Source organism: Bacillus sp. Je.9.29.b (assembly GCF_051129925.1).
In the GTDB taxonomy this organism is placed as follows: Bacteria; Bacillota; Bacilli; order Bacillales; family Bacillaceae; genus Bacillus; species Bacillus safensis.
In genome coordinates this window covers 286651-401993 of sequence record NZ_JBCPSO010000002.1, presented here as the reverse complement: position 1 = coordinate 401993, position 115343 = coordinate 286651, and the positions used below count along the sequence as shown (strand labels likewise).

At 42.0% G+C, this 115343-nt stretch carries 124 protein-coding genes, 1 other RNA gene, 1 riboswitch and 3 other annotated features (1 of these 129 running past the window's edge); of the genes, 27 read left to right on the top strand and 98 right to left on the bottom strand.

Annotated elements, in window-relative coordinates; genetic code table 11:
• Positions 1-54: 54 nt before the first annotated feature.
• From AAZR19_RS05295 to AAZR19_RS05285, 3 genes are all read right to left on the bottom strand, one after another.
• A complete protein-coding gene (locus tag AAZR19_RS05295) occupies positions 55-1458 on the bottom strand; it encodes a polysaccharide deacetylase family protein (protein ID WP_041106961.1) in 1404 nt (467 codons plus the stop codon).
• Positions 1459-1617: 159 nt separating this feature from the next.
• Positions 1618-2172, bottom strand: a complete 555-nt coding sequence (locus tag AAZR19_RS05290) for a hypothetical protein (RefSeq protein ID WP_041106963.1) — start codon at positions 2170-2172, stop codon at positions 1618-1620.
• Between the two features lie 16 nt (positions 2173-2188).
• Positions 2189-2755, bottom strand: coding sequence for a GNAT family N-acetyltransferase (locus AAZR19_RS05285; RefSeq protein ID WP_241770463.1), 567 nt, complete (start codon positions 2753-2755; stop codon positions 2189-2191).
• Between the two features lie 261 nt (positions 2756-3016).
• Here AAZR19_RS05285 and AAZR19_RS05280 point away from each other — a divergent pair, with 261 nt between their 5' ends.
• From AAZR19_RS05280 to AAZR19_RS05260, 5 genes are all read left to right on the top strand, one after another.
• Complete coding sequence (locus tag AAZR19_RS05280; RefSeq protein ID WP_024423066.1) at positions 3017-3343, top strand: uberolysin/carnocyclin family circular bacteriocin; 327 nt, start codon at positions 3017-3019, stop codon at positions 3341-3343.
• A gap of 933 nt (positions 3344-4276) precedes the next feature.
• Entirely contained in the window at positions 4277-5182 is a 906-nt protein-coding gene (locus AAZR19_RS05275) for a hypothetical protein (protein ID WP_241770464.1), read from the top strand.
• Positions 5145-5684: a stage II sporulation protein M gene (locus tag AAZR19_RS05270; protein WP_226014623.1), complete on the top strand. Its 540-nt coding sequence runs from the start codon at positions 5145-5147 to the stop codon at positions 5682-5684. The genes AAZR19_RS05275 and AAZR19_RS05270 overlap by 38 nt, the downstream gene beginning before the upstream one ends.
• A 21-nt stretch (positions 5685-5705) precedes the next feature.
• Complete coding sequence (locus AAZR19_RS05265; protein WP_034280043.1) at positions 5706-6251, top strand: hypothetical protein; 546 nt, start codon at positions 5706-5708, stop codon at positions 6249-6251.
• Positions 6244-6912: an ATP-binding cassette domain-containing protein gene (locus AAZR19_RS05260; protein ID WP_434702504.1), complete on the top strand. Its 669-nt coding sequence runs from the start codon at positions 6244-6246 to the stop codon at positions 6910-6912. Before AAZR19_RS05265 ends, AAZR19_RS05260 begins: the two co-directional genes overlap by 8 nt.
• Positions 6913-6950: 38 nt before the next feature.
• Here the strand turns inward: AAZR19_RS05260 and AAZR19_RS05255 are convergent, their stop codons facing one another.
• Positions 6951-7244, bottom strand: coding sequence for a spore coat protein (locus AAZR19_RS05255; protein WP_041106967.1), 294 nt, complete (start codon positions 7242-7244; stop codon positions 6951-6953).
• A gap of 250 nt (positions 7245-7494) precedes the next feature.
• On the opposite strand from AAZR19_RS05255, the gene AAZR19_RS05250 reads away from it, so the two are divergent.
• Entirely contained in the window at positions 7495-7707 is a 213-nt protein-coding gene (locus AAZR19_RS05250; RefSeq protein WP_087975776.1) for a hypothetical protein, read from the top strand.
• Positions 7708-7747: 40 nt separating this feature from the next.
• Here AAZR19_RS05250 and AAZR19_RS05245 read toward each other — a convergent pair whose 3' ends face one another.
• The 4 genes from AAZR19_RS05245 to AAZR19_RS05230 all read right to left on the bottom strand — a co-directional run bounded on the left by AAZR19_RS05245 (position 7748) and on the right by AAZR19_RS05230 (position 12935).
• Positions 7748-9088: a sugar porter family MFS transporter gene (locus AAZR19_RS05245; RefSeq protein WP_034280034.1), complete on the bottom strand. Its 1341-nt coding sequence runs from the start codon at positions 9086-9088 to the stop codon at positions 7748-7750.
• A gap of 84 nt (positions 9089-9172) precedes the next feature.
• A complete protein-coding gene (gene araA / locus AAZR19_RS05240; protein ID WP_262090091.1) occupies positions 9173-10594 on the bottom strand; it encodes an L-arabinose isomerase in 1422 nt (473 codons plus the stop codon).
• Between the two features lie 17 nt (positions 10595-10611).
• Positions 10612-11316 carry an L-ribulose-5-phosphate 4-epimerase gene (locus AAZR19_RS05235; RefSeq protein WP_034280028.1) on the bottom strand — a complete coding sequence of 235 codons (705 nt, stop codon included), beginning with the start codon at positions 11314-11316 and terminating at the stop codon, positions 10612-10614.
• Entirely contained in the window at positions 11310-12935 is a 1626-nt protein-coding gene (locus AAZR19_RS05230; protein WP_434702500.1) for a xylulokinase, read from the bottom strand. The genes AAZR19_RS05235 and AAZR19_RS05230 overlap by 7 nt, the downstream gene beginning before the upstream one ends.
• Before the next feature lie 272 nt (positions 12936-13207).
• Between AAZR19_RS05230 and AAZR19_RS05225 the strand changes: the two genes are divergently transcribed.
• Positions 13208-14296, top strand: a complete 1089-nt coding sequence (locus AAZR19_RS05225; RefSeq protein WP_434702498.1) for a substrate-binding domain-containing protein — start codon at positions 13208-13210, stop codon at positions 14294-14296.
• Between the two features lie 145 nt (positions 14297-14441).
• On the opposite strand, the gene AAZR19_RS05220 is transcribed toward AAZR19_RS05225, so the two are convergent.
• The 9 genes from AAZR19_RS05220 to AAZR19_RS05180 form a co-directional block, all read right to left on the bottom strand.
• Entirely contained in the window at positions 14442-15167 is a 726-nt protein-coding gene (locus AAZR19_RS05220) for a DsbA family oxidoreductase (RefSeq protein WP_262090086.1), read from the bottom strand.
• Between the two features lie 138 nt (positions 15168-15305).
• Positions 15306-15863 carry a 6-phospho-3-hexuloisomerase gene (gene hxlB / locus AAZR19_RS05215; RefSeq protein WP_434702496.1) on the bottom strand — a complete coding sequence of 186 codons (558 nt, stop codon included), beginning with the start codon at positions 15861-15863 and terminating at the stop codon, positions 15306-15308.
• Positions 15860-16492, bottom strand: coding sequence for a 3-hexulose-6-phosphate synthase (gene hxlA / locus AAZR19_RS05210; RefSeq protein WP_024427914.1), 633 nt, complete (start codon positions 16490-16492; stop codon positions 15860-15862). The genes hxlB and hxlA overlap by 4 nt, the downstream gene beginning before the upstream one ends.
• Positions 16493-16740: 248 nt before the next feature.
• Positions 16741-17097, bottom strand: a complete 357-nt coding sequence (locus AAZR19_RS05205) for a winged helix-turn-helix transcriptional regulator (protein WP_041106977.1) — start codon at positions 17095-17097, stop codon at positions 16741-16743.
• 75 nt (positions 17098-17172) lie between these two features.
• Positions 17173-18042 carry an alpha/beta hydrolase gene (locus AAZR19_RS05200; RefSeq protein ID WP_434702493.1) on the bottom strand — a complete coding sequence of 290 codons (870 nt, stop codon included), beginning with the start codon at positions 18040-18042 and terminating at the stop codon, positions 17173-17175.
• 247 nt (positions 18043-18289) lie between these two features.
• Positions 18290-18637, bottom strand: coding sequence for a YxiJ family protein (locus AAZR19_RS05195; RefSeq protein WP_434702491.1), 348 nt, complete (start codon positions 18635-18637; stop codon positions 18290-18292).
• Between the two features lie 374 nt (positions 18638-19011).
• A complete protein-coding gene (locus AAZR19_RS05190; protein ID WP_434702489.1) occupies positions 19012-19347 on the bottom strand; it encodes a hypothetical protein in 336 nt (111 codons plus the stop codon).
• A gap of 109 nt (positions 19348-19456) precedes the next feature.
• Positions 19457-20245 carry a BPU family class D beta-lactamase gene (gene blaBPU, locus AAZR19_RS05185; protein ID WP_434702487.1) on the bottom strand — a complete coding sequence of 263 codons (789 nt, stop codon included), beginning with the start codon at positions 20243-20245 and terminating at the stop codon, positions 19457-19459.
• A gap of 124 nt (positions 20246-20369) precedes the next feature.
• Positions 20370-21533 carry an acyl-CoA dehydrogenase family protein gene (locus AAZR19_RS05180; protein ID WP_041106983.1) on the bottom strand — a complete coding sequence of 388 codons (1164 nt, stop codon included), beginning with the start codon at positions 21531-21533 and terminating at the stop codon, positions 20370-20372.
• A 144-nt stretch (positions 21534-21677) separates the two neighbouring features.
• Here AAZR19_RS05180 and AAZR19_RS05175 point away from each other — a divergent pair, with 144 nt between their 5' ends.
• From AAZR19_RS05175 to AAZR19_RS05160, 4 genes are read left to right on the top strand one after another with little or no spacing between them, the layout of a single operon-like run.
• Entirely contained in the window at positions 21678-22442 is a 765-nt protein-coding gene (locus AAZR19_RS05175) for an amino acid ABC transporter ATP-binding protein (RefSeq protein WP_434702485.1), read from the top strand.
• Complete coding sequence (locus AAZR19_RS05170) at positions 22439-23299, top strand: amino acid ABC transporter substrate-binding protein (protein WP_041106987.1); 861 nt, start codon at positions 22439-22441, stop codon at positions 23297-23299. Before AAZR19_RS05175 ends, AAZR19_RS05170 begins: the two co-directional genes overlap by 4 nt.
• Complete coding sequence (locus AAZR19_RS05165; RefSeq protein WP_041106989.1) at positions 23296-23994, top strand: amino acid ABC transporter permease; 699 nt, start codon at positions 23296-23298, stop codon at positions 23992-23994. The genes AAZR19_RS05170 and AAZR19_RS05165 overlap by 4 nt, the downstream gene beginning before the upstream one ends.
• 12 nt (positions 23995-24006) lie before the next feature.
• Positions 24007-24720: an amino acid ABC transporter permease gene (locus tag AAZR19_RS05160; protein ID WP_076840417.1), complete on the top strand. Its 714-nt coding sequence runs from the start codon at positions 24007-24009 to the stop codon at positions 24718-24720.
• A gap of 35 nt (positions 24721-24755) precedes the next feature.
• Here the strand turns inward: AAZR19_RS05160 and AAZR19_RS05155 are convergent, their stop codons facing one another.
• From AAZR19_RS05155 to AAZR19_RS05115, 9 genes are all read right to left on the bottom strand, one after another.
• Positions 24756-25586 (bottom strand): manganese catalase family protein, encoded by an 831-nt coding sequence (locus tag AAZR19_RS05155; protein ID WP_075623576.1) that lies wholly within the window; start codon positions 25584-25586, stop codon positions 24756-24758.
• A 125-nt stretch (positions 25587-25711) separates the two neighbouring features.
• Complete coding sequence (locus AAZR19_RS05150) at positions 25712-26752, bottom strand: 2,3-butanediol dehydrogenase (protein ID WP_025092841.1); 1041 nt, start codon at positions 26750-26752, stop codon at positions 25712-25714.
• A gap of 70 nt (positions 26753-26822) precedes the next feature.
• Positions 26823-28043, bottom strand: a complete 1221-nt coding sequence (locus AAZR19_RS05145; RefSeq protein ID WP_075623578.1) for an MFS transporter — start codon at positions 28041-28043, stop codon at positions 26823-26825.
• A gap of 372 nt (positions 28044-28415) precedes the next feature.
• The gene (locus AAZR19_RS05140) at positions 28416-29165 is read right to left on the bottom strand and encodes an SDR family oxidoreductase (RefSeq protein ID WP_434702481.1); all 750 of its coding nucleotides are present in this window, start codon (positions 29163-29165) and stop codon (positions 28416-28418) included.
• A 360-nt stretch (positions 29166-29525) separates the two neighbouring features.
• The gene (locus AAZR19_RS05135) at positions 29526-31244 is read right to left on the bottom strand and encodes an ABC transporter ATP-binding protein (RefSeq protein ID WP_075623579.1); all 1719 of its coding nucleotides are present in this window, start codon (positions 31242-31244) and stop codon (positions 29526-29528) included.
• Positions 31244-31807 (bottom strand): GNAT family N-acetyltransferase, encoded by a 564-nt coding sequence (locus tag AAZR19_RS05130; RefSeq protein WP_024427899.1) that lies wholly within the window; start codon positions 31805-31807, stop codon positions 31244-31246. The genes AAZR19_RS05135 and AAZR19_RS05130 overlap by 1 nt, the downstream gene beginning before the upstream one ends.
• 490 nt (positions 31808-32297) lie before the next feature.
• Positions 32298-33071, bottom strand: a complete 774-nt coding sequence (locus AAZR19_RS05125) for a class I SAM-dependent methyltransferase (protein WP_226014632.1) — start codon at positions 33069-33071, stop codon at positions 32298-32300.
• A gap of 97 nt (positions 33072-33168) precedes the next feature.
• Positions 33169-34383: a formaldehyde dehydrogenase, glutathione-independent gene (gene fdhA, locus AAZR19_RS05120; RefSeq protein WP_024423097.1), complete on the bottom strand. Its 1215-nt coding sequence runs from the start codon at positions 34381-34383 to the stop codon at positions 33169-33171.
• 401 nt (positions 34384-34784) lie between these two features.
• Positions 34785-35387, bottom strand: a complete 603-nt coding sequence (locus AAZR19_RS05115; RefSeq protein ID WP_024427897.1) for a class I SAM-dependent methyltransferase — start codon at positions 35385-35387, stop codon at positions 34785-34787.
• 267 nt (positions 35388-35654) lie between these two features.
• Between AAZR19_RS05115 and AAZR19_RS05110 the strand changes: the two genes are divergently transcribed.
• The gene (locus tag AAZR19_RS05110; protein ID WP_008342643.1) at positions 35655-35780 is read left to right on the top strand and encodes a YjcZ family sporulation protein; all 126 of its coding nucleotides are present in this window, start codon (positions 35655-35657) and stop codon (positions 35778-35780) included.
• 43 nt (positions 35781-35823) lie between these two features.
• Here AAZR19_RS05110 and AAZR19_RS05105 read toward each other — a convergent pair whose 3' ends face one another.
• The 7 genes from AAZR19_RS05105 to AAZR19_RS05075 form a co-directional block, all read right to left on the bottom strand.
• Positions 35824-35985, bottom strand: coding sequence for a hypothetical protein (locus AAZR19_RS05105; protein WP_155267112.1), 162 nt, complete (start codon positions 35983-35985; stop codon positions 35824-35826).
• A 159-nt stretch (positions 35986-36144) separates the two neighbouring features.
• On the bottom strand, positions 36145-36279 hold the full coding sequence (locus AAZR19_RS05100) for a YrzI family small protein (RefSeq protein WP_065214597.1): 135 nt from the start codon (positions 36277-36279) through the stop codon (positions 36145-36147).
• Positions 36280-36728: 449 nt separating this feature from the next.
• The gene (locus tag AAZR19_RS05095; RefSeq protein ID WP_058839017.1) at positions 36729-36959 is read right to left on the bottom strand and encodes a YrhC family protein; all 231 of its coding nucleotides are present in this window, start codon (positions 36957-36959) and stop codon (positions 36729-36731) included.
• Positions 36960-37031: 72 nt separating this feature from the next.
• The gene (locus AAZR19_RS05090) at positions 37032-38180 is read right to left on the bottom strand and encodes a bifunctional cystathionine gamma-lyase/homocysteine desulfhydrase (protein WP_024423100.1); all 1149 of its coding nucleotides are present in this window, start codon (positions 38178-38180) and stop codon (positions 37032-37034) included.
• A gap of 1 nt (position 38181) precedes the next feature.
• Positions 38182-39105, bottom strand: coding sequence for a PLP-dependent cysteine synthase family protein (locus AAZR19_RS05085; RefSeq protein WP_024427895.1), 924 nt, complete (start codon positions 39103-39105; stop codon positions 38182-38184).
• A gap of 46 nt (positions 39106-39151) precedes the next feature.
• Positions 39152-39847: a 5'-methylthioadenosine/S-adenosylhomocysteine nucleosidase gene (gene mtnN, locus AAZR19_RS05080; protein ID WP_226014633.1), complete on the bottom strand. Its 696-nt coding sequence runs from the start codon at positions 39845-39847 to the stop codon at positions 39152-39154.
• A gap of 15 nt (positions 39848-39862) precedes the next feature.
• Entirely contained in the window at positions 39863-40504 is a 642-nt protein-coding gene (locus AAZR19_RS05075) for a class I SAM-dependent DNA methyltransferase (protein WP_024423102.1), read from the bottom strand.
• A 186-nt stretch (positions 40505-40690) separates the two neighbouring features.
• On the opposite strand from AAZR19_RS05075, the gene AAZR19_RS05070 reads away from it, so the two are divergent.
• Positions 40691-40894 carry a YrzA family protein gene (locus AAZR19_RS05070; RefSeq protein ID WP_024423103.1) on the top strand — a complete coding sequence of 68 codons (204 nt, stop codon included), beginning with the start codon at positions 40691-40693 and terminating at the stop codon, positions 40892-40894.
• 38 nt (positions 40895-40932) lie between these two features.
• Here the strand turns inward: AAZR19_RS05070 and AAZR19_RS05065 are convergent, their stop codons facing one another.
• The 3 genes from AAZR19_RS05065 to greA all read right to left on the bottom strand — a co-directional run bounded on the left by AAZR19_RS05065 (position 40933) and on the right by greA (position 43932).
• Complete coding sequence (locus AAZR19_RS05065; RefSeq protein ID WP_434702475.1) at positions 40933-41598, bottom strand: YrrS family protein; 666 nt, start codon at positions 41596-41598, stop codon at positions 40933-40935.
• Positions 41599-41665: 67 nt separating this feature from the next.
• Complete coding sequence (locus AAZR19_RS05060) at positions 41666-43408, bottom strand: peptidoglycan D,D-transpeptidase FtsI family protein (protein WP_218677590.1); 1743 nt, start codon at positions 43406-43408, stop codon at positions 41666-41668.
• Between the two features lie 50 nt (positions 43409-43458).
• Positions 43459-43932 carry a transcription elongation factor GreA gene (gene greA / locus AAZR19_RS05055; RefSeq protein WP_008358505.1) on the bottom strand — a complete coding sequence of 158 codons (474 nt, stop codon included), beginning with the start codon at positions 43930-43932 and terminating at the stop codon, positions 43459-43461.
• A 623-nt stretch (positions 43933-44555) separates the two neighbouring features.
• Here greA and AAZR19_RS05050 point away from each other — a divergent pair.
• Positions 44556-44903, top strand: a complete 348-nt coding sequence (locus AAZR19_RS05050) for an Ig-like domain-containing protein (RefSeq protein WP_046311893.1) — start codon at positions 44556-44558, stop codon at positions 44901-44903.
• 52 nt (positions 44904-44955) lie between these two features.
• On the opposite strand, the gene udk is transcribed toward AAZR19_RS05050, so the two are convergent.
• The 13 genes from udk to AAZR19_RS04985 form a co-directional block, all read right to left on the bottom strand.
• Entirely contained in the window at positions 44956-45588 is a 633-nt protein-coding gene (udk, locus tag AAZR19_RS05045) for a uridine kinase (RefSeq protein WP_024423106.1), read from the bottom strand.
• 7 nt (positions 45589-45595) lie between these two features.
• Positions 45596-46864, bottom strand: coding sequence for a peptidase U32 family protein (locus AAZR19_RS05040; RefSeq protein WP_024423107.1), 1269 nt, complete (start codon positions 46862-46864; stop codon positions 45596-45598).
• A gap of 20 nt (positions 46865-46884) precedes the next feature.
• Entirely contained in the window at positions 46885-47814 is a 930-nt protein-coding gene (locus AAZR19_RS05035) for a peptidase U32 family protein (protein ID WP_024427876.1), read from the bottom strand.
• Positions 47811-48476 (bottom strand): O-methyltransferase, encoded by a 666-nt coding sequence (locus tag AAZR19_RS05030; RefSeq protein ID WP_024423109.1) that lies wholly within the window; start codon positions 48474-48476, stop codon positions 47811-47813. The genes AAZR19_RS05035 and AAZR19_RS05030 overlap by 4 nt, the downstream gene beginning before the upstream one ends.
• A gap of 211 nt (positions 48477-48687) precedes the next feature.
• On the bottom strand, positions 48688-49770 hold the full coding sequence (gene mltG / locus AAZR19_RS05025; protein WP_226014634.1) for an endolytic transglycosylase MltG: 1083 nt from the start codon (positions 49768-49770) through the stop codon (positions 48688-48690).
• Between the two features lie 73 nt (positions 49771-49843).
• Positions 49844-50932, bottom strand: coding sequence for an acetyl-CoA C-acyltransferase (locus AAZR19_RS05020; RefSeq protein WP_326349551.1), 1089 nt, complete (start codon positions 50930-50932; stop codon positions 49844-49846).
• Positions 50920-52383, bottom strand: coding sequence for an acyl-CoA synthetase (locus AAZR19_RS05015; protein WP_326349550.1), 1464 nt, complete (start codon positions 52381-52383; stop codon positions 50920-50922). Before AAZR19_RS05015 ends, AAZR19_RS05020 begins: the two co-directional genes overlap by 13 nt.
• The gene (locus AAZR19_RS05010; protein ID WP_326349549.1) at positions 52380-52946 is read right to left on the bottom strand and encodes a biotin transporter BioY; all 567 of its coding nucleotides are present in this window, start codon (positions 52944-52946) and stop codon (positions 52380-52382) included. The genes AAZR19_RS05015 and AAZR19_RS05010 overlap by 4 nt, the downstream gene beginning before the upstream one ends.
• 154 nt (positions 52947-53100) lie before the next feature.
• A complete protein-coding gene (locus AAZR19_RS05005; RefSeq protein ID WP_024423112.1) occupies positions 53101-53382 on the bottom strand; it encodes a DUF1292 domain-containing protein in 282 nt (93 codons plus the stop codon).
• Positions 53383-53397: 15 nt separating this feature from the next.
• Positions 53398-53814 (bottom strand): Holliday junction resolvase RuvX, encoded by a 417-nt coding sequence (ruvX, locus tag AAZR19_RS05000; protein ID WP_024427871.1) that lies wholly within the window; start codon positions 53812-53814, stop codon positions 53398-53400.
• Between the two features lie 3 nt (positions 53815-53817).
• Positions 53818-54084: an IreB family regulatory phosphoprotein gene (locus AAZR19_RS04995; RefSeq protein WP_008358522.1), complete on the bottom strand. Its 267-nt coding sequence runs from the start codon at positions 54082-54084 to the stop codon at positions 53818-53820.
• Between the two features lie 89 nt (positions 54085-54173).
• Positions 54174-56810: an alanine--tRNA ligase gene (gene alaS, locus AAZR19_RS04990; RefSeq protein ID WP_434702469.1), complete on the bottom strand. Its 2637-nt coding sequence runs from the start codon at positions 56808-56810 to the stop codon at positions 54174-54176.
• An 80-nt stretch (positions 56811-56890) separates the two neighbouring features.
• Positions 56891-57098: a binding site (T-box leader), on the bottom strand.
• A 44-nt stretch (positions 57099-57142) separates the two neighbouring features.
• Entirely contained in the window at positions 57143-58207 is a 1065-nt protein-coding gene (locus AAZR19_RS04985) for an AI-2E family transporter (protein ID WP_395893918.1), read from the bottom strand.
• A gap of 230 nt (positions 58208-58437) precedes the next feature.
• On the opposite strand from AAZR19_RS04985, the gene AAZR19_RS04980 reads away from it, so the two are divergent.
• The 4 genes from AAZR19_RS04980 (at position 58438) to AAZR19_RS04965 (ending at position 61386) form a co-directional block, all read left to right on the top strand.
• The gene (locus tag AAZR19_RS04980; protein ID WP_163114855.1) at positions 58438-59166 is read left to right on the top strand and encodes an amino acid ABC transporter ATP-binding protein; all 729 of its coding nucleotides are present in this window, start codon (positions 58438-58440) and stop codon (positions 59164-59166) included.
• Positions 59167-59179: 13 nt separating this feature from the next.
• Complete coding sequence (locus AAZR19_RS04975) at positions 59180-59989, top strand: transporter substrate-binding domain-containing protein (RefSeq protein WP_218677137.1); 810 nt, start codon at positions 59180-59182, stop codon at positions 59987-59989.
• A 77-nt stretch (positions 59990-60066) separates the two neighbouring features.
• Positions 60067-60720 (top strand): amino acid ABC transporter permease, encoded by a 654-nt coding sequence (locus AAZR19_RS04970; protein WP_226014637.1) that lies wholly within the window; start codon positions 60067-60069, stop codon positions 60718-60720.
• 15 nt (positions 60721-60735) lie between these two features.
• Entirely contained in the window at positions 60736-61386 is a 651-nt protein-coding gene (locus tag AAZR19_RS04965; RefSeq protein WP_024427867.1) for an amino acid ABC transporter permease, read from the top strand.
• 103 nt (positions 61387-61489) lie between these two features.
• Here the strand turns inward: AAZR19_RS04965 and AAZR19_RS04960 are convergent, their stop codons facing one another.
• The 8 genes from AAZR19_RS04960 to cymR form a co-directional block, all read right to left on the bottom strand.
• Positions 61490-61621: a YrzQ family protein gene (locus AAZR19_RS04960; RefSeq protein ID WP_003216198.1), complete on the bottom strand. Its 132-nt coding sequence runs from the start codon at positions 61619-61621 to the stop codon at positions 61490-61492.
• A 20-nt stretch (positions 61622-61641) separates the two neighbouring features.
• Positions 61642-61833: a hypothetical protein gene (locus tag AAZR19_RS04955; RefSeq protein WP_003216308.1), complete on the bottom strand. Its 192-nt coding sequence runs from the start codon at positions 61831-61833 to the stop codon at positions 61642-61644.
• Between the two features lie 13 nt (positions 61834-61846).
• Complete coding sequence (locus tag AAZR19_RS04950; protein WP_218677135.1) at positions 61847-62365, bottom strand: prc-barrel domain-containing protein; 519 nt, start codon at positions 62363-62365, stop codon at positions 61847-61849.
• Between the two features lie 73 nt (positions 62366-62438).
• Complete coding sequence (gene recD2 / locus AAZR19_RS04945; RefSeq protein ID WP_218677134.1) at positions 62439-64823, bottom strand: SF1B family DNA helicase RecD2; 2385 nt, start codon at positions 64821-64823, stop codon at positions 62439-62441.
• A 19-nt stretch (positions 64824-64842) separates the two neighbouring features.
• Positions 64843-65496, bottom strand: coding sequence for a tetratricopeptide repeat protein (locus AAZR19_RS04940; RefSeq protein ID WP_076840407.1), 654 nt, complete (start codon positions 65494-65496; stop codon positions 64843-64845).
• Between the two features lie 59 nt (positions 65497-65555).
• Entirely contained in the window at positions 65556-66674 is a 1119-nt protein-coding gene (gene mnmA, locus AAZR19_RS04935; RefSeq protein WP_041107037.1) for a tRNA 2-thiouridine(34) synthase MnmA, read from the bottom strand.
• Positions 66675-66768: 94 nt separating this feature from the next.
• Complete coding sequence (locus AAZR19_RS04930; protein WP_076840406.1) at positions 66769-67911, bottom strand: cysteine desulfurase family protein; 1143 nt, start codon at positions 67909-67911, stop codon at positions 66769-66771.
• Positions 67912-67929: 18 nt separating this feature from the next.
• Positions 67930-68349, bottom strand: coding sequence for a cysteine metabolism transcriptional regulator CymR (gene cymR, locus AAZR19_RS04925; protein ID WP_024423125.1), 420 nt, complete (start codon positions 68347-68349; stop codon positions 67930-67932).
• 208 nt (positions 68350-68557) lie between these two features.
• Here cymR and AAZR19_RS04920 point away from each other — a divergent pair, with 208 nt between their 5' ends.
• Positions 68558-69823, top strand: a complete 1266-nt coding sequence (locus tag AAZR19_RS04920) for a replication-associated recombination protein A (RefSeq protein WP_076840405.1) — start codon at positions 68558-68560, stop codon at positions 69821-69823.
• 33 nt (positions 69824-69856) lie between these two features.
• Here the strand turns inward: AAZR19_RS04920 and AAZR19_RS04915 are convergent, their stop codons facing one another.
• From AAZR19_RS04915 to AAZR19_RS04895, 5 genes are all read right to left on the bottom strand, one after another.
• Positions 69857-70621, bottom strand: coding sequence for a tRNA threonylcarbamoyladenosine dehydratase (locus AAZR19_RS04915; protein ID WP_024423127.1), 765 nt, complete (start codon positions 70619-70621; stop codon positions 69857-69859).
• A 92-nt stretch (positions 70622-70713) separates the two neighbouring features.
• Positions 70714-70894, bottom strand: a non-coding RNA gene (gene ssrS, locus AAZR19_RS04910) — 6S RNA.
• A gap of 77 nt (positions 70895-70971) precedes the next feature.
• The gene (gene aspS, locus AAZR19_RS04905) at positions 70972-72750 is read right to left on the bottom strand and encodes an aspartate--tRNA ligase (RefSeq protein WP_218677133.1); all 1779 of its coding nucleotides are present in this window, start codon (positions 72748-72750) and stop codon (positions 70972-70974) included.
• 18 nt (positions 72751-72768) lie between these two features.
• Positions 72769-74043 carry a histidine--tRNA ligase gene (hisS, locus tag AAZR19_RS04900; protein WP_041107044.1) on the bottom strand — a complete coding sequence of 425 codons (1275 nt, stop codon included), beginning with the start codon at positions 74041-74043 and terminating at the stop codon, positions 72769-72771.
• A gap of 73 nt (positions 74044-74116) precedes the next feature.
• Positions 74117-74356: a binding site (T-box leader), on the bottom strand.
• Positions 74357-74414: 58 nt separating this feature from the next.
• A complete protein-coding gene (locus AAZR19_RS04895; RefSeq protein ID WP_003216250.1) occupies positions 74415-74585 on the bottom strand; it encodes a YrzK family protein in 171 nt (56 codons plus the stop codon).
• Between the two features lie 137 nt (positions 74586-74722).
• Between AAZR19_RS04895 and AAZR19_RS04890 the strand changes: the two genes are divergently transcribed.
• On the top strand, positions 74723-76297 hold the full coding sequence (locus AAZR19_RS04890; RefSeq protein ID WP_041107045.1) for an SH3 domain-containing protein: 1575 nt from the start codon (positions 74723-74725) through the stop codon (positions 76295-76297).
• Between the two features lie 97 nt (positions 76298-76394).
• Here the strand turns inward: AAZR19_RS04890 and dtd are convergent, their stop codons facing one another.
• The 8 genes from dtd to AAZR19_RS04850 form a co-directional block, all read right to left on the bottom strand.
• Entirely contained in the window at positions 76395-76838 is a 444-nt protein-coding gene (gene dtd, locus AAZR19_RS04885) for a D-aminoacyl-tRNA deacylase (RefSeq protein WP_041107047.1), read from the bottom strand.
• Positions 76839-76856: 18 nt separating this feature from the next.
• Positions 76857-79067, bottom strand: coding sequence for a RelA/SpoT family protein (locus AAZR19_RS04880; RefSeq protein ID WP_034279902.1), 2211 nt, complete (start codon positions 79065-79067; stop codon positions 76857-76859).
• Positions 79068-79209: 142 nt separating this feature from the next.
• The gene (locus tag AAZR19_RS04875) at positions 79210-79722 is read right to left on the bottom strand and encodes an adenine phosphoribosyltransferase (protein WP_034279900.1); all 513 of its coding nucleotides are present in this window, start codon (positions 79720-79722) and stop codon (positions 79210-79212) included.
• Positions 79723-79745: 23 nt separating this feature from the next.
• A complete protein-coding gene (gene recJ / locus AAZR19_RS04870; RefSeq protein ID WP_041107049.1) occupies positions 79746-82070 on the bottom strand; it encodes a single-stranded-DNA-specific exonuclease RecJ in 2325 nt (774 codons plus the stop codon).
• A gap of 81 nt (positions 82071-82151) precedes the next feature.
• The gene (locus AAZR19_RS04865; RefSeq protein WP_041107051.1) at positions 82152-82502 is read right to left on the bottom strand and encodes a LapA family protein; all 351 of its coding nucleotides are present in this window, start codon (positions 82500-82502) and stop codon (positions 82152-82154) included.
• Between the two features lie 101 nt (positions 82503-82603).
• Entirely contained in the window at positions 82604-83092 is a 489-nt protein-coding gene (locus AAZR19_RS04860) for a cation:proton antiporter regulatory subunit (RefSeq protein ID WP_024423136.1), read from the bottom strand.
• Between the two features lie 186 nt (positions 83093-83278).
• Positions 83279-85507, bottom strand: coding sequence for a protein translocase subunit SecDF (gene secDF / locus AAZR19_RS04855; RefSeq protein WP_041107052.1), 2229 nt, complete (start codon positions 85505-85507; stop codon positions 83279-83281).
• A 41-nt stretch (positions 85508-85548) separates the two neighbouring features.
• The gene (locus AAZR19_RS04850) at positions 85549-85845 is read right to left on the bottom strand and encodes a post-transcriptional regulator (protein WP_003216788.1); all 297 of its coding nucleotides are present in this window, start codon (positions 85843-85845) and stop codon (positions 85549-85551) included.
• A gap of 116 nt (positions 85846-85961) precedes the next feature.
• Between AAZR19_RS04850 and spoVB the strand changes: the two genes are divergently transcribed.
• The gene (gene spoVB / locus AAZR19_RS04845; RefSeq protein ID WP_041107054.1) at positions 85962-87512 is read left to right on the top strand and encodes a stage V sporulation protein B; all 1551 of its coding nucleotides are present in this window, start codon (positions 85962-85964) and stop codon (positions 87510-87512) included.
• Position 87513: 1 nt separating this feature from the next.
• Here the strand turns inward: spoVB and AAZR19_RS04840 are convergent, their stop codons facing one another.
• Positions 87514-88176 (bottom strand): DUF421 domain-containing protein, encoded by a 663-nt coding sequence (locus AAZR19_RS04840; RefSeq protein WP_076840397.1) that lies wholly within the window; start codon positions 88174-88176, stop codon positions 87514-87516.
• A 152-nt stretch (positions 88177-88328) separates the two neighbouring features.
• Between AAZR19_RS04840 and AAZR19_RS04835 the strand changes: the two genes are divergently transcribed.
• On the top strand, positions 88329-88706 hold the full coding sequence (locus tag AAZR19_RS04835) for a TIGR04086 family membrane protein (RefSeq protein WP_075622125.1): 378 nt from the start codon (positions 88329-88331) through the stop codon (positions 88704-88706).
• Positions 88707-88754: 48 nt separating this feature from the next.
• Here the strand turns inward: AAZR19_RS04835 and yajC are convergent, their stop codons facing one another.
• From yajC to AAZR19_RS04800, 7 genes are all read right to left on the bottom strand, one after another.
• Positions 88755-89021 carry a preprotein translocase subunit YajC gene (gene yajC, locus AAZR19_RS04830; protein ID WP_218677129.1) on the bottom strand — a complete coding sequence of 89 codons (267 nt, stop codon included), beginning with the start codon at positions 89019-89021 and terminating at the stop codon, positions 88755-88757.
• Between the two features lie 47 nt (positions 89022-89068).
• Complete coding sequence (gene tgt, locus AAZR19_RS04825) at positions 89069-90214, bottom strand: tRNA guanosine(34) transglycosylase Tgt (RefSeq protein ID WP_025092430.1); 1146 nt, start codon at positions 90212-90214, stop codon at positions 89069-89071.
• A gap of 31 nt (positions 90215-90245) precedes the next feature.
• The gene (gene queA, locus AAZR19_RS04820; protein WP_024423142.1) at positions 90246-91274 is read right to left on the bottom strand and encodes a tRNA preQ1(34) S-adenosylmethionine ribosyltransferase-isomerase QueA; all 1029 of its coding nucleotides are present in this window, start codon (positions 91272-91274) and stop codon (positions 90246-90248) included.
• A gap of 34 nt (positions 91275-91308) precedes the next feature.
• Complete coding sequence (locus tag AAZR19_RS04815) at positions 91309-91509, bottom strand: DUF2905 domain-containing protein (protein ID WP_012010741.1); 201 nt, start codon at positions 91507-91509, stop codon at positions 91309-91311.
• Positions 91502-92506 (bottom strand): Holliday junction branch migration DNA helicase RuvB, encoded by a 1005-nt coding sequence (gene ruvB, locus AAZR19_RS04810; protein ID WP_024423143.1) that lies wholly within the window; start codon positions 92504-92506, stop codon positions 91502-91504. The genes AAZR19_RS04815 and ruvB overlap by 8 nt, the downstream gene beginning before the upstream one ends.
• Before the next feature lie 11 nt (positions 92507-92517).
• Complete coding sequence (ruvA, locus tag AAZR19_RS04805) at positions 92518-93123, bottom strand: Holliday junction branch migration protein RuvA (protein ID WP_024423144.1); 606 nt, start codon at positions 93121-93123, stop codon at positions 92518-92520.
• 148 nt (positions 93124-93271) lie between these two features.
• Positions 93272-93772, bottom strand: a complete 501-nt coding sequence (locus AAZR19_RS04800; RefSeq protein WP_073979823.1) for an intercompartmental signaling factor BofC — start codon at positions 93770-93772, stop codon at positions 93272-93274.
• A gap of 239 nt (positions 93773-94011) precedes the next feature.
• On the opposite strand from AAZR19_RS04800, the gene AAZR19_RS04795 reads away from it, so the two are divergent.
• Positions 94012-94656 carry a protein kinase family protein gene (locus AAZR19_RS04795; protein WP_280149397.1) on the top strand — a complete coding sequence of 215 codons (645 nt, stop codon included), beginning with the start codon at positions 94012-94014 and terminating at the stop codon, positions 94654-94656.
• Positions 94657-94886: 230 nt separating this feature from the next.
• Here AAZR19_RS04795 and AAZR19_RS04790 read toward each other — a convergent pair whose 3' ends face one another.
• Positions 94887-95069: a hypothetical protein gene (locus AAZR19_RS04790; protein ID WP_008342761.1), complete on the bottom strand. Its 183-nt coding sequence runs from the start codon at positions 95067-95069 to the stop codon at positions 94887-94889.
• Positions 95070-95259: 190 nt separating this feature from the next.
• Here AAZR19_RS04790 and AAZR19_RS04785 point away from each other — a divergent pair, with 190 nt between their 5' ends.
• Positions 95260-95406, top strand: a complete 147-nt coding sequence (locus tag AAZR19_RS04785; RefSeq protein WP_172400643.1) for a hypothetical protein — start codon at positions 95260-95262, stop codon at positions 95404-95406.
• Positions 95407-95441: 35 nt separating this feature from the next.
• Here the strand turns inward: AAZR19_RS04785 and thiC are convergent, their stop codons facing one another.
• On the bottom strand, positions 95442-97202 hold the full coding sequence (thiC, locus tag AAZR19_RS04780) for a phosphomethylpyrimidine synthase ThiC (RefSeq protein ID WP_041107067.1): 1761 nt from the start codon (positions 97200-97202) through the stop codon (positions 95442-95444).
• Positions 97203-97329: 127 nt separating this feature from the next.
• Positions 97330-97438: riboswitch (TPP riboswitch) on the bottom strand.
• Between the two features lie 235 nt (positions 97439-97673).
• Between thiC and AAZR19_RS04775 the strand changes: the two genes are divergently transcribed.
• Positions 97674-98306 carry a LysE family transporter gene (locus tag AAZR19_RS04775; RefSeq protein ID WP_075622123.1) on the top strand — a complete coding sequence of 211 codons (633 nt, stop codon included), beginning with the start codon at positions 97674-97676 and terminating at the stop codon, positions 98304-98306.
• Positions 98307-98351: 45 nt separating this feature from the next.
• Here AAZR19_RS04775 and AAZR19_RS04770 read toward each other — a convergent pair whose 3' ends face one another.
• The 5 genes from AAZR19_RS04770 to nadB all read right to left on the bottom strand — a co-directional run bounded on the left by AAZR19_RS04770 (position 98352) and on the right by nadB (position 104221).
• Positions 98352-98969: a YhcN/YlaJ family sporulation lipoprotein gene (locus AAZR19_RS04770; protein WP_041107071.1), complete on the bottom strand. Its 618-nt coding sequence runs from the start codon at positions 98967-98969 to the stop codon at positions 98352-98354.
• A gap of 333 nt (positions 98970-99302) precedes the next feature.
• Complete coding sequence (gene safA / locus AAZR19_RS04765) at positions 99303-100574, bottom strand: SafA/ExsA family spore coat assembly protein (protein ID WP_434702452.1); 1272 nt, start codon at positions 100572-100574, stop codon at positions 99303-99305.
• Positions 100575-100705: 131 nt separating this feature from the next.
• A complete protein-coding gene (nadA, locus tag AAZR19_RS04760; RefSeq protein WP_268501610.1) occupies positions 100706-101815 on the bottom strand; it encodes a quinolinate synthase NadA in 1110 nt (369 codons plus the stop codon).
• A complete protein-coding gene (nadC, locus tag AAZR19_RS04755) occupies positions 101802-102665 on the bottom strand; it encodes a carboxylating nicotinate-nucleotide diphosphorylase (protein ID WP_434702450.1) in 864 nt (287 codons plus the stop codon). The genes nadA and nadC overlap by 14 nt, the downstream gene beginning before the upstream one ends.
• Entirely contained in the window at positions 102647-104221 is a 1575-nt protein-coding gene (gene nadB, locus AAZR19_RS04750; protein ID WP_434702448.1) for an L-aspartate oxidase, read from the bottom strand. Before nadB ends, nadC begins: the two co-directional genes overlap by 19 nt.
• Positions 104222-104315: 94 nt before the next feature.
• On the opposite strand from nadB, the gene AAZR19_RS04745 reads away from it, so the two are divergent.
• Both AAZR19_RS04745 and AAZR19_RS04740 read left to right on the top strand, forming a co-directional pair.
• Positions 104316-105458 (top strand): IscS subfamily cysteine desulfurase, encoded by a 1143-nt coding sequence (locus AAZR19_RS04745; protein ID WP_434702446.1) that lies wholly within the window; start codon positions 104316-104318, stop codon positions 105456-105458.
• A gap of 3 nt (positions 105459-105461) precedes the next feature.
• Entirely contained in the window at positions 105462-106004 is a 543-nt protein-coding gene (locus AAZR19_RS04740) for a transcription repressor NadR (RefSeq protein ID WP_024423154.1), read from the top strand.
• A gap of 24 nt (positions 106005-106028) precedes the next feature.
• Here the strand turns inward: AAZR19_RS04740 and pheA are convergent, their stop codons facing one another.
• The 13 genes from pheA to mreC all read right to left on the bottom strand — a co-directional run.
• Positions 106029-106907: a prephenate dehydratase gene (gene pheA / locus AAZR19_RS04735; RefSeq protein WP_056768011.1), complete on the bottom strand. Its 879-nt coding sequence runs from the start codon at positions 106905-106907 to the stop codon at positions 106029-106031.
• An 18-nt stretch (positions 106908-106925) separates the two neighbouring features.
• A complete protein-coding gene (locus AAZR19_RS04730; protein ID WP_008342790.1) occupies positions 106926-107369 on the bottom strand; it encodes an ACT domain-containing protein in 444 nt (147 codons plus the stop codon).
• 55 nt (positions 107370-107424) lie between these two features.
• Positions 107425-108711: a GTPase ObgE gene (gene obgE / locus AAZR19_RS04725; RefSeq protein WP_024423156.1), complete on the bottom strand. Its 1287-nt coding sequence runs from the start codon at positions 108709-108711 to the stop codon at positions 107425-107427.
• 21 nt (positions 108712-108732) lie between these two features.
• Positions 108733-109326 (bottom strand): sporulation initiation phosphotransferase B, encoded by a 594-nt coding sequence (locus AAZR19_RS04720; protein WP_024423157.1) that lies wholly within the window; start codon positions 109324-109326, stop codon positions 108733-108735.
• 256 nt (positions 109327-109582) lie between these two features.
• Positions 109583-109867, bottom strand: coding sequence for a 50S ribosomal protein L27 (gene rpmA / locus AAZR19_RS04715; protein WP_003216586.1), 285 nt, complete (start codon positions 109865-109867; stop codon positions 109583-109585).
• A 12-nt stretch (positions 109868-109879) separates the two neighbouring features.
• Positions 109880-110218: a ribosomal-processing cysteine protease Prp gene (locus AAZR19_RS04710; protein WP_034279847.1), complete on the bottom strand. Its 339-nt coding sequence runs from the start codon at positions 110216-110218 to the stop codon at positions 109880-109882.
• Between the two features lie 14 nt (positions 110219-110232).
• Complete coding sequence (gene rplU / locus AAZR19_RS04705; RefSeq protein WP_003216781.1) at positions 110233-110541, bottom strand: 50S ribosomal protein L21; 309 nt, start codon at positions 110539-110541, stop codon at positions 110233-110235.
• 12 nt (positions 110542-110553) lie between these two features.
• Positions 110554-110626 (bottom strand) — a sequence feature (ribosomal protein L21 leader region).
• Between the two features lie 66 nt (positions 110627-110692).
• Positions 110693-111562, bottom strand: coding sequence for a M50 family metallopeptidase (locus AAZR19_RS04700; protein WP_024423159.1), 870 nt, complete (start codon positions 111560-111562; stop codon positions 110693-110695).
• The gene (locus AAZR19_RS04695; RefSeq protein WP_024427844.1) at positions 111555-112346 is read right to left on the bottom strand and encodes a M23 family metallopeptidase; all 792 of its coding nucleotides are present in this window, start codon (positions 112344-112346) and stop codon (positions 111555-111557) included. The genes AAZR19_RS04700 and AAZR19_RS04695 overlap by 8 nt, the downstream gene beginning before the upstream one ends.
• A gap of 219 nt (positions 112347-112565) precedes the next feature.
• Positions 112566-113369 carry a septum site-determining protein MinD gene (gene minD / locus AAZR19_RS04690; protein ID WP_017358134.1) on the bottom strand — a complete coding sequence of 268 codons (804 nt, stop codon included), beginning with the start codon at positions 113367-113369 and terminating at the stop codon, positions 112566-112568.
• 2 nt (positions 113370-113371) lie between these two features.
• Positions 113372-114055: a septum site-determining protein MinC gene (gene minC, locus AAZR19_RS04685; protein WP_024423161.1), complete on the bottom strand. Its 684-nt coding sequence runs from the start codon at positions 114053-114055 to the stop codon at positions 113372-113374.
• Between the two features lie 54 nt (positions 114056-114109).
• On the bottom strand, positions 114110-114628 hold the full coding sequence (gene mreD / locus AAZR19_RS04680; RefSeq protein WP_024423162.1) for a rod shape-determining protein MreD: 519 nt from the start codon (positions 114626-114628) through the stop codon (positions 114110-114112).
• Positions 114625-115343: the 3' portion of a rod shape-determining protein MreC gene (gene mreC / locus AAZR19_RS04675; RefSeq protein WP_024423163.1), read on the bottom strand. Its footprint extends 181 nt past the window's final position; only the last 719 of its 900 coding nucleotides appear in the window; its start codon lies off the right edge, out of view — the gene reads right to left on this strand; the stop codon is at positions 114625-114627. Before mreC ends, mreD begins: the two co-directional genes overlap by 4 nt.

Genomic DNA, 115343 nt, shown 5'->3' with positions numbered 1-115343 from the left:
AATTGGCTTTAAAAAAGATGCGAATCCATTAAGACTCGCATCTTTTTTACGTATTCAATTCACCTTTTTCGCCCGAGCTTCCTTCCACTGCTCAAGCTCCGAGACTGTTAGTAATTGATATCCTTGTTTGGTCAATTCCTTGATGATCGTGACAGCCGCGTTGGCAGAGGTGTCATAGATGTCGTGCATTAAGACGATTTCTCCGCTAGACGCATGTGTAAGAATGTAATTTGCGACGTATTGGCTGTTACGATATTTCCAGTCTTCAGGATCTACGTCCCAAAGCGTGACTTTCATGTTGACAGCCGCGTTGATCTGTCCGTTTGTTCCACCATATGGCGGTCTAAAGTGAGTCGGTGTGAACCCGCCTGCTTTTTCAATGATTTGCTGCGTATCTTCTACTTGTTTGATGGCTTGTTTTAATGGCAGTCTTGTGAGTAAAGGGTGGTTATAGGAATGATTTCCGATTTCATTTCCACCTTTTCTGATTTCACCTAGCATATCGGGATAATATTGAACCCTGCTTCCTAATACAAAAAATGTTGCGTGTCCTTTGTTTTCTTTTAAAGCTGTTAAGATTTTTGAAGTTGTTGATGGATTTGGTCCATCATCAAATGTAAGGGCAATGGCTTTTTGATTTGGGTTGAACACTCCCTGTTTTGGCAGTTTTACGATCTTTCTTTTTGCGATCGGTTCTTTTTTCTCGTTTTTGTTCTTTTCTTTATTAATGTATTCTGGCTTTAACATTCCTTTAAGCAGTGTTTTCTTAATCGCCAGCACTTGAGGGCCTTTCTTGTCTGGTGCAATTTGCCCTGCTGGGAAGTAGAATTCAATAAAACGATCTTTGATGGCAAAATACTGATAATGCTCTGCCTTAGGAGACGTCCCTTGTTTGAGCAAATGCTCGTTTTCCGCAAGAGAGCGATCTTTTTTCAACTCCTCAAATGTCATTTGAGACAGTTTTTGCAGACTTTCTTTTTTTGATAAAAATAGATCATCTATTGATAAAAACTGCTGTTTCTTGAAATCAAAATTGAATATCTTCGTTTCATGTGCGCCTTTTACTCCGCCTTTCCATTCATATGTATTGAATTTGATCGCAGCAGTTTGTTTGGCATAATGAGTAATCTCGTAATCTATGTTTAATTCGTATCGATGATCTTCATCGACATCACTTGCTTCACTAAATGATGTTTTGAATTTGTCCAGCGCTGTTTCTGCAAATCTTTTCATCTCTTGATCTAGCTTTTTTTGATGAAACACAGGATAGTTCACAGCATATCTCAAGTATCTCCCGTCATTCACGAGGGTCACAATTTCAACTTCTTTATAGCTCGCATCTGGTTCTACCTTCTTCTTCTCTGTCCCGCTTGCCTGCTGATTATGATAAAACGCGGCGATTCCGATGATCATCGCAAGTCCGCATAGAACAAGACTGACTTTCCATTTAATTGACACAAAAATTCTCCTCTCGTGATGCCGCCATGCCTGAATGACGTGTGTTTGTAGGATAGACTTTGCATGCACCCTTTTTAGTTTGCAAATCACACAATTGTCACATTTTCGACACATTTTTGGAGAGGAATAAAAAAAGGACTTGATTTCTCAGTCCTTTGATTACTTTTGCATATATAGTTGAAATAATTTTGTTTCTTCATCAATGGAACGCGCTCGATCAAATGCCGCTCTGACCGTCTTTGTATTGTTCATGAGCTCGTACAGCATGGTCAGCACAAAGATAAATGCTGCATTCCCATCGATGTAATCGTCCGGTGCCGTATAAGATGTAGCTCCTGCCTCTAAGAAAGCATCTGCTAAATTTTTCTCTCCTAGTGTGCAGCCTGTAGAGATGACATGAACTCCTTTTAAGGAGGCATACCGCTTGATTTCATCCGCTCCAAAGGCAGTATCTCTAGGCTCCCCATCTTCGTAAACATCTTCCCCTAATTCAGGCATGATAAATGCTCCTTCTTCACCGTGAAACGATAAAAGAAGGTAATCTATTTCTCCTCTAGCTCTACCAGATAACACATGAATCAGATCATTCGGTCTTCCAATCCAATGCATATCGACTTTCACACCGAAGTTTTCAAGTGCTGCACGCAGTGCAAAAGATTCCAGCTCACTATTGGGTCCTGCTGCTAATGTGATGCGCATGGCTTGTTGATCCACTTCTATCTCCTCCAGACTATGATAAAAATAAAACCATTTTTTCCTCATCTGCATATGTATCAGCCCATTTTAGCGCTTTTTCTTCGACAGCGTACGATTCAAATCCAACAGAGCGATAGAGGCTCTTGGCTGAGTGATTAGTTGTCACCACTGATAAATACATTTGCTCGATATCCTGCCGTTCTCGCGCAAAGGAAAGAGCTTTTGTCATTAAGGTCTGGCCTGCTCCTTCTCCTCGGGCACTAGGTGTTACATACATCGCTGTCAGATTCGCTCGGTGCTTTAACTTCTGCAAGGTTTCTTGGATGAGCGTGACTGCCCCCACAAGCTGCCCTTGATGAAAAGCGCCAAATGTCCACATAGATTTCGCCGAAGCAAAACGCGCTTTATATTTATCCTCTATATTAATTGGCTCTTCCTCATAGCTCATCGCAAAACCCTCTGGACTTAATTGCAATGCTTCTAGTCTGAGTGCTGCATATTCTTCAGCATCATCTGGTGTTAACAATCGAATATTCAGAAAATCGCCTCCGAAAGAATGATGGATACTTCCAATTTTATCTTGAAAAGAGTTTTTGATCAAAGGATATTGGCCCCTCTGCACATATCTCTTTACCTATATGCAAATTAGACTCGCTTCCCCATCTGTAAAAACAAGGTATTTCCGATCATGTTTACGTGTTTTATTCTAGCAAAAACGATTCTTTTCTCACTTATCCTTTCACTTTATTTATATTAATCTATAACTAATTCATGAAAAAAATGAAAAAAAAGGATTGCGATGCACTAAAAGATATCTTAAGATATAATAGTAATAAAAATACAAAAAAGGGAGGAATTTGATATGACAGAAACAAAAAACGAAATCAAACTACATGTTCTTTTTGGTGCTTTAGCAGTAGGATTCCTTATGCTAGCTCTTTTTTCCTTCTCGCTACAAATGCTGCCCGTTGCTGATCTAGCAAAAGAATTTGGTATTCCGGGCAGTGTTGCAGCTGTTGTTCTGAACGTGGTTGAAGCGGGCGGGGCTGTTACAACAATTGTCTCCATTTTAACGGCTGTTGGATCGGGTGGTCTTTCTCTCATTGCAGCGGCTGGTAAAGAGACAATTCGTCAGTACCTTAAAAACGAAATTAAGAAAAAAGGCCGTAAAGCTGTTATTGCTTGGTAATTCAATTTTATGACCCAATAGAAGGAGACTTTGTTCTCCTTCTATTTAAATTTTTATGCAGGTGAGAAGATGTTATATCCATTATTATCACTACTTCTATCAATTAGAATGAAACAACAATATTCAAATCTAGCTCAGTTTATAATACGCAGGGTTCCATTTTTCAAATCGTTTTCTTCTACACAATACATATTATTTTCTTGCATTCTTGATACTTTATTAGGATGCCTGATTGTATTCGTTATTTCTTCATATCTTTACTCCCCGGTCTATCAAATAGAATGGGAAAGTGCTTTTGTGATATTTTTGTTCCTTTTCTCTATTGTCAAAGGAATTGAATCTTATAGAAGAACGCATATTCTTCCTTTTGAAGAGTTGATACAGCTTGCACCTGTTTCCGCGAGACGCCTTTTTCAAACGCTTTTATTTTCAGAGTTGGTATGGCTTCTATTTACAAGCTTGAGTACTTATTTGATCTATTTTCTCTTTCAATATTTCATTGCTCAAACACATGACTGGATATTCTGGTTGAAGCATCTCAATGTTATATTGACAGGCTTCTTACTTTTTATCGTCAGCAATAAGATATTTGGTGCTTACATCTATAACATTGTCGTAAAAAAAATTGGGATCATTCGTGTTCTTTTTTTCGCAAGCATCTCTTTACTTTTCTTCTTTTTTGGAAGAGTTCTAATATCGAACATCATTTTCCCTTTTTATTACACCTTCCGACAACTTTTTCAATCAATTTCTTCGCTTGCAGAGGATGCGTTTTGGATTACACTTTCAAACAACTTGATGTCTTTATATCAGAATAATCTTCAACAAATCCATCATGCTTTATTTTCACAGGATTCGGTATTTCTACAATTTCTAGCGCTTTTTACTTCACCTGTCACATTTTTTGTGGTGATATTAGCGGCAACACTCGTCATGAAGACCCCTGTTCGCTGGATTCCAACTGGAAAAGAGCATGATCAAAGCTCAAAACATTTTAAAGATTTATTTTATTGGTACTTTCAAGCACTTGATAAAATTCAGGGCTCGCTGTTTCAAAACAATATGCTGATTCAAAAAGACCTTAAGGTGTTAAAAGAAAAAAGGTGGCTGCTGTCTAAAGAGTTTTTTAATTATATGTTCATGTCATATGAAGCCTTCTTCTATGTAGGGGTTATGACCGGTTTGATCTCACTTGTTGATCATCAAGCTTTGCAAATTCAGCTATTATTCACATTAAATGTGATGATTTTAGCTAATCAAACATATGAAATGAGAATACTGACCCCTTCTATATTTTCTTTTAGTGCTGAAAAAAAGAATATTTGGCTCTATGAGCTTTCTCAAACATCTCTTATGCAGTTTTTCTTATCAAAAATCCAGTTATTTTATTGTTTATTTTCTATACCATCACTCTTTCTACTTTTCATTAATCTATCAATCATGAGTGTATATCACCTTTTTGATGTTCAGATGCTCATTCAATTGGTGGCATTGGGGATTGGCTTTTTCATTTTTCCATTGATTCAGCTGTATTTGTTTCCATTCACAACGAAATTCAATTTTATTCACGAGCATGAAATAGGGACAACCAATGAAGAAATAGAAGTTATCGATAAAGGACAGGCCTTTGCAAGGAATTTTCTCGTGTTGCCTTTCATGTACTATATGATCTTGACCTCTTTTCTACCTATTTTGCAGCATTCTACAAGTCTCATAAGCGTTCTGTTTGCTTTATATTTTGTGATCGTTTCAGTAATTTGCTGGGTGTTATGCCGCAAGACCATCTATAAAGGGATTGAATATGTTGAAAAAAATAAGATGTTTTATATCGGAGAATAGACTGATTCTACGCCTCGGTTACCTCTACGCTGCTATCTTTATTGCAGCTGTGCTAATCGGAAGCCTTCTTCCTTATGATCAGATTCCTTATCTTAAAAAGGATGAAGAGATGTTTTTTCTATCTATTTTCTTAAACAATTTACAAGTTGGAATGGCAATATTAGGCATCGGAGCTTTTACAGGCGGGATCATGTCTGCAGGCATTCTTTTTTACAACGGCTACATTATCGGCAAACTCGTTCAGTATCTGATTGTCAATCACGAAGCGCAGCAGCTATTCACAGGACTCCTGCCTCATGCTTTTGTAGAAGTTCTTGGATTAATTCTGTTCTCAATCGTCAGCTCTTATCCTTTTATTTATCTTTATCGATTTATAAAAGGAGAAACGATTGAATTAAAAAAACTGACCCTAACTGTGCTTCAATTGATTTTTGCAGCAGCCGTTCTTTTATTCATAGCATCTCTTTTAGAGCAATACGTGAGCCATGTACATCTACCATAGAAGAAAGGAGAATGTGGTTCCATGGAGCTACTTCTACGACCTAAGCAATTTTTCAATCAGAATCAATCGATTAAAACCATTGTAGGCCTTGTCTTACTATCATTATTTGTGTCGACTGTTTTTTTAACATTTTTTATTATTGATTTGTTAGTAGATGAACCTTTATCCACTGGGAAACAACTTGCCAGCATTGTTTTTATCTTTTTGCTGACAATCCCGCTTTATTTCATTTTAAATTTTCTCAGTACTGTCCTAACTTCTATTTATATGTATTTTTTTCATAAAGCTTTTATTTTACGCAAAATGTATCTTGTTATTTTGGTTTATAATGCATTTCTTTTATTAGTGAATAGTGCAGCGATCTATTGTGTGATGGTGTTACAATTAGATCACTATTTTCTCTTGATTCAAATAGTTTCCTTCTTATTCAACTTATATCTTTTACGTATCCTTTATGATGGAATTATTTACTATGCTGAAGGATCAAAAAAAGCTGCCTTAGCAACTGTGATCTTGTATATGCTTGTGACGACTGCGTTTGTTATTGGAGGATTCATCAATGGCTAAACTTCAAGTGTCTCAGCTATCTTTTCGCTATGAAACAACAGAAGAGAATTCTCCCCTTCTCGATCATGTGTCATTTGATCTGAAAGAAAGTGATCGAGCTTGTATTATTGGAAAAAACGGCAGCGGTAAATCAACACTTTTAAAGATTATCGCAGGTCTGCTTCCTTCAGCATCAGAAACGATTTTACTTAACGAGCAGCATCATCCTGGAACCGCTCAATATAAAAGTCTGGTAGCATACATCCCAGATAAACCTTTAGTCTATGATGCGCTCACTGGTTTCGAGCATATGGAGCTTATCCAGTCTTTATGGAAAATGAAAAAGTCGGAAAAGGTTTTATACAAAGAGACCTTTCTATCGCTTTGTGATGCATTTGATTTAACTCATGCCCTAAATATGCCTGTCAAACAGTATTCTTTGGGCATGAGATATAAACTTTTCTTTAATTGTATGGTGGCAAGATCTCCAGAGCTGATTATTCTTGATGAGCCTTTTACCTCTCTTGATGAAGCCTCTCAAATACAATCGATTTCTTTATTAAAAAAAGAATTCTCACATCGATGTGTTTTATTTACAAGCCATCAGCGCTACCTTTATTCAGAATTAGGAAATCGTTTCTTTCAGCTGGATCAAGGACAATTAAATGAAATGGAGCATTAGACATACAAAAGGCATCCCATAAAAGGATGCCCCCTTCACTACCACTTACAGCGCTTCACCGGACGGCAGCAAGGGTTTTTGATATCACTGCCGCAATCGTATTCTTCTACAATATACTCGTTGTGAGTCGATTCAGTGACCGGATAGTAGTTTTCTATTCTTTTAATGTTTTTATTGACGTTTGTGATATGCGTTGGATGAATTTTTCTGATCGTTTGTTCATTCGTTCTTGTGTTGACAATTTGACGTGTGGGGAAAACAACCGTTTCTTCTCCTCCTTGGTTTCCTCTGCGAGGTCCAAAGAAGAAATCATCTAATCGATTTCGGCTCATCTTAACACCCCTTCAAGTTGTCTTTCACTTACACTCTATCGTATGTCAGAGCCATCATTCGTGATTAGATGCATGTCTATTTTTAAAAAAATCCACTTTCTATCTATTTTTCTCTTTCTTTACAAAAGGACAATTTTAACATATTATACAAATGATATCTTCCGAAGACAGGTCATCCATGAAAACAAAACATCAGCTCTTTTTATTCAATGCATTTTTTCCACTCATTATCAAATAAGAGGTGAACGATATGATCAACTCGACACAGCCATTCGAACGAAACAAGCTAGACATTGCACTTGAACTAACTCAATTGCATCTGAATCAATATCAAACAAATCATCCTGATCAGCTGAGTGAAATCTATGCGAAATATTACGCGCTGCTTGAAGTGCTGGATTTGTCTTCCTATGATCAATTGATTGATTTACTGCCAAATGAGCTCAAACAGACGCTTGAGTAAAAAAACCATCTACCCACATGGGATAGATGGTTTTCTTTATTTATACACGTGCAGCCATATCGGTTTCGATTTGCTCTAAGCTTCTTCCCTTTGTCTCGACTAGCACAAATCGGGTGAATAACAGCCCGATTAAGCAGATGACTCCGAATGAGGAGAAAATGACCCCAAAGCTGAATTGATCAGCCAGAATAGGGAAAACGAGTCCAACTGCTAACGATCCGGTCCAGTTAAAGGCAGAAGAGATACCTGCTCCGATACCTCTGACAGAAAGCGGGAAGATTTCGCCGATGATGATCCAGGTGATCGGTGCCCACGAGAAGGCATAGCACAAAATAAAGCAGCAAAGTGAAATCAATGTTACCCAGTTTAAAATTCCTTCACTGACGCCAAGTGCCCCTAATGCGGCGGGAGCAAAGAAAGAAAGGGCCATGCCCGATCCTCCTACGGTGAGAATCGTTCGGCGGTCGAAGCGGTCAACAAATTGTAAAAAGATCACGGTCGTGACGACAAAAATGACACCGACAATGACGGTAAAGCCTGCGGCGACCTGCGGCGCAAGGCCTACATTCCGAGCGATACTCGTTGCATAATAGACAATGGAGTTTGCGCCTTGAATTTGCTGAAGGGTTGCCATTCCAACCCCAATGAAAAGAGCCATTCTGAATTTCTTTTGAAACAATTCACGAATACCCGAGCGTTCTTCTTTGGCGACTTCTAAAATTTCCTGCATTTCTGATTCGATTTCTTCACGAGAAGAACGCAGTGATCCTAATACTTCCCGTGCTTTATGAGCCATTCCGTGTTTAATCAAATATCTCGGAGATTCAGGAAGCTTCAGCATACCAATATAAAGCACGATCGCAAATAAAGCGGCACTTCCCAGCATCCAGCGCCAGCTGTCCGGGATGGGCTCAAACACAAACGCGACAATATAGCTGAGCAATAGTCCAGTTACAATCATGAGCTGATTGAGCCCAGATAATTTCCCGCGGATTTTAGCAGGAGCGATTTCAGACATGTAAGCCGGAACCAAAGATGAAGCTGTTCCTACTGCTGTCCCTAAAAAGATTCGAGCGATGGTGAGTGAAATCTCTTCTGGTGCGACAGCTGATCCGATCGCCCCGACAAAAAAGATCACGGATGAGACCAAAATGAGTTTTCTGCGGCCAAATTTATCCCCTAAGAGACCGCTTAAGATGGAGCCAATAATGGCCCCTCCCATTAATGAAGAGACAACGATTCCAAGCCATAATGGGCTGAGCTGAAATTCTTCCTGAATATGTCCTTCTGCCCCTGCAATAATACCAATATCATATCCAAATAAGATGCCTGCAAAGGACCCGAAAAAGAAGATAAATTTGCTTGACACTTTTTTCTCCAAGTGGATGACCCCCTCACTTAATTAACCGCTTTCATTTCACCCAGTGCTTCTACTGTTGTAACCAGTAGAAGACCTTTCCCCATTCTATAAAACCACATATTCTGCATCGACAAGCTTTGCAAAATGAACAATTTGATCAACCGTTAAATTGAGAGACACGACTGTATGATGCCCCCCGCCTTCTTTAATCCATGCTTTGACGCCATCCTGAAAATTCGGTTTGATTTTCCACAATACACGCGCAACTGGTAAATGAGGTGCTGCTTCCTTTGGCTCAAAGGCTTCGACTTCTTGTATCAGCCATTTGAAATGAGTTCCAAAATCTGCTATGGAGACAACGACACCATCGCCTGCTTTTCCATCGAACACAAGACGCGCTGGATCTTCCCGGTTTCCGATCCCAAGTGGAGACACGACAATGACAGGTTTTGTATGGGCGAGCGCTGGATCTACTTCCAGCATATGAGATTGCAGCACTGCTTCCTCTCCAGACGTCATTTCATACGTGTAGTCCTCCATAAATCCAGTGGATTGATGATGACTCATCACCTTTAATAAGCGGTCCAGTGCAGCCGTTTTCCAATCACCTTCCCCAGCAAAGCCGTATCCCTTTGCCATCAGCCGCTGTACCGCAAGTCCAGGCAGCTGCTTCATCCCATGTAAGTCTTCAAAGTTTGTTGTAAAGGCATTATAGCCGCCTTCATCTAAGAAACGTTTGATGGCGATCTCATATCGCGCCTGCACCTTGACACTTTTTTCCCACTCTTCAACTGAATACGTTCCATAATTCACATCATATTGCGTTAAATACTCAGCAAATAATGCATCTACCTCTTCGTCTTCTACTGCATTTACATATTCGACGAGATCGCCTATTCCAAAGTAGTCAACGGTCCATCCTAATTGAATCTGCGCTTCGATTTTATCGCCTTCTGTCACAGCCACATGCCGCATGTTGTCACCAAACCGGGCTACTTTGATGTGAAAGCTCTCATGATAGGCAGCCGCAACGTCCATCCAATCAGCAATTTGCTGCTGCACTTCCGGCTTAGACCAATGACCGGTCACAATTTGGTTTTGTTTATTTAAACGTGCATTGATATAGCCATATTCTCTGTCTCCATGTGCGGATTGATGGAGATTCATATAGTCCATGTCGATCGTGTCCCACGGAATCTTTTCATAATATTGTGTAACAAGATGCAAAAGAGGCTTTTGCAAAAGACTGGTGCCGCGTATCCACATTTTTGCTGGAGAAAAAGTATGCATCCACGTCATCACACCGACAACTTCATCGCGATAATTGACCTCTTTCATAAGCTTTGTGATTTGATCGGCACTGACAGCCAGTTCCTGCAAGATCACTGGATAAGGAAGTAAACCGCTCTCATTTAAAGCATCCGTCATCTTTTGTGCATCTGCTTTTACTTTTTGCAGTGCTTCATCACCATATAAATGTTGTGACCCAACGATAAACCAAAACTCTTTTTTCAGGCTTGTTAACATAGATATCCCTCTTTTCTTTATCTTGAAGGTTTTTGTCCGTAATACGCATGCTTTCCATGTTTTCTTAAGTAATGTTTATCTAAAATTCGCTGCGGCAATGGCTCAGCAAATTCGTTCAATTGCTTGGCAAAAAGATTCATCTTGGCGACTTCATCTAAAATCACACTGTTTGTGACCGCACTTTTAGCATCCTTCCCCCATGTAAATGGACCATGACCTTGAAGCAATACACCCGGCACCGCCATCACATCTAGGTTTCTTTTCTCAAACGTTTCGATGATCAGCTTGCCCGTTTCTACCTCATAACCCCGATTGACTTCTTCTTCTGTGAGAAAACGAGCGCACGGAACGGCGCCGTAAAATGTATCGGCATGTGTTGTGCCCATTGCTGGTAAATCAAGACCTGCCTGCGCCCAGACGGTTGCCCACATGGAATGGCTATGTGAAATGCCGCCAATTTCCTCAAAGTGTTTGTAAAGAACTGCATGTGTAGCTGTATCTGACGAAGGACTCAATTCTCCTTCCACCACTTCACCATCAAAGTTCACCACGACCATATCTTTTGCTGATAGTTGGTCATACGCTATGCCGCTCGGCTTAATCACAAACAAACCACTGTCACGATCACATGCACTGACATTGCCCCATGTAAATTTCACAAGTCCGTATTTTGGCAAATCTAAATTCGCTTGATACACTTCTTCTTTTAAGCGATCTAGCATACCGTCGTCACTCCTTTCTTTGGCATGAGATGCGCTACCGCCGCTTCTTCAATCGCAAGCCCATTTTGATAGCGCTTTAAAAATTCATTAAAGCCTTTGACATCGAGTGGGTCGGGCTCCATGAGCTCTTCTGATGTATGGGCAAATACGCGATGGGTGAGAAATTCAGCCAATGTTTGCTGCTGATGATGGACCATATATGAAGCAAGGACAGCCATCCCAAACGCACCGCCTTCTCCCGCTGTTGAAACGACAGATACAGGTGTATTTAGCGCTGCGGCAACCATTTTTTGTCCAACGAGCGGTGTTTTAAATAATCCCCCATGCCCTAGTAAGCGGTCAATCACTACATGTTCCTGTTCCTTTAACCGGTCCATGCCTATTTTCATTGCACCAAAAGCGGAGAACAAATGGGTTCGCATGAAATTAGCGAGGTTAAAGCGGCTTTCAGGAGACCTGACAAAAAGAGGTCTTCCTTCTGGCAGTCTCGTAATATTTTCACCAGAGTAATAGCCATAGCTTAAGAGTCCGCCGCCATCTCGATCTGCTTCTAAAGCTTGCTGCAATAACGCTCCGTATAACCTTTCTGACTCTACTTGCATGCCTAGTGCTTCAAATGCCTCTCTAAATATATTCATCCAAGCGTTTAGGTCACTTGTACAGTTATTCGCATGAACCATCGCAACTGGCAGTCCATCCGGCGTCGTAACCATATCCACTTCTGGATACACACCTTTTAGATCCTGCTCCAGCACAATCATGGCAAAAACCGACGTCCCAACAGAAATATTCCCGGTCCGTCTTTCTACACTGTTTGTCGCAACCATGCCCGTTCCAGCGTCACCTTCCGGCGGGCAAAATGGAATGCCTGGCTGCAAATGTTTTCCTTGATCCAAAATGGCTGCCCCTGCTGCCGTTAACACGCCAGCTTCTTCGCCTGCTAAATAGACACGCGGCAGAAGGTGGCGAAGCTTCCACGGATAGCCTTTTTCTGCAATCAATGCTTCAAATTGCTGGAGCATTTCTTCATTGTAGTCCTTCGTTTGTTCATCAATCGGAAACATCCCTGACGCATCGCCAATACCAATGGCCTGCTTACCGGTTAACAGCCAGTGAATATATCCAGACAAAGTGGTCATATATTCTAATCGGGATAGATGTTTTTCATCTTCTAATACCGCTTGATACAAATGGGCAATGCTCCATCTTTCTGGAATATGAAATTGAAATACGTCTGTCAGCTTTTGACTCGCCTCGATGGTCGTTCCGTTCCGCCATGTTCGGAACGGAACGAGAACCTCTCCTGTATGATCACATGCTACATAGCCATGCATCATCGCTGATACCCCGATTGAGCCTATCGTTTGAATGGTCACACCATACTTTTGCTCGGCCTGTTCTTTCATCTCTCGATACGCCACTTGCAGACCTGTAATGATATCAATTAAGTTGTACGTCCATATTCCATCCTGGAGAAAACTTTCCCATTCATATGCACCTTGTGCAATTGGCTGAAATTCCTCATCTATTAAAATCGCTTTAATTCGTGTTGAACCAAATTCAATGCCTAAAGATGTCCGTCCTTCTTTCAAGGCTTTGGCCGTCTCTTTGTGATCCACTCTACGTTCACCCCCATTTTTGATAGCGGTTTCAATTTTCTTTTTCGAGATTCATTGATTCTCTGGTACAATCACAATATAATATTTGTACGTACATATGTCAATAATAAATATAGTTGTACATACACAATGTGACAAAAACCTTCATTTTTCTGAAGGGGTCATGACAGAAAAGGAAAGCGTCTGTTTTTGATCCGACAACCATGTTAAAATATGTCCATACAATTTCTTCTCAATCCGAGTAGATGATCAACTGAGAAAGAAGTGAAACGATGAAAAAGAAGTACCAGATCATTATTGATGATATAAAAAGCAAAATACTCACAGGTGATTATCGGATCGGGGAGCGTATTCCAACCGAATCAAGCCTGCAAGACATGTATCAAGTAAGCAGACATACAGTTCGAAAAGCCATTTTGGAATTGTCCAGCGAAGGATTTTTGCGCAGCGAAAAAGGTTCAGGCACATTTGTGACCAATCAATATCAAACAAAACCTGCGGGACATGCACATATGAAAACGATTGGGGTCATTACAACATACATATCCGATTACATTTTTCCCTCTATCATTCGAGGCATTGAAAGCCGTTTAAACGAAGAGAACTATTCCTTGTTACTGGCAAGTACAAATAACGATGTTGAGCAGGAGAAAAAAGCGCTGGAAATGATGCTGTCGTTTGGTGTGGACGGACTTATTGTCGAGCCGACGAAAAGCAATTTATATAATCCAAATATCTCGTACTATTTATCGTTTAAAGAACAGGATGTACCGCTCATTATGATCAATGCCTATTATGAGCAGTTAGAGGTTCCTTTTCTCTGTTTAGATGATGTAAAATCCAGCTATTTAGCCACAAAAGAGCTGATCACCTCGGGCCATCAACAAATTGGACTTATTTCAAAAACAGATGATTTACAAGGAAAATATCGGATGAAGGGCTATATTCAAGCGCTAGGTGAAGCTAAGCTTAATTTCCTGCCTGAGCATGTGCTCTTTTTCGATACAGAATCGAAGCAGCATTTGGGGGAGCAAATTCACACATTCCTGATGGCGCACCAGCATGAGCTGACGGCCCTTGTTTGCTATAACGATGAGGTGGGTTTAGAAGTAGTCAATGTATGCAGCGAAATCGGGCTGTCCATTCCAGATGATCTCTCGATTATTGGACAGGATAATTCGTATATCGCCCAGAAAAATGCCCATGTGAAGCTGACAACACTGACCCATCCTCAGGAGCAAATGGGCCGAGATGCAGCAGACTGGATGATTAAAAAAGTACAAGGAAAAAAGAATCTCCCTGATCAAACGTTTTACGAGCCTGAGTTGGTTCCAGGTGAAACGATCAAACGAATAAAATGAGCCCCTACTCCAAGTGGCTCATTTTATTTTAGATTCCAGCATAAGGCGTGAATGGGTCGGATCGCTGAAATGAAAGACATGTGTTTCCCCTCATCCTTAAACAATAAAAAATCCCCATCTTATAAAAAGATAGGGAACATATCTATTACGCCTCTTCTTTAGGGGAAGGCACCGCACATACGCCATCTGCACATGCCGCTTCAAACGCATTGTCAGGAGTTTTCTCTGCCTGAGCTGCTTCCTCTTTCCAAGCTGTTTCAAGTGCGCGCAGGAACGTATCGGCTGGCTGCGCACCTGCAACTGAATACTTGTCATTGATCAAGAAAAACGGAACAGCATTGATACCAAGCTGTCTCGCTTCTTGTTCATCTTTTCGGACATGATCGGCAAATGCTTCGCCACCCAAAACTTGCTGTACTTCCTTTTCATCAAGACCTGCTTTTTCTGCAATTTGTAAAAGGGTTTGACGATCACCAACATGCTTTCCATCTGTAAAATATGCTTGAAACAGCTCTCCCATAACGAAATCGCCTTTCCCCATTTGACCAGCATATTGCGCCAATCGATGGGCATCAAAGGTGTTGGTCAACACGAGCGGATCGAATTGAAAATCGATTCCTTTCTCTTTGCCGGCCTGCTTCACTTGGTCATTCATCGCCATGGCCTGGCTGCGGCTCATGCCATATTTTTTGACGAGCATATCATGGACATCATAATCGACCTGAGTAGGTGCATGTGGATCAAGCTCAAAGCTTTTAAACTCTATCTCTACCTGCTCCTTCTCTGGAAATTGTTCTAGCGCTGTTTCCAGCTGTTTTTTTCCTATATAACAAAAAGGACAGGCGATATCTGACCAAATTTGTACTTTCATGTTCATCTTCCTTCCGTGATTGCACTTTTTCTTTAACGATGTAACAATTATAGTTACATCAAATAGATGATGTCAAGATTCTGATCTTGATAAATGAAAAAGCCTCTCCTTCTAAGAAAGGAAAGGCTTTGAAAATATCTACTCTAAATTTGCATGGTGACCGTACATTTTATGTGTGTCGAGCTCTTTTATTTCCATTAACCGTAAAATAACCGCATCGTATGTCAAAAGAAGCGACTGCTCAAATAGTGAGCCCATTGGCTGAATGGTATGATGGTTTCCTTCCTGTTGATCCTTCGGTGCACCTGACAATAAGATGACTTCATCCGATAGATCAGCTAAAGGTGACTCAGCAGAAAGGGTGAACGCTGCCACTTTTCCGCCAATTGCTTTTGCCTTTTTTGCAAGGACAAGCAAAGACTCTGTACGGCCAGATCCGCTCCCGACAATCAAAAGATCCTCTTCTGTAAAGGAAGGCGTATTCGTTTCTCCAATTACATATGCCTTGACTCCAATATGCGTAAGTCTCATCGCAAACGATTTTCCCATCAAGCCAGACCTGCCTGCACCTGCCACAAAGACTTTTTGTGCGGATAAAATACTTGTAACCAGATGCTCTGCTTGTTCGTCTTGAATGGCTGACGAATGCTCAGAAAGTTCATTTAAAATGACTTTCACATAGTCGCTGGTCTTCATGATTGTGCGATCAGCTGCTTCATTTGTGCAGCCACTTCTGCTTTATTGTCCTGACTTGCGATACCGCCGCCGACAATGATTAAATCAGGGTTTAATTTCACGACTTCAGGTAACGTATCAAGCTTAATTCCTCCTGCAATCGCTGTTTTCGCCTGTTTGACAACTTGTTTAATCGTCATAAGGTCAGCAAATGAGTTTTGACCAACCGCTTGCAGATCATAGCCTGTATGCACACAAATATAATCGACCCCGAGCGCATCCAGCTCTTTTGCACGGGCTTCAATATCTTTGATACCAATCATATCAACTAGAATTTGTTTTCCTCTTGCTTTCGCTTCTTTCACCGCTCCCTGAATGGACATATCTTCTGCCGCTGCAAGAATGGTGACGATATCTGCTCCAGCTTCGGATGCCTGCTGCACTTCATAGCCGGCAGCATCCATAATTTTCAGATCAGCGAGTACACGTAAATTCGGAAAAGCCTGCTTGACTTCTTTTACAGCACGAAGCCCTTCGTTAATTACAACAGGTGTCCCGATTTCGACCACATCAATGGATGCTTCTACTTCTTTGATCAGCTCAATCGCCTCTGGTATATTCACTAAATCTAATGCTAATTGTAATTTCATCAACTTTCACTCCCGTTTTTCATTTCATCTTCAAGAGCTCCGCGGTTGATGCATCTTGAACGATGAAATGAGTATAACAACAGGATGGACGCAATCCAAGTACGCACTTTTTTTTTACATACTATACTTTTTCGCATATGGTTACAAAAAAGATACTGTCTTTTGGGCAGTATCTCAGTGTGATTGAAAAGAAGACAAAGGGCTAAAATAAAGTAATTTTAGCCCTTTGTCTACAATCGGTGATATGACTATTTATCGTCCTTTAAAAAATTGCTGTCGAGATACTCTTTTCCCCAATCATACATCGCCTCTAAAATCGGCATTAAGCTTTCTCCTAGTTCTGTGAGAGAATACTCAACCTTTGGCGGGACGACAGGGTAAACCTCCCGGTGCACAATATGATCTTCCTCTAATTCTCTTAGCTGATTGACAAGCATTCTTTGCGTAATCCCTGGCATTAACGACTTTAACTCACCAAAACGTTTTGTCCCTTCTCTGCCCAGATGCCATAAAATCAGCATTTTCCACTTACCGCCGATAATATTCAGCGTCAGCTCCTTTTCGCAGTTGAACACTTTATTTTCCATTCGTGATGACAACGACATACACTCCTTTAATAACAAACCACTTAGTTTTCATCATAACTGCAACAAAATGGATTGTCGAACATATGGTCTTCGTTATTGATTTTGTTTTTTAACAAAAGCCATCACAGCCTCTGTCATTTTTTGTGCTTCTTTTGGCACTCTGTCTGATCCAAACCATTTGTTCAGGTCACTATGGCTTAGCGTATGAACCCGAAAAACAAACCGAGAGCCTTTATCATGATTTAGTTTTTCTGCAAATCGGTACACCTCAGGATTTTCCCAGCCCGTCACCAAATAGACAGGCGGTACATTCGCTTGATTCATATAAGTGACAGGTGATGCCTTTGTCCAGTTCTTCTCTTGTTTGCCAAAGACTTTTTTGTACGATGGGATGGCTTGTATAAATTGATTGAGGTTTAACGGCCCATCTAAAATCACGATGGAATTGATCGCTTTTGGCGACAGCCCCACACGTTTTAAGTAAGTCGAATCTGTGGCAACCAATGCAGTCAAATGACCGCCCGCTGAGTGACCCATGACATTGATTTTTGATGAATCAATTTGATATTCATCCGCATGATCCTTCACCCATTTAATGGCGTTTGCCGTATCATCTGCCATCTGCTCGTAGTTAGCATCAGGGTGAAGCCTGTAATTCATCGAAACAAACACATACCCTTGACCTGTAAAATAATCAGCCTTTGAAGCGACTCTATTCTTATCGCCGCCTGTCCAGCCGCCGCCATGGAGATAGATCATCACAGGATGCTTTTTCTTTTTGTCTTCATCTTTGCCCTTTGGCATGTACATATCGAGTGTTTGGTGTTTGTTTTGTGTGTCTGCATAATGGATATTAGTAGTCGGCTTAGGCTGGTTGAAACGGAACACAAAGAATGCGCATACCAATAAACCAGCGATGACCGCCGCAAATAAGAGCCATTTCATGGTTCGATTCAATGTCATTGCACCTTTCTATGTTGGGATGGGGAAGCATGAGTAGCAGATATGTAGATAACTAGCACGATTTATTTGATACTAGATTCATATGGGATGTGCCAGAGCAATACAAGTGATCAAGTCGTAATATTCATTATACCCCTTAAAGTGGTGAAATTCATTGATTTGCTCTAGAGGGTTGACATCGAAATCGGGAATTAGATTCTGGATTTTTTCATCTAAAAACCAATGTCATAGCTTATCCTCCAAGAGGTTATTGTATAAATGCAATGATTCGTTTTCTTGTTTCTTCATGGTACTGGACATAGGAATGTAATAAAGGATACGATTCAAGGACGTGTTGAAATGATTTGATTTGAGGGTATTGCTCTTCAAATGACTGACGCAGCATGTTTAACTGTTTTTTTGGAATTCGTTTATGATCGATCACATAACTTAAGCTGCCTGTCACAAGAGTGAAAAATTCATAAAAATCATCGGACCACATACCAGTTTCCTCCTTAAAAGATAGGATCTCTTCAGGGTAATCTGAATGAACACAATATTGATAGCGCTGCTTCAAATCATTGATTAATGCTGTTTTATCTTGGCTGATGTTCATGTCCTTATGCTCTTTTTATATATAGACATTACTGATAATCATTTCTTTGTCTATCATTCGTAATTGATACTTCCCAATTTAAACCACAAGTAACATTACGAATAATTTGATAGCAATTGACTGAAATATTCATTGAATGTTTTTTGATCCTTCAATAACAGTTCTAACCAATTTGCTAAATCAGGATGATCCAGTGGTTTCCATCCTTCTTCTAATAAAATATTTTGGGGACAATCTTTTTTTGATACCATACCTATTATACAAATTTCCAAATCTCTATCTGCTAGAATCGCCCACTGCAAAGAATGAGATAATCAAACCACAATGTTCGAGTTCGTAATTATATTATCCGCTATAGAACCTTTTGGATGCGTTCATAGTGCATTTACATAATCCGCGCCTGAAATGTTCACACTCGCTTTCAGCCAATTGTAATAACCAAACTCCTTAAAATAGTAATCAACTGGATCTGGCTTAAGGACTGCGGTCAAAAATTCTCTATCACTTGTTGAATTTAATAAATCCTTGATTGTAGGTAAAATATCATCACTTAATGCCCACTCAAACTCTTGAAACAAAAAACAATCAAAATTCTTACGGAAGACTTGTTGTGGCAGCCTTTTATTTTGATCAAATACATGATCCACTAGATTCTGATAGATCCTGAATTCTTTTTCTGAGCGAACAAATAAGTGCTCATACTGATTCAAGCAAAAGCCCCCTTTCTATCACACTCATGTGTTTTCCATTCTTTCTCTAAAACTAACCCATATATCATCATCTTATCAAAATATCACCTTTTATATATAAAAAAGCATCCTAAACGGATGCTTCAATCAAATGATATTTTTTCAAAATACGATAGGTGATTTCTTTTGCTTCTAGCCCGGTGCCTTCGATATTTGTGGCGAAAATGTAGGTTTTGTTTTCATGTTTGATGAAGCCTGCGTACCAGCCGATGCCTGAGCCGGAGCCTGTTTTTCCGTATAGGGTGGCGTGTTTCTCTTCTTTTTGGATCATCATTCGTTTGACGGTTCTCATGACAGACAGGTCAAATGGAAGACTTTCTTCATATAGCTGTTTGAGGAAATGGACTTGTTCTACTGGAGAAATTCGTAACGAACTGCTTAACCAAAATTGATCGATTCCGCCTGATATGTCTTCGTTCCCATAATGAATGGCTTTCACCCAATGGCTCATGCGTTCTTCTCCGATGTCACGTGCCATGGCTTGATAGTACCAGACGACTGAATCTCTCATGCCAGAGCCCAGTGTATGATCCTTATTCCAGTTATCAATTTCTCTTTTTACTCCGTCCCAATATTTGATGTCATATTCATCTCTTACTGCGCCTGTTTGGAGTCCGATGAGGGCATTGGCCACTTTAAATGTTGATTGTGGGGCAAAGCGCTTGTTCGCTCTTTTTTTGTTATACACCCATGGCGATTTTTCTTTTACTTCTTGGATGACAAATGTGCCTTCCCGGTCTTTCATGAATTCATCTACTGACCACGCTGGTGATGTTCCCTCACTTGATGAAGGCTGGCCGATACAAAGTGCCATTAGTATGATGGTGGAAAACAGCCATTTCATATGCTTTTTCTTCAAAAAACCGCTCCTTTTCCTATGATTTGTATCGATTGTAGCATGCCTGAGTGATGAGACATAAGGTACGCTTGTCCTCTTTTCTACCAAATAAAAAAAGCCGGTTTCATCCGGCTTTCTGATCATATTAGCTTTCTTTTTTCTCTTCTATGGCCTGCCTCGCGATTTTTGAAATCGTCATATCATCCATTGGCGGGTTATGGAGCCCAGCACGAATATCTCGATAGTAACGCTGCAGCGGACAGCCTAGGCTCAAGCTTTTTGCACCGACTAAACGCATGGCTTTATCAACCACTTGCAGACTATGATTAACGACTGTATGCTTCACAGCACCGAATTCATTGATTAACAGTTCTCTTTTCTCAGGCTTTTCATACAATGTTGTCGTTGAATAAATGACGTGGCGTGCTTGCTTTAATAGTAAATCAATTTCGCCAATCAGTGTTTGGACATTTGGCAGTTCGCTAATCGTTCCGCTGATACTGTTAGGTGAATGTGTGATGGCATACTGAACTGCATAATCTCTTGCCGCTTGCGCAATCCCCAAATAACAGGAAGGAATATGGGCGATCCAAGGGTTTAACGTACCGCCCCGAGGTCCTTTTTGCACTTCAACAAGCATGTCATCTGAAACCACAACTTGATCTAAGATTAAATCATGGCTTTCTGTTCCTCTCATGCCAACAACATCCCATGTTTCTTCTATAGAAACACCTTCTGTATCACGGTGAATTAAGAAGAATCCCATCGCCTCTTTTTCTTCAATCCATACGCCGACTAAAAAGTATGTGAGAGCTGGTGACATCGTAGTGAAAATTTTACGTCCATTGATCACCCAGCGATCACCTGATTTCATCGCTGTTGTCCCAGGCTTGCCGCCTCTTGTTGGACTGCCTGTCTGCGCCTCACTGACAGCGCGGTTGACAAGGGCGCCCTTCTTCACTTCTTCCGCAAAGAATTGCAGCTGCTTCTCATTCCATAGTTTCTTTTCATAAATTTCACCAACAACTCCTTGGTGCCAGCCAATCGATAAGGCAGTCGCTCCGTCCATGCTGCCAAGCGTTTCTTGAAATAGAACCATATCCGTTACAGATTGACCTCCGCCTCCATATTCAGCGGGAAGAGACAGGGCTGTATATCCCATGTTTACTAATGATTCGATATTCTGTTTAGGAAAATAAGCGCCTTCATCATGTTTTTTTGCGTTTTGTTCGATCGTTTCACGAAGAGATTCCAGCTGATTAAGCCATGTTTTTTGAAAATCGGTATCGACAAATAATGCTTTAGACAAAACGTATCCAACTCCTCTGTTTCTCACAATCTATGATATCTCATTTTTCCAATCGGAATGAATAAAACACACTTTACTTATAGGATTTAATGTGTTAAATTTTATCAATATTAAGTACATCTGTCAAAGGAACGTGATGCTTTTATGATCTCAGCTACTAATCTACATAAATCTTATGGGCAGACCCATGTGTTAAAAGGCATTGATTTCACCGTACAAGAAGGTGAAGTGGTCGCAATTATTGGACCGAGCGGATCAGGAAAAACAACACTTCTCCGCAGTTTAAACAGCCTCGACATTCCAGACAAAGGAGAGCTGACTGTTGGAGAAGCCACGATTCAATTTGAACGATATCATAAAAAAGATCTTTTAAAACTAAGGCAGCAATCTTCCATGGTATTTCAGCATTATCACTTGTTTCAAAATAAACGAGCACTTGAAAATATTACAGAGGGATTGATTGTGTCCCAAAACATGTCTAAGAAAGAAGCAGAAAAGGTTGGAGAGCAATTTTTAGCGAGGATTGGACTGCTACATAAAAAGGATGCATTTCCGAGTGAATTATCTGGCGGTCAGCAGCAGCGGATTGGAATTGCCCGTGCTCTTGCGATGAATCCTGCGGTGCTTTTGTTTGATGAACCAACGTCCGCACTGGACCCAGAGATGGTCGGAGAAATCCTTGAAATGATCAAAGATATTGCGAGCCAAGGGATGACGATGGTCATTGTGACGCATGAAATTTCGTTTGCAAAAGACGTAGCAGATACGGTGATCTTTATGGCAGAGGGAGAAATCGTTGAAAAAGGCTCACCAGAAGACGTCCTCATGAAGCCTCAGCATGAACGAACAAAACAATTTTTATCCAGGATTCATCGCGGAATGTGGCAAGGATCGGAGGAAGACATATGAAACAAAAGACAGCATTCATGACAGCTGGTGTCCTTCTGATTCTCCTCTCTCTGATTGGCTGCAGCAGTGTGAAAACAACAACAGATGATGGAAAACAAATTGTGAAAGTCGCACTGAGTGCAGAGGTCAATCCACCCTTTTTAGCCACAAATGACCGAAACGAACCGATTGGCTATAACATTGATTATTTAAATGAAGTGGAAAAAAGACTTCCGCACATACATTTTGATTACATATTTGGCGAGGAAGAATCCAATTTAATTGGTGTTGGCGCGGGGAAGTTTGAAATGGCAGCTAATTGGTTTTTCAGTAACCCTGAACGCGAAAAACGGTTTCTTTACCCTAAAGTTCCGTACGGCTATTCGATGACAGGATTAATTGTGAATGAATCAAACCGGGATATTCAATCGCTTGACGATATGACATCAAAAAAGCTCGCTCCTGTCAGTCCGAGCGGCGGATTGCGTTCCATATTAAATCAATATAATGAAGAACATGATCCAGATATTCCGCTGACAACCATTGAAAGCCCTTCAAATGAACTCAACTTAAAGCGTGTTGAAAGCGGACGGTCCGATGCGGCCTTTATGAATATTTCGACCTTCGATACCATTCAAAAGCATCTGAATCTGAAGGTCAAAGTGGGCGGGATCGTGTCAAAGGAGCCGATCTATCTTGTCTTACAGCCAAGTGAGAAGCAGCTTGCAGCAGATTTGGACCAGGTCACACAAGAGATGATTGATGATGGAACACTGCCTAAGCTTGCGAAAAAGTGGTTTGGGGTTGATTTCTTTCAAGATATTGACTACATCTCTGAGCAAGGCTATCAATATGAAGAAAGGAAGGAAGCATCATGACGTTTACAGCTGGTGATTGGCTGCGAATTTTTTTACAGGTGCTTGAACGCCTGCCACTCACTTTTCTCATTATTGCGGTGTCATTGTTTTTCGCCATCATAATAGGGCTCTTATTTGCATGCATTCGTATGAAACAAATCCCAGTGCTGAAGCAATTGGCTGTTATCTATTTATCTTTTACACGAAGTACGCCATTAATTGTTCAGTTATTCTTAATTTATTTTGGACTTCCTCAGCTTTTACTTGTGGCAGGAATTCAAATCAATCATTGGGATCGTGTGTTATTTGTGATGATGACGTTCTCTTTACATACGGGCGCTTATTTATCTGAAGTTTTTCGCAGTGCGTATTCGTCTGTTGGGAAGGATCAGCTGGAAGCTGCCTACATTGTTGGGATGACAGATACACAGGCCTTGATCAGGATCATTATCCCGCAGGCCTTTCTCATTGCCCTGCCAAACCTCGGAAATTACACCATTGATCTTGTGAAAGACACGGCGATTGCCTTTACGATCGGGCTCATCGATATGATGGGACAGGTGAAGATCATCTTAGGAAATAACTATGGAATCGGCATGTTTGAAGTGTATGTGATCATTGCGATTGTGTATTGGCTCATTTGTATGAGCATTGAACTAGTCACCATGCTACTTGAAAAGAAATTTGTAAAAGGCCGCACCAGTCTGTCACGTTAAGGAGGCGATTTGATGCAAACCATTGATATTCCATTTGCGATTGACCAAGTACCACATATTCTAAAAGGTGTTCCTTTCACCTTATTAATTGCACTAGTTTCTATGGCTGTGAGTCTTGTGATCGGATCTGTTTTTGCTTTCATTCGCCTCTTTCGCATCCCTGTACTCAGACAGCTCGTTACGCTCTACGTCTCCTTTTTTAGAGGAACGCCGCTTATTGTTCAACTGTTCGCTTTCTTTTATGGGCTTCCTTTTGTTCTAACCAGTTTGAGCGGCACATTCGGACTCACCTTTCATCCGGATATGGTCTCCCCATTAGCTGTGGCCCTTATTACCTTCAGCCTGCATTCAGCCGCTCATTTAACAGAGGTGGTCCGAAGTGCACTTCTCGCAGTAGACAAAGGGCAGCTTGAAGCGGCAAAAATTGTAGGTATGACAACAAGACAGGCGATGATACGCATTATTTTGCCACAGGCATTTGTTGTAGCCTTACCGAACCTAGGCAATCAGCTCGTTCAGTTATTAAAAGCGACATCTCTTTCGTTTACAATTGGGGTACTCGAAATCATGGGTATTTCCCGGATCATTGCAAATGACGGCTATCAGTTTTTAGAAACTTATCTCGTCTCTGCTTTGATCTATTGGCTGCTGAGCATTGTCTTTGAATTAGCCTTTGCATTATTAGAAAAACGTGTCAGCGTATACGGAAGAACTCTCGGACGTTAAAAAGTCGATCAGGCACAAAAACCTGATCGACTTTTTTATTCACCCTTTTTTGGTGTGTTAAACAGTTCTTTTGGTGCGGGTTTGAGCTTTGGTGCAGAGCCGAATACGACAGGTGCAGAAATATATCTGAACTCTCCTTTTCCATCCATGCTGCGTCCATGTGCCCATCTGCCTTGCTTACTTTCTTCCCCTCTTGAGAAGTTAAACAAGTCATAGGATACTTGCTGTTTTTCTAGTGAACGAGGGAAGGTGGTTGGTACGACGACATCCCCTTCTCGCTCTTCTAATTCTTTAATTGCAGCAAGCCACATATTTTGATGATATGTATCACGAGCAATGAGGAAGGAGAGCATATCTTTGACGCCGCGGTCATCTGTCATTTCGTAAAGTCTTGTGACCTGAAGTCTCCCTTGTGATTCTGCATTTAAATTGGCCCTGAAATCCGCCATTAAATTTCCGCTTGCAATGATATACTTGGCATTCCACGGATACCCTTGACTATCCGCTGCCATAGCTCCTAAACCAGCAACAATTGCATGCTGAGGATTCATTCCACCCATAACAGCTGCAAGTGCTGGATCACTTTGATACGCCTGTTCTTGTTCTTGAACCGGTGCTTTATCTAGTAAACGCGCGATCATCGTCGCCAGCATTTCCACATGACCAATTTCCTCTGTCCCTATGTCAAACAATAAATCTCTATATTTTTGGTCTGCCCGGCAATTAAAGCCTTGAAATAAATATTGCATCATCACGCTGATTTCACCATATTGACCGCCTAATACTTCTTGTAATTTCTTTGCATAAACCGGGTCAGGCTTTGAGGGCTTTGCTTCATATTGCAATTCTTTGATGTGATAAAACATGATGTCATCTCCCTTATCAAAAACATCTTTTCACTTATCACTATTCGACCGCAGCTCCCTTTATGAAAATGATCTGAATACATAAAAAAAGAGAATGGCTTATGCCATCCTCTTTGTTATCTTACTTATTCAGCACTGACTAAAATTTTCACTTGATCTTTTTCATTGATTAATGCATGGAAGCCATCCTCGATCACATCGTCCAGCTTGATTTTTTTCGTGACGAGTGTGTCTGCAGAGAAATAGCCTTTTCTCATTAAGTTTAATACAGATGGAAATACGTCTCTGTAACCGATAATTCCTTTGACTGTACGTTCTTTAATGACAATGTCATTCGGCATAATCTCCGCGCCTTTTTCCCAAATGCTTACAATGACTGTTTCGCCTGAAATTCTAGTTGATTGGATTGCTTGCTTCAATACAACAGGTACACCTGTCACTTCAAAAGAAACATCGACGCCACCGTTTGTACGGCTAGCAATTTCTTGAACAACATCTTCATACTGAGAAGGATCTACAATGATCGCTCCAAGCTCTTTTGCCTTTTCTTGACGTTCTTTTGATAATTCAACTGCATAAATATCAGTAGCACCAGCTGCTTTTAATGCTTCAATGACAAGTAAACCAATTGGTCCGCAGCCAAACACAGCCGCTGTATCCCCAGCTTGTACTTTACTAGAACGAACCGCATATAAAGCAACTGCAGAAGGCTCGACAAGCGCGCCTTGCTCATATGAGATTTCGTCTGGTAATAAATGAAGTAATTCTTCATCGACTGATACATATTCAGAGAATCCACCGCCGCCTCCGGCAAGTCCTAAAAAGCCCATGTTTTCATCTAAGTTATAAGCACCTTGATGTCCGTGAGTTGCAAAAATAGGTTCAACAACCACTCGGTCGCCTACTTTGTAATTGCTCACGCCTTCTCCTACTTCAACAACTTCACCAGAGAACTCGTGTCCCAGTGTAATTGGTGCTTTTTCTTTTGTAAGTGGATGAGGTTCATTCACAGGAATGAAGATCGGTCCGCCTAAATATTCATGTAAATCACTACCGCAAATGCCGCACCATTTTACTTTAAGTTTCACTTTTCCTGGAGCAACTGTTGGTTCATCAATTTCCTCTAGTCGAATGTCCTTTTGATCGTGCCAGCGTAGTGCTTTCATTTGTAAGACTCCTTTTCTCATCAATTTAATTAACTTACTTAAATAATGATAACATAATTTTTTTAATTTTCTAAGTAGGATGCACTATTTTTTTGACAGTCAATGGACGAAAGATGACAAAACATAACAATAGACAGATAAGAAGCATACATATACACCCAATGATGACGGAGATTCTGATCGATAAAATATGAGCAAGTCCGCCGAATATTCCTGTCATGGTTATCGTTAGAATGGCTTCAACCAAAGCATAAAAGCTGGCTACCCTTCCCATCACCTCTACGGGGATATTTGTTTGATAGAACGTCATAAAGCCTGTGTTCGCAAATGCTAAAAAGAAGGCTAATATAAAAAATCCACCGGCGGCTGCAACTAGACTGCTGGAAAATGCATAAATAAGATAGCCAAACGCCACAAACAAACTGCCGATTCCAAGCATCAGCGAAACTGACAGCCTTTCGACAATGACCGAATTAAGGCTTGCCCCTGCGATAATACCCGCTCCAGCTATACTGACAAGAAGGCCATATTGTGTATCAGTCAGCATCAATACTTCTTTTGCAAAGGCTGTTTCAAGTGAGTCTATGGCCGTAGGAAGGACCGTTATCGCCGCACTAAATAATAAATATACCGTCATGATCTGGCGTGACGTCAGACTAAATCGCAGAACAAGCTTTGCATCCTCTTTTAACATTGAAAGGGAAAACCGCTTTTGGGCAGCATCTGTTTTGAGCAAATTCGGTAAACACATCGATAACAGAGCAGATATCAACAGGCAGATTGCATTTACATAAATTGAAAGAACAGGAGTCCCGATGAGAAAGAGCAGACCTGCTGCTGCGGGCCCAAGTAAAAATCCACCGGATTGTAATAAAGAGCGAATGGCATTAAACCGTTTTCGGTTATCCGCCGGGATTAGTCCTGTCATATACACCATCGACGCTGGATGAAACATCGCTTGTGCCATCTGTATGCAAAACACCATGACATACAGAATGAGCAGATGTCCTGAAAATAAGGCAAAAGGGATACATGCAATGAGCAGAGCACGGGTAATATCTAAACTGATCATCACATTCCGCTGATTCAGCCTGTCAATCAAACTGCCGGACCAGCTATTGGTCAAAAGAGCAGCAGCCGGTCTTAACAAATAAACTGCTGTTACAGCAAGTACAGAGCCCGTTTCTTGAAAAATAAGCAGATGGAGGGCAATCATATAAATCCATTCTCCTATGTTCGCGATCCCGATGGCTCCAAGCAAAATACTCATATCCCGCCAATGTTTTTTCATCATTGTCCCCCCTATTTGTCATAAAAAAAATCCCGCCCCCAAGACATGTCTGTCTTGAGGACGGGATTTACTCCGCGTTGCCACCTCAGTTCATTCATCTGTTGCCAGATGAACCTTAGCGGGTGATCATTCACCCTTCTCTGTAACGGGAGAAGTTCGCTGCACCACCATCCGAGGGAATCCGGTGCAGAGCTAAGAGGCTTGGTTCCATCATGCTTCCCAGCTCCTTCTCAGCTTCACGGAGTTCTCTGTGTGGGGCAGCTATGATGTACTCTTCTCTATTTGCGCTGTGTCTTTTTTTCATCACGATCTTCAGCTGAATTGTTACATATTGTACTGCGCCTCGATCAAAGCGTCAATGGTTTTTTCATGTTAATCCGCATAAATCATTTTCCTAGTCATGCCGCCATCAACAACCAAATCTGTGCCGGTCACAAATTGATTGTCTTCATCTGTTAAATAAAAACAGGCTTTCACAATATCATTTGGCGTACCGACTCGATTGGAAGGATGCTGCTGATGGTCAATTTCTCGAAGACTTTTCTCATCTTTCGTTTCAATCCATCCAGGGGAAATGCTATTTACCTTAATGTGATCCTGACTAAAAGAAACTGCCAAGGCATGAGTAAGCGCGGAAATCCCGCCTTTTGATGCAGCATATGCTTCTGTATAGGGCTCTGACATGGTCGCACGGGTAGATGAAATGTTCACAATGGAACCGCCAATTGGATTCTCTTTAATATAACGTGCTGCTTCTCTAGCACATAAAAAAGTCCCTCTTACATTTGTATGCAGCACATGATCCCACTCATCGACCGTTAACTCATAAGGGGATGCTGTGCACATGACGCCGGCATTGTTGATGAGAATATCAATTGTTTTGCAGTGCTTCACCGCAAACGACATTAAGCGCTGAATATCCTTCTCCTGTTTCACATCTGTTTTAATGAAATAAACTTCAAAGGACTCTTTTCTCAGCTGCTCCTCCAAACGCTTCCCCTTCTCTTCATCTATATCCGCAAGCACCACACGTGCCCCTTCTTTTGCATAACCGCAGGCGATCGCTTCACCAATACCATTGGCTGCGCCTGTGATGATGACGGTTTTATGTTGAAAATTCATCATTCATCCAATCCTTTCTCCATGAGATGTTGTCGTCTATCATATCATTTTGAGGAATCTCGGCACAAAGCTGAATTTGTATGACTAGATCAACTGGTCAAAGAGGATCACCTGCTTCGTAAAATTGAGCAGTACATTGATTTTTCATTTATCGTAGATAAAGTAAAAGCGTATTATAGCGAAATCAAAGGTCGTCCATCTCTTGATTTGTTGTTATTTAGAATCTAATTGAATATATAAAAAGATTAAGATTTAGGAAGTAGGATGTTGTTCTGTCCCATTTCCATTTCATTCGTTTTTTTAACGTCTTTACTTTCAAAGAATACACGAAAGCAACTGACTCGTTTTGTATTTCATCGTCTAATCTTCAGTTAAACGACCATTTTGCCAAAGCTGTTGATAATACGGATGTGTTTTTTGTAATTCTTCATGTGTGCCTTGACCTGACAAGCGTCCATCTTCAAAGACAAGGATTTGGTCTGCACTTGTAATCGTGGATAACCGATGGGCGATGATGATGGTCATCCGGTTTTTCGTTAACGCTTGAAGAGCAAGCTGCACTTCACGCTCTGATTCGTTATCTAAGTTCGATGTCGCCTCATCAAGTAATAAGATTCTCGGATTTCGTAAAATCGCACGAGCAATCGCAATACGCTGTTTTTGACCACCCGAAAGCTTAATACCTCCTTCACCAACCTCTGTATCGAGGCGTTTGTCCAACTGCATGACAAAATCATAGGCATAGGCTGCTTTTAATGCGGCAAGTACCTCTTGTTCACTTGCTCCATTCGTCCCGTACATGACGTTGTCACGAATCGTCCCGTTTAATAACGGTGCATTTTGACTTACATAGCCAAACAACCCACGCCACTCTGTTAAGTTAAATTGCTCAATGTTTTCTTTGCCATACAGTATCGCACCTGATGACACGTCATAAAAACGTTCAATAAGGGAGAACATGGTCGTTTTCCCGCCACCACTTCGGCTGACAAACGCCGTTGTTTCATTTGGCTTTAACGTAAACGTCATACCTTTTAACACGTACTTTTCGTTGTACTTAAACGACACATTTTCAAAATGAATCGGCTGTGACGCAGCAGTTACCGGTTTACCGTCTTGGACTTCACGCTTCTCATCTAAAGCCTCGACAATACGCTCTGTTGCGCCAAGTGTTTTTTGTAAATCAGTAAAGAATGTCGCCATTTGTGTAAATGGCATAATAATTTGTACTAAATAAATCATGATTGCCACAAGCTCGCCAGAACTAATGGCACCTGAAGCAACCTGTGAACCGCCGTACCCAAAAATCGCAATGATCACAACCATCATGAGCAGCGTCATAAGTGGTGAAAGAATCGCAACAATTTTTGCTTCTTTTAATCCGTACTTATACAGCTGCTGAATTTGCTTTTTTCCGCCTGTTAGCTCTTGCTGCTCTGTTTGTGAAGCTTTCACAAGGCGAATGTTTGTTAAAATTCTCCCTAGTCGTCCGCCAAATCCTGCCAACTCATCTTGATTGGCTTTCGAAATCGCGTACATTTTTTCCCCTAGCGGATACGTCACAAAAATTGTGAGTGGTACGGCGATCAGTAGCAGCAGCGTCATTTTCCAGTCAATCCACAATAAAACAACGATTGCACCAAGTATCGCAAAAAGCCCCGATACAAACGATACGAGCTTTTCCGTTACAAACTCCTTTACGACGTTTGTATCCTGCGTAATTCGACTCATCGTTTCGCCAGATTCATGTGCATCGTAATATGTTAATCGTAAATGCAGCATATGCTCCCATACTTCTGTTCGTAAATTCGCGACAACTCCTTCACCTAAACGACGCATCATATAAAATGTAACGGCACTAAGCATCGCCTGTACAATTAAAACACCAATGACTGGTAAGAGTGATGTTAATGCAAAACCAGTATCTGAAATTTGGTTAATAAGCTTCATTGTGAGTAGGGGCACAGCAAGTCCAGCTGCCACCTCTACGATACTTATAAAAAATAAAAGAACTAATTGACTATTCGCCATTTGACTGCGCTTCATCAAAATCCAAAGCTGTGAGATTTTCCCTTGCATTATGATTCACTGCTCACTTTCGTCATGACCTTTTCAAAACGGAAAAACTCATACTCTTCATCCGATTCCGGCTCTTTGCCTTCAACATTAGGTCCTGGGTTGCCTTGGTGATAAAACTCAACAATTTTAAAGCCACATTTATTCACGTAAAAATGAATATTACGCTTTTCAAAATATGGTGTGTGCAGCTCCCAAACCTTCGTCTCTGGGAACGCTGCTTCTATCGCTTCCCACATTTTAGTGCCAAGACCCTTGCCATGTGCATTTGCCCTTGTATACAGGAAGTCCACTTCGTTTCGCTGGGTTTCGTTATTCATTTTCAATACGACACCACCAACTCTTTCGGCGTTTAGTAAAAGTTGACGTACAACCGATTCTTTAGCAGTAAGTGAATGATTGAAATCTTCCTCAGACGGGATTGGTCCCATTTCTGCCGGATCTTCCGCATCTGTAAAACGATCTTGTAACCCTTTCATAAATGCCTCTTGTAATTCTGCCTTAAATGCTGCTAGCTCGTCCTGCGGTACAGGTGCTAACGTCATTTGTTGATTTAGTTTTGTCATTTCTAAAAAACCCTTTCTTTTAAACTGATTAAAATATTCGACCGACTGGTAAAAATAGATGACTATAATGGCCTAGACTCCGTATTTTCGAATTCAACCTTCCGCCTTATTACTCCATTTCATTGAGAAACCCAACCATTTACCAAGCCAAGTTCGTAGTGGTCGAATGTTAGGTCATGTTAAGTTCACAAGAAATAGTGTAAGGTATGGAGTAACTCTAGAGTAAAGAAAGAAATGAAAAATATATCGAGACTATTTATCATCAAGGACCTTATGAAGAAACCTTAGAAAGTATCTCTTTCGTTGATATGTATTGTATATTCAATGGAATTCCACAATAAAGAGCCGTCCTATTTATGGAGCGGCTCTTTATTGTTAAACATTTATCGAGAAACCAATACCATTGGCTGCGCCTGTGATGATGAGGGTTTTCCCTTTAAAATGTAGCATATGATTAATTCCTTTCTATGACTGGATGAATGATTTACTTTTACCCTTTCCTGAAAAGAGCAATCCAGTCATCCACCTCTATTGATTCTATTTGATCCTCTGTCATGTTCAATCTATAATATTGCTTTATTTTTTCGTTAGCATCTAACATGTATTTTGTAACGATCTCTTCTTCCTTTAAAGTTTTCGTTGTTCGCTTGACCCATTCTTGAAAAGGGTAACGTTTTTTTCGTTCCATTGATCTTACTTCTTTTATTCCCTCCTTATAAAACAATTCCCGCCATTGTTCTGTAGATAAACAGGACACATGACTTGGGTCTCTTAATCTTTCCAGCTCATTGATAAATAGTGCAAGCTCTTCATCATTTGGCGAAACATTATCAATAAAGAAAAACAGACCATTTGGCTTTAATACGCGAGATGCCTCTTTGGCAAACTGTTCAGGGTGCGGGAAATGGTGTGCTGCAATTCGGCATGTGACCATATCAAATGTGCCATCTAAAAAAGGAAGGCTTTCTGCATCCGCTACTACATAAAAAATTTGTGGATGCGCTTTTAAATGAAGTGATGTATGCGAAAGCATCTCTTTCGTTAAATCCGTCGCAAATACTTGATTCACATATGGAGCCAATGCTTTTGCGGTATGCCCGCCACCAGTGGCTATATCGAGGACGATCCAGCTTTCTTTTGGAGCTGTCCATTCAACGATTAGATCCAGGTCTGCTCCCTTTGCATGAGTTTGACTCGTCACATACTTTTCTGCATTTCTCCCAAATTGTTCTACAACCCTTCTTTTGGCTTGATCTGAATTCATCTAATTCCTCCCCCTTGAAATGGATTTGTATATTCTATGTGATTTTCCACAATAAAGAGCCGTCCCATTTTATTGAGCGGCTCCTTCATGTTAAAAATTATCGAGAAAGCATCCCGTGCGGGTCAATGACAAATTTCTTCGCCACACCGGAATCAAAGTCACTATATCCTTTAGGGGCTTGATCAAGGTCAATGACGGTCGCATTGACGGCTTTAGCGATCTGTGCTCTGCCGCTTAAAATGGATTTCATTAGACTGCGATGATATTGCATAACAGGGGTTTGACCTGTCACAAAGGTATGAGCTTTCGCCCAGCCAAGTCCAATTCGCACTTTCAGAGAACCGACTTTTGCATCGGCATCCACTGCTCCTGGATCTTCTGTGACATAAAGCCCTGGAATTCCAAGCTTGCCGCCAACTTTAGTAATATCCATAATCGTATTTAAAACAGTTGCTGGTGCTTCTCCCTGGTCCCCATGACCCGAAGCTTCAAAGCCGACACAATCGACGGCACAATCAACTTCTGGCTCCCCTAAAATATTCGTAATTTGTTCGCCGATTCGATCATGTTTTCGTAGATTGATCGTCTCACAGCCAAAGCTTCTTGCCTGCTCCAGTCTTTGCTCATTCAGATCTCCAACAATCACAGCAGATGCGCCAAGAAGCTGAGCCGAATGTGCTGCTGCAAGACCTACTGGCCCAGCACCTGCAATATATACGGTCGAACCAGGCTTTACTCCAGCCGTATAAGCACCATGAAAACCTGTCGGGAAAATATCGGAAAGCATCGTGAGATCAAGTATTTTTTCCATCGCTTGATCTTTGTCTGGAAATTTGAGCAGTTGAAAATCTGCATATGGAACCATGACATACTCGGATTGGCCGCCAACCCATCCGCCCATATCTACATATCCATAGGCAGAGCCTGGGCGGTCCGGGTTTACATTTAAGCACACATGGGTTTTTTGTTCCTTACACATGACGCAGCGTCCGCATGCAATATTAAACGGAACGGACACGAGATCTCCTTTTTGAATAAACTCCACATCTCGCCCAACTTCCACGACTTCACCTGTAATTTCATGACCAAGGACAAGTCCTTCAGGTGCAGTCGTACGCCCTCTCACCATGTGCTGATCACTTCCGCAAATATTCGTCGTCACTACTTTTAAAATGACGCCATGCTCACATTTGCGCCCCACATTGGCTTTAGGTACACCCGGGCCGTCTTTTAAGACCAAATCAGGGTATCCAATATCCTCAACTGCTACTTTTCCTGCTCCTTTATAAACGACACCTTTGTTTCCCGACATGATTTCATTCCTCCCTTTTGTTTAAAAATGAAGTCTCTACAATTTTCTCTATTTCTTAAGCAATTTCCTTCTTTAAACAGCACATTATGTGAAAAAGAAGGAGGCACATGTCTATGTGAGAAAGAAAAATGTGTCTTCCAGTGAAATAAAAAAGAAAAAATTGAAAAAAAAGCTAAACTTTTGCAGAACGGTGTCGATATAAGAAATAAGCCAGACAGGTATCCTTAATCGACAAACAAATTCCTTATATATACTATCATTCCTTACACACCTGGCTGGCGCCTACATTGCATACAAAAGGCTCTTCTGATGAAGAGCCTTTTTTTATTGCAGGCAAAGAGGCTCCTCTGACGAAGAGCCTCTTTTTTGAGTGCTTGTTCATTACCTGGGAAATATTTTCATCATTTTAAAGCTTTGATACAGATGTATGTATCATAGTGATAAACCGAGACCTCTCTAAAGTGATATGCAGAAAACAGGCGGCTGATCTCTTCTTCACTGTACGATGAAAAAGATGTTGACCGTTTTTGTTCGTTGATCAGCTCCTGCTTTTGGAAGGATAAAAATACTTCTCCATCCACTTGAAGTACGCGGTACACTTCCTTCATGACTTGTTCAATATCCTTCAAGTAATAGATCGTCTGCACCGTAAATAATTTATTGAATGATCTGTCTTCAAAAGGTAATTGCTCAGCCTTACCAAGCGTAATGACAGCTTTGTCCTGTTCCGCAAGCTTCTTATGTTTTCTTTTTGCATATTTAATCATATGACGAGAGGCATCCACTCCATATACTTTTCCGCGGTCAAGTTTTTCAGCTACCTTTGATAAGGTGATGCCTCTTCCAGTCCCAATTTCTAAAATTCGGTCATTTTCTTGTATATTTAAGAGTTGAATCGTCCATTCATTGATATTATGATGATTTTTTTCCATATAGCGGGCAACCCATTTTGAGAACAAGCCTTTTGGTTCCCTCATTTGTTTTCCAATCCAGCTTTGAATCAATGTTAACACCTGCTTTTCACCAGTAAATAAACTATTTACAAATTTTCTTACTTTTCATATCGGCTCTCACCTAACAAAAATTAAGACCTAGTCCTAATTTATTTGTCTTTTATAAGACGCTCCTTTTCAGAAAATGTTTCGCAGAAAGTGAAAATTTTTTTAACCCGAATAGGCGTTTTCATTATTTGTGCTCAGATTGATTTCGTTTTCTGCATGAGCTGCATAATTTATAAATGTATCTTGATTAGATAAAGGTGGTGCTAGATTATGGGCTTTGGCGGTTATTCTGGAGGCTACTGCGGTGGCTACGGTGGCGGTTTTGCAGGCGGATTCGCATTGCTTGTTGTACTGTTCATTTTGTTGATCATCATTGGTGCAAGCTGGATTTGCTAACGTAAAAGGAGCAGGAAACGTCATGGTTTCCTGCTCCTTTTCTTTAATACCAATAAGTCCGGTACTGATACATATAACGTCTGAGCATTTCCTCTTGCTCTCTTTGCATGCGGTATGGATTGCCGTATCCGTGCTTTAAGGAATGCGGAATAGATGCATACCCGTGCCCCACAGACGGAAATCTCATATATGGTGACATCGACATTCATTGATCACCTCACAATCACCTTTTACGGTATCATATGTGCAGGTGATCAATGTGGAGCGTGTCTAAACCTGGTCCTTCTCCATCGTATAACAATCAAGCATGGCAAGCATCATAAACATGTCAATCTCCTCCTTTTCACATTTTTCATTTCCTGTTTTAGTTCATATACTTTAGTTGTTTCTGTTTCATTTCTTCATAAATTGTTTCGACTTCTTGTTCGTAAAGAACGGTCTCAATGTCCTTGTATTTCCGCTTAATCGTCAAAGTAATAAAAAATAAATGGATTGTCATATACGCTCACCTCCCTTCAGTTCGCAGCACGCGAAATAGCCCGCAGATCTTCTTTATCAGTTGACCTGCGGGCACACAAAAATGCAGATCAAAAGACAGTGTCTTCCAACCTGCAATGGATGATACGTGTGAAATCCTCGTTTACTTAAACAGTTTTGAAGCGTGCACCGTATAAGGCAAAGGAAGGACACGAACTCTTCCACAGGCTGATGACATGATGAAATTGTTGGTTGAATTGATCACAAGTAGATACGAATAACATATTCTTCAGCCTCCTTTACGTTTTTTTTAATTACTTTGTAAGTATATCCAGCAAGCACCATTTTGTAAACCTGTTTTTAGTCATATAGATGAATTTTGTGTTTTTGACTAAATTTCTACAGTTATTCTTGTCCGATTATCCAATACAATAAAAAAAGCCTCCTCAGGCAAATGAGGAGGCTTTCGAATTAATCTTCATCTAATTCTTGCAGTTTCTTTTGAAAGAAAATCGCGCGTTTAACACAAACAAAAGCTGCTAATAAGAAAACACAATCTATTCCCATCATCAGCATTTTTGGAGATGCTTCGATGTGCTGGTTCGGTAAGATCGTACCAATATATATAAAGGTGCTGACAGCAAGCAAAATAAAAGCGTACTGCTTGTAATCTGTCACTAAATCACTCCACTTTTTCTTCACTTGTTTCACCTTCCAGTTATCAATGTCTATTCATAGCTTAACATAGTGAGAGAAAGCGAGGAGCATGTAAATCTATCCATTCGCCAGTGCGCTTAGTCCTTGCTTGATATCATGGAGTAAATCATCCACATCTTCAATTCCGACGGAAATTCGAATTAAACCATCTGTGATGCCAAGCTCCTCCCGGCGGTCTTTTGGAATGGACGCATGGGTCATCCGGGCTGGGACAGAAATTAAACTTTCTACCGCTCCAAGGCTTTCTGCGATTGTAAACAGCTTAAGCTGGCTTAAAAATACATCGACATGTTCTTCTTTTCCAATATCAAAAGAGATCATGCCGCCGAAGCCGGATGCTTGTGTTTTCGCAAGTTCATGTCCAGGGTGAGTATCGAGACCTGGATAATAAACACGTGTGACGGCTGCATGTTGCTTTAAAAACTCAGCGATTTTCTGTGCATTTTGTTGATGTGCTTCCATTCTTAGTCCAAGCGTTTTCATCCCTCTCATGAGAAGCCATGAATCCTGCGGTCCAAGAATTCCGCCTGTCGAGTTTTGAACAAAGTGCAGTTCTTCTCCAAGCTCTTTCGTCGCTGTGACGACAAGCCCGCCTACAACATCACTATGGCCGCCTAAATACTTAGTCGCACTGTGCAAGACAATGTCTGCGCCATATTCAATCGGCTTTTGGAAATACGGTGTGAAAAATGTATTGTCGACAATCATCAAGATGTTGGCTTCCTTTGTCAATTCGCCGATGGCTTTTAGATCCGTCATTTTGAGTAAAGGATTGGTTGGTGATTCAATGTAAACGGCTTTTGTTTCAGGTAAAATGGCTTTTTTCACTGCTTCAGGATCACTTGTGTCAACAAAGGTTGCAGTAATGCCAATGCGGTTTAGCACCTTTGTGATGACGCGGTAGGTTCCGCCGTACACGTCATCTGTCAGCACAATATGATCTCCGCTGTTAAACAGCATCATCACAGCCGTAATGGCTGCCATCCCTGAACCAAATGCGTAACCGCTTGCTCCTCCTTCAAGATCACGAATGACTGTTTCCAGGGCAGTTCTTGTTGGATTTGCTGTTCTGGAGTATTCATACCCCGTATGTTCGCCTGCTTTCGGCTGCTTATAAGTACTCACTTGGTAAATCGGCACAGACACGGCGCCTGTTCTTTCATCACCCGTTGTTCCGCTGTGAATCATCATTGTTTTTGGTTTCATGCTATTTTCCTCCCTCATAAATTCCTTTACTTAAATATCGCTCACTGCTGTCAGGAAAAATGGTGACAATGACTGTCCCAGGTGCTGCTTTCTTTGCTTCCTCTAAAGCGGCAAATAAAGCGGAACCAGAAGAGCTGCCGATGAGAACACCTTCTTTTTCAGCTGCTTCTTTCACCATTCGAAACGCATCATCATCACTGACAGTGTAAATCTCATCAAATAAAGCCTGCTCCATATAATCTGGGATAAATTCAAGGCCAATTCCTTCCGTTCTATGCGGACCCGGGTCCCCTCCATTTAAAATTGATCCTTCAGGCTCCACAACCACTGTTTTTAACGCCTGATTCTGCTCTTTTAAATAGGCGGCACAACCTTGAAAAGTTCCGCCAGATCCTGCTCCCGCCACGAATACATCGATATTCCCTTTTAAGTCGGACCATAATTCGGGACCGAGCGTTCTGTAGTAAGTCAATGGATTTACTTGGTTTTTAAATTGTAAAACACAATAGGCATTGTCAAGGCTTGCCTCTAATTCAAGGGCTCGATCAATCGCACCCTTCATGCCTTCTTTTCTCGGCGTATGAATAATCTCTGCACCGAGCGCCTTCATCAGTTGTTGTTTTTCTTGACTAAAATGTTCTGGTACACAAAAAATGGTCTGCAATTGATGCTTTCTTGCACTTAGGGCAAGCCCAATTCCTGTGTTTCCAGCAGTGGCTTCAATAATAGTTCCGCCTGGACGCAGTTTGCCAGATGCTAATGCTTCTCTGATGAGCATGTCACCTAAACGATCCTTAATACTTCCACCTGGATTCATCATCTCAAGCTTTGCATACACCTCAACGCCTTCTGGGACGCCAATCCCTGACAGCTTTAAAAGCGGTGTGCGGCCAATTAATTCAGTAATATCCTTTATGACAGCCATATGATTCCCTTCCTTTGTATGGAAAAGAAGGGGGGAACCCCTTCTTTTATTGTGTTTGCTTTATCATACGCAAGACAAGGTCGGTTGAGTGAATCGCTGCTTGCTCAAGGAATTGATCAAAGGAGATGTTGGATTCTTTCCCTGCAATATCCGATAGCGCACGAACGACAACAAATGGCGTACCAAAGAGCTGGCAGACTTGTGCAACGGCTGCGGCTTCCATTTCCACCGCATATAGCTCTGGAAACTTCTCTCTCACAAACGCTACACGATCCGGATCATTCATAAACGAATCTCCTGTTGCAATCGTTCCTTTTGCCACTTGAATATGATCAATTTCTAAAGCAGATTCTTCTGCCAGCTTCACAAGCTTTTCATCTGCAATGAAAGCAACTGGAAGTCCCGGCACTTGTCCATATTCGTAATCAAAGATGGTCACATCTACATCATGATGTCTCACATCAGTAGAGATGACAATATCACCTACATTTAATGAGTGGTGAAAACCGCCAGCAGATCCTGTATTGATCACATAATCTGGCTGAAAGCGGTCAAGCAGTAATGTTGTGCTGACCGCTGCATTTACTTTTCCAATCCCTGATTTTAATAAAATCACTTCTTTATCTTCATAAACACCTGTTGTAAATTCACACCCAGCGATGTTTTCTTGTGTAGCATTTTTTAGTTGATCTCTTAAAATCGTCACTTCTTCTTCCATTGCACCTATAACTGCGATTTTCAAATCAAAAACATCCTTTCATTCCCTTTTCTTCGCTTCTACGATCCAAACAAAATCATTCATTTGATGAAAGGACGTGCTAAAACCTTCTTCTTCAAAGATTTGCTTTAGCACATCAATGGATGGATAATATTCCGTTTCTAAATCCTCTGCAAGCTGATCGAACCCTGCGGCTCTCGCTTTGTCGATCTGAGCTTGATGTGCTGCTTGATTTTGAAACATTGTATCAGCAAAAACTATTTTACCATCTGAGTGAAGGATGTTGCTATAGGTGTGAATGGCTTGTTTTTTTTCTTCATCCGTTAAATGATGGAATGCATATGAACTGACGATCGTATCTGGCTCAAAAGGCGGCGCTGGAAATGATAAAAAATCCCCATCATGAAATAGATCTGGCAGTCCTTTTTGAAGAGCCGCTTTCTTCATGGCATCTGATGGTTCAACACCAAACACGTTTTTATCAGCTGCAAGGAGCAGCGCTGTTAGATTCCCCGTACCGCTTCCAAACTCAAGAACATTTTGGCCTGAAAGGCGGACAATCTCTTTTAAAATAGCCGGATACCGACGAAACACTTCTTTATACTGCTCGTCATGACCACTTACCGTGTCGTCATAAGAGTCAGCCCAATGATCAAATAAAGAAAGAAATTCACGTCCCATTTTCTTTCCCTCCACTTTATCTATTTATTCCTATGCGTATAGTATGTTTTATTCCGTCGAACAGTTCCTATCCTACCACAACTTCTGTTTCTTTCCTACTAAAAAATACTGGGAGAGACAGAAAAACATTTGCCCTTCTGAGGGAGAGAGATTAAGATGAATGAAGAGTATAGAGAGGTGAATCAAATGGATTTTCAGCTGGATTTTTTAAAGGATAAAATAGAATTTTTTGAAGCAACATCTTTAAAAGAACTTGAACAAAAGATCCAAAAACAAATTGAACATAATCAGGCGATTCTGCTGACTGTTCATTCTGTCAGTCATCAAACGACTGTGATCGATGAGCGGATTTTGTATACAGCAGTTGTTCATTTTAAAGCGAATGTCTAAACAAAAAAGATAGCAGATCTGCTATCTTTTTTTCATGTTTATCTTAATTTTTCAACCTTCACAGGTTTCCAGCCTTTTTCATCTACCCACGTAATTTCCACGCGGTAGCGTTCACCTGTTGATTTATCACGGATGGTTCCTTTTGCATCTTGAGGACCTCCGTTATTTCCTAACCAAAGAACGGTCATTTGATCTTCTGAAATTCCTGTCGCATAGGACATGGCTTTGATCATTTCTTTCCAGTCTTTTGAGCTGGAATCATAGGTTGCTGTATGTGAACCGGATTGCTCTGTTCCTACAGGCTCCCAGTCATCATTTTCGTATGTTTTGTCTACATCACTGGTTTTGCCGCCATCTGTTTCTTTGGCGTCTTTTAACGCTTCTTTATTAGGTTTTTCTTCATCATCTGTCTTCTTCTTTTCGTCGTCTTGATCAGATGAATCATCTTTTTTTGCATCTGAATCATCGGATGTGTCTTTCTTTGGATCTTTCACATCTTCTTGTGAGTTTTGTTTATTTTCACTTGTTGCAGGTGCCGTTTTTGATGGCTCTTTTGCTACATCTGTATCTTTCGGCTTATTAAAAATTAATAAACTCGATGCGACAACCAAAATAAGCACCACAACGATACCAATTAATATGTTAAGCACCATATTCGCCTTTCTGCGCTTATCACGATGTTCAAATCGAGAATTTCTACTCAAAATCTCTGCACTCCTTTGCCTCTGTTCCCTAAGTCGTTACTATTCTAACATGTCATGAAGGGATGTTCTATGTCTGTTTCTTTTCAATTTCATTGACCTTTTTTACAATATCATAAAACGCATCATTTGTCTTAGCCCGGCCACTTGTCTCATCAAGGTGAACAACAACAAGGGCGTATTTTGGTTTTTCTACCGGAAAGTATCCAGCAAACCACTTATGATAAAGCGAATTCCCCTTTTTGTCTTGACTGCCGGTTTGGGCAGTACCTGATTTTCCCGCTACATCGTATGGCAAATCTTGAAACCTTCTGCCGGTTCCCTTGTCAGAGGTCACCACCTGCCTTAAGAATTTTTGCAGCTTTTGAGCTGTATAGCGGTCTATGCTGCCCCCTTCAGGCCGTTTGTTTTGAAAGGACAGCATCGTTGTTCCGTTTTGATACAGCACTTTTTCTGCGATTTTCACTTCTTTTCGTTCTCCTCCTCTTGCGATCGTAGCCATCATATTCGCGATTTGCAGAGGAGTCGTTTTCACATTTTTTTGTCCTATTGCGGTTTGTGCAATGGCTTTTTTGACATGCTTGTCTCTTTTATCTCCCCACACACTGCCTGTTTCTTCACGATCAAACTGTTTGAAGTGCTGCTTATGATAGACATCCCCTTCCCAGCCAGCTCGATCTATGAGTCCAAGCTTTGCAGCCGTCTTTTCGATGATTTGATCATCTGTTTGAATGAGCCTTTCAGCAAGTGTCGCAAAGGTATAATTGCAGCTCTCTGAGAAACTGTCCGTCAGATTCAGCACTTCCTGTTTTCCTTCAGGCTCTCCATATAAATTCTTTCGACAGTCATACATGGTTTGTGGCTGGTCAAGGTTTTTTTCGATTGCTGCGGCAAGCACAGCCGTTTTAAAGACTGAGCCTGGTGCAATCGCTGTCAGCATGTAATTTCTTGCCTCATGCCGGTTTTTACTTGTGACATTTGGGGTACTCGCCATCGCGAGTACACTGCTTTTTTCAATGTCTAGCAGAACGGCACCGCCTTTTTCAACGCCTTGTTCTTTGAGCACCTTCTCCATTTCAGCCTGCATGTCTTCATCTATCGTTGTCTGTACCTGAAGTGGATAAAAGGAATGAGCTTCTGCTGTATATTTGACGTCCATACCGAACAAAGGGTTTCCCCTTCCATCCACATGATATAACAATTTTGTGTCTTGCTCGGGTAATAGAAATTCGTCAAAGGTACTTTCCAGCCCAAATGTGCCGATTTCAGTACGTATGGAAAGCTCTTTTTTGTCAGGATAACGCTTTCTGAGTAGTTCTGGATTTTCGCTTGTGAAACCTAATGTGTGGAGGGCAAGTCTTTTTTTGTCCTTCTCTTTCATATATACGCCGTACACACCTGAATATTTCATATCATTGATGTCTTTCAGTTTTTTTTTCGTGATGTCATCTTTTAAAATGAGAGGTTTTTTCGTTTCTGTTAACTGTTTTTTGAGTTCATCCTCTTCCATCTCAAGAATAGAGGCGGTTTGCTGCAAGCGTGGAAGATCATATTGCAGGAAAGGAAATAAGATAACCGCAGGCTGTTCTTTTGTAAGAAGTGCTTGGCCGTTTCGATCTAAAAACTCACCGCGACCGTCTGAAATAACGACTTCTTCTGTTCGCTGTTTGACACTTTCTTGTATTAAATTGATATCAAGCTTTGAAAACGATTCTGTGAAGAACAGCTGAATTTCTGCCAGTCTCATCAGAAGACCGAGCAATAGTATAAAAATAACCGCACCTGTCCATTGAATTCTTCTTTTTTTGCGCATAAAAACACCTCGTCCCTATTGTGGACGAGGTGTTTACCTGATAAACGTGATTATGAAATTTTTACAATTTGGACGAACATTTCTCCGCCCGGTGTTTGAACAGTTACTTTGTCGTCTACTTGTTTACCTAAAAGGCTTTTTGCAATAGGTGAATCGTTTGAAATCTTGCCTTCGAACGGGTCAGCTTCTGCACTTCCCACAATTGTGTAAGATTCTTCTTCCCCGTCTGGTAATTCAACGAATGTCACCGTTTTACCAAGTGAAACCACATTTGAGTTTCCTTCATCTTCGATAATTTTAGCATTACGAATCATATTATCAAGCGTTGTAATACGTCCTTCTACAAACGCCTGCTCTTCTTTAGCAGAATCATACTCCGAGTTTTCAGAGAGGTCTCCAAAACTTCTAGCGATTTTAATACGCTCTACAACCTCTTTACGTTTAACCGTTTTCAAATATTCAAGCTCTTCTTCTAATTTACGTTTTCCTTCTTCTGTCATTGGAAATACTTTCTCTTGTGCCATGAATCATTCACTCCTTCTATTAATCCTCATCATACAAACTTTCTGCACGTGAGTGACGACTGAAATATACAAGAATGAGGACATGTTCAGGCCCTCATTCCTTCTGTACCATATTCGTAAAAGTCCATCTTACATGGCGTCCCTTTTAGATGCAACTATTATGCCTTTTATTAGACAGGACCACTCGCAGCGGTCTAAAATCGCACAAACTGTGGAAAGGCACAGGAAGCTCCTGTACCTCGTTCGGCCATTTCGATCATATGTAGAAGAATAGCTTATCCATTCTCCATCTTCCAATACATAATATGGTCAGTGTACGATATGTCTATGCTATATTATTACAAAATTGCATTTTGATCAAGAATTGTTTGAAAATTTGTGATGATTTGTTTGTCGTTTTTTTAATATACTTTTTCAACTTCATTCTTTCGCTATGTGGTAGTGATTTCCCCATCTCTTCTTTTCTTCATTGTTTTCTTATCATATCAAACCCTCAAGATTCTTTCCGAGAATACTGCTTAAATAAACGTTCACACATTATTAACAAATATTTACAAGTAAATATTTGGTTTTTGTTGAATTTCATCAATGCAAGACCAAATACATGCTAGGGAGTGTTTTAAATGAACATGAAGAAAACAATTGTCTCTGTTCTATCCATCTCTACCTTATCTTTTTCACTAATGGGCATGGCTTCAGCCAAAGAAACAGCGGATTTCACAGTCAATAGCTGCTCCTCGGGATTTAAAACATTAGATGTAATTTCGATTCAAAATTACGATTTACCTATGAGAGTTGGTGAGCAATGCTCAGTCTATAATGCTGCAGCAACACGTTATTGGACAGATAACCAGAGTGTTGCTTCTGTAAGCTCTAGTGGGCTAGTGACCGCTCATTCACGTGGCGATGCCACTATCACTCTTTATAAAGGAACGTCTGTCTTAGGACAAGTTTTTGTGAGAGTTTGGTAAGATGATGCTGAAAAGACCTTTACAGTGTAAAGGTCTTTTTCTTCTCCACCATTTACTCTGCTCGGTTTTGAAGAATCGTTTGAATTTTTGTCACCATTAAGTCTATTGCTACATGGTTTTGGCCGCCTTCTGGGATGATGATATCGGCGTATCGCTTTGTCGGTTCAATGAATTGATTATGCATCGGTCTCACAACAGATACATATTGTTCAATCACAGAATCGATCGACCGGCCTCTTTCTTTCGTATCGCGTAAAATGCGGCGGATGATGCGAAGGTCTGCATCTGTATCAACATACAGTTTAATATCCATTAAGTCTCTCAAACGTTCGTCTTCGAGCGCAAAGATACCTTCAACGATAATGACATCCTTCGGCTCAACATGAACCGTCTCTTCTGAACGTGTGTTTAGTTTAAAATCGTATATTGGTTTTTCAATGGATTCGTATCTTAGGAGCTGTTCCAAATGCTCAAACATCAGGTCATTGTCGAATGCAAGCGGATGATCATAGTTCGTGAGCAGGCGCTCTTCAAATGGCATATGACTTTGATTTTTGTAATATAAGTCTTGCTGAAGCATGAGGATGGAATGTCCTTTAAATTTTTCATAGATTGAATTGGTGACGCTCGTTTTACCTGAACCTGAGCCGCCAGCAATACCAATGACAACTGGTTTACTCCTCATGTGGCTGTTATTTCCCCTTTCTCATCATGTTGCTAGGGTATACTTTTTGATCAAGCTTGAATTTGACGATTTGCAGCGGATGACGAGCAGCATCTAGTTCATTTCCTTTTTCATCCCAAATCGTTTCAATTTTGCATGTGAAATTCTCAATTTCTGGTCCGAAGAATTCGACTTCGTCGCCTTGTTTAAAGAAGTTACGCTGCTGCAATGTCACGATTTGTTCTTTTTCATCATAATGAAGAACTAGACCTGCGAAATCAAATGTCGTTTTCTTCCCATGGATGCCAAACATTTGTTCATCCGTTCCTGGTACGCCTTCGAAAAAGGCTGGTGCTGTGTCACGGTTTGCGCATTTATCTAATTCATCTAACCATTCCTGCTGAATGACAAAATTGTCTGGATCAGCACAATACGCATCAATGACTTTGCGGTATACACTTACAACAGTGGCAACATAATGAATGGATTTCATCCGTCCTTCGATTTTTAAGCTGTCAATTCCCATTTCGATCATTTGAGGAATGGATTCAACAAGCTTCAAATCTTTTGGACTCATTGCAAATGGCGCATCTTCCTCACCAAATAAAGGCGCTTCCTCAGAACCTTCTAGTTTATAAAGATCATAATCCCAACGGCAGGACTGGCAGCAGCCTCCGCGGTTAGAATCTCTTGCCGTCATATGGTTACTGAGCACGCAGCGGCCAGAGTATGCAATACACATCGCACCGTGAATGAATGTTTCGATTTCAATATCGACCTTTTCTTTCATTTCTCTAATTTCTAGCGCACTAGTTTCACGTGCGAGCACCACACGCTCAAGCCCTTCTTCCTTCCAAAACTGAACTGCTTTCCAATTTGAAAGAGATTGCTGTGTGCTTAAATGGACTTCAAGCTTCGGTGCAACACGTTTACATGTTTCAATGATCAATGGATCAGCTACGATAATACCTGCAACTCCAGCGCCTTCAATCCCTTGAAGGTATTCCTCCAGCCCGTCCATGTTTTCATTGTGGGCGAAGATATTTGTTGTCACATAAATGCGTGCGCCATATTTGTTTGCAAATGCGACGCCTTCTGCCATTTCTTCAATTGAAAAGTTATCTGCATTTGAGCGAAGTCCAAATTCTTTCCCGCCAATAAAAACAGCGTCAGCTCCGTAATGTACAGCAATTTTCAGTTTTTCCAAGTTTCCTGCGGGTGCAAGCAGTTCTGGTTTTTTTGTAATGACACGTTTCCCATCAATCATTTCAGAAATACCATCTTTCAATAATGCCATTTCCTCTGCCTCCTCTTATCTTAATAAACCGTTTCTTTAAAGAAGAACCCTGTATCAATCGAACGATTCACTGGCTGAATCTCTTCAATCCGCTTCACCCAGTCCTCTTTCTGATCTTCATACGCGTCTTTGTCAGTCGTTAGTAAATCAATTGCTTTTCTATAAAGTGATGTCACCTCTGTCATATAAGAAAGTGACTTTAAAATTCCGTCAATTTTAAATGAGTCAATGCCTGCGTCAACAAACTCTTCTAATTCGTCAATCATACACACATCATTTGGACTCATAATATGTGTTCCGTTTGCATCCTCGAAAATAGGATATTTGTTTTGACGCTCTTGGTCATGTAGGAATAGCCCTTCCTCCATGTTTCTGCCTACGACATCCATTTGTTTGCCCTGGTATTCAAAGTAGTTGCCGATGAGCGTACGTTTCGATTGAAACATACATGTCATGCCATGGACTTGAATTTCAATCTCCACCTCAGCATTTTCTTTGATGTCGATCACACTGTCCATATTCAGCTCTTTTGCAAGAACAGCACGCGATGCGCCTTTTCTGCCCCAGTAGTTACAAGTGTAATAGTTTGTCCCAGTCGTTTCTGTACTCCAGTGAAGATTCAGGTTCACTCCTGTTTCCTTTGCTGCCATGATCACAGCTGGGTCTCCAAAGACGACGCCGTCCACGTTTAATGAATCGAGAAAGGTTAAATAATCTCCAAGCAGCTGCACGCGGTCATTATGAAAAATCGCATTCATCGCTACATACACTTTTTTGTGATGGGCATGTGCAAGCAAAGCCGTTTGTTTCACATCTTCTCTTGAAAACTCACCTGCAAGACGAATACCGTATGTTTGTTCGCCTATTAAGAATGCATCAGCTCCTGCCTCAATTAATGGCAGTACGTCTGACACGCTGCTTGGCGTCACAAGCAATTCTGGTTTCTTCATGATTGGTCACCTCTTTTTGTACTAATGGCGATCCCGTCTCCAACTGGAATAATGCACGTTTGGAAATCAGGGTTTGACATGAGCCATTGATTGTATCGATCAATTTTTCCAATTAATTGTTTTTTTCGTTTATCTTCAATTTCTTCTTCATAATTCGTTGCCACTAAGCCTTTAAATAATACATTGTCTGTGATAATCATTCCGTCATGAGCGAGCATCGGTTCAAACAATTCAAAAAAACGCTTGTACTGCCCTTTTGCGGCATCAATAAAGATCACATCATAGGGCGCCATCGTTTGGACCGTTTTAGCCGATTCCATCGCATCACCAAAAAACACGTGTATTCTTTCTTTTAACTTTAATTCCTCAATGTTCCGTGTTGCTTCTTCATAGCGCTTTGCATTTCGCTCAATCGTATAAATCTCAGCATCTGGAAGAGCTGTTGCCATTCGAATAGCGGAATAGCCAATCGCTGTCCCAACCTCAAGAATTTTCTTCGGCTGTTTCATCGAAAGCAGCTGCAATAAAAGCTCGATGCTCACCTTTTCCATAATGGGTACATGATGCTCTTTTGCATAGATCTCTAATTGAGCGATTGCATCAGGACTTGGGTGAATTAAATGTTCAATATAATCATTTATTCGATCATCTTCGATAGTCATTATTTGTCTAGCTCCTTCATGACCTGAAAAAGAAGAGTCCTGCCTATTGCAGCTCTCTTTCTCGTCAATCTTTCGTTCATCTAAGTAAAAACAACCCGATATATTTTACCACAAAGAAGTGGCAATTGCGAACCTATAAAATGGATATTCCAACGAAAAAAACTGCAGGCAATCTCATATTGTCTACAGTCTTTTTCGATTCACTTGTCCATTAATTGCTGCCTGTGATGTATTTCGCTTTTGCTTTATTATGCTCATTTAACGTTTTCGTAAATACGACTTCTCCATTTTTCTTCGCAAGGAAGTAAACGTAATCCGTTTTCTCTGGATGCAGTGCGGCTTTCCAAGAGGATTCACCAGCATTTGCAATAGGTCCAGGCGGCAGCCCTTTGTTGTTATACGTGTTATAAGGAGATTTCACTTTTAGGTCTTTGTAATACACGCGGGATTTATGCTCACCAAGTGCATAAAGAACGGTTGGATCAGTTTGAAGCGGCATATCCTTTTTCAACCGATTATAGAATACACTTGAGATTTTTGCCCGATCTGTCTTTTCTGTAGCTTCCATTTCAATCAGTGATGCCATCGTTAACACATCATGTATGGACATGTTTCTCTTTTTCATGTCTTTTTCATACGTTTTCACGTATTGATCTGTTTGTTTAATCATCGTTTCAATGATCGTTTCGAGCGATTCATCCTCACGATAAAATGGATACGTAGCAGGGAATAAATAACCCTCCAACGGATGTTTCACCTGTTTTCCATTCACCTGTGATGTCACGGTTTTCGGATATTTTTTCATTAGTGTTTGAATAAAATCAGGATCATCCAGCTTTGCTTCAACTTCCTTCGCTGAAAAATTCGTCTGATTTGCAATAATGGCTGCAATATCAGACAGCTGTCTTCCCTCTGGAATCACAAGCTGAAAGGCGTAATCTGTCCCGCCAGATGTCAGCTTTTTGATCAGCGTGTCTGCGTCCATTGTTTGTTTTAAATGAAAATATCCCGCTTTAAAGCCGGACGCCTTTTTGTATTTTGCATAATAAGTAAAAATCGTGTCATTCGAAATGAGCCCATTTTCTTTTAAAATGCCCGCAATTTCGCGGACAGATGTCCCATTTGGAATATGAATATTAATGGTTTGTTTGCTTTTTTGATCGACCGGTCCGAGTGCTGATTTAACATATAAAAAGCCTGATAATGCTGCAATGATGATGACAGCAAGGACAGATAACAGGACGATCCCCATTTTTCTTTTGAAGAATGGTCGTTTCTTTTGTTCTGAAAACATGCATGGCCCTCCTCACATCTAGCTTTTATAGTACATGATTCGACGGAGTTCGGCAATTCCTTGCTTATGCATGTCATGACAGAACTTGACATAACACGGCTAAACCAATGCCGCCACCACTTCCAATAGCAGCCATGACATAGCTTCCATTCGGTAAGGTGCGCGCTTCATAAAATAATCTCACCATCATAGCAGCTCCTGACGCGCTGTAAGGATGCCCTAGGCAAAGTGCACCGCCTCTTCTATTGATCCGGTCATATGGTATCCCCAGCGTCCGGGCAATAAGTGCAGCTTTCAGCGCAAACGCTTCATTGATTTCAAATAGCGCCACTTCCTCTGCCTTGATGTTCTCTTGATGTAAAAGCTTCTTGATCGCATCAATTGGTGAAGCAGCTGGAAAATGAGGATGTATCGCTGTCACAGCACTTCCGGCGTAGCGTAGCATTGCCTTATATCCACTTGCTTCCGCTAGCGATCTTTCCATCACAGCGACAGCGGCTGCTCCGTCTGCTTCCTTACAGCTATTGGCGGCGGTCACAGTTCCTTTTCCCGGTAAAAATACAGGCTTTGCCCGCTTGATCAGCTTTGCCATCGGTCTTATTTTAGCAGCCGCTTCATCTATGTTCATCCCGTCAATCGAAACGATTTCTTCTGAATATGTACCATGTGTGAATGCCGCTAAACTTCTTTCCCAGCTTAAAAGGGCATAGTCATCTTGTTCTTTTCTCGTGACAGAAAATGCCGACGCGGTCAGCTCTGCTGCTTCTCCCATATGCGGATCTCCTATCCACTCCGGTGAAAAGCGGGCTCTCTCTTTCATTGGTGAGCTGGAAATGCTCTCAGTCCCGCCAGCGATATACATCGTGCCCTCCCCCGATTGAACCATGACGCAAGCTGTTCGGATCGCTTCAAGACCAGAGGCACACTGCCTGTCAATCGTCATACCAGGAACATGTAAAGGAAGACCTGCTTCTAATGAGGACAGACGGGCTATATTTCCACCGCCTCCGACGACATTGCCTAATATGACGTCATCCGGTGTCATGTCCTGAGACAAATGACGAATAAGGGGAGCGGCTAATTGCTCTGGGCGATAATCCTTCAGCATCCCATTTTTGTCACCGAAGGGTGTTCGTTTTGCTTGTACAATCACTGCTTGCATGACAATTGCTCCTCCGCCCACTTTTTCATGCTCGCGCGGGCTATTTTTCCGCCGGATGTTTCAATCATTTGATCAATCACAAGCCATTTTTTTGGTACCTTGTAGGCCGCCAGCTTTTCTTTAACAGCTTGTCGAACCGCCTTTATTTGCTGCACTTGCTCGAGTATGGCAACAGGGATTTCACCCCAATATGGGTCAGGAACGCCAACCACAATCGACCGTTTTACCTCTGGCTGTTCATTTAGCACACGCTCAATTTCCTCTGGGAAAATATTCAGTCCTCCATAGACAATCATGCCATTCTCACGACCACTCATATACAGATAACCGTCTTCATCCAGCCATCCCATATCGTAAACTGTCAGCCACTCCTCCGGCGGTTTCTGCTCATGTAAGTAACCTGAAAAAGTCATTGGGCTCTTTACATAAATCCTCCCTGTTTCATTTGGCTGACAGACAGATTGATCGGGCCGCCTTACTTCTACTTGAATGGAGGAGAAAGGCCGTCCAACAGAAGAAGGTTTTTGCAAAAAGTCATTTGAAGACAAATAAGAGACAAAACTTAACTCTGATGTGCCATAAAAATCAAAAAAAGTGACATGTGGATAGTTGGTGACGAGCTGTTCTTTTGAAGAGATGCTCCAATCTGCTCCCGATGACATGACAAGAAGCGGATTGTCCCCTCTAAAAGCATCGATTTGCAGTAACGTTTCTGTCATTGTTGGGACGGTATACATAACGGTGATATCACCTGTCTCTAAGGCTTTCTTCGCTTTTACTGGCACAAATTTTTCTAAAAGCGTCACTGTGCCGCCAAAGTATAATGTACTGATGGCACCATATAAAAAGTGAGAGGATAAGAGTGTACCTAATATAAGAGCATGATCTTGATGAGTGATTCCAAATGAAGCGGCAGTCATTCGAAAGCTCTCGATCCATGAATGCTGACGCCTAATAAAGGCTTTCGGTGAGCCCGTTGATCCTGACGTAAATCCCATATAAAAGACAGGATCTTTCTCGGTATCACAGCTGTTATATGGACTGTCTGTGAGAAGGTTCATTCTTTCCTTCCATTCAGATAAAGAAAGAAGCGGCATGTCCACGCTTCCCTGTTCAAATCTCTTTATCAATCGATCCTCTATAATGGCGAGATCCGCCTCACTTAACAAGAGCTTTTCGACACATTCTTCATGACTCCATCTCGGATCAAGCGGAACGGCTGTCCACCCTGCACAAGCAGCGCCCGCAAATATTTGCAAAAAAGAAGCACCATTTGATAATAAAAAAGCGATTCTTTTTTGCTGATGAGCCGTTCCTTGTAACCACTGCGCTGATCTCTGCACACGTTCATACCAATCTTGATATGTAATGCTTTCTTGCTCATCTATGATGGCAATCTGATCTGGTTTCATTTCTGCATGTACTGCATAGCTTTCCGTTATTCTGTTCAAACTGCCCGCCTCCCTTTATGCAGATCCCTTATTCGATATGACATGGCCTGTATGATTTTGACCGTAAAGACAGCACACATTCCCGCTTTGATGAAATCACCTGGAAGATAAATCAAACTAAGGAAAGCGGCCTGCGACACCTTAATATGCATCATCATGGCTTGAAAGGGGATGCCGCACATATACAAAATCACAATACTGCAAACCGCATAGATCACAAAAAGACGCAGTGCGGTTACTTTTTTCAGCCGGTTCACCCATAAACTGATCATGAAGGCAGCAACAGGATAAGCAAGAAGAAAACCACCGCTTGGACCAAAAAAGACCCCTATCCCGCCTCTCCCGCCTGACAAAAGAGGTGCGCCTGCTGCCACAACCAAAAGAAAAAAACATAAACTGATCAGTGCTTGTTTTGGCTTTAACAGCCCCCCAGCAAGCAAAAGACCTGCGGTTTGCAATGTAATCGGTACAGGTGTAAATGTAAGTAAAATCGGCGGGATCAAGCCTAACATCCCGATGACCGCTGTCATTAACGCTATTTGCATCATATCTTGTATTTTCAATCTCCATGCCCCTCACTCAATTTATTGTTAAAAACAGAGTAAAAGGTACAATTCATTATGTCAACATAAAATAAAATTAAGTTAACATAATGAACGTAAAAAAAGACCTGTGAAGAAAGATCAAGAAGATCTGTTCACAGGCCTTTTATTTGTTCTATTCTTCGTCTTCTTGATCTAAGAACGTATTTAACGTTTCTTCAATCATGTCCCATTCTTCATCCGTTTCAATCGGCTCTAGCTCGCCATCTTCACCGTCTTCGTTCGGTGTAAAGCTTGATGCATGAATTTCAATTTCCTCATTGTCTTGTTCAGAAATTGGATAGTAAAGGACATAAGATTTGTTAAAATGGTCGCTTTCAAAAGTAAATAGTACTTCGCAAAGCTGTTCATTTCCATTATCATCAACGATTGTAATTTGCTTTTCTCCGTGTTCCATTTGATTCACCTCATTTTAATTTAAGCTGTCTAAATATCCTTGCAGGATCATGACAGCCGCCATTTTATCAATGACTTTTTTACGCTTTTGTCTGCTCACATCTGCAGAGATGAGCATTTTTTCCGCTGCCATTGTTGACAGGCGCTCGTCCCAAAGCACAACAGGAACATTGTACGTGTTTTCTAGCACTTTCGCAAATGATTGGCTGGCTTCGCCTCTAGGACCGACCGTACCGTTCATATTTTTTGGAAAGCCAAGTACAATTTTATCTGCTCCAAATTCTGCAACGATCTCAGACAGGCGGCTGAGACCAAAGTCTCCGCCTGCTTCATCAATTTTAATTGTTTCAATCCCTTGCGCTGTCCATCCCATTTCATCACTGATCGCAACACCAAGGGTTTTCGTGCCTAAATCTAAGCCCAAAATTCTCATGTTTTACGCCTCTTTATGTGTCTCTAAGTACGATTTAACCAATTCCTCAATTAATTCGTCTCGTTCTAGTTTACGAATTAGGTTGCGTGCATCCTGATGTCTTGGAATATAAGCAGGGTCGCCTGACAGCAAGTATCCGACAATTTGATTGATCGGGTTGTATCCTTTTTCTTGGAGTGCGTCATGAACTGTAATGAGCACTTCATTCACATTGGTTTCAGCTGAATCATCAGAGAAGTTAAACTTCATTGTCTTATCAAATGAACTCACTGCTTCTTGCACCTCTCTTCCAACATTCTACTAGCAAGCTTTTTTCTAACCGCTCATCTAATACCATTATTCTACACTACATTGCCTGATTATAAAACGGATTTGACAGATTCTTCGACAGTTGCCAGTGCTTCTTCAAGCTTTTCTGGTTGTTTTCCGCCTGCTTGAGCCATGTCTGGACGTCCGCCTCCGCCTCCGCCGCAGATTTCAGCTGCCTGCTTCACAAGCTTCCCTGCATGCAGACCTTTTTCGATCACGTCTTTTGTTACTCCTGCTGAAATGTTTACTTTTCCGTTTTGAACGGCTCCCAGGACGATGACAGCTGATCCTAATTTAGCTTTTAAGTCATCAACCATTGTTCTTAAATGGTTCATGTCTTTAGCATTTACTTTTTCAGTTAATACTTTCACTCCGCCAACTTCTGTCACTTTCTCTAAAATAGAGCCTGCTTCTGCTTGGCTTAATTTCGCAAGAAGAGATTCGTTTTCTCTTTGAGCCTCTTTTAAATCTGCCTGTAATGAAGCAATCCGTTTTGGTACATCCTTCGTATTTGACTTCAGCTCACTTGCTGCCTGTTCCAAAATCGCCAGCTGGTCATTTAATTCTTCATAAGCACCTTTACCAGTCACAGCTTCAATACGGCGTGTTCCAGCACCAATACCCGACTCAGATGCAATTTTAAACAAACCGATTTCCGCAGTGTTTTGCACGTGACAGCCGCCGCATAGCTCGATGCTGTAATCGCCCACTTGGACAACACGGACAATATCGCCATACTTCTCGCCAAAGAGCGCCATTGCACCCATTTCTTTTGCTTCAGCAATTGGTTTCAAGTCAATGGCAACAGAGATGCCTTCCCAAATTTTTTCGTTGACGATTTTTTCAATTTGAGACAATTCTTCTTTCGTCACTTGTCCAAAATGAGAGAAATCAAAGCGAAGTCTGTTTTCATTTACCAATGACCCTGCTTGGTTCACGTGGCTGCCTAATACATCTTTCAGCGCCTGATGCAGAAGGTGTGTCGCTGTATGGTTTTTGACAATGCCTTTTCGAAGAGCTGATTCCACTTCAGCAGTGACCTCGAGACCTTTTTGAGCCGTACCGCTTACGACGACTCCTTCATGGACATGCTGACCGTTTGGCGCTTTTTTCACATCTTTGATCTCAATGATGGCTTCTGCACTTTTTAGTGTTCCTTTATCCGCTACTTGTCCGCCGCTTTCCGCATAGAAAGGCGTTTCATCTAACAAGATTTGCACCGTGTCTCCTTCATGTGCTTCAGAGACAATTTCACCATTTTGAAGCAGTTCGACAATGCGAGTTTCCGCAGTTAAATTTTCGTAACCAACAAAGGTACTTTCCACTTTAATATCGCCTAAAGCGCCGCCTTGAACCTGCATACTGCCGACATCTTGTCTCGCATTTCTTGCCCGTTCACGCTGCTTCTCCATTTCCGCTTGGAAGCCTTCTCGATCAACTGTCATGTTTTCATCTTCTGCGTATTCTTCTGTCAGCTCGACAGGGAATCCATACGTGTCATACAGTTTAAATACATCTTCACCTGAAATCTGTGAGCTGCCTTTGTCTCTTTCTTTTTTGATCACTTCTGACAAAATCGCTAACCCTTCATTCAGTGTTTCATGGAAACGTTCTTCTTCGTTTTTGATGACTTTCGCAATAAATTCTTCTTTTGCTTGTACATCTGGGTAGAAATCCTTCATGATCTCAGCAACAACTGGCACTAGATCATACATAAACGGACGGTGGATATGAATCGTTTTTGCATAACGCACAGCGCGGCGTAGCAAACGTCTTAATACATATCCGCGGCCTTCATTGGAAGGAAGCGCACCGTCACTTACAGCAAAGGCAACTGTCCGGATATGGTCAGCAATGACTTTAAATGCTGTATCTTTTTCCTTCGCCAAACCATAGCTTTCTCCAGAAATGGTTTCGACTGCACGAATAATCGGCATGAAAAGGTCTGTATTGAAGTTCGTTGGCACATTTTGAATGACAGATACCATTCGTTCAAGGCCCATCCCTGTATCAATGTTTTTCTTCGGCAGTGGAGTGTATGATCCATCTGGATTATGGTTGAATTCAGAGAACACGAGATTCCATACTTCTAGATAACGCTCGTTTTCTCCGCCTGGATATAATTCTGGATCGTTCATGTCGTCACCGTATGATTCACCGCGGTCATAGAAAATTTCTGTATTCGGTCCGCTTGGGCCCTCGCCAATATCCCAGAAGTTTCCTTCAAGACGGATAATACGTTCTTCAGGCACACCAATTTTATCTCTCCAAAGAATATATGCTTCTTCGTCCTCTGGGTGGACTGTCACAGATAACAAATTCGGATCAAAGCCAATCCACTCTTCACTTGTGAGGAATTCCCACGCCCATTCAATGGCCTCTTCTTTAAAATAATCACCAATAGAGAAGTTGCCAAGCATTTCAAAGAACGTGTGATGGCGTGCTGTCTTCCCTACATTTTCAATATCATTCGTACGAATCGATTTTTGCGCGTTGCAAATACGTGGATTGTCAGGTACGACGCGGCCATCAAAGTATTTTTTTAATGTTGCCACCCCACTGTTGATCCATAAAAGCGTCGGATCGTCATGCGGCACAAGTGACGCACTTGGTTCTACAGCATGTCCTTTTTCTTTAAAAAAGTCTAAAAACATTTGACGTACTTGAGCTGAAGTTAAATTTTTCATTCAAAAATCCTCCCTTTTCATTCATCAATCTCCACACAAACGAAAAAACACCCCGCCCTATGCAAGCACAAAACGACTTACACAGGGACGAGATGTTCTCGCGGTACCACCCTGATTATAGACACATTCGTCTATCACCTTCACATCCGATAACGCAGGAAGAGAGCGGCAGTGTTTATCTGCACTCGGGACTAGCTTCCGTTAAAGGTCTGATAAGGCTTTTCTCAGCAAATAAAGCCTCTCTCTGCAACAGCTTTTTAACGTACTCGGGTCCGTCATTGAATTTCAATATGTATGAATCGAAATTATTATAGACAACTCGGCTCGTCTTGTCAATGAACGCTTCGTCTCATCAGGATATATTGCACGATGATCACCCTGATAATCGCAGCTGCTGGTACGGCTAAAATCATCCCAATTAAGCCAAACAGCTCCCCTCCTGCAAGCAAGACAAGCATAATGACGACAGGATGCATATGAAGACTTCGCCCTACAATGATCGGGCTTAGGACATTGCTCTCTAAAAATTGCAGCACCGCTACTGTGATCAATACGATGATGACCGATTTCACTGAGATGGTAAACGCAATAAAGATGGCAGGAACTGCGCCAATTATCGGGCCAAAATACGGAATCACGTTCGTTGTTCCTATCAGCATGCCAAGAACGAGCGGATACGGGATATGAAAAAGCCAAAGCACAATGGCTGCTGCACCCCCGATTAAAGAACAGACAAGCAGCTGCCCTCGAATATAATCACCAAGCGATTCATCCACTGCTTTGACAAAGGCATGCCCCCTCTTCCTAAATGACGGCGGCGTTAAATACCATGCCGCCCGCTTCATCGTGTTCATGTCTTTTACCATATAAAAAACAAGAAAAGGGATGAGTGCTGCGACTAATGCGTAATCAAATAAAACTTTACAGCTAAGAATCATTCGCTCAGCGCTATTGGCTGCATATGTCTCCGATTGAACAATGAAGCGGTCCAAGCGGTCATGAAGTCCGTCAGGCCAGTGGCTCGTATGATGATGAATATGTGATAAAGCGCCATTATACGTTTCAGCGATGACAGGAATTTGTTCTGACAGCTCATTTAACTGTGCGATCATAACAGGCGCTCCTTTATATACCGCAAAACCAATCCCGCCAAAAAACAAGACATAGATGAGTAAGAGACTGACTGTTCTCGGCAGCCCTCGTGCATGCAGTCTTTCCACAATCGGATAAAGCAGATAAGAAATAAAAATAGCGATGAGAAGCGGAATGAGAACCGCCTTCAGCAATAAAAAAACAGGCATCCATAACTCGTCGAGCTGCAGTAAAATGAGCAAGGATGCAAGGACAAGCAGGACCCCTGCAGCATATATTAGAAATTGGATCGGACGTTTCTTCACCTTTTTCACCTCTTTTCTTATTGTTTAACCATCTTCTGCAATTATCCACGTAAATAAAATTTGTCCTAACTTTGTTAAAAATGAATACACATGAAACATACAGCTCCATCCAAAGTCACTGTTTGCTGTAAAATTTCGTCAGAAAATATTCCATAATTTACTTCTTTTTACACAAGTTGTGCTAGAATCCACTTTAGCTTTAGCCAATGAAACACAAGAGGAGGTTCTTCATGATCACATTCGAAGAAGTCAACAAGCATTATGGCCAGTTCCATGTACTTAAGGACATTAACCTACATATTCAAAAAGGGGAGGTTGTTGTGATCATCGGTCCTTCAGGGTCTGGTAAAAGCACGATGCTCAGGTGTATCAATCGTCTTGAAAGCATTGATGCGGGAAAAGTTCTCGTCAACCAAGTGTCTGTTCAGCATCCGAAGACCAACATCAATCTTGTCAGGCAAAATATCGGAATGGTCTTTCAGCATTTTCACCTCTATCCGCATAAGACGGTGCTTGAAAACATTATGCTTGCGCCGATGAAGGTCAAAAAAGTGAGCAAGGAAGAAGCAAAGGAAACAGCTGAATTTTATTTAAATAAAGTCGGCATTCCTGAAAAGGCAGACACCTACCCTTCACGACTCTCAGGCGGACAGCAGCAGCGCGTTGCCATTGCAAGAGGGCTTGCGATGAAGCCGGAGGTGATGCTTTTTGACGAACCGACATCTGCACTTGATCCAGAGATGATCGGCGAGGTATTAGATGTGATGAAGCAGCTGGCTCGTGAAGGCATGACCATGGTTGTCGTCACGCATGAGATGGGCTTTGCCCGCGAAGTGGCTGACCGTATTGTCTTTATTGATGAAGGCAGAATTCTTGAAGAATCAACACCGGCTGCATTTTATGAAAAACCGCGAGAGAAACGTGCTCAATTATTTTTAAGCCGTATATTAAATCACTAGGGGGAATGGTTTGATGAAAAAAATGAAACGCTTTGGCCTGCTGCTCTTTATGACTTGCTGCATCGCCGCTTTGGCTGCTTGTGGATCTACTGAAAAAGGGTCAACTGATGCAAAACAAGGAAGTTCTTTAGAAGCCATTAAGAAAGACAAAAAAATCATTTTCGGTGTAAAAAATGACACACGTTTATTCGGTCTAAAAAATCCGAGCAGCGGTGATATTGAAGGATTTGATATTGACATGGCAAAAGCCATCACAAAGGAAATACTCGGCGATGAAGGAAAAGCAGAATTTAAGGAAGTGACATCTAAAACAAGAATTCCTTTGCTTCAAAAAGGGGATATCCATGCGATTGTTGCGACCATGACAATTACAGAAGAGCGTAAAAAAGAAGTCAATTTCTCAGATGTTTACTTTGAAGCAGGACAATCACTGCTTGTGAAAAAAGGAAGCGACATTCAATCCATTGATGATCTTAAAAAAGGAACGAAGGTGCTGGCCGTGAAAGGATCTACTTCTTCTCAAAATATCCGCGAGAAAGCACCTGAAGCATCCGTATTAGAATTTGAGAACTATCAGGAGGCTTTTACAGCATTAAAATCAAACCAAGGGCAAGTGCTGACAACTGATAATGCGATCTTATTTGGTATGGCAGATGAAGATTCAAATTATGAAGTGGTCGGCGGCACTTTTACCGATGAGCCTTATGGCATTGCTGTGAAAAAAGGAGATCAAGAATTAACAGGTGCGATCAATAAAGCCTTAAAAACGTTAAAAGACAATGGAGAGTATGACAAGATTCTTAAAAAATGGATCAAAGAATAACATTTGATTCGTCAAGATCAATGCCTCAGGTGAGCCGCTCAAAGGCTCCCCTGTTGATCAGGAAGGAAGTGAACTGATTGCTGCGGTTTTCCATTCTCACTGAAAATGTTCATCTTTATTTAGAAGGCTTTAAATATACCCTTGGTGCAAGTGTCATTGCTCTGATTGGAAGCTTTTTGATCGGTACACTCATTGCCATTATGAGAATTGCGCCATTTAGGCCGCTCAACTGGTTCGGAACGGCTTATGTTGAATTTATTCGGAATATTCCGTTATTATTGATCACCTTTGTTTTCTTCTTTGGTTTACCGGTGCTGGGTATTGTAGCAGATGGCTTTACTGCTGGAACGATTGCTCTTGCCATTTATACGTCTGCCTTTATTGCTGAAGCCATTCGTGCAGGGATACAAGCTGTACCGCTTGGACAAATGGAAGCAGCCCGCGCCTCAGGTCTGTCATATGGCGGGACGATGCGGTATATCATTTTGCCGCAGGCGATTAAAATCGTCATTCCCCCTCTTGGGAATCAATTTATTAACCTTGTCAAAAACTCCTCGATTTTAGGAGTCATTGCAGGGTTTGATCTCATGTATCAAGGAGACCTCATTGCGTCTAGAACATTTGTAACGTTTGATGTCTACATCTTTGTTGCGATGTTCTATCTGCTATTAACCATTCCGCTCAGTCTAGGCGTCGGTTATTTAGAAAGAAGATTAGCAAGAAGCCACTAGAAAGGAGGAAACATCATGGATTTTATAGGTGCCTACCAGCCTGATCATCTCGCCTTTTTACTTGAAGGATTTGCTGTCACCTTAAAAGTGGCTTTTATCTCCATCATTTTGAGCTTTATCATTGGATTAGTCGTTGGTACATTACGGTTCGCTCAAATACCTGTTTTATCGAAGGTGCTTGCGGTAGTTGTAGAGACCATTCGAAACCTGCCGCTTTTGCTGATCATCTTTTTCACGTATTTTGCATTGCCTGAGATCGGCATCAAGCTAAGCATCACAGCCTCTGCCATTGCCGCTTTAACCGTGTTTGAATCCGCGATGCTGTCAGAAATTATTCGGAGCGGTCTTAAATCAATTGATAAGGGTCAGATTGAAGCAGCCAGATCTTCTGGTTTAACCTATATTCAAACACTGAAAATGATTATTATGCCGCAGGCTCTGCGCCGAATGGTGCCGCCAATTGTCAGTCAGTTCATATCTCTTTTGAAAGATACGTCGCTTGCCGTTGTCATTGCGCTTCCAGAATTATTACATCACGCTCAAATATTAAACGGTCAAAGCCAATCCTATTTACTGCCGATTTTCCTATTGGCAGCTATGATGTATTTTGTCGTTAATTTCAGCTTATCCATTCTTGCAAGACGATTAGAATACAGGCAGGCATAAAAAGGACATCCGCTCTTGGCGGATGCCTCAGCGTATAGACCAGTTTGCTATCACGCTGAAAAAAACAAAGGGCTAAAATGAAGATCATTTTAGCCCTTTTTGTTTACATCATTCTCATAACACGTTTTCTTAGCTTTTTCATATCCCGCTTTGATGGCATATCATATCGGCTTGCAAAGTGATATGCGAGTGCACCTGCACCAAGCGTTAATAGTGAAGAAGTCATTTTGCCCATTCGAAATTCCCCCTTAACACTTATAGTTGAATTGAACGTTCATCGTCACTAAACAGATCATCTAAGCTGCTTAGTGTCCCGTCTTCCTCTACTTGGTGTGTAGATATTTTGCCTTTTGACAGCGTCAATTCAATAAAACAGCCCCAGCAATAATATTGATTGACCCCAATTTTTCCGATGTCTTTACATTTGCAATTTGGGCAAATGAGCATAATCAGCACCTCTTTACGTTCGGTTTAGAACCAGAGCTTCTTTTTGAACGTTCATCAAGGTTCCGGCAGCCTGCAGCTGTTTCCGAATCCCTGATAGCTCTGTAAAGAAGCCGTCCGAGAGTTCATATGCTACGATTGTGCCCGAATTTGAGCAAAAGTATACATCTTCCAAAATGCCTAAATTTTCACCATCAGGCGACTGCATCATTTTCTTTTTTAATTTCGAAAATAACAAGAATGGAGCAGAGGAATCCATGCCCACTCCCTCCTGGCAGCTCACATACAAACCTTTGTCTGTCAGCTGATCAAAAGCAGAAAATGGAACGAGTGCACAGTCTTTCTTTTTCCCCTCTAACACATATCCTCCGCAGCTGCCTCCGGCTAAAAAGCAAATATCTTTTATGGAACCAAGCGATTGGGACAGCTCACCTGCATAGATCGTCATTCCTTCAAGTTCTCGGCATGTTCTCAAAATGTGCTCAACCACCTTTTGCGGAACAGTCTTATCGTGTGCGTTTGATTCATGACTCATACGAAGAAATGGCTTCCATGAACGGAATGGGTGAAGTTCTTTTCACGCTAAAAGGCTTCCATATGGAAGCCTTCTACTCATGCATAAAATCAAATGGAGTGATTCCCTCCATGCCAATATTTGCGTCATGTACGCTAAACGGAAGCTCTTTTTGGAGCGCTTCAAGTTCTGCATCCATGATTTGTTCGGTTTGCACTAGCCGCATCGTTAAGGACGTTTGTCTGAGGGAATCCTCATTGTTTTTCACGCCCCACTCCAGCGCTGATTCCTCGCCGCACAGTATTAAAAACTTTTTACTGCGTGTAATGGCTGTGTACAGCAGATTCCGCCGAAGCATTCGGTAATAGCTCCTCACGACTGGCAGCACAACAATCGGGAATTCACTTCCTTGTGATTTGTGAATAGAGCAGCAATAAGCATGGGTAAATTGATGAAAATCTTTTTTTGTAAAGGTGATTTCATTTCCATCAAAGGAGATCACAGCCATGTCTTCTTTTTCTGTATTTTCTTTTGCATAAAAAATCGAGACAATTTCACCGATATCGCCGTTAAAAATGTTGTTCTCCGGCTGATTCACAAGCTGAAGCACCTTATCACCTGTCCGGTACACCACATCACCAAACGGGATTTCCCTGCCCTTTGGTTTTTTAGGATTCAAAATGTGCTGCAGCATTTTGTTGAGCTCATTGATGCCTGCTTTTCCTTTATACATCGGTGCCAGCACTTGAATATCCTTTGCCGAAAACCCTTTTTGAGCAGCATTGCTGACAACTTTCTCAATGACTTCTTTCATTTGATCAGCTGAACACTGAATGAAGGACCGATCCTTTGAGCGTGCAGTGATATCCTTTGGCAGCACACCATTTTTCATATCATGTGCAAGTTCAACAATGGTTGAGCCGTCTGCCTGCCGGTAAATATCTGTCAAGGTAACAGCCGGCACGGCTTTTGAGGCCAGCAAATCCCGTAAAACTTGGCCTGGTCCGACAGATGGCAGCTGATGTTCATCCCCTACCATAATCACTTGGATATGATCAGGAATCGCTTTAAACAAATGATTCGCCAGCCAAATATCCAGCATACTTGATTCATCAATGATGACAAGCTTTCCTTCAATCGGCTGTTCCTCATCATGAGAGAATCCCTCCGAACCATTCCAGCCTAGCAGCCGGTGAATGGTGACAGCTGGAAGCCCTGTTGATTCTGTCATCCGTTTAGCCGCCCGTCCAGTTGGTGCCGCAAGCACAAATGGGAAGGATTCATCTTTTTTATAATCACTTGGATCAAGAGATACACCGTGAAGATCACTGTAAAGCTCGACAATCCCTTTAATGACTGTTGTCTTCCCTGTTCCAGGCCCGCCTGTTAAAAGCAGCATAGGGGACATGAGTGCCTTTTGAATCGCTTCCTTTTGTGTCGGTGCATATTGGACGCCTAACCGCTCCTCCAGCTCGCCAAGTGCTAGCAGGAATTCTGATTCAGGAAATTGAACTGCATATTCTGTTTGGGAGACGATTTTTTGAATGCGTTTGGCGACACTTTGCTCCGCATAAAATAAGGATGGATGATAGCAGCGGTCATCTTCAATAATCATTTCTTTTCCTTCGCCAAGTGCAATGATCTGATTGGCAACATCCATTTCAGTCACTTTGTAATCATTGCCTGTTTGGTTGAGCAGCTTGCGGGTTTCGACGATCAAATCTTTCGTTTGTATGTACGTATGACCGTCCTGTAGACTGGCTGTCTCCACTGTATATAGCAAGGCTGCGCGAATCCGTTCTGGGTCATTTCCTGAGATGCCTGTTCTAGCGCCAAGCTCATCCGCCTTAATAAATCCGATTCCCTCAACATCCTTAACGAGCTGATAGGGATTTTCCTCTATTTTCTGCAGCGTTTCACTCTCGTATACTTGGTAAATCTTCATGCTGAGCTGCGGACCAAAGCCATACTGATTCAGGCTGATCATGATTTGTTCCAGCCCTTGATGCTCTTGAAGCGCTGCGGCAAGCTTATCCGCCTTCTTTTTTGATAAGCGCGGTACATCATACAAAACAGCTGGGTCACGCATAATCTTATGAAGCGTCTGATTGCCAAGCTGCCCCACGATTTCTTCAGCCGTCTTTTTCCCTATCCCCTCAAATAAATCACTTGAGAGATAATGTATGATTCCTTGCTTCGTTGTCGGTACTTCCTTTTGAAAATGAGTGGCCTGAAACTGTTCACCAAATTTCGGATGGCTTGTCACTTTGCCATAAAAGGTGTAGGTTTCCTCCTCATGAAGTGCTGGGAAGTAGCCTGTGACAGATGCTGTTTTTTCCTCTAAGTTTTCCGATGTTTCAATGACTTTTACCTTTAACACCGAGTATAAATTACTTTCATTATGGAAAATAACGGCTTGAATGATCCCCTTTAAAAACGGTTCGTCCTCAAGCTTCATTTGATCTGGATGTTCCTGCACAGGTCTTCCCTCCTTCCATCTATTCTGCCTCTTGAATCAGCTTTTGCGCATGTAGTGCCAGCATATGGTCAGGCTGCACGTCAATGGCTTTACCCAGCATCTCAAGTGCTTCGTCTTTTTTCTCTAAGTACGCATACGCAACCCCTAAATTATAAAAGGCATCTGCATGCTGCGGATCACGCGTGATGACTTCAGTAAAAGTTGTCACCGCTTCTTCCAGCATGTGTTCATTGGCTAAGCACATGCCAAATTGGAATCTTGCTTCATTATCTTCTTCGTTTAGTTCAACGGCTCGCTGAAGATACGGCATCGCAAGCTTTGGCTGCTCTAATTTGATGAGCGTCTGCCCGAGCATATAAAACAAATCACTATTTTCCATGCCGGCTTTTAGTGCTTGTTCAAAATAGTCTTTCGCTTTCATAAAGTCTTCTTTTAATGTATATACATTTCCTGCTCCATAATAGGCTGCAGCTGCGGTATGATCAAGTTCAATTGCTTTCTGAAAAAAGTTTAAAGCGCGTTCAAATTCATTGATACTTGAAAGTAAGTTCGCAAAGTTAATATATGGAACCGGGTCCTTCGGGCTTTCTTCGATCGCTTTTGTAAAAGCTTCAGCTGCTTTTTCGATATTCCCTTGATTCAAGGCTTCTATGCCGATTTCGTTATAATTCATTCGCTCTCTCATCCTTTCATTAAAAAACCTCAACAGCGACGTTGAGGTTTTGAAACATGCTACACATACGACAGCTTTTGACCATCTTTGAAGACATCGTCAATTGTACCGCCGCCAAGACATTCGTCGCCATCATAAAAAACAACCGCTTGTCCCGGGGTAACAGCACGAACAGGTTCATCAAAGATAACCATCGCTTCTTGCTCACCTGTCATTTTGACCTTCACATGGTGATCTTCTTGACGGTATCTGAATTTTGCTGTGCAAGTTAATTCACCGTTTTCTCCGACAATATGGGGACGAGTCCAGCTGATATTAACAGCTGAAATGCTTTCAGAGTATAAAAGTGGATTGTGGAAGCCTTGTTCAACAAACAAGATGTTTTTCTCCAAGTCTTTTCCAACGACAAACCAAGGATCACCACTGCCGCCAATACCAAGTCCTTGGCGCTGACCGATCGTGTAATACATCAGTCCATCGTGCTCCCCTTTTACTTCTCCGTCCATTGTCTGCATCACACCAGGCTGTGCAGGCAAATATTGACTGAGGAACGTTTTAAAGTTTCTTTCTCCAATAAAGCAGATACCTGTTGAATCTTTTTTCGTTGCTGTTGCGAGCTCTGCTTCTTTTGCCAATTCACGAACCCTTTTTTTCTCTAAATCACCGATTGGGAACATGACTTTATCAAGTTGTTCCTGTGTCAGCTGATTTAAGAAATACGTTTGGTCTTTGTTTGCATCAAGACCTCGCAGCATTTTGACTTCATCACCAGTTCGATCAACACGAGCATAGTGTCCTGTTGCCAAATAATCCGCACCAAGTGACAATGCATGCTCAAGGAATGCCTTGAACTTAATTTCTTTGTTACACATGACATCTGGGTTTGGCGTTCTGCCCGCTTTATATTCATCAAGGAAATATTGAAACACTTTGTCCCAATATTGCTTCTCGAAATTCACTGCATAATAAGGGATTCCAATTTGGTTACATACGCGGATGACATCCTCATAGTCTTCCGTTGCTGTGCAGACACCATTTTCATCAGTGTCATCCCAGTTTTTCATAAATATGCCGATGACATCATAGCCTTGCTCCTTTAACATAAGAGCGGCAACTGATGAATCGACTCCTCCGGACATACCGACCACAACTCTTGTTTCTTCTGGTCTTTTTGTCATCTTCATCAACTCCAATTTCAATGAAACAACATGCGCGTTTCGTTCTTTAGGTGCTTTGCTGTTTCATTTTTCACACACGAACAAAAGGAAGCATTTATTTGGCAAGGCGTTTGACAACAGCCGCTATCTTACGTGCCGCCTGCTTCACATGATCCTCTTCATTCCCAAGACCGAAGCTTATTCTGACTGAGGATGTCAGCTCTTTTGCTTCTTCGCCATACATGGCGCTTAACACGTGCGAAGGAAGGACAGATCCAGCCGTACATGCCGATCCGCTTGAAACAGCAATTCCTTCCATATCTAAATTCACAAGCAGCGATTCAATGGAGACGCCCGGGAAATGAACATTTAAAATGTGCGGCAATGTCTCTTTCGGATGTCCATTGATAGAGAAATTGAGAGATTCCTCTTCGAATACTTGCAGCATGGTTTCTTTGAGCTTACCATAATGCATCGCTTTTTCTCTTCTATTTTGCTTCGTTAATTGAACAGCTTCTGCAAGCCCAACAATTCCTGCCACATTTTCAGTGCCAGCACGGCGCTTTCTTTCTTGTTCGCCTCCGAATATTTGCGGAGAAAGTTTCACGCCCTCGTTTACATATAAAAAGCCAGTTCCCATCGGACCATTCAGTTTATGGCCAGAAGCAGATAAAAGATCAATATGAAGGTCTGCTACATCGATTGGCATTGTTCCAAACGCCTGCACTGCGTCTGTATGAAAATGAGCAGAGTGATCACGCAGAAGTTCGCCAATGTCTTTAATTGGCTGAATCACACCTGTTTCATTATTGCCGTACATAACGGTCACAAGAATCGTATCATCTCTCAATGCTTGTTTTAATTGATCAAGATGAATCAATCCAGTTTTGTCCACATCTAAATATGTCACTTCAAATCCAAGTTTCTCTAGACGTTCACATGTATGCAGCACCGCATGATGCTCTGTTTTCACTGTGATAATATGTTTTCCTTCATGCTGTCTTGCCATGGCAACACCTGTAATTGCCAGGTTGTCCGCCTCGGTTCCACCGCTTGTGAGGATGATCTCCTGCGGCTTACAGTGTAATTCTCCTGCAATGACTTCTCTTGCTTCATCGAGCCACTTTCTTGCCTCGCGCCCATATGAATGAATACTAGAGGGATTGCCAAATATCTCTGTAAAGTACGGCATCATCTTGTCCACAATACGCTGATCCATCGGCGTAGTGGCCGCATGATCTAAATAGATTCGTTCCATTTCCGGTACACCTCTGATCTAAATATAGAACATATACGAGTCTTGATCCCCGTCATCTGTGTAGCTTGCCAAGTCTTCAAGAGTTGTATTGTCTAGTACGTCTTTTACTGCATCACGAATACGAATCCATAGTTCACGCTTTGCTGGTTCTTCGTTTTCGATGACTTCAACAGGACTAATGGGTCCTTCTAATACACGAATAATATCACCTGCTGTGATCTCGTTTGGTTCATGTGCAAGAACATAGCCGCCATACGCTCCGCGGATACTTTTTACAAGACGGGCATTGCGGAGTGGTGATACAAGCTGCTCTAAATAATGCTCAGACAAATCATTGTTTTGAGCGATTGATTTTAATGATGTAGGGCCTTCGCCATGTTTTTTGGCTAATTCGATCATGATCGTCAGACCATATCTGCCTTTAGTTGATATTTTCAAGTTAAACACCTCTGCGTTTTCTATTCTATGTCATCAATTATTTTTCTGATTTCATATACGCTGATATATAGACCAAAAGCAATTATATCATACTTTCAGCCAACTTTCATTTACGGGTTCTGAGCATGATAGAAGGACGAATCCCTTTTCTATTTGAAGAATTTTCGGTACTCTATACAAACAAGACATTGCTATAGGAGAGATAATTATGAAACCTTTAGCGTACCGGATGCGCCCAAGTCATATTGAAGACATTATTGGGCAGGAGCATCTTGTTGGGGAAGGTCAAATTATTAGGCGAATGGTCGAGGCAAAACATTTATCCTCGATGATTTTATACGGACCGCCGGGCATCGGCAAAACATCGATTGCAACCGCGATTGCTGGCAGTACAAGCATTGCTTTTCGAACGTTGAATGCGGTCATTCATAACAAAAAGGATATGGAAGCTGTTGCCGCTGAAGCGAAAATGAGCGGCCAGGTGATCCTTATTTTAGACGAAGTCCACCGGCTTGATAAAGGAAAGCAGGATTTTCTTCTTCCTTATTTAGAAAATGGCATGATCATTTTAATTGGGGCAACGACGGCTAATCCCTATCATGCGATCAATCCTGCCATTCGAAGCCGGACACAAATATTCGAGCTGAAGCCGCTTGAAACAGAGCAAATCAAAGCTGCGTTAACAAGAGCCTTACAGGATGAGCATCGCGGGCTTGGCGGCTATGAGGTGACAGTGGACGATGAAGCGATGAATCATTTTGCCAATGGATGCGGAGGAGACGTGCGTTCTGCTTTAAATGCACTCGAGCTCGCTGTCTTATCGACAAAAGCTGATGAGACAGGGCATATCACAATCACTCTTGCCGCAGCAGAAGAATGTTTACAAAAAAAGAGCTTCTCACATGACAAGAATGGTGATGCTCATTATGATGTCCTCTCGGCTTTTCAAAAATCCATTAGAGGATCTGATACAGATGCGGCGCTGCATTACCTTGCCAGACTGATTGAAGCTGGAGACCTTGAAAGCATTTCAAGGAGATTACTCGTGATGGCTTACGAGGACATTGGCTTAGCTAGTCCGCAGGCTGGCCCCCGCGTGTTAAGCGCAGTACAAACAGCAGAAAGAGTCGGCTTCCCAGAAGCACGGATTCCACTGGCGAACGCAGTGATTGAGCTGTGTCTTTCTCCTAAGTCTAATTCGGCATATAAGGCGATTGATGCGGCACTTGGTGACATTCGTACAGGGAAAATTGGAGAAGTTCCAGTTCATTTAAAGGATGCTCACTACAAAGGCGCCACAGCACTCGGAAGAGGCGTCGATTACTTATACCCACATGATTACGAAAACGGCTGGGTGAAGCAGCAATATTTACCTGATCCGCTGAAAAACAAGCAATACTATGTACCGAAACAAACCGGAAAATTTGAAGGTGCATTGAAACAGGTCTATGAGAATTTAAAACGCCAGAAATAAAAAAAGCCCCCTGCATGTCAGCAGGTGGGCTGTTTATTTATCCTTCACACGAGTAATTGGAATATCTTTTAAAAGCTTCATAATGACATGACCACCCATGATCAGTCCGGCAACAGACGGAACGAACGCATTAGATGATGGCGGCATTTGCGCCTTGCGAATCTTCGCTTCATCATTTCCAACTTCTTTTCTGACATCTTCGCGAATGACAATTGGACTTTCGTCAGAGAAAATGACTTCAATTCCTTTACGAATCCCTTCCTTACGCAAACGTGTTCTCACAACTTTTGCAATAGGATCGGTATGTGTTTTTGAAATATCATCAATTTTGAAGCGTGTCGGATCTGTTTTGTTCGCAGCTCCCATACTTGAAATGATGTTCACACCTCGTTTCAGACACTCTTTCATTAAATGAATTTTATAGTGAATGGTATCTGAGGCATCAATGACATAATCAAGCGGATACTCAAAAAATTGTTCGTATGTTTCTTCTGTATAAAACATCTTCAGCGCAACAACTTCACATTCTGGGTTAATATCAGCGATTCTCGCCTGCATTAAGTCAACCTTTGGCTGGCCAACTGTTGATAGCAATGCTGGAAGCTGACGGTTTACATTTGTAATATCAATATCATCTTTATCAACAAGAACAATACGGCCAACGCCTGAACGCGCGAGTGCCTCTACTGCGAATGAACCAACGCCGCCCACACCAAGCACTGCAACTGTACTGTTTTTTAGTATATTTAAGCCTTCCTTGCCAATGGCAAGCTCGTTTCTTGAAAACTGATGTAACAAGTGCCTCACTCCACCTTTATTTAAAATGAATCGAAAGAATCATATCATATTCAGACTTCTCCGTCATCCTTCTCTAAAAGAAAAAAACACAAAAAAGTCCCGATGACGCCGCCAGCATTTCCTTCGTTTTGAACCCCGCACCATGCAGGTGGGTGCTTTCTCCCTGACTTTATAAGTCCTCTAAAGAGGCATTTATGCAGAAAGGAAAGGCAAGCTCCCGTATAAAAAAATGTTCGGTCAAAACTAGGTAACCACCGTACGTATCAGGACTTTATTTATTGATTGATGAAAGCATATCATAGGCATATTTCTTTTTCAAGCGTTTACATACCTATAAACATGCGCCTATTTTACTGTTTTACTTTTGTTTTAATCGCTAAACTCAGCTCATCAAGCTGCGCCTCGCTTACATGGCCAGGGGCATCTGTAAGAACGCAGCTCGCACTTGCCGTTTTCGGGAATGCAATCGTATCTCTTAAGTTAGAGCGGCCTGCAAGCAGCATCACTAAACGGTCAAGCCCAAGCGCAATTCCGCCATGCGGAGGAACACCATGCTCAAACGCATCCAGCAGGAAGCCGAATTGTTCGTAAGCTTCTTCTTTTGAAAAACCAAGTAAGCCAAACATCTTTTCTTGAATGTCCTTTTCGAAAATACGAATAGAACCTCCGCCAAGCTCGTAGCCATTCAGCACAAGATCGTAAGCCTGGGCCTTCATGTCTTCTGGGCTTGTTTCAATTAATTCAAGATCATCGCGAACCGGCATTGTGAATGGATGATGGGCAGCATAGAAGCGGCCTTCTTCTTCATCCTTTTCAAGCAGCGGCCAATCGACAACCCATAAGAAATTGAATACAGACTCATCAATCAGTTCAAGCTCTTTACCAAGTTTTAAGCGAAGTGCACCAAGCGCATCATGGACAACAGACGTCTTATCTGCAACAAAGAGTAAAAGGTCGCCTTCTTCAACTTGCAGCTGTTCTTTTAATTCAGCTTGCTTTACTTCATCAAAGAATTTAGCGATCGGACCTTTTAATTCAGTCCCTTCTGCTTTTAGCCAAGCTAGACCTTTTGCACCGTAGTTCGCAGCAAATGCACCGAGTGCATCAATGTCTTTTCTTGAGTAGTACGCTGCAGCCCCTTTTACATTGATGGCTTTCACAGCTCCACCATTTTTCACAGCTCCGCTAAACACTTTGAAATCGGAGTCTTTTACCGTGTCTGAAATGTTCACTAGCTTCATCTCAAAACGTGTATCCGGCTTATCAGATCCATAAGAATTCATCGCTTCATCGTATGTCATACGAGGTAATGGCAATGTAAGGTCTACACCTTTGACATCTTTCATCACCTTCGCCATCATCTCTTCAGCAAGCGTCATGATGTCCTCTTGACTCATAAAGGACATTTCAATATCGACTTGTGTAAATTCCGGCTGACGGTCAGCACGCAAGTCTTCATCTCTAAAACAGCGGGCAATTTGATAATAACGGTCCATCCCAGAAACCATCAGCAATTGTTTAAATAATTGCGGTGACTGAGGCAGTGCATAAAATTCTCCCTCGTGTACACGGCTTGGAACAAGATAGTCACGCGCACCTTCTGGCGTACTTTTTGTTAAAATTGGTGTTTCAATGTCTAGAAAGCCGTTGTCGTCTAAGAAATGGCGGAATGCTTTTGTGACTTCATGTCGCATTTTCATTGTTTCAAACATTGCAGGGCGGCGAAGATCCAGGTAACGATATTTTAAACGAACATCTTCTGATACCTCGTCTGCTTGATCTGAAATCACAAAAGGAGGAGTCTTTGCTTCATTTAAAACGGTGACCGTTTCGACTTGAATTTCAATTTTGCCCGTTTTTAAATTTGGGTTGATCGTTGCTTCTTCTCTTGCGACAACCGTTCCTTTAATATCAAGAACATATTCATTACGAATTGATTCTGCTGTCTCAAGCGCCTCTTTTGATAAGTCTGGATTGAAGACAACTTGTACAATCCCTGTACGGTCGCGCAAATCAATAAAGATTAATCCGCCTAGGTCACGCCTTTTTTGAACCCATCCTTTTAATACAACTGACTGACCGATTTGGTCTTCTGTTACTTCTCCACAATAAAAAGTTCTACCAAACACAAACATTCCACTCCTTCTTTACGCTTTCTGGTGGGCCTTCAACATTTGAATCAGCTCATCAAGCTTCACTTCAATTTGTTCACCCGTTGTCGTATCTTTCACATTCACAATTTGCTGCGCAAGCTCATCTTCACCAAGAACTGCAATAAATTTGGCTTTTAATCGATCAGCCGCTTTAAATTGTCCTTTTAGTTTCTTCCCTGTATAGTCCATTTCACTTGAGATACCTTCTTTTCTCAGACGGTTTAATAATGAAACAGAATAATCCTTCGCTTCATCTCCGAGAGCAGCAATGTATAAATCAATACCATCTTGCAGAGGAAGCTCAATTCCTTCAGCATCGATCGCAGATAAGAAACGCTCAATACTCATCGCAAATCCAATCCCTGGTGATTCAGGACCGCCAATTCCTTCAACGAGTCCATCATAACGGCCGCCGCCGGCTAATGTTGTAATCGCACCAAAGCCTTCTGCATTACTCATAATCTCAAATGCTGTGTGATTGTAGTAATCAAGACCGCGTACTAAATTTGGATCAACGACATACTCAATGCCTATATCTGATAAGTATTGTTTGACCTTTTCAAAATACGTCCGAGATTCTTCATTTAAGTAATCTTGAATGGATGGAGCTGTTGTCATCAGTTCATGGTCACGATCCTTTTTACAATCAAGAATGCGCAGCGGATTTTGATGTAAACGCGTTTGACAGTCATGACAGAATTCCTCAATTCTTGGTTCAAAGTGCTTGACCAGTGCTGTGCGGTAGTCTGCACGGCTCTCTTTGTCACCAAGGCTGTTAATGACGAGCTTTAAGTTAGAAAGACCTGCTTTCTCATATACACTCATCGCAAGTGAAATGACCTCTGCATCAATAGCAGGATCCTTGGAACCAATCGCTTCTATCCCAAATTGATAAAATTGACGATATCTTCCTGTTTGCGGACGTTCATAGCGGAACATTGGTCCGATGTAATACAGCTTTGTTGGCTGAGCCGGCTGTGCGAACAATTTATTTTCAACATAAGAACGGACGGTTGAAGCTGTTCCCTCTGGACGAAGAGTAATGCTGCGTCCTTTTTTATCTTCAAATGTGTACATCTCTTTTTGAACGATATCAGTTGATTCGCCTACTCCCCGTGCAAACAGCTCTGTATGTTCAAAAATCGGTGTGCGGATTTCTTTGTATTGAAAGGCTGCACATGTCTCTCTCGCAATTTGTTCAACATACTGCCAGCGTTCTGACTCTCCAGGTAAAATATCCTGTGTGCCTCTTGGAATATTAAAACTCATTTTTCGTCCTCCTACGACCATCATTCATTTTTTATGTGGACATATAAAAAACCCCCGCCTCTACTATGTGTATAGTAGGGACGAGAGTTATACCCGTGGTGCCACCCTAGTTGGAACATGATCCAGCCATGTTCCCGCTCAAATCCTTAACGCAGATTCACGTTCTCCGCCTATTGACTCATTTTTAGAGCGTTCAGCAGGAAACCTACAGAGTGTTCTTTCGTGATAAATGCCATGCGGATTCGCTTTCAGCCTAAGGCGATTCCTCTCTGCTCACGCAATTTACCCTACTATTCTCTATCATCAGTTCCACATTTTAAATTTTCAAGTGTGTTGATTTATATTATAATAAGGTCGGTGCTGCCACTCTGTCAACCCTTGCCGTGCCTCTTTTTCTTTTCCAGCTCTTCTTTTGACGTACATCCGTATTCAGATGCGGTCTCTTCAAGGAAGCCTGGCTGATCCATTTCGTCGTGCTGCCAGCGGTCGATATCACGATGTCCATTATATTGCACTCGTCCTAATTTTCTGCTTAATCTCATGTTTGTACATCCTTTTATCACATTTTTATTTAGTATAAACAGATTGATTCATTTTTATTAGGGAAACTGCAAGGAATTCATCCACTACATAACGAATTAACATTCATCGGTTTTACAAGGGAGGGGAAAACACCGTTTTGAATCTGAAAAAACACAATCAAATGATGATGCTGCTTACTTGTTTTGTTCTCATCGCGAGTTGTTTGCCTATGACACATGCTACAGCACAAACAGATCAAGCTGTGGTCGCAACAGATGAAATCAATGTGAGAACGGGCCCTGGTTTAAGCTATGGAATTGCAGCTGTTGTGAATCGCGGCGAAAGTTATCCCATTCTCACTGAACAAGGAGAATGGGTGCAGATCCAATTATCAAACGGACAAAAAGGCTGGGTCGTCTCATGGCTGATTACCACATCATCCGGCGCTCAAAAATCCGCGAAACCAAAGGCGCAAAGCACGGCTGGAGACAGTACAATTACATCGACAGCTTCCGATCTTCGCATCCGGACAGGCCCTGGGACTTCCTATCAAGTGATTGGTACTTTCCCGCAAGGCGCTACCGCTAAAAAGCTCGAGACAAGCGGCGAATGGACGAAAATTTCGTATAAACAAGCAGAAGGCTGGGTTCACTCTGATTATGTTTCAGGGGGGCAGAAAACTTCTCAATCAAGCTCCGGCGAGTCCTCTCGCTCTAACCAGACAGGTACAGTTGGCGTATCGAGCTTGAATGTAAGGCAATCGGCCGCACCAAATGCACAAGTCGTCGCTTCACTTGCCCGCAACACACAGATCACCATTTTGCGAGAGCAGAACGGCTGGTATGAAATTGAGGGCAAAGGCGTAAAAGGCTGGGTTGCAAGCTATTACATTGTCACAGGCAAAGGAGCAGGCTCTGCACCTGAAAAGAGTTCATCCTCTTCGGCTTCTGAGCAAAAAGCGTACATTGTCTATGACGGCACCAACATTCGAAAAAGCGCTTCTACCTCTGCTGGGATTGCAGAAAGAGCAACAAAAGGAGCTGCCTATCAAATCGTTCGGACGCAAGGCGACTGGTACGAGGTGACACTATCAAACGGCGGAACTGGCTATGTGGCGAGCTGGGTCGTTCAAACGAAGAAAAATAGCAGCGAAGCGCCAAGACCTCAGCAGGATTCATCGTCTGGAACTGGTTCTTTAAAAGGAAAAACGATTGTTCTTGATCCTGGTCATGGCGGAAAAGACAGCGGCACAATTGGCGCAGACGGTGCTTTTGAAAAGAACATCACCATCAAAACCGCCAATTTACTTGCAGGCAAATTAAGGGCTTCTGGTGCAAATGTATATTTAACAAGAAGTGATGATACCTTTATCAGCCTTCAATCAAGGGTGGCAACATCTCATTACCGAAATGCAGATGCATTTATTAGTCTTCATTATGATAGCTTTATGGACCAAAGTGTTAGAGGAAGTACAGCGTATTATTATCAAGCAGCAAAAGATCAGCAGTTAGCGTCAAGCGTTCATTCCGAAGTCGCAAAACGCTCTCAAATCCCTGATAAGGGTGTCAAATTCGGAGATTACTTTGTTTTAAGAGAAAACAAACGCCCTTCCCTTTTATATGAACTCGGGTACTTAAGCAATCCTCAGGAGGAAGCGATCATTTATAGCGCCTCTTACCAAGAACGAGTCACAGAAGGAATGACCGAAGGATTAAAACAATATTTCCGTTAAAAAGAAAGAGGCCTCTGCGCCTCTTTTTTGTTTGACCGCAAAAGAAAAAGACTCTAAACAAACTCCCGCATGAGTTCATCTACAGTCTAAAGAGAATCTATTCTTTGCTGTCCATCAAGATCGTGACCGGTCCTGAATTGGTCAATGACACGTCCATCATCGCACCAAAACGGCCAGTTTCGACATGGATACCTTTTTCTCTAAGGGTTTTATTGAAACATTCGTAAAGCGAATTGGCTACATCCGGCTTGGCGGCTTTCATAAAATTCGGCCGTCTGCCCTTTCTCGTATCACCATAAAGGGTAAATTGAGATACAGACAGAACGCTTCCTTTTATGTCCAATAATGAACGATTCATTTTCCCATTTTCATCTTCAAAAATACGTAAATGTGCAAGCTTTTCAGCTAAGTAAAGCACATCTTCTTCTGTATCTTCGTGTGTGACACCAACAAGCACCATATAACCTTCGTTGATGGCACCTGTGATCTCTTCTTCTACCTTCACAGATGCATTTGTCACACGCTGCACAACAAGCCTCATAGACGAAATACTTCCTTTCTAATTCATGAATCGGCGAACAGAGTAAATGTCTTTGATTTGTTTAATGCGTTCGACCACTTTGTGCAAATGATTAATATTTTGGATAAAGATCGCCATATGGATCGTCGCCACTTTGTTACGATCAGACTTCCCAGAAACAGAGGAGATGTTCGTTTTGGTTTCGTTGACTGCTTGAAGCACCTCATTGAGTAAGCCGCGTCTATCGTATCCTAATATTTCAATTTCCACATTGTATTCTTTACGGTTTTGAGCAGGCTGCTCATGCTCCCACTCGACCGGAATTAACCGCTCCTGCGCTTCTCCTGTCTTCACGTTCGGACAGTCGTCGCGGTGAACAGATACACCTCGGCCCTTCGTAATAAAACCGACGATGCTATCACCAGGAACAGGATTACAGCACTTAGATAAGCGGACAAGCAGGTTATCAATCCCTTTGACCCTTACGCCAGCTTCCCGTTTTTTCCCGTGATACGTCTTTGGTTCCACCGTCACTTCTTGAACGGTTTTCTCTTGCTCTTCTTGGTCTCTTTGTTTTCTTTCTTTTTCCGTTAAACGATTGGCGACCTGCAGTGCAGTAATGCCGTTATATCCAACAGCTGCATACATGTCCTCTTCGTTTGAAAAATTAAATTTGTCAGCCACTTTTTGCAGGTTTTCAGCGGTCAGAATGTCTTTGACATCAAACTCAAGGTTTTTAATTTCTTTTTCCACGAGCTCTCGGCCTTTTTCGACATTTTCTTCACGGCGCTGTTTTTTGAAAAACTGTCTGATCTTGTGCTTCGCTTGGGAGGTTTGGGCAAGTTTGACCCAATCCTGACTTGGCCCGTAGCTGTGCTTTGATGTCAGAATTTCAATAATGTCACCTGTTTTTAGTTTGTGATCGAGTGTGACCATCTTGCCATTGACCTTGGCACCGATCGTTTTATTTCCAATTTCCGAGTGAATCCGGTAAGAGAAATCAATCGGAACTGAGCCCGACGGCAGTTCAATGACGTCTCCTTTTGGCGTAAACACAAATACCATATCAGAGAAGAGATCGATCTTTAACGACTCCATAAATTCTTCTGCATCTGTGGATTCGTTTTGGAATTCAAGAATTTCTCTAAACCAAGAGAGCTTCTTTTGGAAGACCGCTTCTTCCGTTGATTCTGCTGACTCTTTGCCTTCTTTGTATGCCCAGTGTGCCGCAATCCCGTATTCTGCGATTTCATGCATTTCCACTGTACGGATCTGAACTTCAAGCGGATCACCTTTTGGTCCAATCACCGTTGTATGAAGAGACTGGTACATGTTCGGCTTTGGCATCGCAATATAATCCTTAAACCTGCCTGGCATCGGCTTCCAGCATGTATGGATAATTCCGAGCACCGCATAACAGTCTTTAATGCTGTCGACCAAAATACGTACGGCAAGCAGATCATAAATTTCATTAAACTGCTTATTTTGCAAGACCATTTTACGATAAATGCTATAAATATGTTTTGGTCTGCCGGAAAATTCAGCCTTGATGTTCACCTCAGACACGCGGTCTTTCACTTCATTGACAACCTCGTCCAAGTATTCCTCACGTTCCGCTCGTTTGCGCTTCATCAGATTCACAATCCGGTAATATTGCTGCGGATTTAAATAGCGGAGTGCTGTATCTTCAAGCTCCCACTTAATCTTTGAAATCCCTAATCTGTGTGCAAGCGGTGCAAAGATTTCAAGTGTTTCATTTGAAATTCTCCGCTGCTTTTCCTGCGGAAGATGCTTGAGCGTTCTCATATTATGAAGACGGTCTGCCAGCTTAATCAAGATCACACGGATATCCTGCGCCATTGCAACAAACATTTTTCGATGGTTTTCGGCCTGCTGTTCTTCTTGTGATTTATATTTAATCTTCCCGAGCTTTGTGACACCATCAACAAGCATTGCTACTTCTTCGTTAAAATGCTCTTTTAAATCCTGTAATGTCACATCTGTATCCTCAACTACATCGTGCAGGAAACCGCCTGCAATGGTTGATGGGTCCATTTCAAGATCAACAAGAATACCCGCCACTTGAATTGGATGGATAATATAGGGCTCACCAGATTTCCGGTATTGCTCCTTGTGTGCATTTTCAGCATATTCATATGCTCGCTCTATAAATTGAATATGTTCAGCGGACAGGTATTCTCTTGCCTTGTCAATGACCTGCTGCGCCGTTAAAACTTGTTCGTTCGCCATGGAATCACCTTTTTAAATGAAAACTGTATTGTAGTTTATTATCAAGAAAAATTCGATAGATGTAAAGAGAAGAAGTCCGCTAAAAGATTTTTGATAGGAAAAAAGCACCCTTCTTACTGAGTGCTTTTTACGAAAAACTCCATTAGTATTGCATTAACGTCATGATGTCGTAGCCGTCAAGCTTCTTTCTGCCGTCCAGATACGTCAGCTCAATCAAAAATGCAATCCCTGCCACAACGCCGCCTAATTCCTCTACAAGCTTAATGGACGCTTCAATTGTTCCACCAGTCGCCAGTAAGTCATCTGTAATCAGGACACGCTGACCAGGACGAATCGCATCTTTATGAATCGTTAATACATCTTTACCATATTCCAAGCCGTAATCGACTTTAACGACTTCACGAGGAAGCTTTCCTTCTTTACGAACCGGTGCAAAACCTACACCAAGTGCGTATGCTACAGGGCAGCCAATAATGAATCCACGCGCTTCAGGTCCAACAATGAGATCAATGTCTCTTTCCTTCGCGTAATCAACGATTTGATCCGTTGCATATCGGTACACTTCGCCTTTATCCATCAACGTTGTAATATCTTTAAATTGTACACCTTCCTTTGGGTAGTCAGGTACAACTGTCACATATTGTTTTAAATCCATCTTTTCCTTTTCCTCCTCGTACGTCAAAGCACAGGTGAGACTTCGCTCATCATGCTATTCAGCCATTCCTTCAGCTCTTTAGCTGAGGAATATGTTAGTGTTTGATCGAGTTCCATCAATCGTTGTTTTGCTGTATAGGACGCTGATGCCGTTAAATCTTTTTTAGGGGCATCAAGTACTATTGACAGCACACCATTTTCTATTTTAACAAAACCAAGTTCAAAAAACACCTTTGTCATAAAAATGATTGTATCTTTTGTCCAGCCTTTATGTTTGGCAAGCTCCATTCCTTGTTCTTTGATAGGAAAACTTCCCCGTTTAAACAAGAACCCATAAAACCATTTGAATTGGTCACGGCTTGGGAAAGAGGACATAAAATGATCTTCTTTTCTTTGAAAAACCGTATAAATTCTCGCAGGCTTTTGATTTTCTAAAAGCTGCTTCAGCAATTGCTCATCTGCGGGAACATCCGCAAAGACCACATACTTTCCTTGTACATCAAATGTGGATACATTTTCTGCATGAACATGATGAATGGGGAGATCGACGTCCTGTTTTGTTGCTTCATCAAAACAGACGACCAATGATTTTTCTGAATCAAGTGTCGAAACTTTCTTCTCCCAATCCTTTTTCCCTCGCAGATCAAACAGCTGCCATTCATCAACTCGTGCATCTTTTAGCATGAGCTGGGGTTTTTTCCGGTTATTCCATTCATTGACGGACATTTCCCCAATCACGGAGATGCGGCTTCCTGGAACAATTTCTTCTTTTAATTTCCCTTGGTGAAAGCCAACACAGTCAAGCAGCGTGTCTTCGTCTTTCAGAGACATTTTAATATGGTTGTGATTTGCCCCAATCGTTCGGATATCTTCAAGCTTCGCATCTTCAATCATAATGAACGGTTTTGGGTTTGACATACCAAATGGTGACAGCATTCCCGCTTCTTCAATCGCTTGTACCGTCAATTCGTCTACTTTGCACACGGCATCGACCCGCTGAATTGGAATAAAATCTTCTTCCGTCAATGTTTCATTTGCATATTGATTTAATCTTTCCCTTAGTAAAGATACATCATCCGCTCGAAGTGTCATCCCTGCTGCCATCGGATGCCCGCCGAAATGCGGCAGGATGTCGCGGCATTTGCTTAGATGGAAAAATAGATCGAAGCCAGGAATACTCCGGGCTGATCCTTTTGCCATTTGCGTTTCTTCATCTATTCCAAGCACAATTGCCGGACGAGAAAAAGTATCCGTCAATTTAGAGGCAACAATTCCGACAACGCCCGGATTCCAGCCAGCTTTCGCTACAACGATCGCAGACTGGTCATCACCTGCCTCTTCCACCATTTGAATGGCTTCTTCTGTGATCGTACTGACAATCTTTTGTCGTTCTTTATTCAGTTCCTGTACAAAACGAGCGAGCTCTTCTGCTTCATCCTTATCCTCAGTCATCAGAAGATGAACGGCTGGATCTGCCTGTTCAATTCGCCCAACAGCATTCAGCCTTGGCGCAATTTGAAAGCCGACCGTTTCCTCGCTTGCTTCTTCTAGAGTGGCTCCCGCTTCTTTCAATAACGCTTTCAGCCCCGGTCTATTCGACTGCCGAAGCTGCATAAGCCCTTTTTTGGCGAGCCATCTATTCTCATCATGAAGCGGTACAAGATCCGCGATGGTCCCGATTGCTGCAAGATCTAACAGCTGAACTGGTAGCTCTCCAAGAAGTGCATGCGCCACTTTAAACGCGACACCTACACCAGCAAGTTCTTTAAAGGGATACTCACAGCCAGGCTGCTTAGGATGGACAATGGCAAGTGCCTCAGGCAGCTCCTCACTTGGTTCATGGTGATCTGTAATGATCAGGTCTAACCCTATTTCTTTTGCAATACGTGCTTCATTTACAGCAGCAATGCCTGTATCGACCGTGATGACAAGCGATGCTCCTTGCTCCTTGATATATCGAAAAGCTTGTTCATTAGGTCCATAGCCTTCTTTAAATCGATCTGGAATATAAAAGTCTACTATCGCAGACCGCTCTTTTAATGTATGTAAAAGTACAGACGTACTTGTCACACCATCTGCATCATAGTCTCCGAAGATCACAATCGATTCCTGCTCTTCGATCGCTTTGTTGATGCGCTCTACTGCTTCTTTCATTCCTTTTAATAGGAATGGATCATGAAATTCGGCTTTTTGATCAAATAAAAAAGACCTCGCCTCTTCTACTTCTTCAAGTCCTCTTTTTACGAGAAGCGATGCAGTCAGCGCTGAAATATTCAGATTTTCAGAGAGTGATTTCACTTTTTCTTCGCTTGGATGTTCATATTCCCAGCGCATTTTGGATAATAACATAAATTCACCCCTCAACCACACTATTATACTAGAGTGGCCTGAGGGGTTTCAATTTTTATTTTATGAAATTGTGCTGGAAGATTATTTTTCCTTCCGGTCAAATGATGCTGGCTGTTCTTTTAAAGGCGTGACATGAGATTTCTTTTGAAGATCTTTGTCTGCCTTTTTCGTCGCCGCAGCAGGTGCAGCGGCTGCACGCTCAGCTTTTAGTGCCTTTAGTTCACGTTTCAGTTTCACAATTTGGAAGATCCCTGCAAATGCCACAATCAGTCCGCCCATTAAAACTGAACCGATAATGACAAGGATCAGCGGCCATTCAGCCGTTCCAAATAAGTAGTGTACCTCGACAGGCCGTACATTAATCACGGCAAATACTGAGACAATTAATACGAAAATAAATGCGAGTATGATGGTCCATTGTTGTTTGTTCATCTACAAATCCCCCAAGCTTTTTCTTTTATTCTTCCCTTTTCACTGCCTTTTATAAACACCGAAAGAAAGCAGTGGAAGAAAACCTATCAGCATGGGCATCATCAGCTGCTGAGTTTTTCTTTAATCAGATTCTTTAATTCTTTTCTTTCTCCAGAAATGACAAGGGTATCCCCTTCTTCGATGATGGTATCTGGTCCTGGATTTAAAATCTTCTCATGTGATTTTCTTACAATGGCGATGACTGTTACTTGATAGTTTTGGCGAACATTGAGGTCACCGATGCTTTTCTGAACAGCTGGTGCATTCTTTTCAATTTTAAACCATTCAATCACCAGTTCATCAATGGCTACCTCTACGGTTTCAAGCGCTTTCGGCTTATAGACCATGCCGCCTAAAATAGCCGCGATTTGTCTTGCTTCTTCATCGTTTAGCAGGATGCCAGAAATCGTTTCTTCGTGGTCGTCCTCCTGAAAATGATACATTTCTCTTCTGCCGTCATCATGCGTAATGATGGCAAGTTTCTCATTATTTCTTGTGATCATTTCGGCTTTATGACCGATACCTGGCAGTTCAGTTTCCCGAACCTTCATAACAGCCCCTCCAATGAATAAAGCCAAATGCCCTAAACAGACACTTGCTTTCTATACTGGTCTAAACGTAAGTCATTATAGCAAAAGACCATTTCAAGATCAATGAAACCCAAAATGTTTTTTCAAAGCGTCTACTTTTCGGAAAAACCAATAGAAAAAGACTGCCGAGAAGGCAGTCTTTCTAGATTAAATATCTTGATCTGTATCTATCTTAGCTGGTTTTTTCAGCTCACGGCCTTTCCACATCAGCCAAATTTGTGCCGCGATATAAAGGGATGAGTACACCCCTGTTAATAAGCCGACAAGTAAGGCGATGGAGAAGTTTGTAATCGACGCTGATCCGAAAATAAGCAGTGCGATCACAACAATTACGACAGTGAGAACCGTATTGATAGATCTTGTAAAGGTTTGCTGTAAACTCAAGTTAACGATGTAAGATAGATCTTCTACCGTTTTTGGTTTACGTTTCTTCATTTGCTCACGAACCCTATCGAACGTCACGATCGTGTCATTGATCGAATACCCGATCACCGTGAGGATCGCCGCAATGAAGGTCACATCTACCTCTAATCGTGTGATACTAAAGAATGCCACAATGAAGAATGCATCATATAAAAGGGAAGCAATCGCGGCAATGGCCATTTTATATTCAAACCGAATGGAAACATAAATAATGATCCCAATCGAAGCAATGATGATGGCATATAAAGCATTACGTGCAAGTTCTTTTCCAACCGTAGGAGACACCGTGCTGACATTCGGTTCTGTTCCATACTTATCTTTAAAGTAATCTTTCACTTCTGCGATTTTTTCTTTATTTGGCACACCAACAAATCGTGCCGCTGCTTGATTTTCTTTTTGACCAGATAACACAACACTATCTGTATCAAGATCTAGTTTTTGAAAGTCTTGCTCGATTTGAGCAGTTGACAGCTTATGGTCACTTTGAATGTCTACTCTTGTACCACTTGCAAAGTCAATACCCGCATTGAGTTTGAAAATCGAAAGGACGATAATCCCCGCAATGGTAATGGCTACTGAGAAAATCATGAAACCTTTTCGCTTGCTGACAAAATCCCATTTATCAAACGGTGTTTTTGGTTCAGTATTTTCTGTTGTTTCATGAATATCGATGATGTCTTTTTGACGGACACCAAACCAGCCTTTCTTTCGATCGAGCGCGCGGCTTTCCACAAGCAGACCAAGAAGGAATCTTGATAGGAAAACAGCCGTGATAAAGCTTGTTAAAATCGAGAGGATGAGCATTGTTGCAAATCCTTTTACAGAACTTGTCCCGAAGAAGAAAAGGACGCCCCCTGCAATAATACTCGTTAAATTTGCATCAAAGATGGTCGCAAATGATCGGCGGTTCCCTGACCTGAAAGCAGAACGGACAGATTTACCGAGCTTAAGCTCCTCTTTGATTCGTTCATATGTGATGATGTTGGCATCAACCGCCATCCCTACTCCAAGAATCAGCGCCGCAATTCCAGGAAGTGTCAGAACAGCACCCATCCAGTCAAACACCTGTAAGGTAATATAAATATACGTTGATAACGTAATGACTGCAATAAGACCAGGTATTCGGTAATAAAAAAGCATGAATAAGAAAATGAGGGCAATTCCCACAATCCCTGCAAAGACAGTTTCATTTAATGCCTGTTCACCGAATTGCGCACTCACTGAAGTGGAGTACTTTTCAGTTAATTTCACTGGCAATGCACCGGCATTTAAAATACTTGCAAGGTCTTTTGCCTCTTGGACAGTAAATTTCCCTTCAATTTGTACGTCACTGCTGTTAATCTCTTGATTCACATTTGGTGCAGATACATACTTGTGGTTTGATTTTGAGACTTCTTTTTTAAAGGAATCTCCTTTGTGGTAATCAAGCCAAATGACAAGCTGATTATTCGGTGCCATCGCTGCTACTTTTCTTGTGACGTCACCAAATTTTTTCGCATCCTTTAGTTTAACCGTCACAATTGGCTCATTCGTTTGACTGAATGTTTGTTTTGCACTGTTTTCGACTAGGTCAGCCCCGTTAAGAAGTTCTTTATCATTCGTATCTCTGAAGGATAGCTGTGCTTCAGTGGAAAGAATCTCCCTAGCTCTGTTTTGATCTTTTACCCCCGCAAGCTGCACACGGATACGATTATTGCCTTCAATCGAGATGTTCGGCTCACTTACTCCAAGCACGTTCGCTCTTCGGTTAAGAGCCTCCACTGTACTAACGAGAACACTATTTGTGATCTTGTCCTCTTTTTTCACTGGATGTACATCATACAGGACTTCAAATCCACCCTGTAAATCCAGCCCTAGCGTCATATCTTTCGCAACAGGCTTTGTCAGCAAGCCCACGCCAGCTCCGATTAACAGAACCACTAAGAAAAACGCAAGAATGCGCCCTTTTTTCATTATGTATTTCCTCCTTAAACACCTAAATCCATTAAGATGGCTTATTTCAACAGTTCATCAAGCATATTCTTGCCATCTTCACTGTCCAAAAAAGCAGACGTTTTAAACGACTGAACGGTTGCATAGTTCATAAATTCGCCTATTTTCACAGATAAAATATCTGCAACCATTTCATGAATCGGATACTCTTGTTTTTTCTTCCACTTCTTATTCTCTAAGTATGACCATAATTCCTCTAAATCTACATCTTTATAGCCCAAAACGATGAATTCTTCAAGCTTACTGAACAGAAAAGGCTTTAAATGGTCTTTGTAAATAGCAGCTGGGTGTTGTGTCATTGCGTAGCTCCCCCTTTTCAGTTTTTTATCGAGAGACTTGTCATGCTTGGACGATATACACGCATATCTTATTGTATATGATTCTATGTCGTTTGAGAAGGCAGGTGATCTGTGATTTGACGAAGCAAACGTTTTTAAAGGGGACCATTATTTTAATTTTAGCAGGTTTTATCACGAGAATATTGGGTTTTGTCAATCGAATTGTCATTGCGAGGTTCATTGGCGAAGAAGGGGTCGGGCTTTATATGATGGCTGCACCAACTTTTTTTCTCGCCGTGACGCTCACACAATTCGGACTGCCTGTCGCCATTAGTAAGCTTGTCGCAGAAGCAGAAGCCCGGGGTGACAAACAGAAAACAAAACGTATTCTGGTCATGTCCCTTGCGATAACAGGAACACTCAGTCTGATTTTCACGCCGCTCTTTTTATGGTTTGCGCCCATCATGGCAGAAAATATGCTGACAGACCCTAGAACGGTCTACCCACTGCTTGCTATTACACCTGTCGTACCAGTCATCGCCATTTCCAGTGTGTTAAGAGGCTATTTCCAGGGCAGACAGCAAATGAGTCCGCTTGCGATGTCTCAAGTTCTGGAACAGGTCGCAAGAATTTCACTAGTGGCGGTGTGTACAACGGCTTTCCTTCCTTACGGGATTGAATTTGCGGCAGCAGGTGCGATGGTGTCATCTGTCATTGGAGAGATGATTTCACTTGCTTACTTACTGATCGCCTTTCGCTATAAAAAGACCATTCGTATTCGAAAACGATTTTTTAAAGCGATTCATGACGGGAAGGACACATTTAAACAGCTGATGAGCATTGCCCTGCCAACAACAGGCAGCCGTTTTATCGGGAATATTTCGTGGTTTTTAGAGCCGATTGTTGTCGCGCAAAGTCTTGCCATTGCTGGATATGCGGCTGTAGAGGCGACAAGGCAGTACGGGGAGTTGACTGGTCTTGCTCTGACCCTTTTGACACTGCCTAGTTTTATTACGTATTCACTCTCCACTGCATTAGTTCCGGCGATCAGTGAAGGAATGGAGCAGAATAAACGTAAAACGGTCGAATACCGCCTGAAGCAGGCGATGCGCCTATGTTTACTCAGTGGAGGCATTTCATGTATTATTCTTTTCGTTTACGCAGAAGATTTAACGCTCTTTATGTATGGTTCATCGCACGCGGCCATTTATGTGAAATTCATGGCGCCATTTTTCCTTCTATATTATTTTCAGGGGCCCCTTCAAGCCGTGCTTCAAGCACTCAATTTAGCTGGTGCGGCGATGACCAACAGCCTGATTGGCGCTATTGTGAAAACAGGGATGATTTTTGTTCTTGCTTCACAGCCAGGCTTTGGCATTATGGGCGCTGCACTTGCGATCTTAATCGGCATCATCCTTGTCACGCTGCTCCATGCGGCAACTGTTGGAAAGGTGCTGCCTATTCATTTACCATTAAAGGAATATGGACTATGCGTCCTTGTGATTATCGGTACAGGGGCTGTCAGCCTTTGGCTGAAATCTCAAGTAAACGGACTCTTTTCTGCTCCTATTGAACTTGTGACGCTCATTTTTGTTACGTGCACGCTGTATGTCATTCTATTAATCTGCCTAGGCCTAGTGAAACGAGAAGAGCTGCGCCGCATCCCGTTCGTTGGGAAGCTGTTTTAGCTCATCTCTTTTTGATCACTTCATCTTTCAAATCAATATAAAATGTTTTTTGATTAAAGCTGCAGTAAGAGATTTGTTCGATATCATGATAGCCTCTTTTAGCAAGCTCATCTTTCAGCCACTGTTCATTTTGATTGATTTGCTTAAGGTGGTCATGCTGCACTACACCATCCGCAACAAGTGGAAGCTCAAGCGCTGCATGTTTGCGCTTGTTTTCTTTTTCGACGACGGCGAGCTTTCCAGACGGCTCTAAAATGGCGTAAGAGACATCCTGAATGCTGTCGATGTTATTTTCTCTTAATTGAATGAGCAGGTCATCAAAATTGTATCGCTGTTTTCTCATTGCACCCTCGTCTATTTTCCCATTGATAATGAGCAGGGCCGGTTTGCCGTCAAGAAAGCGCCGGACGCCTTGGAATTTCAATGAGAGGTAGGCAAGTGTGATTTGAATGAAGGTCAACAGCAGGATTGGCCATACCGTATGTAACATGTGATCCTCTACTTCTTCTATGGCGAGAACCGCAATTTCTGCGATCATCATAAAAATGACTAGATCTAAAATGCTCAGCTCGCCAATTTCCCTTTTGCCCATTAAGCGAAATATAAACCAAATAAGAAAATATAAGATGATGGTTCTCATGGAAATGATCAAGATGTCCTGCATGTGATGTAGCCCCTCCTTCTCCAACATAGCTTGTGTCAAAACACTTTATTTATGTAGAAAAGAAACGTCTGAAACATGTCTATTTTTTCTTCACTGTGAATACATTTTAGTAAAAGACAAGCTTCGTTCAATTGGAGAGGAGACGAATCTACATGCAGGAAACGAAACAAATTGGAAAAGGCATTTTATCCGGCTTAATTGCCATTTTTGTCGTGATGGTTGTCACAAGTTTACTTGTGTCGCTCATGCTTACATTCACAAGTATGCAAGAATCATCATTTAAATGGATGATTATGATCTTGTCCTTTGCTGCCCTTTTATTAGGAGGCATCATTTCTGGCGGGAAAGCAAAGGAGCGCGGCTGGCTGATTGGTGCGGTCACATCTATCATTTTTTCTCTCACTGTATTTTTATTTCAATATTTGGGGTTTGGAAAAACGTTTTCACCAGAGCAGTTTATCTATCATGGAGCCTTTTTAGGCATTTGTATGCTGGGGGGAATGATTGGCGTCAATCTTCGAGGCAAATAAAAAAAGAGCGGTCATATCGCTCTTTTTTTATGGCTATGTATCAGAGGATTAGTCTTTGTCAGCTAATTCTCTAATAGCACGACGATCGAAAGTTAAACGGTTGTTTTCGCTTGTTTTGATGACCACTTTTGATTCATCAATTGAGTCGATTTCACCGTGTAAACCACCGATTGTGACGATTTTATCGCCTTTTGATAAAGATTGCTGCATCTGACGCACAGCTTTCTGTTGCTTTTGCTGTGGACGGATTAACAAGAAGTAAAGCACAGCAAACATGACAACAATCATAATGATTGAACCCATACCACCATCCATTCTATTTCACCCCTTTCTAAAGCATTGTAAAGCCTTTCGTTTATGCGTTAAAAGTTTTTCGCATTCGGTTTGTTAAAGCCGTAACGCTCAAAAAACTCTTCTTTAAAATCACCTAAACGATCCTCACGGATAGCTTCTCTCACTTGCTCCATTAATTTTAACAGAAAATGAAGATTATGATAAGTTGTTAATCGAATTCCGAACGTTTCATTTGTTCGGATGAGATGTCTAATATAGGCGCGTGTATAGTTTTTACATGTATAGCAGTCACAGTTTTCATCGATTGGTCTAAAGTCACGCTCATATTTTGCATTTTTCACAACAAGACGGCCTTCACTTGTCATCAAGGTGCCGTTTCTTGCAATTCGCGTCGGCAGTACGCAATCAAACATATCTACACCGCGAATGGCGCCGTCAATTAAGGAATCTGGTGAGCCGACACCCATTAAGTACCTCGGTTTGTCTGCTGGTAAGAATGGTGTTGTAAATTCAAGTACACGATTCATCACATCTTTTGGTTCCCCTACAGATAAGCCTCCGATGGCGTAGCCTGGAAAATCAAGTGAAACAAGGTCTTTTGCACTTTGTTTTCGAAGCTCTTCGTATTCTCCGCCTTGGACAATCCCAAACAGCCCTTGATCCTCTGGACGCTGGTGCGCTGTTAGACAGCGCTCTGCCCATCTGCTTGTCCGCTCCACAGAACGTTTCATGTAATCGTACTCTGCAGGATACGGCGGGCATTCATCAAATGCCATCATAATATCAGAGCCAAGTGCATTTTGGATGTCCATGGCTTTTTCAGGAGATAGGAACAGCTTGTCTCCGTTTAAATGATTACGGAAGTGAACGCCTTCTTCTTCAATTTTTCTAAATTCACTCAATGAAAAAACTTGGAATCCGCCTGAATCAGTTAGAATTGCTCGATCCCAGTTCATAAATTTGTGCAGACCGCCTGCTTCTTTTACGATATCGTGACCTGGACGAAGCCATAGGTGGTACGTATTGCTTAAGATGATGCCTGCATCCATTGCCTTTAATTCTTCAGGCGCCATTGTTTTGACTGTAGCCAGTGTACCTACTGGCATAAATACAGGTGTTTCAAAGGAGCCGTGCGGTGTATGAACACGGCCAAGACGTGCACCTGTCTGTTTGCATGATTTAATGAACTCATAACGTATCGGTGATTGCGACAAAAATGAGCCCTCCTGTCTTAGTTGTATAATGTTATTGAATCAGCATGGCATCGCCAAAGCTGAAGAATCGGTATTCCTCTTTAACAGCCTCATTGTACGCTTTTAGTACGTGCTCTCGCCCAGCTAATGCGCTGACAAGCATAATTAACGAGGATTTTGGCAGATGGAAATTCGTGATCATGCCATCAATTGCCTTGAATGTGTAGCCAGGGTAAATAAAGATCGACGTCCAGCCGCTTGAGGCTTTGAACTCACCATCATGTGCACTTGCAATGGTTTCAAGCGTTCTTGTCGACGTTGTACCGACTGAAATAATCCGTCCGCCTTCCTTGCGAACGCGATTAAGCTCATCAGCTGTTTCTTCATTCATTTCATAAAACTCTGCGTGCATTTCGTGTTCTTCAATCCGTTCTGCACTTACCGGACGAAACGTACCAAGCCCTACGTGCAGCGTAATGAAAGCAATGTGTACACCTTTCGCTTTCAGCGCATCCAGCAGCTCGGTTGTAAAGTGGAGACCGGCAGTTGGCGCAGCAGCGGAGCCAACCTCTTTTGAATAAACGGTTTGATAGCGTTCACGGTCGTCAAGCTGCTCTTTAATATATGGAGGCAGCGGCATTTCACCAAGGGATTCAAGCACTTCATAAAAAATGCCTGTATATTGAAACTCGACTTTTCTTCCGCCATGTTCCATTTCCTCTGTACATACAGCTTGGAGCCGTCCATCACCAAACGTGATAACCGTCCCTTTTTTCACCCGTTTGGCTGGTTTGACAAGTGTTTCCCAGTTGTCTCCTTCTTCTTGTTTCAATAGAAGAAGTTCAACTTTGGCACCTGTATCCTCTTTCATCCCAAACAGACGTGCAGGCAGAACGCGCGTGTTGTTTAGAACGAGACAATCACCCTTTTGAAAATAATCGATGATTTGTGAGAATGTATCATGTGTAATCGCACCCGTTTGTTTGTTTAAGACCATCAGTCTTGATGCATCTCTTTTTTCAAGCGGCACTTGTGCAATTAATCTTTCTGGTAAATCAAAATCAAATAGTTCTAGCTTCATTTCCTTCACCTATTCTGTAGTTAACTAGTTAACGTTATTTCATCCGTCCAAAGATATTCAGTAATATGGTCAGTACGATACTAATGACGATGCAGGTAATGACAGGAAAAAAGAACGTTACATTCCCTTTTTTCACAAAAATATCACCTGGAAGCTTACCAACCAATTGAAACACTAATCCTGCGGCAAAAAGGACACCACCTAAAATCATTAATATTTTAGGGAATTCAGTCACGAATCGGAACCTCCATTTGAAAATGTTCATACGCTTCTCTTGTGACGACACGTCCTCTTGGCGTTCTTTGCAGGAAACCAATTTGCAGTAAGTACGGTTCGTACACATCTTCAATCGTATGTGATTCTTCTCCTATTGTCGCTGAGATCGTATCAAGCCCAACAGGACCGCCTCTAAATTTTTCGATCATACTTAAAAGGAGCTTATGGTCTATATGATCGAGGCCTAGCCTGTCGACTTGAAGACGCTCAAGGGCATCTTCCGCAATGTCCTGCGTAATGGCATGATTCCCAAGCACCTGCGCAAAATCTCTTACTCTTCTGAGCAAACGATTGGCAACCCTCGGTGTTCCCCGGGAACGTCTCGCAATCTCTTCGGCAGAGCGAATATCGATCCCAATCTCAAACAGCTCGGCTGTTCTTGCCACAATGTGAGCCAAATCTCTTTGCTCATAGTATTCCAATCTTGCATGTACCCCAAACCTATCACGAAGCGGCGCTGTTAACAGCCCGACACGAGTCGTTGCACCTACAAGCGTAAATGGCGGTAAATCAAGCCGTACAGAGCGTGCTGTATCTCCTTTTCCAATAACAATATCTAAACAAAAATCCTCCATTGCTGGGTACAGCACTTCTTCAATTGAGCGCTGCAAGCGGTGAATTTCATCAATAAACAATACATCACCTGGCTCAAGAGATGTTAAGATGGCCGCCAAATCACCAGGACGCTCAATCGCTGGTCCTGACGTTGTACGCAGCTGAACATTCATTTCATTGGCAATGATCGATGCAAGCGTTGTTTTCCCAAGTCCAGGAGGTCCATATAAAAGGACGTGATCAAGCGTTTCCTGCCGCATGCGGGCAGCTTCAATAAATACGCTGAGGTTATCCTTTACTTTTTGCTGACCGATATATTGGCTAAGTGTCTGTGGCCGCAGACTTTGCTCAATGGCTGATTCATGGTTGTCTGCTTCAGTTGAGACGAGCCGTTCATCCATGAGACATCACCCTATTTCAACATTTTTTGTAAAGCTTTTTTCACATATTGATCGGTTGTGAGATTCTTTTCTTCTTTTAATAATGGAAGAACCTTTTTGATTTCACGATCACCGTATCCAAGGACACTTAAGGCTTCAAGTGCTTCATCTAATGCAGTTTGCTGCGTTTCGACCTGAATGTGGTCCTCGTGATTAAATAAGTTGCCAATCATTTCTGGCACCACATCTGCCAGTTTTCCTTTTAGATCCAGAATGATTTGACGTGCTGTTTTTTTGCCCACACCAGGGAATTTAATCAGGAAGGCTTCATCTTCACGTTCTATCGCTGAAATGACAGCGCCAGGATCACCGGAAGCAAGAATCGCGAGTGCACCCTTTGGCCCAATCCCTGTGACATTTAACAGTTTTGTGAACAGCGCTTTTTCTTCTCGTGTTTGAAAACCGTATAACGAAAAGGCGTCTTCCTTTATGTAATGATACGTATAAATCGTTTCTTGTTTATTTACTCGATAGATAAACGGGTTTGGGGTATAGACTTGATATCCCACTCCGCCGTTTTCAATGACAACATATTGCGGGCACACATAATCAATGGTCCCTTTTACAAACTCTATCACCGTTTTCACCTCTTTGACTGTTCTTCATTGTAACATAAATCGAAGAGAAAACCGCAATAAAAGTTAACATACGTTCGCTCAGTACATTTTTATGATGAAACCACGAAAAACAGCTTGCGGTCTTCACACCAGCAAGCTGTTACACGCTTTAAAACGATATTTCATTTCGATAAGGCTTCATGACTTCAAGCACATGCTCAAATTCATCCTTTGTTCGAAAAGGAATGCCTTGCTCAAGCTGCTTTTCCACATGGCTTTCTAAACGGGACGTATCAATTTGAAAAAAGAGATGAATAGGCTCCGCCCAGCCGTCAGGCCTTCCATGAAACGTAGAAATCACACCGTCCTCTGATAATCCGATATATCCATTTGCTTTACTTAATGGAGAGATATCATCAATTTGCTTTCTAAAAAGGGCAAAATCCTCTTTTTGTTCTACCAGCGTCCAGCCTTTATACTGCGCCCAGAATGTGTCTTTGTCTTCTAATGATGCCCGGTGTCTTTCAATACTCACATCGCCGTCTAGATAGACTTTTTCAAGCTGGACGGTAATAGAGTTTGACTGCTTTTGCAAGTGTTCTTTTCCTTCCATATCCGCAGCGAAAAAAAGCACACTTGTCATGATAAGTCCTGTAACGAAACATTTCATCTTCACTTTCACTATTTACACCTCTTTAGAACATGAGATCGATGCATGACATATGTAGTTTGACCCATTTTTCTAAACATTAACCAAATCGATGATTCAAATGTATGTTAAGAGTCTTTCGTTGTATCCTTCATTCGTAAATGTTATGTTTTATACAATCCATTGCTTTATCGAATGACACGGTTTTTTCATCATTCGTTTTTCAGCCGCATAAACTGAAACCAAAGAAGGTGAAGTCAATGTCAGAGGTCAAAAGATTAGCCGAATCGATTCAGTATCATGAAGAGAAACGTTTTCATAAGCTTGCCTATAAACCGGCAGAGCTTGAACTGTGCGGCAAAGGAAGAAGTGCCTATGTCTTTTTATACAAAAAAGACGGCAAGAAAATGGCACTAAAAGTCTTTTTCCCTTCTTATCAGCATATTGCCCGCAAAGAGGCTGCCATTTACGAAAAACTTTCTGGTTCGTCTTACTACCCTGAGATTTATGAGTCTGGGGATCAGTATATTTTAATGGAATATATTAAAGGCTACACATTCTATGAATGCCTTACAAAAGGAATTCATATTAAAAAACAAATGATTGAACAAGTCGATGATGCGCTGGAGGAAGCGCGCGAGAAAGGATTGAATCCTTCTGATATTCATCTGCGCAATCTGATCTTAACAAAAGAAGGGCGGATCAGGGTCATTGACGTTGCCAGGTTCACGCAAACGAAAGCATGTCATCAATGGGATGATTTAAAAGCCGCTTATGCCTATTACCAAAAACCTTTTTTCCCTAAAAAAGCACCGCGTCTGTGGCTTGAAGTTATTGCTTATTTGTATAAAAAGAACTGGCTGTCCCGCGGGCAGCTTAATAATCGAAATGATTTTTCTGCATAATGAAAGCCGCTCTCTTTTGAGCGGCTCAGATTGTTGACAAAGGGCTAAAATGATCTTGATTTTAGCCCTTTGTCTTCTTTTCAGCGTGATAGAAAACCTTTGCAGCCCTAGGAAGGACGAGTACCGGAGCGGAGCGAATTGGACATTCGTGAGCACCGGAGCGCAGGACTGCGGGCGAATGCGAGGGTTTGTCTACACGCTGAGCCGCTCTCTACGAGCGGCTTTCTGCGTTATTCTGTTTCTACATGGATACTATTGACGTTTAATAGGTTAATGATTTCATTATTCAGCTTAAACCAATGATTGGCTTCTTCAATTTTTTTATACACATCATAGGTAGCTGGACGTTTGAGCTCGAAATCAAGCACTTCCCCATTGTTCATATGAAATGTTACCTTAAATACTTTCATCATAAGATCACCTTCCACTCTTCTTGTTCGCTGGTCAAATAGATCAGCTCTTTTCATTCATTCTCTATTGAACTCGTTTCCCCTCCTTGTTTCCATTCAAACCCAAGAAGTTTAAATTTTGTTTAAATTCGCACAAACATCTATCTCTCAAATCTGCAAAGAAGTATATTAGTTAAAAAGGAGGCTGCCCTTGATGAAGCAGAAAAAGAAACGAACATCTCCAGAAAAACAAACAGTCTTTTTTCATTTAACAGATGCTCTCATTCCGAGTGTGGACATGATGGCATATGCAGTAAAGGCATTTTTTCACCTTTTAAGAAAAGCCTTCTCAGCCGTTTGATAAAACCCCGCACAGCATCGTGCGAGGTTCTTTTTTTAGGGCTGATAAATTTGACTTCCCCCGCTGACAAACTCCTTCGCCTTCTTTTCCATCTCTCTTTTCACTTCATCAGATTGATTGCGGATATCATGAGAAATTTTCATACTGCAAAACTTCGGTCCGCACATCGAGCAAAAGTGAGCGGTCTTAGCGCCTTCGGCAGGCAATGTTTCATCATGGAACGCCAAGGCTCTTTCAGGATCAAGTGACAGATTGAATTGGTCCCGCCATCTAAATTCAAATCTCGCTTTCGATAAAGCATCATCGCGCTTTTGAGCGGCAGGATGTCCTTTTGCTAGATCAGCCGCATGTGCGGCAATTTTATAGGCGATTACGCCTTCTCTCACATCTTCTTTATTCGGCAGACCTAAATGCTCTTTTGGCGTTACATAGCACAGCATGGCTGTTCCGTACCAGCCGATCATGGCCGCACCGATGGCGGATGTAATGTGATCATACCCCGGCGCAATATCTGTTGTAAGAGGCCCTAACGTATAAAATGGGGCTTCCTTGCAAATGTCCATTTGCTTGTCCACATTCTCTTTGATTTTATCCATTGGGACATGCCCGGGCCCTTCAATCATCACCTGCACATCATGTTTCCAAGCGATCTCTGTTAACTCACCTAACGTTTCCAGCTCTGCAAACTGCGCCTCATCATTGGCATCAGCAATCGAACCTGGTCTAAGTCCATCTCCAAGTGAAAAAGCAATATCATACGTTTTCATAATTTCACAAATGTCTTCGAAGTGAGTGTAGAGGAAATTCTCTTGATGATGAGCAAGACACCATCTTGCCATAATCGCACCGCCTCTTGAAACAATTCCGGTCACCCGATCAACTGTGAGCGGAATATATCTTAACAGCACGCCCGCATGAATTGTGAAATAGTCTACACCTTGTTCTGCTTGTTCAATTAATGTGTCCCTGTACACGTCCCACGTCAAATCTTCTGCGACTCCATTCACTTTTTCAAGGGCCTGATAAATAGGAACGGTTCCTACTGGGACGGGGCAATTCCGAATGATCCATTCTCTCGTTGTATGAATATCCTTTCCAGTAGACAGATCCATCATTGTGTCTGCCCCCCATCTGATCGCCCACGTCATCTTTTCTACCTCTTCATGAATGGATGACGTGACAGCTGAATTGCCAATATTCGCATTGATTTTGACATGAAAATTCCTTCCGATAATCATTGGTTCACTTTCTGGATGGTTAATATTCGAAGGAATAACGGCTCTTCCGCTCGCTACTTCCTCTCTAACAAACTCAGGGCTTAACTCTTCTCTTATTGCGATAAACTCCATTTCAGGCGTAATGATGCCTTTTTTGGCATAATGCATTTGCGTCACGCGCGCTCCTTGTTTCGCGCGGAGCGGCTTATGATGAAAATCAGTTTGGACAGAATGGAAGGACTCCTTCTCCCTTGACCGATATCCGTTATCTTCCGGTTTTACATGACGCCCTTCATATCTTTCTGTATCTCCTCTTTCTTCAATCCATGCTGCCCTAAGACGCTTTAATCCTTTTGTGACGTCAATATGAACGTTCTCATCAGTGTACGGTCCACTCGTATCGTATACACGGACTGGTTCATTTTTTATGTCGCCCGCCTCTGTCACAGTATGCGAGAGCGCAATCTCTCTTTTCGGCACTAAGATATCGGGTCTTGATCCTTTCTCATACACCTTTCGGCTGCCGTCAAAGCTGGATAATAATGATTGGTTGGATGGGACACTTTTCTTTTCTTTCATTTGCTGTTCTCTCCTTTTCTTCTTGTCACCGGACAGGATGGAATCAGCACCAGCAAAAAACCAGGCTCTATTGAAAGAACCTGGTTTCGTCGTCAGAAATAAACATGCATATCATTGATAATGATACATGCATCATCTTCAACTTCCCCACGCTGGTACGAGCCAGATCAGGTCCAAAGGGTTAAGAAGCTTATGCTTCTCTCTCAGCCCATTTACGGGCACCCCTAGTCACTTTTATTGATTTCCACATCAGTGTAGCACAGAGACATCATGAAAAAAAGAGAATTCAGGAAAATAGTTCCTTTCCCCTACAAGCTTTATAGATCATATTGATATACAGACTTCTATACATAATCTGTCTCTCTCAATTCAATTAAATCTGAAATAATCGTTGATCCTTTTCTCCTATTATGTATAATTAATCTAAACTGAGAATTTTTATACAATTTATTCAAAGGAAGTTCTAGTCGATTGCAAACATTTCTCACATTTATCGTCGTAGGATTCTCAATTGCTCTGCCTGTTGGAGCAATCACGGTTGAAATGACAAAACAGGGACTCAAAAACGGATTCTTTCATGGTTTAACTGTCGGAGCAGGCGGTATGACCATAGACTTATTACTTATTTTGGCTTTATATGCTGGATTTGCTCAGTTTTTATCTTTGCCGTTTGTTCAAATCCCGCTCTGGCTGATCGGAGCTGTATTTTTAATGATTCTCGCATACGATTCCATTAAACATGCAGATCAAGATATCCATTTAGCAGGAGAAAAGGTCAATAAATCATTCGCAAAAACGTATCGAAACGGCTTGCTCGTGGCAGTATCTCCTGGAAATCTTGTGTTCTGGGTTTCTGTTTTTGGTGCTGTACTTGCGGATGCGTATACAAAAACAGATTCATCTGAATTTATGCTGGCTGCCGGCGGTATTTTGGCAGGGATTCTCCTTCATGACATCGGTCTTCTCACACTTGTATCGTTAACAAGAAAAGTGATGAATCGAACGATGATCAAGTGGACATCCATTATTGCTGGTATTTTATTACTAGGGTTTGGCTGTTATTTCTTTTACGAATTTTATATAGGCATCAAGGTTTATTTTTAAGAAAAGGCTAAAGTTCGTAATGAACTTTAGCCTTTTTGTGTCAAACTATCGGGTCATGCCTGTTTGGCCTGTTTCAAATTGCGTTCTTCTCATGTCTCTAAAGCGTGTGAATGCACCTTCATCTTTTATGACTTGGACTGCTCTTCCATCCGCATAACGAGTCGCTGCTTCTTCTACTTGTGATACGCCTTCTGAAGTCAGGCGGCCATCTGATTTAATGGCAATATACACATTCTCATCCGTCACCATGACTTGAGAGTCTGCCACGTGATTCATTTTATTGATGCGGTTGGCAATTTTTCTTGAACGCTGGATGTTCTCTTGTTTATCGTAGCCTGAGAACGACATTTGGTTATGATAGTTCATATCTCCATGACTGTAGCGTCCATCTCCACCTGTGAGAGGCATTCGATCATCAGCTTGAGGACGTGTACGGTAATCAACATTTGTTGTATTTCTCCCGTTCATTCCCTCCATGATTTCAGAAACTGGTCCTTGATGATCTTGGTTGTTGTCTTCCGCTCGTTGATTCGAATGATAACCAACCGGCTGGCCTGATTGATTATGACGTGTATCGACACCTGCATTATTATTTGCACCACATGCCGTTAAACCAATAGGAAGAAGCACTAATGCGATTGTTTTTTGCCATTTTTGTCTCAAACGAAAAACCCCCTGTACAAATTCAATCTCATGAGCGCGAAACAGGCTCTGTTTTAGCATGTACAGTTAGGAAAAAAATCAAGCTGTCAGTTATAAACAAAAAAAGGAACGATTGAGATCGTTCCTTCTGATTGGTGACAAAGGGCTAAAATGTTCTTGATTTTAGCCCTTTGTCTTCTTTTCAGCGTAATAGAAAACCTTTGCAATCTAGGAAGGGCGAGCACCGGAACGGAGCGAATTTGACATTCGTGAGTACCGGCGCAGAGACCTGACACCGAATGCGAGGGTTTGTCTACACGCTGAAAGGAACGATTGAGATCGTTCCTTCTGTCATTAATCCTCTTCCTCCTCCTCCGGCCTTGCAAAAACGGATTGACCTGGATATGGTTGCATATAAGGCTGAGCTGGATAAGCCCCCATTTGGCCATAAGGAACAGGATTCGGATCATGTCCTGGCCAAGGCTGATGATGCTTCATGCCATCATCGCATCCGCAATCTTCCTTGCCATAGGCTGCATTTGAAACGTTTGGATAAAAGCCTTGATTTGCGTTGGCATTTGCATTGGCGTTTGAATGCATATGGTGATGCCAGTGATGTCCGTCGTTTGCATGGTGCTCATGATTTTCCCCGTAGTAAGCTGGCGCTTGATACGCAGGATAATAAGGATGAGCCGGGTATGGATATGGCATCATGTGATGGTGATAATACGGCTGGATAGGATAACATAGGCCTGATCCCGGTAAAATTGGCGATGCCGGCACCATTTGCTGCGGATATGGATACATCGCCGGCATGTAATGACCATGACCATAACCAAAATAAGGATCATATGGTTCATGATGATGATGCTGGTGATGATGCTCGTTATTTTCAGCCACTCCCCCTACCGTTGCCCCTCCCACATTTGGCATTTGCGGGAAGTTAGGAAGGTTCGGATAATTGCCATGCTCCATGTCTTTTCCCTCCTCTTTTTGATGCGGAATATGAATAAACGGATCATACCCCTTTGCCACTTCATCTTTTAGATGACCTTTATTTTCATGATGAAAATGGTCCTTGTGATCTTTATGTTCCTTATTTTCATAATGGACATGATCCTTGTGATCTTTATGTTCTTTATTTTCATGATGAAAATGATCCTTATGATCCTTTTTGTCATGAACATGATCTTTCTTCTCATGCACGTGATCTTTCTTCTCGTCATGATCTTTTTTGGGAGGAGGTGTGAATGGCTGGTAGAGATTGGTCTGATAATAGTTCACATCCACTTGCGGAAAAACTGGCTGCTCGATTTTTGGCACTGGCGGTACATATGGTACCGGTTCATTTGGCTTTTCCTTCGGTTTCGTATCTTGCACTTGCACGACATCTTTTGGCTTTTCTTTCACATACGGATGTTCTTTCGTTTTTGGCATTTCTTTTGCTTTGTGATGATCTGTTTTCACAGGAACACCACTAGACGGAATTTTAATCTTCATACCCGGCATGATTAAATCAGGATTACTGAGCTGCGAATTTAGTTTTTTCAATTCTTGAAAGTCGACTCCGTATTTCTTTGAAATTTTCCAAAGGGAGTCTCCTTTTTGCACAATATGAATTTTCAACGTTTTCCCCTCCTATGCAAAACGTGAACGTAACGGTTATGTCAGAAGTACAATATGTTTCAACATAAATTTATGCCTATTTACAAGCCGATATGATAAAAACTTGTTTTCTGATAGGAGGGGCTGATTCATTATTTAATGGCGAGCATTTTCTCGAGTGCAAGCAAAGCGTCTTTCGTGATGTCTTCATTGACCTGTATCAACCCCACCGGCTGCCCCTTCTCAATGCTTTCAAGTGACCATAGCAAATGAGGCAGATCAATCCGGTTCATAGTCAAACATGGACACATATCTGGGTTGAGGGATTCAATTTGTTTATCTGGGTGCTGCGCTATGATCCGTTTGACTAGATTCATCTCTGTTCCAATCGCCCATTTGCTGCCTGCTGGCGCCTGTTTGATCGTATCAATAATAAATTTCGTTGAACCTGCTAGGTCAGAAGCCCTTACGACCTCATGCGTGCATTCAGGATGGACAAGAATTTGAATGTCACGGTCTTTTTTTCTCATTTCTTCTATATTCTGAACGGTAAACTTCTCATGTACGGAGCAATGGCCTTTCCATAAAATCATCTTGATCCGGGAAAGCGGCTGATCGGTGATAAGCTTTTCTTCTATCTGATCCCAGACAGCCATTTCTTCTAGCGGAATACCTAAATCAAAAGCCGTATTACGCCCTAGGTGCTGATCAGGGAGAAAGAGAATCCGCTCTTTTTGTGTCAGTGCCCACTCGAGTACTTTTTTAGCGTTTGACGAAGTAACAGTCGCCCCGCCATGTTTGCCAACAAATGCTTTAATGTCTGCTGTTGAATTGACATACGTAAGCGGAAGTATTGTATCCCCAAACAGATCAGTGAGCTGCTCCCATGCTCTGTCTGTTTGTTTCATATTTGCCATATCTGCCATGGAACAGCCTGCCCTCATATCTGGCAATACGACGCTTTGATTCTTGTTTGACAGCATATCTGCCGTTTCTGCCATAAAGTGAACACCGCAGAATACAATGTATTCAGCCTCGTGATTGTCAGCAGCTATTTGTGCCAGCTGCAATGAATCTCCTGTTGCATCTGCAAATTCAATGACCTCGTCCTTTTGATAATGATGGCCTGGTATAAAAAGCTTTGAGCCAAAAGCCCGCTTAATGTCTAACACTCGCTGCTTCATCTCATCATCAGAGCGGTGTTTATATTCATCTGGCATCATGACTGCATGTTGATTGGCTAATACATTAAGCATGGACATGAGTTGTTCCCCCTTTATGACTGAATTCCATATTCATACTAAAATCAAATGCTGGAGCAGAATGTGTCAGAAAGCCAAGTGAAATAAAGTCGACTCCTGTGCCCCTGTAGCTTGGCAATGTCTCTAGCGTGATGCCTCCTGAAGCCTCTGTCAGAATGGACTCTGGTGTCATTTGTTTAAAACGTTTTACCTCGTCCGGAGAGCAGTTATCAAACATGATGACATCCGCTTTTGCATCAATGGCTTCCATAAGCTGCGTTTCTGATTCAATTTCCACTTCAATTTTCACCATATGACCGGCATATACTCTTGCTTTCTCTACAGCTTCACGGATAGAACCGCATGCGGCAATATGATTATCTTTAATCATCACCCCATCCGATAAGCCAAAGCGATGATTCTTTCCACCGCCTGTCTTCACTGCGTATTTTTCTAACATACGCAAGCCGGGTGTCGTTTTTCTCGTATCACAAATCGTAATAGACGGGTCACCTAATCGCTGCACCGCCTCATGTGTTAAGGTGGCGATACCTGTCATTCGCTGCAATAGATTTAAAATGACTCTTTCTCCCTTTAATAAGTCGTTGACTGGGCCCTTTATTTTCGCCAGTACAGCACCTGAATGAATCCAATCACCTTCTTGAAAATACAGCTCAGTTTGAATCTGTTCATTCAACAGGCGGTACCCTATATCAATCACTTGTGATCCTGCCAATACACCAGATTGTTTCGCAATGATAAGAGCTGTTCCTTTTTTGTCTCCAAAGATGGCATCAGCTGATACATCTCCAAAGCCAATATCTTCTGTGAAAAAATGAGTAAGCATTTGTTTTAACTGTAAATGTTCCATTTGGCACCGATCCTTTCATTTTTCATAATGTGAATGTGGCCTTTTTCATGAACAATCTGCCTGCCCCGCCACAACGCATCACTCCGCTCTGGATAATCCATTCGATAATGGCCGCCTCTGCTTTCTGTACGAAGTAATGCAGATTTAGCAAGGCAGACCGCTAATGCCCATTGATTGCTTAATTCGATCTGTTCATTTGTGATATCCTTCACATTAATTTGCTGAAAATTGACACGTTGCAATGAATGAAGCAAAGTCTGCAAGCCTTTTTCATCTCTCACAATGGCCGCAAATGTAGTCATCCATTGTCTCAGCTGAGTTGTTGAAATCATTGGGACCATCCATATTTCTTGAATTGAAAAAGGTGGACTTGTTTCTTTCTGTTTAGGCAGCTGTTCAATTCTCTGTGCCGCTTTGCTGCCTAACACGAGACCTTCCAGAAGAGAATTACTCGCCAATCGATTCGCACCGTGTAAGCCAGTGCAGGCCGCTTCTCCAATGGCAAATAGCGCTGGAACAGTCGTTTCTCCATATTCATTCACACTGATACCGCCCATTAAAAAGTGCATACCCGGGGAAATTGGCAGCCTGCCGCTTGCCATATCGACGCCTGCCCGCTGACACATCGCAGCTATGGCTGGAAAACGAGCTGAAAAATGCGGAATATCATGGATGTTAAGATACAATTGATGACCTAATTGCAGCTCATGAAAAATCGCTCTAGCGACCACATCTCTAGGTGCTAAATCAGCTTGTGGGTGAATACCTTTCATGATCCGCCTGCCTGTTTCATCTTCTAAATAAGCTCCCTCTCCCCGTACTGCCTCTGAAATGAGACCAGCTGCTTTTCCAGCGATCGTTAAAAGAGTTGGATGGAATTGAACAAATTCGAGATCCACTAATTGGGCCCCGGCTCGATAGGCCATCATCAGTCCGTCTCCTGTTATAGAAGGATCATTTGTGTTTGTCTCATACAGGGAGCCGCAGCCGCCAGTTGATAAAACAACGGCATCTGCGGTCATCGTATGTACGTGTCCTGCCTCGTCTTTCCATACAACACCCGTACATCTCCCTTCATGAATCAATAGATCAATGACATGATGATATTCGTATAAATGAATATGTGAGCCGAGCTGACTTTTTAGAAACTGTACAAGGGTTTTGCCTGATTGATCTCCTCCTGCATGCAAGATGCGATGAGTGGTATGTGCTCCCTCTTTGCCTAATTGCGGCTCTCCCGCCTCATCTTGATCAAATGGACAGCCTTCTGCTACGAGCTGCTCCACAAGGTGTTTTCCAAGTCTCACGATTTCTTGTACGGTTCTTTCATCATTGTGATCACAGCCGGCAGCTAGTGTATCTTGCACATGCTGCTGAACTGAGTCATGTGCTGAAAAAGCAGCAGCGATTCCTCCTTGTGCCAGCATGGAATTACTAGATGAACATTGTTTTTTTGTCATCATGATGACCTGGCAGCTTTTCGAAATGGTTTTTGCAAAGGAAAGCGCTGCAATGCCTGATCCCACCACAATGACTTTTTTGATTGATGACACCATCGCCCCTCCTGTCATTTACACCTGTCTTGACACATATCATTACACAACACTAAAATAAATACAAGAAAAAATTTTCACACGGGAGATGGATGGGTTGGTTTATTTAGATTACGCAGCTTCTACACCTGTTTCAGAGGAAGCGCTGCATGTTTTTGAGCAGCTAAGCAAAAATTTCTACGGAAATGCAAGCAGTCTTCATGATGCTGGAGGAAAAGCAAATGACATATTGACTTACAGCAGACAATCACTCGCTGCCATGATCGAGGGTGAACCAGATGGGATCTACTTTACAAGCGGTGGAACTGAATCCAATCTCCTTGCGATTCAATCGATCATCAATGGACTGCCAGCACATCAACAGCATGTCATCACAACTTCAGTTGAGCACCCTTCTGTTCATCATGCAGTTAGCAGCTTAGAGCGTCTTGGCGTAAAAGTCACGATCATTGAACCGAATCAGGATGGAATCATAACAAAGGACATTCTCAAAAAAGCATTATTGCCTGAAACAGGACTAGTATCTATTCAGCATGCTAATTCAGAAACAGGAATTATCCAGCCGCTTGCTGAATTAGCGCCTCTTTTAAAAGAAAGGAACATTCTTTTTCATACAGATGCTGTGCAAACATTTGGAAAGATTCGTGTGTCCATCAAAGAACTTGGAGTCGATGCTGTGTCCATCTCAAGTCATAAAGTGTATGCTCCTAAAGGCGCTGGTGCCGTTTATATGGGCGCTCATGTTCCTTGGAAACCTTTATATACAGGAGCAGTTCAGGAAAATGGCTTACGTCCAGGGACAGTAAACGTTCCATGTATCGGTGCTTTTGCTGCCGCAAGTGAACAAGCAATGCTTAGGCTGGATGAACAGCAAAAATTAGATAAGCAGCTGCGTGATTATTTTCTTCAGCAATTAAAAATAAGACAGCTGCCAGTTCGTACACTTCAGGACAATGACAATCGCCGCACGCTTCCTCATATTATTGGTTGTTTTTTTGAAGGGTTTGAAGGACAATATGTAATGTTAGCATGTAACCGGCATGGGATTTGTCTATCTACTGGAAGCGCATGTGCTTCCGGTTATCACCATCCTTCCCCTGCTGTGAAGGCATTGCGTGTATCAGATCGTGATGCCCTACAATTTATTCGACTATCATTTGGATATCAGTCATCAAAAGATGACATCGATCAGCTTTTGCATACATTTGAGCATTTGCAAAAGGAGAAGAAGGGAGCTTAGGACGTGGAGCAAGAGAGGAAACTCATTGGCGAAGAAAGAAGAAACGCCATTTTAGAGTGGCTGAAAGAAACAGACACACCGCTTACTGGAAGCTTTTTAGCTAAAAAGGCGGCTGTCTCTCGGCAAGTCATTGTACAAGATATTTCATTATTAAAAGCAAAAAACGAACCCATTATTGCCACAAGCCAAGGCTATGTGTATATGGCAGCGCAGCATGCGCCAGAAAGAGAAATTGAACAAATCATCGCCTGCAAACATGATCCTGCTCGTACAGAAGAGGAACTGACCTTGATTGTAGACTTTGGAGTGACGGTGAAAGATGTGATCATTGAGCACCCTGTTTATGGTGAACTGACGGCCTCTATTCGCGTCAGCACACGGAAACAAGTCGCTGATTTTGTCCATCATATTTCTAACACCGGCGCGTCCTACTTGTCAGAACTAACAGACGGCGTGCATCTGCATACTCTCACTTCTTACAGCCAAAAGCAGCTTGACCAAGCCATTCAAGCGCTGGATGATGCTGGGTTCTTAATAAAAGACTAAAAAAATAGTGTCCTGCACGGGACACTATTTTTCATTCGTTAATTCATATGTTTGATAGCTGCCAAGCAGCTTGACCTCACAGCCAATCGCTTCTAATTCTTGAATCGCACCAGGGACGAGGACATCATCCATTTCTTTTTCAATGTCAATAATAAATAAATAATGTCCAAGACCTGTTTTTGTCGGACGAGATTCAATTTTTGACAAGTTGAGATTCCGCCAAGAAAAAGCAGACAGCACGCGGTGCAATGCGCCTGATTGGTCATCCTTAGGCAGACTGACCACAATGGTCGTTTTTGGCTTTGATGAGAAACCAGAATTCATTGGGAACGATGCGTTAGGATCTTTATGTAAAATCACAAAGCGTGTATGGTTGTGCGGATAATCATGAATGTCTTTTTTTGCAATCGTCAAACCATACGTTTTTGCGGCAATTTCATTGGCAATAGCCCCGACAGCTTCATCTGGATGCTCACTGATGTATTTTGCTGCATAGCCAGTTGACTCCACTGGCCGATGAGGAATATGAGGGTACTGCTTTTTCAGAAATTGATGACACTGGGCAATCGCGTGAGGATGCGATTGAATGACATCTAACGTCTCCCAGCTCTCCGCTCTTGCTGGGTGGACAAGCAAATGCTGCCGAATTGGTGCTGTCATCTCCCCCACAATGGACAGCGCTTCTTCATGAATTAAATAATCAATCGTTAAGTTCACAGAGCCTTCGAGTGCATTTTCAAGTGGAACGACCGCCAAATCGACTTCGCCTTTTGACACAGCATCCATACATTGCGGAATCGTTGCATAGGCACGCTGCACCGCATCTTTTGGAAAACAAGAGCATACGGCCAAATGAGTAAATGTTGCTTCTGGTCCAAAATAACCTACAGTTAATTGCTTCATCTGCTATGATCTCTCCTTTTACGCCCCAGAACCGAGAATTTCGACTTTTTCGACAAATTCAAGCTTTCTTAATTGATTCATGACGGTGTTGATATCATCTGCCATACCAGCTGTACTAATTGATAAGGTGACATTCGCTCTTCCTTGCAGCGGAATCGTTTGGTGAATGGATAACACATTACAGCCAGAGTCAGCCACAATTTGAAGCAGTCTTGATAAAGCCCCAGACCGATCCTCAAGGTGGAAAAACAATGTGATGATCTGCTCTTTCACCATTGTATAAAATGGAAAAACAGCATCTCGGTATTTATAAAAAGCACTGCGGCTTAAATCCGCTTTTTGAACAGCATCGGCAACTGAATCCGCTTTTTTGCGATCGAGAAGCTTTTTGACTTCAAGCGTTTTTCGCATCGCATCTGGAAGTACATCCTCTCTTACTAAATAGAACGTTTCTTCTTTCACCTGTTTTCTCCCCTTTTAAAAACGGGAGAGCCCATGGTCTGGACCCTCCTTTTGATCAATCAATAAATTCGAATTCAAATTCAAGCAGACGAATGATGTCGCCATCTTTTGCTCCACGCTCACGCAAGGCATCATCGACACCCATTCCGCGCAGCTGTCTAGAGAATCGTTTAACAGATTCATCTCTTGAGAAGTCTGTCATCTTAAACAGACGCTCAAGTGCTTTACCCGTTAAGACAAATGTGCCATCAGGATCTCTAGAGATCTCAAATGGTGCATCGCCTTCATCAAACCTGTACATCACGCGGTTATCCGACAGCTCCTCTTCATTATAGAGCGGGAATTCCGGTGTTGTTTCAAGCTGATTGGCGATTTCAAATAAGAGCTCACGAAGCCCTTCTCTTGTGATCGCACTAATCGGGAACACTTTATAGTCATCCGTTAATTTTTCTTTAAATGCCTCTAGATTGTCAGCTGCATCTGGCATGTCCATTTTGTTCGCAACAATGATTTGCGGACGCTCTGTCAATCTCATATTGTACTGCTCAAGCTCTTCATTAATCGTCACGTAGTCTTCGTATGGGTCACGCCCTTCAAGTCCAGACATATCAATGACATGGACAATGACACGTGTACGCTCAATATGACGTAAAAATTGATGACCTAAGCCAACGCCTTCGTGCGCTCCTTCGATCAGTCCTGGCAGATCCGCCATAACAAAGCTTCGGTTATCGTCTGTTTCAACAACCCCGAGGTTCGGTACAAGCGTTGTAAAATGATAATCCGCAATTTTTGGTTTCGCAGAAGAGACAATCGAGAGCAGCGTTGACTTCCCGACACTTGGGAAACCAACAAGTCCAACATCTGCAAGTACTTTTAATTCTAAGATGACGTCACGTTCTTTACCTGGCTCACCGTTTTCAGACAGCTGTGGTGCAGGGTTTGCTGGTGTTGCGAAGCGTGAATTCCCACGTCCGCCACGTCCGCCTTTGGCAATTACAGCCCGCTGCCCATGCTCTGTCAAGTCAGCTAGTACTTGTTCCGTCTCTGCATCTGTCACAACCGTACCCGGCGGAACTTTGACAATCATTTCTTCCGCATTTCGGCCATGCTGGTTTTTACTCATTCCGTGCTCGCCGCGGTCAGCCTTGAAATGGCGCTTATAACGAAAGTCCATTAACGTTCTAAGTCCTTCGTCTACTTCAAATACAACATCTGCACCATTTCCGCCGTCGCCGCCTGCTGGGCCGCCCTTTGGTACATATTTTTCACGACGGAACGCCACCATACCGTTTCCGCCGTCACCGCCTTTAACATACACTTTAACCTGATCTACAAACATAACTTCCTCCGTTTCTCTGCATCACATATCTCGTTCTTGCCTCAAACAAAGCTCAATCATGGACTCATGAGGCGTCACATGAAATTGCGTTATACTCATACATGGATAGTTTGCGTCATGAAACGCATTTAACGCATCCAAACTTGTTAATTTTCCTTTGAAATCAAAATATAAGATCACATCATTTTCTTCATGATCTGTTTGGAAAGTGACCGTTAAATGATTTTCAGTTTTTTGGCAAACTGATTGATCGAATATCGAAAACAACTCCTGTGATACCGTTAGCAGCTGCGATTCATATGCTGATAAGTCTCGGGTTTCACCAAGCACTTCATATTCTAAGGTGATAAAATGCGACTCCCAATTAAATGTTAGAAAGTAATAGGCCAATTGGGGAATTTTTAAATTTGAGAGTTTGGATTCATGCTGTGCTTCAATGACCATTTCTTCTATAATTTCAAACACGCGGTCATATTTTTCTAATGTCAAGTTGCCTTTGATCAGCTGTAATTTATTCATCCAGTCGTGTCTTGAACGACTGAGCAGATAGATCAATTCATTTGTTAATGCAACGTGAGTTAATTTTTCATTTTCTTTACTTGGTATCTCTTCCATTATCGCACTCCCAATCGTTTGGTCTCTCTTTTAGGAGTCTTATCATCAATATGTCTCCCTGAATTATAACAGAGAAGACAGCATAGAAAAACACTAGTTATGTGAGGAAAGGTTGTTTTTTCTGATCGTATAGGAGAAAATGAGGCAAAGTCAGCAAACGTTCTTTGATATTTATGGAGTGCATCTTCTTTTATCATCTTCGGTTCTGCTTGTAAAAAGTGAAAAAACTCCAGTCAATGACCGGAGTTTTTAGCAATTATTGTGCCGCAGGATATACGCTCACTTTTTTACGGTCACGACCGAAACGTTCGAATTTAACCGTTCCGTCGATTTTAGCGAAAAGAGTGTCGTCGCCTCCGCGTCCAACGTTTTCACCTGGATAGATTTTCGTTCCACGTTGACGATAAAGGATAGAACCACCAGTTACGAATTGACCATCAGCACGTTTAGCGCCTAAACGTTTAGACTCAGAGTCACGTCCGTTCTTTGTAGAACCTACCCCTTTTTTAGATGCGAAAAATTGAAGATCTAATCTAAGCATGAAGTTCACCTCCTATTTTTTTGTTGATATTCTCACATAATCGTGATAATCTCGTTCAATTGTCTCTAAGGAAACGACCATGCCTTCTAAAAGCAGCTGGGCTTTTTCAAAGGATACTGGATCTGTATCAGCCGGCAGTTCAAAAGAGAAGTAGCCGCCTTCTTCACCAATATCAAGCAGTGGGTCCAATCCTGTCAGTGCAATAATTGAATTGACTGAGCCGAAAACAACAGCAGATACACCTGCACAAACGAGATCCTGACCTTTTTCAGCAAACTCGGCATGTCCAGTCATCTGAAAAGACGTAATGCTTTCATCTGCTGAAGACCGAGTAATGGTTGCTTTGATCATATCACTCACACGCCTTAAGCGTTGATTTTTTCGATAACAACTTTAGTGTAAGGTTGACGATGACCTTGTTTCTTGTGGTTGTTTTTCTTCGGTTTGTACTTGAACACAGTAATTTTCTTACCGCGACCTTGTTTTTCAACTTTAGCCGTTACTGTTGCTCCAGCAACTGAAGGGTTACCCACTTTGACAGTGTCTCCGCCGACAAACAATACGTTTTCGAAAGTTACTGTTTCACCTGCTTCAGCAGCTAGTTTTTCAACATAAACAGTTTGACCTTCTTCAACTTTTACTTGTTTACCACCAGTTTCGATAATTGCGTACATCTCTGCACCTCCTAATAAACTCAGACTCGCCGAATACAGGGGGCCATAGGCACTTTACACCTGCTCCGCGCGGTTGTAGCACGGGTGCTACATATCCATAACATTAAAAAATATATCAAACTAGACGCAGAATGTCAATGTATTTTCACTATTAGTACGGTAAAAGAAGCTCTTCCATTGAGGAGGTGGTTCTGCGATCTGAAAAATACGCATGGAGCAGTTCATTTTCATCAAGCTGGCTCATCTTCACGCCATCTCTTTCAATAATAATCGGATGCTTGCATCCCCTTTGAAATCGTGCCATCACTTCGTATACTTTTTCCTCTGCACTTGCTCTCAGCGGAATCAGTTTTTCTACCTTCTGCTCTTTTTTACCGTAATACCGTTCTAGTAAGAAGCGAACCCTGACGTAATGCCGCTGCCTGTGCTCCATCACGAGTGAATAAGCTAAAAAAGTAAGCAGCACCCAGCCATTGAATTGCAGCGGTGCAAACAAAAGTAACCCTCCTGTCAATAGACCGAAAAAGACAAGTGAGCCTTTTATTGCTAGGGCATGCGCACGTTGGAAAGGGTAAAAAACAGATAAGAGCAAAAAGAATAATTTTCCGCCATCAAGCGGCCAAACGGGCAAAAGATTCACAAGGAAAATCGCCATATTATAAAAGGTAAACATCGTAAAGACGTCGTGCGAGATAAGAGAAGCCTCCATGAAAAGCCATGCCATGAGCTGGAGCGGTACATGCTGAAGCGGCCCGCACAAAATGACCGCAAGCTCTTCTTTTAACGGACGGTTCCCATGTTCCTCTACTTCCACCGTTCCGCCAAATGGCAGTAAAAAAATCCGCCGAATGCGCCAATGATAATAGCAGGCAGCCGCTGCATGTCCAAGTTCATGGACACAGACAATCACGAGCAGACAAAGCAGCGGCTTGATTTGACCTGACAAAATCGCAAACGCCATCACAATCCACAGCAGCGGATGGATGTGAATTTTCGTCAGCATGAGCAGCCATCTATTCAAAGGTCATCACCTGAATAGGATCGATAAATTGTTCATTTTGCTTAATAGCAAAGTAATACGTGCCCTTCCCTTGATCATCAAGCGAAATCTGGCCAATTTTTTCACCCTTATCGACAAAATCGTATAAGGCCACATCGGCTTTCTTTAATTGACCGTACCAGCTATAGCTGTTATCTGCATGCTGCACTACAACGGTAAGCCCTGTATCGCTTTGTTTTTTCACCTCGACCACATAGCCTTCCTTCATACTATCAATGGCTTCAGCGGATGTCTCCACTTTGACACCTGCTCCATTTTGCGTAAAGGATTCCTGCACTTTACCAGAGGCAGGAACAGCTAGTTCTTGATTCGCTTGTACGTCCTTTTGGCCATCTTTTTTCTCTGTTAAAAAAGCCAGCGGATGTCCAACTGTTTTTTCAAACCAGCGGTTAGCAGCAGCAAATTGAAAATCTTGCTCAAAAGTCTGAGTAATCATCGGCTTCAGCTGTTGAAACGGACCTGTCTGACCTTTAAATGAAATGGCTGCAATCAAAACAAGGGACGCTGATAATAAGCATTTAAGCACAAAGGTATTCGGGTTAAATAAGGGATGACGATATTTCTTTGGCTGATGGGACGCCGGTTCATAGGAGGTCGAGCCAGAATGCTTTTCTTCCTCTGTCAGCATAACCCATGGCGGGATATCTTCTTTTTTCTTGAAAGCCGTCTTCTTAGGGGGAGCAGCTGGCTGCATCATTTTGCGGCGCTGCGCGATTTTCTTTCGGTACTCGTCCACTCTTTTCATGAGATCACCCTTTACATACAAACAGTTTGTACATTTTATGTGACAACCCCATCTGATATGCAACAAAAAGACCGATTCTCATCGAATCGGCCTCAGCGTGCAGACAAACCCTCGCATTCGGTGTCAGGTCTGCGCTCCGGTACTCACGAATGTCAAATTCGCTTCGCAAAGGTAGCCGTCTTTCCTAGACTGCAAAGGTTTTCTATCACGGTTCAGTGATTATGCTCTTACACCAAAAAATGCTTTGAGCTTTGCAAACATTCCCTTGTTTTCTTCTTCAAAAGATTGAAGCGGAACAGATTCGCCTAGTACCCGGCGGGCAATATTGCGATAGGCAATCGATACTTTATTTTTAGCATCCATAACAATCGGTTCACCATTGTTTGAAGCCTTAATCACATCATCATCATCTGCTACAATGCCAAGTAAATCAATTGATAAATGATGTACCACTTCATCTACATCCATTGAATCGCCATTTTTCGCCATGTGTGTACGAATACGATTGACAATCAAACGAGGCGGTTCGATATCTTCTTGTTCTAACAAACCGATGATTCGGTCCGCATCTCTTACAGCTGAGATTTCAGGCGTCGTCACGACAATGGCCTTGTCTGCACCGGATACAGCATTTTTAAAGCCTTGCTCAATTCCAGCAGGGCAGTCAATAACAACATAATCAAAGTCTTGTTTCAATGATTGAATTAATTCTTTGATCTGTTCCGGCTCTACAGCCGTTTTATCACTTGTTTGAGCAGCAGGTAAAAGATACAAAAGATCCTCGAAACGCTTATCTTTTACAAGCGCTTGATGAATTTTGCATCTTCCTTCTACTACATCGACTAGATCATAAATAATGCGGTTTTCTAGCCCCATCACGACATCCAGATTCCGAAGGCCGATATCGGTATCAACTAGACACACTTTTTTCCCTTGAATTGCTAGTGCTGTGCCTAAGTTTGCAGATGTTGTTGTTTTGCCAACGCCGCCTTTTCCTGAGGTAATCACAATAGCCTCGCCCAATTTCACATTCCTCCCTCAAGCCTTGTCAGATTAGGTCTTATATGAGCCAATTGCTGCAGGCGTTCAATGATCATATTGCCATCTATATCTAAATAAGCACATTCCATTTCATTTCCATCTTCTTTTTGGTCTGGCGCGCGGTTAAAAACTTGTGCGATGCGAAGCTGTGTTGGAATCATATGAGATGCCGCAATAACAGCCTGTTTGTTGCCATTACATCCAGCATGCGCCACACCTTTTAAAGCGCCAAGCACAAAAATATTTCCTCCTGCGCGAATCGTTCCGCCAGGATTGACATCTCCTATTAATAAAAGATCTCCTTCGACATGCAGCACCTGTCCAGAGCGCACAATTTTTGCTACAGAAGTAATTTCAGCCTCTGCTTTTAATCGTCTCGCCTCTTCAGTTGACATGACTTCACTTTCAATGGAGTGGATGACGAGATGTTCATTTTCAGACACCGCTTCAGTCAAACGCGTCTCCTGATCCTCTGTTAAATACCGAAAACCAAGCTTAATATGCACATTGACCTTATGTCCTTCTCTTCCATCTGTATATTGCTCAAGTAATAGAACCTCTCGCAAGCCGGAAAGAAGGTCATCAAACGAACAGTCATCATTTAACTGTAATGTTAATCCGTTTTTTGTACCTTTTATCGTCACATATTGCTGTTTTTGAGTTTTCAAGATGCTCACCTCAACAACATACTCATTTCGCCGTAATTGGACAAACTCCTGCTTTTATTCGTCGATCAGTCCTTGTTTCACGTGGGTGAAAAAGAGCCTAAACGGCACAACAAGTATGAGAGACGCAGCAGTATTTAAAAGAATCGTTGGAATAAAGCGTTCGATGACATACGTATTAAACGGCATAATCCCTGGTTGAATTGTCGCTTGAACGCCGTATACATAAAACTCCATCACGGAAACAGCAATAATCGACAGAAAGACAACGACTAACATATTCGTTTGCAGAACTTTAAAGGCTTTTGCTAGCAAATAGCAAAGCGCCCCAAAGCCAAACATATGAACACCAAGTATGCCTGTATATGAAATATCATATAAAAGTCCAAAGATAAATCCGTAAATCACACCATATTTTTGATTCACAAAAGCAGTCATAAATACAAGTGCGAGTAAAATGAAATGAGGAGCTAAAATTTGATTCTCTGAAACAAATGGGAGCTTCACTAAATCAACAAAAATGCTGTCAAATACGAAGATAAATAACATGACGAAAGCAAGAAGGACACGTTTCACGAGCCTTCCTCCTTCGTCAATTCAGATGCATCTGCTGTACTTGTGCTGCGATTCACCACAATCACGCGGTCTAAATTGTTGAGTTCAGCCGCTGGTTCTACGTAAATGATCTTTGTCAGGCCGTAATGGTCTGGCTCGATTTCACTTACCTTACCAATCGTTAAGCCTTGCGGGAATACGCCCCCTGCTCCAGATGTTTCAACAAGATCTCCTTTTTTGACATCCCCATCTGCATCGGATTTCAGAATATTCATAGTCAGCATTTTTTTCTTGCTGTCATAACCGTTAATGATTCCATTGAGTTCTTCTTTGCCCTTTTTCGCAAAAATTTTCGTTGAAATTCTATTATTTTGGTCAGTAGAGCTTAGCAATCTTACAGTCGAAGTAAAATTGTTGAGCTTATCACTTTCAATCTTCCCAATTAATGCGCCACTCTCATTTGTGACTGCCATATCTTTTTCCACGCCTTGTTTTTTCCCTTTATCAATCATCACAAAGCTATCCCAAAGTGAAGGGTTTCTTGCGATAACAGTTGATAGAATTGGCGTGTAGTCACGAATAGAGTTCACATAGCCAAGCTGTTTGCGAAGCTTTTTGTTCTCATCTTCTAGTTCTTGAAGTTTCGCCTCATATTGAGTTTGTCCATCAAGTTTTTTTCGAAGACGCTCGTTTTCATCATATGTGTTCTTTAAATCTTGTACGTTCCCATAAATAC

Excerpts from the sequence above, each read along its gene's own strand:
- AAZR19_RS05280 (WP_024423066.1), top strand. The coding sequence starts at position 3,017 with ATGACAGAAACAAAAAACGAAATCAAACTACATGTTCTTTTTGGTGCT.
- AAZR19_RS05275 (WP_241770464.1), top strand. The coding sequence starts at position 4,277 with ATGAAGACCCCTGTTCGCTGGATTCCAACTGGAAAAGAGCATGATCAA.
- AAZR19_RS05270 (WP_226014623.1), top strand. The coding sequence starts at position 5,145 with ATGTTGAAAAAAATAAGATGTTTTATATCGGAGAATAGACTGATTCTA.
- AAZR19_RS05265 (WP_034280043.1), top strand. The coding sequence starts at position 5,706 with ATGGAGCTACTTCTACGACCTAAGCAATTTTTCAATCAGAATCAATCG.
- AAZR19_RS05260 (WP_434702504.1), top strand. The coding sequence starts at position 6,244 with ATGGCTAAACTTCAAGTGTCTCAGCTATCTTTTCGCTATGAAACAACA.
- AAZR19_RS05255 (WP_041106967.1), bottom strand. The coding sequence starts at position 7,244 with ATGAGCCGAAATCGATTAGATGATTTCTTCTTTGGACCTCGCAGAGGA.
- AAZR19_RS05250 (WP_087975776.1), top strand. The coding sequence starts at position 7,495 with ATGATCAACTCGACACAGCCATTCGAACGAAACAAGCTAGACATTGCA.
- araA (WP_262090091.1), bottom strand. The coding sequence starts at position 10,594 with ATGTTAACAAGCCTGAAAAAAGAGTTTTGGTTTATCGTTGGGTCACAA.
- AAZR19_RS05235 (WP_034280028.1), bottom strand. The coding sequence starts at position 11,316 with ATGCTAGATCGCTTAAAAGAAGAAGTGTATCAAGCGAATTTAGATTTG.
- AAZR19_RS05225 (WP_434702498.1), top strand. The coding sequence starts at position 13,208 with ATGAAAAAGAAGTACCAGATCATTATTGATGATATAAAAAGCAAAATA.
- AAZR19_RS05220 (WP_262090086.1), bottom strand. The coding sequence starts at position 15,167 with ATGAAAGTACAAATTTGGTCAGATATCGCCTGTCCTTTTTGTTATATA.
- hxlB (WP_434702496.1), bottom strand. The coding sequence starts at position 15,863 with ATGAAGACCAGCGACTATGTGAAAGTCATTTTAAATGAACTTTCTGAG.
- hxlA (WP_024427914.1), bottom strand. The coding sequence starts at position 16,492 with ATGAAATTACAATTAGCATTAGATTTAGTGAATATACCAGAGGCGATT.
- AAZR19_RS05205 (WP_041106977.1), bottom strand. The coding sequence starts at position 17,097 with ATGTCGTTGTCATCACGAATGGAAAATAAAGTGTTCAACTGCGAAAAG.
- AAZR19_RS05200 (WP_434702493.1), bottom strand. The coding sequence starts at position 18,042 with ATGACATTGAATCGAACCATGAAATGGCTCTTATTTGCGGCGGTCATC.
- AAZR19_RS05195 (WP_434702491.1), bottom strand. The coding sequence starts at position 18,637 with ATGAACATCAGCCAAGATAAAACAGCATTAATCAATGATTTGAAGCAG.
- AAZR19_RS05175 (WP_434702485.1), top strand. The coding sequence starts at position 21,678 with ATGATCTCAGCTACTAATCTACATAAATCTTATGGGCAGACCCATGTG.
- AAZR19_RS05170 (WP_041106987.1), top strand. The coding sequence starts at position 22,439 with ATGAAACAAAAGACAGCATTCATGACAGCTGGTGTCCTTCTGATTCTC.
- AAZR19_RS05165 (WP_041106989.1), top strand. The coding sequence starts at position 23,296 with ATGACGTTTACAGCTGGTGATTGGCTGCGAATTTTTTTACAGGTGCTT.
- AAZR19_RS05160 (WP_076840417.1), top strand. The coding sequence starts at position 24,007 with ATGCAAACCATTGATATTCCATTTGCGATTGACCAAGTACCACATATT.
- AAZR19_RS05155 (WP_075623576.1), bottom strand. The coding sequence starts at position 25,586 with ATGTTTTATCACATCAAAGAATTGCAATATGAAGCAAAGCCCTCAAAG.
- AAZR19_RS05150 (WP_025092841.1), bottom strand. The coding sequence starts at position 26,752 with ATGAAAGCACTACGCTGGCACGATCAAAAGGACATTCGACTAGAGGAA.
- AAZR19_RS05145 (WP_075623578.1), bottom strand. The coding sequence starts at position 28,043 with ATGAAAAAACATTGGCGGGATATGAGTATTTTGCTTGGAGCCATCGGG.
- AAZR19_RS05140 (WP_434702481.1), bottom strand. The coding sequence starts at position 29,165 with ATGAATTTTCAACATAAAACCGTCATCATCACAGGCGCAGCCAATGGT.
- AAZR19_RS05135 (WP_075623579.1), bottom strand. The coding sequence starts at position 31,244 with ATGCAAGGGAAAATCTCACAGCTTTGGATTTTGATGAAGCGCAGTCAA.
- AAZR19_RS05130 (WP_024427899.1), bottom strand. The coding sequence starts at position 31,807 with ATGACAAAACTAAATCAACAAATGACGTTAGCACCTGTACCGCAGGAC.
- AAZR19_RS05125 (WP_226014632.1), bottom strand. The coding sequence starts at position 33,071 with ATGAATTCAGATCAAGCCAAAAGAAGGGTTGTAGAACAATTTGGGAGA.
- fdhA (WP_024423097.1), bottom strand. The coding sequence starts at position 34,383 with ATGTCGGGAAACAAAGGTGTCGTTTATAAAGGAGCAGGAAAAGTAGCA.
- AAZR19_RS05110 (WP_008342643.1), top strand. The coding sequence starts at position 35,655 with ATGGGCTTTGGCGGTTATTCTGGAGGCTACTGCGGTGGCTACGGTGGC.
- AAZR19_RS05105 (WP_155267112.1), bottom strand. The coding sequence starts at position 35,985 with ATGTCGATGTCACCATATATGAGATTTCCGTCTGTGGGGCACGGGTAT.
- AAZR19_RS05100 (WP_065214597.1), bottom strand. The coding sequence starts at position 36,279 with ATGACAATCCATTTATTTTTTATTACTTTGACGATTAAGCGGAAATAC.
- AAZR19_RS05090 (WP_024423100.1), bottom strand. The coding sequence starts at position 38,180 with ATGAAACCAAAAACAATGATGATTCACAGCGGAACAACGGGTGATGAA.
- AAZR19_RS05085 (WP_024427895.1), bottom strand. The coding sequence starts at position 39,105 with ATGGCTGTCATAAAGGATATTACTGAATTAATTGGCCGCACACCGCTT.
- AAZR19_RS05075 (WP_024423102.1), bottom strand. The coding sequence starts at position 40,504 with ATGGGACGTGAATTTCTTTCTTTATTTGATCATTGGGCTGACTCTTAT.
- AAZR19_RS05070 (WP_024423103.1), top strand. The coding sequence starts at position 40,691 with ATGGATTTTCAGCTGGATTTTTTAAAGGATAAAATAGAATTTTTTGAA.
- AAZR19_RS05060 (WP_218677590.1), bottom strand. The coding sequence starts at position 43,408 with ATGCGCAAAAAAAGAAGAATTCAATGGACAGGTGCGGTTATTTTTATA.
- greA (WP_008358505.1), bottom strand. The coding sequence starts at position 43,932 with ATGGCACAAGAGAAAGTATTTCCAATGACAGAAGAAGGAAAACGTAAA.
- AAZR19_RS05050 (WP_046311893.1), top strand. The coding sequence starts at position 44,556 with ATGAACATGAAGAAAACAATTGTCTCTGTTCTATCCATCTCTACCTTA.
- udk (WP_024423106.1), bottom strand. The coding sequence starts at position 45,588 with ATGAGGAGTAAACCAGTTGTCATTGGTATTGCTGGCGGCTCAGGTTCA.
- AAZR19_RS05040 (WP_024423107.1), bottom strand. The coding sequence starts at position 46,864 with ATGGCATTATTGAAAGATGGTATTTCTGAAATGATTGATGGGAAACGT.
- AAZR19_RS05035 (WP_024427876.1), bottom strand. The coding sequence starts at position 47,814 with ATGAAGAAACCAGAATTGCTTGTGACGCCAAGCAGCGTGTCAGACGTA.
- AAZR19_RS05030 (WP_024423109.1), bottom strand. The coding sequence starts at position 48,476 with ATGACTATCGAAGATGATCGAATAAATGATTATATTGAACATTTAATT.
- mltG (WP_226014634.1), bottom strand. The coding sequence starts at position 49,770 with ATGTTTTCAGAACAAAAGAAACGACCATTCTTCAAAAGAAAAATGGGG.
- AAZR19_RS05020 (WP_326349551.1), bottom strand. The coding sequence starts at position 50,932 with ATGCAAGCAGTGATTGTACAAGCAAAACGAACACCCTTCGGTGACAAA.
- AAZR19_RS05005 (WP_024423112.1), bottom strand. The coding sequence starts at position 53,382 with ATGGAACACGGAGAAAAGCAAATTACAATCGTTGATGATAATGGAAAT.
- ruvX (WP_024427871.1), bottom strand. The coding sequence starts at position 53,814 with ATGAGAATTTTGGGCTTAGATTTAGGCACGAAAACCCTTGGTGTTGCG.
- alaS (WP_434702469.1), bottom strand. The coding sequence starts at position 56,810 with ATGAAAAATTTAACTTCAGCTCAAGTACGTCAAATGTTTTTAGACTTT.
- AAZR19_RS04980 (WP_163114855.1), top strand. The coding sequence starts at position 58,438 with ATGATCACATTCGAAGAAGTCAACAAGCATTATGGCCAGTTCCATGTA.
- AAZR19_RS04975 (WP_218677137.1), top strand. The coding sequence starts at position 59,180 with ATGAAAAAAATGAAACGCTTTGGCCTGCTGCTCTTTATGACTTGCTGC.
- AAZR19_RS04965 (WP_024427867.1), top strand. The coding sequence starts at position 60,736 with ATGGATTTTATAGGTGCCTACCAGCCTGATCATCTCGCCTTTTTACTT.
- AAZR19_RS04960 (WP_003216198.1), bottom strand. The coding sequence starts at position 61,621 with ATGGGCAAAATGACTTCTTCACTATTAACGCTTGGTGCAGGTGCACTC.
- AAZR19_RS04955 (WP_003216308.1), bottom strand. The coding sequence starts at position 61,833 with ATGCTCATTTGCCCAAATTGCAAATGTAAAGACATCGGAAAAATTGGG.
- AAZR19_RS04950 (WP_218677135.1), bottom strand. The coding sequence starts at position 62,365 with ATGAGTCATGAATCAAACGCACACGATAAGACTGTTCCGCAAAAGGTG.
- AAZR19_RS04940 (WP_076840407.1), bottom strand. The coding sequence starts at position 65,496 with ATGAATTATAACGAAATCGGCATAGAAGCCTTGAATCAAGGGAATATC.
- mnmA (WP_041107037.1), bottom strand. The coding sequence starts at position 66,674 with ATGACAAAAAGACCAGAAGAAACAAGAGTTGTGGTCGGTATGTCCGGA.
- AAZR19_RS04930 (WP_076840406.1), bottom strand. The coding sequence starts at position 67,911 with ATGGAACGAATCTATTTAGATCATGCGGCCACTACGCCGATGGATCAG.
- AAZR19_RS04920 (WP_076840405.1), top strand. The coding sequence starts at position 68,558 with ATGAAACCTTTAGCGTACCGGATGCGCCCAAGTCATATTGAAGACATT.
- hisS (WP_041107044.1), bottom strand. The coding sequence starts at position 74,043 with ATGAGTTTTAATATTCCAAGAGGCACACAGGATATTTTACCTGGAGAG.
- AAZR19_RS04895 (WP_003216250.1), bottom strand. The coding sequence starts at position 74,585 with ATGAGATTAAGCAGAAAATTAGGACGAGTGCAATATAATGGACATCGT.
- dtd (WP_041107047.1), bottom strand. The coding sequence starts at position 76,838 with ATGAGGCTTGTTGTGCAGCGTGTGACAAATGCATCTGTGAAGGTAGAA.
- AAZR19_RS04880 (WP_034279902.1), bottom strand. The coding sequence starts at position 79,067 with ATGGCGAACGAACAAGTTTTAACGGCGCAGCAGGTCATTGACAAGGCA.
- AAZR19_RS04875 (WP_034279900.1), bottom strand. The coding sequence starts at position 79,722 with ATGGATTTAAAACAATATGTGACAGTTGTACCTGACTACCCAAAGGAA.
- recJ (WP_041107049.1), bottom strand. The coding sequence starts at position 82,070 with ATGTTATTATCCAAAATGCGCTGGGAATATGAACATCCAAGCGAAGAA.
- AAZR19_RS04865 (WP_041107051.1), bottom strand. The coding sequence starts at position 82,502 with ATGAACAAACAACAATGGACCATCATACTCGCATTTATTTTCGTATTA.
- AAZR19_RS04860 (WP_024423136.1), bottom strand. The coding sequence starts at position 83,092 with ATGAAGGTTCGGGAAACTGAACTGCCAGGTATCGGTCATAAAGCCGAA.
- secDF (WP_041107052.1), bottom strand. The coding sequence starts at position 85,507 with ATGAAAAAAGGGCGCATTCTTGCGTTTTTCTTAGTGGTTCTGTTAATC.
- AAZR19_RS04850 (WP_003216788.1), bottom strand. The coding sequence starts at position 85,845 with ATGACACAACACCCAGCTGCTATTTACAAAGACCATTTAAAGCCTTTT.
- AAZR19_RS04840 (WP_076840397.1), bottom strand. The coding sequence starts at position 88,176 with ATGCAGGACATCTTGATCATTTCCATGAGAACCATCATCTTATATTTT.
- AAZR19_RS04835 (WP_075622125.1), top strand. The coding sequence starts at position 88,329 with ATGCAGGAAACGAAACAAATTGGAAAAGGCATTTTATCCGGCTTAATT.
- yajC (WP_218677129.1), bottom strand. The coding sequence starts at position 89,021 with ATGGATGGTGGTATGGGTTCAATCATTATGATTGTTGTCATGTTTGCT.
- queA (WP_024423142.1), bottom strand. The coding sequence starts at position 91,274 with ATGAAGCTAGAACTATTTGATTTTGATTTACCAGAAAGATTAATTGCA.
- ruvB (WP_024423143.1), bottom strand. The coding sequence starts at position 92,506 with ATGGATGAACGGCTCGTCTCAACTGAAGCAGACAACCATGAATCAGCC.
- AAZR19_RS04800 (WP_073979823.1), bottom strand. The coding sequence starts at position 93,772 with ATGAAATGTTTCGTTACAGGACTTATCATGACAAGTGTGCTTTTTTTC.
- AAZR19_RS04795 (WP_280149397.1), top strand. The coding sequence starts at position 94,012 with ATGTCAGAGGTCAAAAGATTAGCCGAATCGATTCAGTATCATGAAGAG.
- AAZR19_RS04790 (WP_008342761.1), bottom strand. The coding sequence starts at position 95,069 with ATGATGAAAGTATTTAAGGTAACATTTCATATGAACAATGGGGAAGTG.
- AAZR19_RS04785 (WP_172400643.1), top strand. The coding sequence starts at position 95,260 with ATGAAGCAGAAAAAGAAACGAACATCTCCAGAAAAACAAACAGTCTTT.
- thiC (WP_041107067.1), bottom strand. The coding sequence starts at position 97,202 with ATGAAAGAAAAGAAAAGTGTCCCATCCAACCAATCATTATTATCCAGC.
- nadA (WP_268501610.1), bottom strand. The coding sequence starts at position 101,815 with ATGTCCATGCTTAATGTATTAGCCAATCAACATGCAGTCATGATGCCA.
- nadC (WP_434702450.1), bottom strand. The coding sequence starts at position 102,665 with ATGGAACATTTACAGTTAAAACAAATGCTTACTCATTTTTTCACAGAA.
- nadB (WP_434702448.1), bottom strand. The coding sequence starts at position 104,221 with ATGGTGTCATCAATCAAAAAAGTCATTGTGGTGGGATCAGGCATTGCA.
- pheA (WP_056768011.1), bottom strand. The coding sequence starts at position 106,907 with ATGAAGCAATTAACTGTAGGTTATTTTGGACCAGAAGCAACATTTACT.
- obgE (WP_024423156.1), bottom strand. The coding sequence starts at position 108,711 with ATGTTTGTAGATCAGGTTAAAGTGTATGTTAAAGGCGGTGACGGCGGA.
- AAZR19_RS04720 (WP_024423157.1), bottom strand. The coding sequence starts at position 109,326 with ATGGAAGAGATACCAAGTAAAGAAAATGAAAAATTAACTCACGTTGCA.
- rpmA (WP_003216586.1), bottom strand. The coding sequence starts at position 109,867 with ATGCTTAGATTAGATCTTCAATTTTTCGCATCTAAAAAAGGGGTAGGT.
- AAZR19_RS04710 (WP_034279847.1), bottom strand. The coding sequence starts at position 110,218 with ATGATCAAAGCAACCATTACTCGGTCTTCAGCAGATGAAAGCATTACG.
- rplU (WP_003216781.1), bottom strand. The coding sequence starts at position 110,541 with ATGTACGCAATTATCGAAACTGGTGGTAAACAAGTAAAAGTTGAAGAA.
- AAZR19_RS04695 (WP_024427844.1), bottom strand. The coding sequence starts at position 112,346 with ATGAAAAGAGTGGACGAGTACCGAAAGAAAATCGCGCAGCGCCGCAAA.